Here is a 109,379-nt window from a genome sequence, read left to right on the forward strand (position 1 = left end):
TCGCGGCCGTCAGCGTCGTCTTGCCATGGTCAACGTGACCGATGGTCCCGATGTTCACGTGCGGTTTCGTCCGTTCAAACTTTGCCTTTGCCATGTCGGCCTCCTGGATCCGCGGGGCATGGCTGAAGGGCCCCGGATTGACATGGGCCGCGATCTATAAGGCGCAGGCGGGGAAATCAAGGGGAGGCATGCGTCGCCGCGTGCGATCGCCCCGCCCGAGCGGCCCCGACGCCCCGCGCTGCCGGAACCGCCGCACGCCCCATATCGTTTCAGGCGCAAGGGGCCGGACGATGCCGTCCGCGCCCGTCCACGAAGGGGGAAACACGATGAGCCTGATGAAAAGCCTGACCAAGGTCGCCGCCGGCGTGATGCTGGCCAAGGGGATCGGCGGGATGATGAACAACCAGCACGGCGGCAGGCCGGGTCACCGCAAGGTCGGCGGCGGCCTTCTGGACAACCTGCTGGCCAACAACACCGGCAGTTCGGGCGGCAGCCTGAACCAGATGCTGGGCCGCGCCCTGGGGGGCGGCACGGGCGGCGGGGCGCACGGTTCCCTGGGCGGTCTGCTGGACAGGCTGGGTGGCCAGCCGCGTGGCACCGGGGCGGGCGGCACCGGGGGCCTGGGCGGCATGCTGGGCGGTCTTCTGGGCGGCGCAGCGGCGGGCGGCGCGGTCGGGCATCTGGCGACCAAGGGCTCGCAGGAGCGCAACAACGCGACCTTCGGATCGCTGTTCGACGATGCGCTGTCCCATGATGCCGAACCGCAGGTCGCGCCCACGCCGGAACAGAACGCCATGGCCGGGCTGATGCTGCGTGCCATGATCCAGGCGGCCAAGTCCGACGGTCATGTCGATGACGCGGAACGCCAGCGCCTTCTGGGCCATCTGGGCGATGATCTGGACGCGGACGAGCGGCAGTTCATCCGCGACCAGATGGCCGCGCCCGTCGATGCCGCCGCCCTGGCCCGAGACGTGCCCGAGGGGATGGAGCGTCAGATCTATCTGATGTCGCTTCTGGCGATCGATTTCGACAGCGAGGCCGAGGCCCGCTATCTGAACGACCTGGCCGTGGCGATGAAGCTGGACCGCGCAGCGGTGAACGACATCCACCGCGAGGCGGGCGTGATGCCGCTCTACAACGCCTGAGACGATCCGGACGATTGACGGGGGGCCGCGATCCGCAGGGATGGCAGCCCCTTTTCGTGGCGGCGGGCGTCAAAGATCAGCCGGAACAATCGCCCGCCCCTGCGGTTGGCCTTCGCAACCGACCCAAGGAGGCCCCATGTCCGAGACGCCCGTCCACCCGCCCTTCCGCAGCGGCGCCATCACCGATCCGCGCCTGCCCGCCCCCGACTTTCCCGCGCAGGAGCAGCCCTTTCCGGGACTGGCCCGCGAGATGGACCCGCGCCCCGATCACGGCGAGACCAGCTATCGCGGCACCGGCCGCCTGGCGGGCAAGCGCGCCCTGATCACCGGCGGCGACAGCGGCATCGGCGCGGCCGCCGCCATCGCCTTCGCGCGGGAGGGGGCGGACGTGGCCATCACCTATCTGCCGGACGAGCAGGCCGATGCCGACGGCGTCGTAGACCTGATCGAAGCCGAGGGCCGCGTGGCCATAGCCATCCCCGGCGACCTGCGCGAGGAGGCCTTTTGCAAGGAGATGGTCGAAAGCGCCGTGTCGCAGTTGGGCGGGCTGGACATCCTGGTCAACAATGCCGGCCGCCAGCAGTTCTGCAACCGGCTGGAGGACCTGACGACCGAGGATTTCGACGCCACGATGAAGACCAACGTCTATGCGCCCTTCTGGGTGACGCGGGCGGCGCTGCCCCATATGGGCGCGGGCGGGTCGATCATCATCACGTCCTCGGTGCAGGCCTTCTCGGGGTCAGCACATCTGTTCGACTATGCCCAGACCAAGGCCGCGAATGTGGCCTTCGCGCAGTCGCTGGCCAAGCAGCTGGCCCCGCGCGCGATCCGCGTGAACGCGGTCTGCCCCGGCCCCTACTGGACCGCGCTGCAGATCAGCGGCGGCCAGCCGACCGACAAGGCGCAGGAGCATGGCGCGAGCCAACCCCTGGGCCGCCCCGGCCAGCCGGTCGAGATCGCGCCCATCTATGTGCTGCTGGCCTCGGACGAGGCCAGCTACATCACCGGCGAATATTTCGGCTCGGTCGGCGGCGGCGGCCTCTAGCCCCGTCACGCGAAACGGTTGTCGCGCGGGAAGCCGCGCGGCGCCATGCGGCCCGTGCCGCCGCGCTTGCCCAGCCATTCGGTCAGGTCCGGCTCGTGCCGCGTCTTGCCGCCCGTCATCGGCCAGGAGAGGCCCTGAGCCAGCACCAGGCAGACGGCATCGACCAGTTCGTCGTCCTTGACCAGCCCGCCGCCCTTGCCATAGCGCTGCAGCCGCACGCCCTTGCCGCGCGACATCTCGGGCAGTTCCGCCAGCGGGAAGACCAGCATCTTGCGGTTCTCTCCGATGACCGCCACGTGATCGCCGCTGACCGGACGGCACAGTCGCGCGTCGCCGTTCAGCACTTGCTTGCCGCTGCGGGTCTGCGCCAGGATGTCGGCGGCACCCACCACGAAGCCGTCCCCCGCGCGCGACGCGACCAGATACTTCGCCCCCTCCCGCCAGGGGAACATGGCGATCACCTCGGCCTCGTTGGGCAGGTCGATCATCAGGCGCAGCGGCTCTCCCATGCCGCGCCCGCCGGGCAGGGTGTTGACCGGGATCGTGTAGAACCGCCCGTTCGACGCGAAGACCATCAGCTTGTCGGTAGTCTCGGCATGCAGCGCATGGCCGGGGCCGTCGCCATCCTTGAACTTCAGCTCCGCATCCAGCGGCTGGTGGCCCTTCATGCTGCGGATCCAGCCCATTTTCGACAGGATCACCGTCACCGGCTCGCGCTCGATCATGGCCTCCAGGTCGATCACGGGCATCTCGGTCGCCTCGCTGATCGTGGTGCGGCGCTGCCCCTCGGGGCGCGACTTGCCGAAGAGGTTGCGCACTTCCTTCAGCTGATCGGCGATGCGTGCCCATTGCGCAGTCTCGCTGTCCAGCATGGCCTGCAATCCCTCGCGCTCGGCCAGCAGGGCATCGCGTTCGGCGCGCAGTTCGACCTCCTCCAGCTTGCGCAGGGCGCGCAGGCGCATGTTCAGGATCGCCTCGACCTGGACCTCGGACAGGCCGAACTCGGCGGCCATCACCGCCTTGGGGTCGTCCTCGGTGCGGATGATCTCGATCACGCGGTCCAGGTTCAGATAGGCGATCAGATAGCCCTCCAGCACCTCCAGCCGGGCGGCGATCTTCTCCAGCCGGAAGCTCGCGCGGCGGACCAGCACCTCGCGGCGGTGGTCCAGGAAGGCGCGCAGCACCTCCTTGAGCGAGCAGACCTTGGGTACGCGCCCGTCGATCAGCACGTTCATGTTCAGGTTGAAGCGGATTTCCAAGTCGCTGGCGCGGAACAGCGCGCCCATCAGCTGATCGGGGTCCACGTTGCGGGCGCGCGGCTCCAGCACGATGCGGACATCCTCGGCGGATTCGTCGCGCACATCGGCCAGGATCGGGATCTTGCGGGTCTGGATCAGCTCGGCCAGGCGCTCGATCAGCTTGGACTTCTGGACCTGATAGGGAATCTCGGTGACGACGATCTGCCACAGCCCGCGGCCCAGGTCCTCCTGGCTCCAGCGCGCGCGTAGCCGGAACGCGCCGCGGCCGGTGCGATAGGTCTCGGCGATGGACTCGCGGCTCTCGACCAGCACGCCGCCGGTCGGAAAGTCCGGCCCCTGGATGATCCCGGCCAGCGTGTCGTCGCGCGCATCCGGTGTCTTGATCAGATGCAGGCAGGCGTCCACGACCTCGTGCAGGTTATGGGGCGGGATGTTCGTGGCCATGCCCACCGCGATGCCCGACGCGCCGTTGGCCAAGAGGTTCGGGAAGGCCGCAGGCAGCACGACCGGCTCGGTCAGTGTACCGTCATAGTTCGGGCGGTAATCGACCGCGTCCTCGGCCAGCCCCTCCATCAGCGCCTCGGAGGCGGCGGCCAGGCGGGCCTCGGTATAGCGCGCGGCGGCGGGGTTGTCGCCGTCAATGTTGCCGAAGTTCCCCTGCCCGTCCACCAGCGGATAGCGCATGGCGAAATCCTGGGCCAGACGCGCCATGGCGTCATAGATCGCGGCATCGCCATGCGGGTGATAGTTGCCCATCACGTCGCCGGTGATCTTGGCCGACTTGCGGAACGCCCCGTTGGGCGCCAGCCGCAGTTCGCGCATCGCATAGAGGATGCGGCGGTGCACCGGCTTCAGCCCGTCGCGCGCATCGGGCAGCGCGCGATGCATGATCGTGGACAGCGCATAGGTCAGGTAACGCTCGCCGATCGCACGGCTGAGCGGTTCGGAATGGGTGCCCTTTTCGGGCTGGGGGATCAGATCGTCGGCCATGGGCCGTGGATAAGGCGGGCCGGGCCGCCGGTCCAGATCGAAAAGGGCCGCGGGCCGATGGCACGGAACGCGGCGCGGCGCGTGGCGTTGGACCCGCAAATCGCGTAACGATTTCGGGAACGGGGCCGCGGCGGCGCGCTTCGGAGGGAGAGGGATGACGAGGCCATGATCCGGTTGGGACTTCTGACGCTGCTGACGCTGGCGATCCTGTTTCTGGTGCTGGACGGCATGGGCGGGCAGGATCTGCGCGCCGAACGGGCGGGGACGGCCCCCGCGGCCCCGGTCAGCGCCGCGCAGGATGCGGGCGCCCCCACCCTGACCGCGCCGCCCTCGGGCACGCTGCCGGCGACGCCCGCGGTCGCGGTGCTGCCCGCCGCCAGCCAGACCCCCGAGCGCGTCCAGCGCTTTCCCGGCCCGCCGCTGGAGCCGTCGCCCGAATATCCCTCGGGCACGCCCGACGCCCCGCAGGAGGCGCCCGAGGCGGGGCCGGTCCTTTATGTCACCGGCGACCGGGTGAACATGCGCGTGGGTCCGGGCACCGATTTCGCCGTGGTGACGGGCCTGTCGGGCGGCACGGCGGTGACCCCGGTCGGCTCCAGCGCGGCGGAATGGGTGCAGGTACGCACCGCCGACGGCCAGGCGGGCTTCGTCGCGGGCCGGTTCCTGTCGCCCGAGGCGCCATGAGGCGGGTGCTGATCACCGGCTGTTCGTCGGGCATCGGTCTGGACGCGGCGCGCCATCTTCAGGCGCAGGGCTGGCGCGTGGTGGCCACCTGTCGCAGCGCGCAGGACATCGACGCGCGGCGCGCCGAGGGGATGGAGTGCCTGTTCCTGGACCTGGCCGATCCGGAGAGCGTCGCGGCCTGCGTGCGGGACGCGCTGGCGGGCGGGCCGGTCGATGCGCTGGTCAACAACGCGGCCTTCGCCCTGCCCGGCGCGGTCGAGGACATGCCGCGCGACGCGCTGCGCGCCATCTTCGAGGTGAACCTGTTCGGGACGCATGACCTGACGCGCCGCCTGATCCCGCATTTCCGCGGGCGCGGCGCAGGACGGATCGTCACGATCAGCTCGGTCCTGGGGCTGGTCGGCATCCCGTGGCGCGGCCCCTATGTGGCGACGAAATTCGCGCTGGAGGGGCTTACCGACGTGCTGCGCCTGGAGATGCACGGCACCGGCATCCACGTCACCCTGATCGAGCCCGGCCCCATCACCAGCCGCATCCGCGAAAACGCCATCCCGCATTTCGAGCGATGGGTGAACTGGCGGGCCAGCCCGCGCGCCGACCAGTACCGTGCCAGCCTGCTGAAGCGTCTATACGAACCCTCCGGCAAGGACCGGTTCGAGCTGCCGCCGCGCGCCGTCAGCCAGCGCATCCTGACCGCGCTGACGGCGGCGCGGCCCGCCCCGCGCTACTATGTCACAACGCCGACGCGGATTTCGGGCGTCGCGCGGCGGGTTCTGCCGACCCGCGCACTGGACTGGTTTGCGCGGCGCAACTAGATTGGCGGGCGAAAGGCGGTGTCCCCCATGCCCGATCAATCCCTGTTCCTCGTCACGATCCTGTCCGTCGGCGTCGTGATCGCCATTCTGCTGACCGGCATCGGCGGCTTCGCAAAGGGCGGCGACTTCAATCGCAAGCACGGCAACCGCATGATGCGCTGGCGCCTCTATGCCCAGGCCGCGGCGTTGGTCATCATGATGCTGTTCCTGTGGCTGAGGGCCGCGTGATGGTCGTCCTGAACCGCATCTATACCCGCACCGGCGACAAGGGCGACACGGCGCTGTCCGACGGCACCCGCGTGCCCAAGCACGACCCCCGCGTCGAGGCCTATGGCACCGTGGACGAGCTGAACGCCACCCTGGGCCTGTGCCGCCTGCACGCGACGGGCGATCTGGCCCGCCAGATCGGCGTCATCCAGAACGACCTGTTCGACTTGGGCGCGGACCTGGCGCGGCCGGACATGGCGGCGGATGACAGCGTCGGATACCCCGTGCTGCGCATCATCGACGCGCAGGTCGACCGGCTGGAGGCCGAGATCGACGCGATGAACGCGGATCTGGCGCCGCTGCGCAGCTTCATTCTGCCCGGCGGCAGCGCGCTTGCCGCGCATCTGCACCTGTCGCGCACCGTCGCCCGCCGGGCCGAGCGCCGCGCCACCGAACTGCTGGCGGGCGGCGACGTGAACACTGCCGCGATCCGCTATCTGAACCGGCTGTCGGACTGGCTGTTCGTGGCGGGCCGGGTGGTGAACGGCAACGGCGCGGACGACATCCTGTGGGTGCCGGGCGCCAGCCGTTAGCGCCCGACATCACGGCGGCAGGGCGAAAACGCTGCGTCCCGCGGCGTTTTTGCCCTGTCCTTGCCCGATGTTGCTGTCTAACAATCCCGCCGACAGATGACGCAAACCAAGGGAGAGAGGCCGATGAAAGTCCTCGTGCCAGTCAAGCGCGTGATCGACTACAACGTGAAGGCCCGCGTGAAGGCGGACGGATCGGGTGTCGATCTGGCCAACGTGAAGATGTCGATGAACCCCTTCGACGAGATCGCCGTCGAGGAGGCGATCCGTCTGAAGGAGAAGGGCGCCGCCACCGAGATCGTCGCCGTCAGCATCGGCGTCAAGCAGGCCGCCGAGACGCTGCGCACCGCGCTGGCCATGGGCGCCGACCGCGCCATCCTGGTCGTCGCCGCCGATGACGTGCATCAGGACATCGAGCCGCTGGCCGTCGCCAAGATCCTCAAGGCCATCGTCGATGCGGAACAGCCGCAGCTGGTCATCGCCGGCAAGCAGGCGATCGACAACGACATGAACGCGACCGGACAGATGCTGTCGGCCCTGCTGGGCTGGAGCCAGGCGACCTTCGCCAGCAAGCTGGAGATCGCGGGCGACGCGGCCCAGGTCACGCGCGAGGTCGATGGCGGCCTGCAGACCATCGAGGTCAAGCTGCCCGCCATCGTCACCGCCGACCTGCGCCTGAACGAGCCGCGCTATGCGTCGCTGCCCAACATCATGAAGGCCAAGAAAAAGCCGCTGGAGGAGAAGACCGCCGCCGATTACGGCGTCGACGTCACCCCGCGCCTGACGGTCGTCAAGACCCGCGAGCCCGAGGGCCGCAAGGCGGGCATCAAGGTCGGCTCGGTGGACGAGCTGGTGTCGAAACTCAAGGAAGCGGGGGTCGTGTGATGGCTGTTCTTCTTCTGGCCGAAGTCACCAATGGCGAACTGAACCGCGACGCGACGGCCAAGGCCGTGGGCGCCGTGGCCTCTCTGGGCGACGTGACGGTGCTCTGCGCCGGCGCGCAGGCCCGTGCGGCCGCGGATCAGGCCGCGACCATCGCGGGCGTGTCCAAGGTCATGGTGGCCGAGGATGCGCGTTACGGCCACCGCCTGGCCGAACCCACCGCGGCGCTGATCGTGGGGCTGGCGGGCGATTACAGCCACATCGCCGCCCCCGCCACCACGGATGCCAAGAACGTCATGCCCCGCGTCGCGGCGCTTCTGGACGTGATGGTGATCTCGGACGTCTCGGCGGTCATCGATGCGGACACCTTCGAACGCCCGGTCTATGCCGGCAACGCCATCCAGACGGTCAAGTCGGGCGATGCGACCAAGATCATGACCATCCGCACGGCCAGCTTCGACGCGGCCGGTGAAGGCCCCGCCGCGCCGGTCGCGGATGCGACACTGGCCGACGACCCGGCCCTGTCGAAATGGCTGAACGACGAGGTCGCGCAGAGCGACCGCCCCGAGCTGACCTCGGCCGGGCGCGTCGTGTCGGGTGGCCGCGCGCTCGGCTCCAAGGAGCAGTTCGCGATCATCGAGACCCTGGCCGACAAGCTGGGCGCCGCGGTCGGCGCATCCCGCGCGGCGGTCGATTCGGGCTATGCGCCGAACGACTGGCAGGTGGGCCAGACCGGCAAGGTCGTCGCGCCGGAACTGTATGTCGCGGTCGGCATCTCGGGCGCCATCCAGCACCTGGCGGGCATGAAGGACAGCAAGGTCATCGTCGCCATCAACAAGGACGAGGAGGCGCCGATTTTCCAAGTGGCCGATTACGGCCTGGTGGGCGACCTGTTCACCGTCGTCCCGGAACTGACCGAAAAGCTCTGATCCCTTGGACAGCGCCGTGCGGCCGCCCCCATCCGGGGGCGGTTTTGCATTGCGGCACCCGCGCCCCCGCCCTATCGTCCGCGCGTCGAACAGGGAGATGTGGGTATGGCGGTTCAGTCGGTGGGCGTGATCGGGGCGGGTCAGATGGGCAACGGCATCGCCCATGTCTTTGCGGTCGCGGGCTATGACGTGCTGCTGACCGACATCAGCCAGGATGCGCTGAACAAGGCCGTCGCCCTGATCGACCGCAACCTGGAACGCCAGGTCAGCCGCGAGAGGATCGCCGCCGACGACAAGGCCCGCGCCATGGCCCGGATCAGCACCACGCTGCGCCTGCAGGACCTGGGCCGCTGCGACCTGGTGATCGAGGCCGCGACCGAGCGCGAGACCGTCAAGCAGGCGATCTTCGAGGATCTGGTCCCGCATCTGAAGCCCGAGACGATCCTGACCTCCAACACCTCGTCCATCTCGATCACGCGGCTGGCGTCGCGCACGGACCGACCCGAGAAGTTCATGGGGTTCCACTTCATGAACCCGGTCCCGGTGATGCAGCTGGTCGAGCTGATCCGCGGCATCGCCACCGACGAGGCCACCTACAAGACCCTGCACGAGGTCGTCGCGAAGCTGGGCAAGACCTCGGCCACGGCCGAGGATTTTCCCGCCTTCATCGTCAACCGCATCCTGATGCCGATGATCAACGAGGCGGTCTATACGCTCTATGAGGGCGTGGGGTCCGTCAGCAGCATCGACAGCGCGATGAAGCTGGGCACGAATCATCCGATGGGTCCGCTGGAGCTGGCCGACTTCATCGGCCTGGACACCTGCCTCGCCATCATGAACGTGCTGCATGACGGGCTGGCCGACACGAAGTACCGGCCCTGCCCGCTGCTGACCAAGTATGTCGAAGCCGGCTGGCTGGGCCGCAAGACCGGACGCGGCTTCTACGACTATCGCGGTGAGACGCCGGTCCCGACCCGCTGACAGGTCTGCGGGCCGGACGATCCCGCCCGGCCCGCATTTTCCTCTGCCGACCGCGCCTCAGGCGTCGGTCTTGGCGTCGCGCTTTTCCATAAACTGATCGAACTCGGCTTTGTCCTTGGCCTCGCGCAGGCGGGCCAGGAACTCGACGAAGTCGCGATGCTCGTCCTCAAGCCGCTTCAGCGTCTCGGCGCGATAGGCGTCGAAGGCGCTGTTGCCGGTGCTGGGGGCGGAATAGAGGGGCGCGATGGCGCGCTTGGCGGTTCCGAACATGCGTTTGCTCCAGATCATGTAGGCCAGAAGGGCAAGGCCCACGGGCCAGGCGGCCATGAAGGCCAGGACGGTCGCGACGATCCAGGCCGGGCGGCCGCGCCGGTCCAGCCAGTCGCGTCCCCGCGTCAGCAGCTCGCCGATCCGCTGGCCGGTCGAGGCCGGGCGAAGCACGGGTGTTGCGGTGGTCATCGATGGGTCTCCCGATGTTAATGTGAATTACATTTACATAGATGGGAGACGCTCCCGTTTCCGTCAAGGGCGGCAATGCGAATTTCACTCGGGGATCAGGCCCAGTCCGCGCAGATAGATCAAGGCGCCGCTCTCCAGCATCTCCGACGGTCCGACGGGGCTGCGGCCGCCGGGCTTGCCGCGACCGAACAGCTCGACCACGCCGTGGCTCAGCGCCCAGATGTGGTTGGCGACCATCCGTGCCGGGGGGCGGCTGTCCTCGGGCAGGCGCGCGGCCAGAGCCTCGGCGGCGGTGACCAGCACGCCCTGCGCCCGTCCCGAGGCCGTCGCCAGATCCGAGTTCCCCGCGACCGAGATGCCGCTTTCGAACATCGCCATGTAGTAGCCCGGCCGGTCGGCGGCGAAGTCCAGATAGGTCTGCCCCATGCGCAGGAAGGCCGTCAGCGGCCGCGGTCGCCCGCCGTCGAAGGCCGCCTCCAGCCGCGCGGCGAATTCCAGGAAACCCTGCCGCGCGACCTCCTCAAGCAGGTCGTCGCGGCCCTTGAAATGGCGATAGGGTGCGGCGGCGGACACGCCCGCCCGGCGCGCGGCCTCGGTCAGGGTGAAGGCCTGCGGCCCTTGCTCCTGCACCAGGTCCGCGGTCGCCTCGACCAGCGCCTGTCGCAGATTGCCGTGGTGATAGGACTTGCGGTCGGGGTCCCGGGGGGCGGGCACTACATGCCTTCGCCGAAATAGTCGCCCACCAGCGCCTCCAGCGCATCGGCCAGGGCCCGGGCCTCGGGACCGCTGGTCGTCACGCGGATCTGGCTGCCGCGCGGCGCGGTCAGCATCAGAAGACCCATGATGCTGTCGCCCGACACGCTCATCCCGTCCTTCTCGACGCGGGCCTTGGCGTCAAAGCGCTCGACCACGTCGACGAACTTGGCGCTGGCGCGGGCATGCAGGCCCTTGACGTTGATGATCGACAGATCGCGCGTCACAGGCTCGGTCATGCGGGATGGCTTCCGTTGTCGAGACGCGCCTCGGGCGGCACGTTGTAGGAATCGATGTACTTGCGACCGGCCTCTGCGGCGTGGCCGACCGCATCCGGCACGCTCAGGTGGCGCGACTTGGCCAGCTTGACCAGCATGGGCAGATTGGCCCCGTAGAGGATCGTGCGCCCGCGCACCGCGCATGCCGGCAGCGACAGGTTCGACGGAGAGCCGCCGAAGAGATCGGTGACCAGGATGACCCCGTGCCCCCCGTCGACCGCATCCGCCGCGGCCTTGATTTCCGCCGTCTTTGCCGCGCGGTCGTGATCGTCCTCGATCGCGACGGCCGCGATGCCGACCTGAGGCCCCACGACATGCTCGACCGCCGAGAGATACTCCCGGGCCAGTCCGCCATGTGCCACTATGACAATTCCGATCAACGCGCCCCACCAAGCCCAAAGAACCGCCCGAACAGCCGAACCATCATGACGCCTGCCTCTGCACCATCGGTGCGCTCGAGGCCGTGACCTCGGTGGCTGCCTGCGGCGCGGCCGCGGCACGGCGTTCCAGTTCCCTGTGTCTTATTGACACCGGCCAGCCCGCATCCGCAAGCGCAACCGCCATCTTTTCGACCAAAGTGACGGAACGGTGTTGCCCTCCTGTACAGCCGAAGCCGACCGCCAGATGCGATTTCCCCTCATCCGTGTGCGCGGGCAGCAGAAACTGAACCAGATCGCGAGTGCGCTGGAAGAACTCGGCGAATCGCGGATCGGCGGCGACGTGGTCCTGGACGCGCGGGTCGCGCCCGTCCAGCGGCCGCAAGGCCGCGTCCCAGTGCGGATTGGCAAGGAAGCGACAGTCGAACATCATGTCCAGACCGCGCGGCACGCCCCGCTTGTAGCTGAAGGAGTGCAGCGACAGGCCCAGACGCCGGTCCGGGCGCACGTCGAACCACTGCATCAGCTCGGCCTTGAGGTCGTGCGGGGACAGGTCGGTCGTGTCCACCAGCACGTCGGCCCGCGCCCGGATCGGCGACAGCAGGTCGATCTCGGCCAGAACGCCCGCCATGGGCGCCGCATCCGGGGTCAGCGGATGGCGGCGACGCGTCTCGTTGTAGCGACGGACCAGGACGTCGGCGACGCAGTCCAGATACAGCACCTCTGGCACGAAGCCCGGCAGGCGGGTCAGCCTGTCGATCAGCTCGATCACGTTGGCGGCCGAAAAATCGCGATTGCGAACGTCCAGCCCCAAGGCCAGCGGCGCGTGCCGGGGCGGCCCGTCCAGCAGACGAGGGATCAGCGACAGCGGCAGGTTGTCGATCGCCTCGAAGCCCAGATCCTCCAGCACGTTGATCGCGGTGGAGCGCCCGGCCCCCGACGGTCCCGTCACAAGAACCAGCCTCTGCGCGGCGAAACTGTCGACGTCCTGATCCATCGGTCGGCTCCTCGATGTCCTGCGACCCCGTCGGTCAAATCGCGTCGGTCCGCTCATGCAAGACGATGGCCCGTCATCAGCTGCCGCAACGCAGCGTAAAGATGGGGCCGATAGGGTCCCAGCACAAGCGGAACCCGGACCCCCAGCCATTCATGATACCGCATCTGTGGCAGACGATCCTCTTCGGTGCGCCCAAGATCGCAGGCCAGCATGACCGCGGTTGGAGGGGCGGGCGCCGCGCCCAGAATGCCCACCCCGCGCGCCTCGATCCGCCCCAGCAGCGGCAGCGGCGCCTGCGCGATCAGGCGGCCCGCCGACAGGCGCAAGTCGGTGCGGTCGTCGGCGACCAGCGCCGCCCCCACCGCCATGAGTTGCAGCGCAAGGGTGGACTTGCCAGCCCCGGACGGCCCCAGGATGACGAGACCCTGCCCCTCGACCGCGACCGTCGTCGCGTGAATCTGGATCATACGAATCACCCCCGGCCAGATACTGCCCGATAACCAGTTAATTTTCCGCCTCGATGCCGAGCGGAAGCGCCGCATTCCGTCATGGTGGCGATAACATTTAATGTTTCCGCTAACCGTTTGCGCTGTCAGATTTCGCCCCGAATCCACCATGCTATAGGCCGGGAAAGCCACCCCGCCGGGGTCGCCGCCCTCAGCCACGGAGCATGCCATGACCACGCGCGTTAACCCCTCCTGCCGTCTGGAAGACCAAGGCATCACGGGGTTGGGTCAGGTCCACTACAACCTGCTGGAGCCCGCCCTGATGACCCAGGCGGTCGCCCGCGGCGAAGGGCAGCTGGGCCTGGGCGGCACGTTCCTGGTCTCGACCGGCGCGCATACCGGACGCTCGCCCAAGGACAAGTTCGTCGTGCGCACCCCGTCGGTCGAACAGACGATCTGGTGGGACAACAACAAGCCGATGGAGCCCGAGGCCTTCGACCGGCTGCATGATGACATGCTTCAGCACATGAAGGGTCGCGATTACTTCGTGCAGGACCTGTTCGGCGGCGCCGACGCCGAGAACCGGCTGGACGTGCGCGTGGTGACCGAACTGGCCTGGCACGGCCTCTTTATCCGCCACCTGCTGCGCCGCCCCAAGGCGGAGGAGCTGGTGAGCTTCACCCCCGACTTCACGATCATCAACTGCCCGGGCTTCAAGGCGGACCCGGCACGGCACGGCTGCCGGTCTGAGACCGTCATCGCGATGAACTTCGACAAGAAGCTGATCCTGATCGCCAACACCGCCTATGCCGGCGAGAACAAGAAGTCGGTCTTCACGCTGCTGAACTACCTGCTGCCGGAAAAGGGCATCATGCCCATGCATTGCAGCGCCAACCACGCGCCCCGCGACCCCGAGGACAGCGCCGTCTTCTTCGGCCTGTCGGGCACCGGCAAGACGACCCTGTCGGCCGACCCGTCGCGCGTGCTGATCGGCGATGACGAGCATGGCTGGTCCGACAGCGGCATCTTCAACTTCGAGGGCGGCTGCTACGCCAAGACGATCAACCTCTCGGCCAAGGCCGAGCCGGAGATCCATGCCACCACCAGCCGCTTCGGCACCGTGATCGAGAACATGGTCTTCGACCCCGAGACGCTGGAGCTGGACTTCGAGGACAACTCTATCACCGACAACATGCGCTGCGCCTATCCGCTGGACGCGATCTCGAACGCGTCGCAGACCAGCCTGGGCGGGCACCCGAAGAACGTGATCATGCTGACCTGCGACGCCTACGGCGTGCTGCCGCCCATCGCGCGGCTGACGCCCGCGCAGGCGATGTATCACTTCCTGTCGGGCTTCACCTCCAAGACGCCGGGCACCGAGGTCGGTGTGACCGAGCCGATCCCGACCTTCTCGACCTGCTTCGGCGCCCCGTTCATGCCGCGCCGCCCCGAGGTCTATGGCAAGCTGCTGCAGGCCAAGATCGCCCAGCACGGGGCCAGCTGCTGGCTGGTGAACACCGGCTGGACCGGCGGCGCCTTCGGCACCGGCTCGCGCATGCCGATCGCGGCGACCCGCGCGCTGCTGGCCGCGGCGCTCGACGGCAGCCTGAACGACGTGGAGTTCCGCCGCGACCCGAACTTCGGCTTCGACGTGCCGGTCAGCGTGCCGGGCGTCAGCGACGTCCTGCTGGACCCGCGCCGCACCTGGGCGGATCCGGCCGCCTATGATGCGCAGGCCAGGAAGCTGGTCCAGATGTTCTGCGACAACTTTGCCCAGTATCTCGACGCCATCGACGACGAGACCCGCGCCGCCGCGATCGGCTGAGCGCCACCGCCGCAAAAACCGAAAAGGCCGCGCAGCATGCGCGGCCTTTTCTCATGGCGTCGGGCGGCGTCAGCCGTCCGTCAATCAGGTCGGCTCACAGGCCCAGGCAGTGGCGCATGATCGCCTTCTGCGCATGCAGCCGGTTCTCGGCCTCGTCCCAGATGACCGATGCCGGGCCGTCCATCACCGCGCTGGTGACCTCGTCCTCGCGATGGGCGGGCAGGCAGTGCATGAAAAGCGCGTCCCCGCGGGCGCGCGCCATCAGCGCCTCGTTGATCTGATATCCGCGCAGCTGGTTATGCCGACGCTCCTTGGCCGATTGCGGGTCGTGCATGCTGACCCAAGTGTCGGTGACGACCAGATCCGCGCCGATGACGGCCTTCGCCGGGTCGCGCTCGATCGTGACCGGCCGCCCCTGCGAGGCCGCGAAATCCAGACAGGCCGCCTCGGGGTCCAGCGGCGGCGGCCCGGTGAAGGTCAGGTCGAACCCGAACTGCCCCGCGGCATGGGCAAAGCTGGCGAATACGTTGTTGCCGTCGCCCGACCAGACGACCTTCTTGTCGGCGATGGGGCCGCGATGCTCCTCAAAGGTCATCACGTCCGCCATGATCTGGCAGGGATGGGTGCGGTTCGTCAGCCCGTTGATGACCGGCACGCTGGCATATTCCGCCATCTCGTGCAGGGTCGCCTCCTCGAAGGTGCGGATCATGATCAGGTCGACATAGCGCGACAGGACCCGCGCGGTGTCGGCGATGGTCTCGCCGTGACCCAGCTGCATCTCGGACCCCGACAGGATCATCGTCTGCCCTCCCAGCTGCCGGACGCCCACGTCGAAGCTGACCCGCGTGCGGGTCGAGGGCTTTTCGAAGATCAGCGCGACCATGCGCCCGGCCAGCGGCTGCTCGTCGTCCAAGGTCCCCTTGGGGCGCCCGTTGCGGGCGGCCTTCATTGCGTGGGCGCTGTCGATGATGCTGCGCAGGGCGGTGCGGTCGGTGGTATGGATATCCAGAAAATGGGTCATCGTCATGGTCTTTCGGCTTTTCTCCAGCAAGCCCCGCCGAACGGACGGGGTCAAGGGGCGGATCGGGCTTTCTGCGCGCCTGCGCGGCAGGCCCGTGATCCGGCCGGAGAGGAAGGTGATCTGGGTAGGGCAACGGCAGGGCGCGCGCGCCTCATCGGAGACGGGACAGCGCGCGGACCGTCCGCCCCTCGCCCGGAAAGCCTGCGTCGCGACAGGCGGCCATGTCGCGAGGCGTGGTCGGGCCCGGCGCGCCCAGCCGCGCCATGGCGGCGGCCGGCCGTCGCGCCCGATGCGCAGCAGGCCGGCGGCGACCCGGCACACCCCCCAGGGCCGCGCCGCTTGCAGTCGCCATCGTCACGCCGCGGTCAGCCATCCAAGGTTGTGGCGGCCCGATCCAAGCGGGCCACGGCTTCGGCGATCTCTTCGTCGGTGATGGTCAGCGGCGGCAGCAGGCGCAGCGTGTCGTCGGCCGCCGGCACGGTCAGCAGATGCTGCTCATAGGCGGCGCGGACCAGATCGGTGGGCGCGACGCGGCATTTCAGGCCCAGCATCAGCCCCTGCCCCCGCACGCCCTCGAAGACCTGCGGGTGCGCCGCGACCAGCCCCTCCAGCCTCTGGCGGAACAGGGCGGCCTTGCGGTTCACCTCGGCCAGGAAGGCCGGGTCGGCGACGATCCCCATGACCGCAGCGCCGACCGCACAGGCCAGGGGGTTGCCGCCATAGGTCGAGCCGTGCGTGCCCGCGACCATGCCCGCCGCCGCGGCCTCGGTCGCCAGCACCGCACCCAGGGGGAAGCCCCCGCCGATGCCCTTGGCGACCATCATGATGTCGGGCGCGATCCCCGCATATTCATGGGCGAACAGCCGGCCCGTCCGGCCCATGCCGCATTGCACCTCGTCCAGCACCAGCAGCGCGCCGGTCCGGTCGCAGATCTCGCGCAGGCCCTGCAGGCAGGCATCGGGCAGCGGGCGGATGCCGCCCTCGCCCTGCACCGGCTCGACCATGATCGCGGCGGTGCGGTCGCCGGCCGCGGCCTTGAGCGCCTCGTGATCGCCGAAGGGCAGCGTGCGGAAGCCCGGCATCAGCGGGCCGAAGCCCTTGACCATCTTCTCGGACCCCGCTGCGGCGATGGCCCCGGTGGAGCGCCCGTGGAACGCCCCCGAGAAGGTCAGGATCTCGATCCGCTCCGGGTCGCCCGCATGGTCCCAATGCTTGCGCACCATCTTGATGGCCAGCTCGGCCGCCTCGGTGCCGGAATTGGTGAAGAAGACCGTGTCGGCGAAGCTGTGTTCCACCAGCAGGTCGGCCAGCCGCTCCTGCTCGGGGATCTGGTAGAGGTTCGAGACGTGCCAGATCCGCCCGGCCTGCTGGGTCAGGGCCGCGACCAGGCCGGGATGCGCATGGCCCAGCACGTTCACCGCGATGCCCGCGCCCAGGTCCAGGTATCGCGTCCCGTCGGCGGTGATGGCCCAGGAGCCCTCGCCGCGTTCGAAGGCAAGGGGCGCACGGTTATAGGTCGGCAGGACATGCGGGATCATGGATCAGGCCTTTGCAGCGATGGAAGGGGGCGGGCAGGCGATCAGGGATGCGGACCGGTCAGGTCGCATCAGCGTCGGGTGATACGGGCGCGTCGCTTGCTCATGGCGCGAAGGATGCGCAGCTTTGCCCCCCTGCGCAAGCGCGAAAACCCTCTGGACGGCTCGTTTCACGCGATGCAAGAGGGCGTCATGGAAACATCCGGTGAACATCGCGGCCGCACGGTGGCCTTCATGGCGGCGGCGACGGCGCTGTTCGCAGCCACCTCGCTGCTGGCCAAGGCCATCGGCACGGGCGCCCTGGGGCCGGCGCTGCCGCCGCTGATGGTCAGCTTGGGACGCTTTGCCTTTGCGCTGGCGGGGATCACGGCGGTCGTGGCGCTGATGCGACCTCGGCTGACGCGGCCGCGCTGGTCGGCAAATCTGGGCCGGACGCTGTGCGGATGGGGCGGCATCACGCTGATGTTCGCGGCCGTCGCGCGCATGCCCCTGCCCGATGCGACGGCGATCAGCTTCCTGTCGCCGGTCTTCACCATGCTGCTGGCCGTTCCGCTGCCGGGCGAAAGGGTCGGGCCGGTGCGCTGGACCGCCGCCGCCATCGCGCTGGCCGGGGCGGCGATCCTGCTGTGGCAGGGCCCGCGCTGCAACCGGCCGCGGCGCTGGCCTTGGGCGCGGCCTGCGCGATGGGGCTGGAGGCGATCTTCATCAAGCGCCTGACCCGGCACGAGGCGCCGCTGCAGATCCTGCTGGTCAACAACGCGATGGGCACGGGCGTCGCCGCCATGGCCGCGCTGGCGGTCTGGGGCATGCCCAATGCGGCGCAATGGGCGGCGCTGGCGGCGATAGGGCTGCTGATGGCGGGGGGACAGGCGCTGAACCTGGCGGCGATGCGGCGCGCGGATGCCAGCTTCGTCGCGCCGTTCTTCTACCTGATGCTGGTCTGGGCGGCGGGGTCCGACCTGTGGATCTTCGGCGTGCTGCCCGATGCGGTCAGCATGGCGGGGGCGGCGGTGCTGGTCTCGGGCGCGGGGTTTCTGGTCTGGCGCGACCGCAGGCGGGGCGGCGCGGTGTCGCCGCCCGCACCCTGACCGGTCTCAGGGCTTCATGCGATAGCCGGACCGCAGCCAGCGCCAGGCCAGGGTCAGCACCGCCGCGACCACGCCCGCGCAGATCAGCGCGCCGCGCCAGACCGGTGCGTCGCTGACCCCGGTGACGCCGTAGCGCGCCCCGTCGATCAGGTAGAAGATCGGGTTCCAGTGCGACAGCGTGTTGAAAGGCTGCGGCAGCGCCTGCACCGAATAGAAGGTGCCCGACAGGAAGCTCAGCGGCGTGATGACGAAGTTGGTGATCGCCGCCATCTGGTCGAACTTCTGCGCCATGATCCCCGCGAGGATCCCCAGCCCGCCCAGCATCAGCGCCGCCAGCAGCACGAACAGCGCCGCCCACCCGGGATGCGCGATGCCGCGCCCGGTGACCAGCACCATGCCCGTGCCGATCACCGTGGCCACCAGCCCCGCCCGCACCACCGACCCCGTCAGATAGCCCGCCAGCAGCTCCCCCGCCGACAGGGGCGGCATCAGCGTGTCGACGATGTTGCCCTGCACCTTGGCCGCGGTGATCGAGCTGGAGGTGTTGGCGAAGGCGTTCTGGATCACCGTCATCATCAGGATGCCCGGCCCCAGGAAGACCAGATAGGGCAGGCCCATGATCTCTCCGCGCCCCTGACCCAGGGCCAGCGCGAAGACCACCACGAACAGCCCCGCCGTCATCAGCGGCGCAAAGATCGTCTGCTGCCAGACGGCCATGAAGCGCATGACCTCGCGTCGGGCCAGCGTGGCAAGGCCAAGCCAGTTCACGCGACCGAACCGGCGCACCCCCATCGCGGGGCTTTCGGAAAGGGGCGGCATGGCGGGGGTGCGGGCCTCGGTCATCTGGCGGTCCTTGAATTTGTGGCGCATGGCGGCTAAATCTCGGCATCCCGTATGTGACGGGACCAATCGCAGGTTACAAGATGGGGCGGCAGGTCAGACCCGCCCGGAAAGGCTGCCATGTCCTGGACGGATGAACGTGTCGAGACGCTGAAGCGCATGTGGTCCGAGGGCCAGTCCGCCAGCGCCATCGCCAAGGAGCTGGGCGGCGTGACGCGCAACGCGGTGATCGGCAAGGTCCACCGCCTCGGCCTGTCGAACCGCAACGAGGAGCCCGAGGCAGCCCCCGCCTCCGAACCGGTGGTCGAGGCCAGGCCCGCCGCCCGTCCGGCCGCCGCGGCCCAGCCCGCCCCCGCCCAGCCCGCGCCCCAGCCAGAGACAGTCCAGCGTGCGCCCCAGGCCGAGCCCGTCCAGCCCGCCCGCCCCGAACCCGCGGCAGCCCCGACGCGCCCCGAGCCCGAGGTGGCGACCCAGCCCGCCTTCGTGCCAATCCCGCGCCGACCCATCGTGCCCGCGGGCCAGCCGCTGCCGCCGCAGCCTTCCGCGAACGAGATCAGCCCCGAGGCGCTGGCCTCGGTCCGCGAGGTCGAGAAGCGCGCCCGCAAGCTGACCCTGATGGAGCTGACCGAGCGGACCTGCAAATGGCCGATCGGCGATCCTGCCACCGACAAGTTCTGGTTCTGCGGCCTGCCCTCGGTCGCGGGCAAGCCCTATTGCGAGGCCCATGTCGGCGTGGCCTTCCAGCCGATGAGCAGCCGCCGCGACCGCCGTCGCTGATCCCGTCGCGGCGGGCCGCCCGGCCCGCCCGACCCATGCGGTCTTGCCAAGCCCCTCCGCGCCGCCTACTGCGTTCCGACTATGTGATGATATATCATTGCATGATTCGAACGACCACAGAAGGACCGGTCCGATGCCCCTCCGTTTCCCCCTCACCGCACGCCTTGTCATGGCCGCCACGATCGCGCTGACCGGACCTGCCTCGGCCAAGGACAGCTCTCCCGCGCATGACCATGCCCACGATCATGAGCACGCCCACGATCACGGCCATGGGCACGATCACGCCCATCCCGGAAGCGCCGAGGCGCAGGCCATTCATGACGGATATTTCGACGACGATCAGATCGAGCCCCGGCCCCTGTCGGATTACGCCGGCGACTGGCAGTCGGTCTATCCGCTGCTGCAGGACGGCACGCTGGCCCCGGTGATGGCGCGCAAGGCCGAGAAGGGCGACAGGACCGTCGCGGAATACACCGACTATTACCGCATCGGCTATGCGACCGACACGGACCGGATCACGATCGACGGGGATGTGGTGACCTTCCACGCGCGGGGCACACAGGTCTCGGGCACCTATGCCGATGACGGGTTCGCGGTGCTGACCTATGCACGCGGCAACCGCGGCGTCCGCTACGTCTTCGCCAAGACCGCGGGCGATGCCGGCGCACCGGCCTTCATCCAGTTCAGCGACCATGGCATCGCACCGGCTCAGGCCGGCCATTTCCACCTCTATTGGGGCGACGACCGCGCGGCGCTGCTGGAGGAGGTGACGAACTGGCCCACCTACTATCCCGCCGCGATGACCCCCGAGCAGATCGTGGAGGAGATGCTGGCCCACTGAGCCCTCGCCGCCCCGCCCCCGCCGCGCGGTGGGGCCGGCACGCCACGGCGCACTTTTCAACCGGGCGCAACGCGGCTAGAGAGACGCGACCCCGAAAGGACGCACCATGGCCCGCCACCTGATCACCTCGGCCCTGCCCTACATCAACGGCATCAAGCATCTGGGCAACCTCGTCGGCTCGCAATTGCCGGCCGACCTCTATGCCCGCTATCTGCGGGCGCGCGGCCACGAGGTGATGTTCATCTGCGCCACCGACGAACATGGCACCCCGGCTGAGCTGGCCGCCGCCAAGACCGGCGAGGCCGTGGCCGATTACTGCGCGCGCATGCACTCTGAACAGAAGGCCCTGGCCGATGGGTTCGGGCTGTCCTTCGACCATTACGGTCGGTCCTCCAGCGACCGCAACCGCGCGCTGACCCAGCATTTCGCGGGCCGTCTGGCCGATCAGGGCTATATCCGCGAGGTGGTGGAGAGCCAGGTCTACTCCCATGCCGACGGCCGCTTCCTGCCGGACCGCTACATCGAGGGCACCTGCCCCAATTGTGGCTACGACAAGGCGCGCGGGGACCAGTGCGAGAACTGCACCAAGCAGCTGGACCCGACCGACCTGATCGCCCCCCGCAGCGCCATCAGCGGCTCCACCGACCTGGAGGTGCGCGAGACCAAGCATCTCTATCTGCGCCAATCCGCCCTGAAGGGCGAGATCGCCGCCTGGATCGACGCCAAGACCGACTGGCCGATCCTGACGACCTCGATCGCGAAGAAATGGCTGAACGACGGCGACGGTCTGCAGGACCGCGGCATCACCCGCGATCTGGACTGGGGCGTGCCGGTGAAACGCGGCGATCAGGACTGGCCGGGGATGGAGGGCAAGGTCTTCTATGTCTGGTTCGACGCGCCCATCGAATACATCGCGGCGACCGCGGAATGGGCCGATGCGGCGGGCGCGGACGATGCCGCCTGGCGCCGCTGGTGGCGGCTGGACCAGGGCGCGGAGGACGTGACCTACACCCAGTTCATGGGCAAGGACAACGTGCCCTTCCATACGCTGTCCTTTCCCGCGACCCTGATCGGCTCGGGCGAGCCGTGGAAGATGGTCGATTACATCAAGTCCTTCAACTACCTGACCTATCAGGGCGGACAGTTCAGCACCTCGCAGGGCCGCGGCGTCTTCATGGACCACGCGCTGGAGATCCTGCCGGCCGATTACTGGCGCTGGTGGCTTCTGTCCCACGCCCCCGAATCCGGCGACAGCGAGTTCACCTGGGAGAACTTCCAGCAATCCGTGAACAAGGACCTGGCCGACGTGCTGGGCAACTTCGTCAGCCGCATCACCAAGTTCTGCCGCGCCAAGTTCGGCGAGGCGGTCCCCGAAGGCCCTGCCTACGGCCCGGCGGAACAGGCGCTGATCGAGGCGCTGAGCGCGCGCATCCGCACCTATGAGGCCAACATGGCCGCGATGGAGGTCCGCAAGGCCGCCTCCGAGCTGCGCGCCATCTGGGTGCTGGGCAACGAATACCTGCAGGCGGCCGCGCCCTGGACGGTCTTCAAGACCGAGCCCGAACAGGCCGCGATGCAGGTGCGCATGGGCCTGAACCTCGTGCGCCTTTACGGCGTGCTGTCGGCGCCCTTCATCCCCTTCGCGGCGGAGGGCATGCTGCGGGCGATGGGCGCGACCGGTGCCGACTGGCCGCAGGACATCGCCCGCGACCTGCAGGCGCTGGCCCCCGGCCACGCCTTCACCGTCCCCGAGGTGATGTTCGCCAAGATCAGCGACGACGACCGCGCCGCCTGGGAAGCCCGCTTCCAAGGCGTGCGCGCCTGACCCCATCCCCAGACCGGAGAGCGCCATGACCCACTGCATCCTGATCGGAGCCCCCGTGGACGAGGGGCAGCGCCGCCCCGGCTGCCTGATGGGCCCCGCCGCCTATCGCACGGCAGGCCTCGCCGCGACGCTGCAGGCCCTGGGCCACAGCGTCGAGGATCGGGGCGACGTCACCCCCGACGCGCCCGGCGGCGAGACCTGCGCCAACCCGGCCGTTCATCACCTGCCCGAAACCATCGCCTGGACCCGCGCCCTGCAGCAGGCGACGCTGGACGCCCTGCCCCACGGCATGCCGATCATCATGGGGGGCGACCATTCGCTGGCCTTGGGCACGGTCGCAGGCGTGGCCGCCCATGCGCAGGCACAGGGCCGCCAGCAGTTCGTGATCTGGCTGGACGCGCATAGCGACTTCCACACCGTGGCCAGCACCACCTCGGGCAACCTGCACGGCACGCCGATGGCCTATGCGAACGGCATGCCAGGCTTCGACCCCTTCCCGCCCTTCCCCGCACCCATTCCCGGCGAAAACATCTGCATGTTCGGCATCCGCAGCGTCGATCCTGCCGAACATGCCGCGATGGAGCCGACCGAGATCACCGTGAACGACATGCGCGTGCTGGACGAACAGGGCATCGTCGCGCCCCTGCGCGCCTTCCTGGACCGGGTGCGTGCGGCGAACGGGCTCCTTCATGTCAGCCTGGACGTGGATTTCCTCGACCCCTCGATCGCGCCTGCGGTCGGCACGACGGTTCCCGGTGGCGCGACCTTCCGCGAGGCGCGTCTGGTGATGGAACTGCTGCACGAATCGGGCCTCGTCACGTCGCTCGACCTCGTGGAGCTGAACCCCTTCCTCGACGAGCGCGGCCGCACGGCGCGACTGATGGTCGATCTGGTCGGCAGCCTGATGGGCCGGAAGGTCTTCGACCGCCCGACCCGCAGCTACGGCTGAACCCGCCCCTTCTTCTTCACTCAAATATCCCGCGGGGGTCCGGGGGCGCGAAGCCCCCGGCCTCTCTCACCAGACCTTCGCCTCGCGGTCATGGAACCGCTGCGCCGCCGCCGCCACGAAGGCCGCCGGTTCCAGTTTGGTCACGCCCTTGTCCGGCACTACCCCGGCCGCTGCCAGCAGCTTGGCCGCGGCTTCGTCCGCCCCGATCGCCTTCAGATGCGCGAAGGCGTCCGAGACGAAATCGACCGCCGGCTTGAACCTGGCCAGCTTCGCCCCATCCTCGGCCCCCAGCACCAGCGCCACCGCATCGAACAGCACCGACGGCGATCCCGCCAGCTGCGCATCGGCCTGACCGCGCGCCTTGGCGATCATCACTACGCTGCCGCCCTCGGCCTCGACCGCGTCGCGGATGGCCTCGGCCCGGTTTGTGTCGCCCGTGTCCCCGATCAGGATGCCGACCTTGCGACCTTTCAGCGTCGCCTTGGCGCGCTTCATGATCGACAGCGCATCGGAGGGCTTCATGTCCACTGGCTCGCGCGCGGGCACGGCGGCGTCGGGCAGGTCCTCAGCCAGACCCTCGGCCACCATCTCGGCCAGTTCCTCATCCACGACCCGCAGATGGCCCAGCACGCGGCGGATCACATGCTCCAACCCGACCTTCGACAGCTCGAAAGTGATCGCGTCCGCGATATGGCGCTGTTCCACCTCGGTCTGGCTGCGATAGAACAGCCGGGCCTGGCTGTAATGGTCGGCAAAGGTCTCGGACCGCACGCGCAGCTTCTCATCGGGCGTGTTGCCCAGTTCGGTCATCGACCGCACGGTGGCAAAGCCCTGATCGCTGGCCCGGGGACCGGGGTCCTCGCCCGCCTGATCCAGGCTGTTCGGCTCGTAATTCGCACGCCCCTTGGGCACGGCCATCTGCATCATCCCGTCGCGCTGGAAATTGTGCATCGGGCATTTCGGCGCATTGACCGGGATCTGGTGGAAGTTCGTCGTGCCAAGCCGCGATTTCTGCGTGTCCAGATAGCTGAACAGCCGCCCCTGCAGCAGCGGGTCGTCGCTGAAGTCGATCCCCGGCACCACGTTCGACGGCAGGAAGGCCACCTGCTCGGTCTCGGCAAAGAAGTTGTCCGGGTTGCGGTCCAGAACCATGCGCCCGACGATGCGGACAGGGATGTCCTCCTCGGGGATCAGCTTGGTCGCGTCCAGCACGTCATAGGGCTGCTGGGCCGCCCAGTCCGCATCGAAGGTCTGGATGCCCAGATCCCATTCCGGGAAATCGCCCGCCTCGATCGCCTCGTAGAGGTCCTGACGGTGATAGTCGGGATTGGCCCCCGCGGTCTTGACCGCCTCGTTCCAGGTCTGGCTCTGCAGGCCGAGGCGCGGCTTCCAGTGGAACTTGACGAAAGTGGACTTGCCCTCGGCGTTGACCAGCCGGAAGGTGTGGACGCCAAAGCCCTCGATCATGCGCAGGCTGCGCGGGATGCCTCGGTCCGACATGGCCCACATGACCATGTGCATGGATTCGGGCATCAGCGACACGAAGTCCCAGAACGTGTCATGCGCGCTGGCGGCCTGGGGATAGCCCTTGTCGGCCTCCATCTTGACCGAATGGACCAGGTCGGGAAACTTGATCGCGTCCTGGATGAAGAAGACCGGGATGTTGTTGCCCACCAGGTCCCAGTTCCCCTCCTCGGTATAGAACTTGACCGCAAAGCCGCGCACGTCGCGGGGCGTGTCGACGCTGCCCGCGCCGCCCGCGACGGTCGAGAAGCGAACGAAGACCGGCGTCTTGCCCGGCTTGGCCAGAACGCCCGCGCGGGTCAGCTCCGGGATCGGGTCGGTGCATTCGAAATAGCCGTGCGCACCCGAGCCGCGGGCATGCACGATCCGCTCCGGAATGCGCTCATGGTCGAAATGGAAAATCTTTTCGCGAAGGACGAAGTCCTCCAGCAGCGTGGGGCCTTGCGCTCCCGCGCGCAGGCTGTTCTGGTTGTCGCTGATGGGGACGCCGTGATTGGTGGTCAGGGCCTCGCCGCCGGTCTGGCGGGTCTCTCCTCCGGTGCCTCGGCTCTCGGTGATGCGGGACATGGCATGCTCCTCTGCTGGCGCTGTCCCGGCCCAACAGTCCCCGAACCGACGGGTTCCGGATTTGCTGGGCTATGGTTTGTTCATTGGCTTGCCCCGCGGCGCCGCTCCTGCGATATGCAGGGGTGATGATGATGCGGACGTGGCGAAATCGGTAGACGCACCAGACTTTGACAATTGGAGTGCCCGGGCGGGAAATCCCCGGTGCAGAACCGCTCAAATTCGGGGAACGCTGTGGAGGGTCGCGACCCGCCGTGCCAATCCCGAGCCAAGCCCCGATCCGGGGAAGGTGTAGAGACTAGACGGGCGGCGCCTAACGTCTTCGGACCATGGCGAAGGGATAGTCCAGACCACGAACGGGCCCAGGGTCCGGCGGCGAAAGTCGAAGTGGTACGAAAATCTGTTTTCCGCAAGGAAGTGCGGGTTCAAGTCCCGCCGTCCGCACCATCATCATCCCCCGCCGCCGGGGCGGGTCAGCCGACCAGCGGCCGCGCCTGCGCCACGTGGCGCTCGACCAGACGACGGACCTTGGCGCCGCGCACCAGATCGCGCGCCGGGGTGGCGGCGTCGTCGCGCGTGGTCAGGCCGGGGAAGATCGCCTCGATCTCGTCCAGGGCGGCCTGACCCAAGGCGCGCAGCGCCTGCGGGCCGGGATAGAGCGACTCGGTCAGCGCGCCATTCGACGACAGGACCTGATGGTCCTCGCACATCAGGTGGCAGTAGGTGACGGCGTCGACCGTCTCGTCCACGGCGATGCCCGGCAGGCCGGTCAGGTGGCAGGCGGGCGCCAGGACCTCGTCGGTGCCGAACATGCGCTGCGCGATGGCCGAACGGATCAGCACCCGGTGCTGGGGCGAGACAAGCAGATCGGCCTCGGGCTGCCCCGCGCCGAGCGCGCCGGCCGCGATGCGGATCGGGCGCAGCGCCGGGCGCGCGGCCAGGTCCACAGCGTCCAGATGCCGGACGCCGGTCCAGCGCAGCGGCTGATGGCCGGCATCGCGCGTCCAGACCATGTCGTCGGCGCGCAGATCCTCGACCGGGCGCGGGCCCTGCTCGGTCAAGATCATCGTCCCGGCCGCGAAGCAGATGATGTGCAGGTCCAGGATGCTGGGCGCGAACGAGATGCGCGCGACATAGGTCTCGACCGGCAGCGGCGTCGCGTCCAGGACCTCTACCGAATAAAGCTGCGTGATGTCGCGCCAGTCGCGCAGATCGTCCAGCGACGGGCGGAAAAACCTGTCGCCGTTGCGCATCTGGATCATCACGCCTTCCTGATCCATGGTCGTGTTGTCGGGGAAGGTCAGACGATAGTCGACGCGCAGGAAGCCGGTGATCTGGCTGATCTCGCGGCTGCCGTCCACCGGGTCGCGATAGGAGAAGTCGCTGACGCGGCTGCCGTTGTAGGTGGTCGCATAGGCCTGGGTCCAACCCGTCTCGCGCGTGAAAATGGTGCGCGTTTCGCCCAGCAAGCTGACCGGACGGATCTGCTCGGGGCCGACGGCGCGCAGCCCGGTCAGCGCATCGGCTTCGGCCGCAGTCGCCGGAGAACCGGGCGTGGCGTTGATCTGCGGCGCGCGGCCGATCCACATCCAGGTGACGGTGTTGGTCATATCTGATCTGCCCTTTGAAATAGGGCAGGCTTATTCGGGCCGCCTCTGGCCGGCCACTTGACTATAAGTATAGTGTAATATGGACCAAACGGATTAGTACTTGAGTGATCGGTCAAGAAACACAGGTCGCACACGATAAAATGGCCCGGCAATCGGTGTGATTGCCGGCCTGACGCCTGCGGCTTGCCCGTTGTGACGTTACGTCACATCAGGTCTCGACCGGCTGCGGCTCGCGCGGGGGGCGCCCGATGATCTCGCGCAGGGCCTCCAGCTCGATGAAGTTGTCCGCTTGGCGGCGCAAATCGTCGGCGATCATCGGCGGCTGGCTGCGGATTGTCGAGACGACCGAAACGCGCACCCCCTGCCGCTGCAGCGATTCGACCAGCGGGCGGAAGTCGCCATCGCCTGAGAACAGCACCGCATGGTCCAGCCGGGGCGCAAGCTCCATCGCGTCGACGGTCAGCTCGATATCCATGTTGCCCTTGATCTTGCGGCGGCCCATGGCGTCCGTGTATTCACGCGCGGGCTTGGTGACCACGCAGAAGCCGTTGTAATGCAGCCAGTCGACCAGCGGACGGATCGGCGAGTATTCCTCGCCCTCCAGCAGCGCGGTGTAGTAATACGCCCGCACCAGCTTGCCGCGCCGGTCGAACTCCTGGCGCAGCAGCTTGTAGTCGATATCGAATCCCAGTGACTTCGCGGCCGCATAGAGGTTTGCACCGTCAATGAAGATCGCCAACCTGTCGTCTTTGTAGAACATTCGCTGTTGCCTTTGATAAAGCCGGGCGTCCAAGGCACGGGCGCGACCAGGGTGAGGGACCTGACGATGTCTGCCGCCTCATGCCATGAAGCTGTAAAGAATGAGGAAAGCTTGGTTAACCTGTCTTTTGGTATCGTCGCCCTGGGGGCGAACCTTCCCTTGTCGGATCAGGATCCGGTGGTGACCCTGCGCACGACGTTGGGCATTCTGCATAAGCGTCCGGGCATTTCAATCTCTGCCGTCAGCCGCATCTGGCGGAGTTCCGCCGTCCCGGCCGGTTCCGGGCCGGACTATGCCAATGCGGTCGCGCTGCTGCGCACGGCGATGGACGCGGCCAAGCTGCTGGCCTGCCTGCACGGGATCGAGGCCGATCACGGCCGCGACCGCAGCATCGGGCGGTGGGGCGCGCGGGTGCTGGATCTGGACCTGATCGCGCTGGACGACCGGATCAGCCCCGACGCCGCGACGCTTCGCACCTGGATCGACCTGCCCCCGGCGGAACAGACGCGCCGCACCCCGGACCGCCTTCTGCTGCCCCACCCGCGGATGCAGGATCGCGCCTTCGTGCTGGCCCCCCTGGCCGAGGTCGCGCCGGGCTGGTGCCATCCCCTGACCGGCCGCAGCGTGGCGGCCATGCTGGCCGATCTGGGACCGGATGCCCTGGCCGGGATGCAGCCCGTCGCCGCGGCCCATTCGCCGGGTTTTGCTTGACATTCAGGGCTGGTGCGACCATCAGTCCGGTTCGCCCCGAATGTCCGATTCGCAACTGCACAGGTGATCCATGGCCCGCGTAACGGTCGAAGACTGCGTCGACAAGGTTCCGAACCGCTTTGATCTGGTGATGCTGGCATCGCACCGCGCGCGCGAGATCGCCGCCGGCAGCCCCGCCACCGTCGACCGCGACAACGACAAGAACCCGGTGGTCGCCCTGCGCGAGATCGCCGAGGAGACCCAACCTGTCGACGACCTGCGCGAGCGGATGATCGAGTCGACCCAGACCCAGATCGAGGTCGACGAGCCCGAGGAGGACGCCATGGCGCTGCTTCTGGGCGCCGAGGTGGACCGTCCCAAACCCTCGGACGAGGAGTCCGAGGAGCGCATGCTGCGCATGATGCTGGAAGCCAACCAGCGCGCCTGACACCGCCAGCACAGAGGTCTTCGACAGCACCATGATCGACGTCGAAGACCTGCTGGCCCTTGTCCGCAACTACAACCCCCGCAGCAACTGCGCCCTGATCCGCGATGCCTACGAATACGGCATGCGCATGCACGAGGGGCAGTTCCGCCATTCGGGCGAGCCCTACTTCACCCATCCCATCGCCGTCGCCGCCATCCTGACCGAGATGCGCCTGGACGACGCGACCATCGTGACGGCGCTGCTTCACGACACGATCGAGGACACGCGATCGACCAAGGACGAGGTCTCGGCCATGTTCGGCGCCGAGATCGCCGAGCTGGTCGACGGGGTCACCAAGCTGACCAACCTGGAGCTGTCCTCGACCCAGTCCAAGCAGGCCGAGAACTTCCGCAAGCTGTTCATGGCCATGTCGCGCGACATGCGGGTCATCCTGGTCAAGCTGGCCGACCGGCTGCACAACATGCGCACCATCCGCTCCATGCGCCTCGACAAGCAGGTCAAGAAGGCGCGCGAGACGATGGACATCTATGCCCCCCTGGCGGGCCGGATGGGCATGCAGTGGATGCGCGAGGAGCTGGAGGACCTGGCCTTCAAGGTCATCAACCCCGAGGCGCGCAGCTCGATCATCCGCCGCTTCGTCAGCCTGCAGCGCGACAGCGGCGACATCATCGGCCAGATCACCGCCGACATCCGCGCCGAGCTGGAGAAGGAGGGGATCGAGGCCACCGTCTTCGGCCGCGCCAAGAAGCCCTTCAGCGTCTGGCGCAAGATGCAGGAGAAGCAGCTGGCCTTCTCGCGGCTGTCCGACATCTACGGCTTCCGGATCATCACCCGGACCGAGATGGACTGCTATCGCACCCTGGGCGTGATCCATCACCGCTGGCGCGCCGTGCCGGGCCGGTTCAAGGATTACATCAGCCAGCCGAAATCGAACGGTTACCGCTCGATCCACACCACCGTGTCGGGCCGCGACGGCAAGCGGGTCGAGGTGCAGATCCGCACCCGCCAGATGCACGAGGTCGCCGAGGCGGGCGTGGCCGCGCATTGGGCCTATCGCGACGGCGTGCGCACCCGCAACCCCTTCGCGGTCGATCCCGCCGAGTGGATCGCCCAGCTGACCGACCGCTTCGACACCGAGGACCACAACGAGTTCCTGGAACACGTCAAGCTGGAGATGTACCAGGACCAGGTGTTCTGCTTCACCCCCAAGGGCGACGTGATGCAGCTGCCGCGCGGCGCGACGCCGATCGACTTCGCCTATGCGATCCACACCCGGTTGGGCAATTCCTGCGTCGGCGCCAAGATCGACGGCATCCGGGTGCCCTTGTGGACGCGGCTGAAGAACGGGCAGTCGGTCGACATCATCTCGGCCTCGGGTCAGCGGCCGCAGGCGACCTGGCTGGACATCGTGGTCACGGGCCGCGCCAAGGCCGCGATCCGGCGGTCCTTGCGCGAGGAGGATCGCGACCGCTTCATGCGCCTCGGGCGCGAGCTGGTGCGCGTCAGTTTCGAGCATGTGGGCCGCAAGGTCACCGACAAGGCGCTGCGCACCGCCGCCAAGCAAATGGGCCTGCCCTCGGCCGAGGAGCTTCTGGCCCGCATCGGCAGCGCCGAGAACAGCGCCAAGGAAGTCCTGGGCGTCCTCTATCCAGAGCTGGCCGACCATCATGACGAGATCGACGGCAAGCGCCCCTTCGCGGGGCTGGAGGCCGATGCGAATTTCAAGCGCGCCCCCTGCTGCGCCCCCCTGCCCGGAGAGCGCATCGTGGGCATCACCTATCGCGGTGCGGGCGTGGTCATCCATGCCATCGACTGCCCGGTGCTGGCCGAGTTCGAGGACAGCCCCGACCGGTGGGTCGACCTGCAATGGCGCGAGGGGCGGCACCCGGCGGCCTATTCCACGGTGCTGAACCTGACCATCCGGCACGATGCGGGCGTCCTCGGGCGCATCTGCACCTTGATCGGGGCGCAGGGGGCGAATATCTCGAACCTCGAGTTCATCGCGCGCAAGCCCGACTTCTACCGCATCGAGATCGAGGTCGAGCTGCGCGACCATGAGCATCTGCACAACCTGCTGACCGCGCTGGAGGCGGAAAGCGACGTGGCGCAGGTGTCCCGGGTCAGGGATGCGGCGCTGAAACCCTGACCGCGGCGGGCCCTGCCCGTCCCGACAGCCGAACGGGTGGTCTTCGTGTTCAAACGCCGCAAGCCGCGCAGCTATGGCCGCATCGCCACCGAGATGATCTATCCGCGCGGCGGCTGGCGCCGGTCCAGCGCCTATATCGCCCACCGCCTGCGACGCCTGCCCGACCAGCCGCACCGCATCGCGCGCGGGGTGGCGGCGGGGATCATGGTCAACTTCACGCCGCTGTTCGGCTTTCACTTCCTGTCGGCGGCGGCGGCGGCCTGGATCATCCGGGGCAACATCCTGGCGGCGCTGCTGGCGACCTTCGTCGGCAATCCGGTGACGCTGCCCTTCATCGCGCTGATCTCGGTCGGGCTGGGGCGGCACATCCTGGGGCTGGAGGGCGAGCTGTCCCCGCAGTTCATCTTCCACGAATTCACCAAGGCCACCGGAGAGCTGTGGCACAATGCCCGCGCCCTGTTCGGACCCGAGGAGATGCACTGGTACAACCTGGGCGACTTCATGGCGCAGGTCTTCTGGCCCTACATGGTCGGCGGCGTGATCGTGGGAACCGTGGCCGGGATCATCACGCATTACCTGACGGTGCCGATCTTCCTGGCCTATCAGCGGCGGCGGGACAAGAAGATGGCCGAACGCATCGCCCGCGCCGCCACCCTGTCGGCGCGGCGGCGCGAGGCGGCGCGCGCGGACCGGGATCAGGGCTGACCCGCCCTCAGTAGCCCCGCCCGCGATCGACCAGGTTCAGCAGCGGCCGCCCCGCCATGGCGCGGCGCAGGTTCTCGGCCACCACGGGGGCGGCGGTGGCGGGGCGTGTCTCGGCCGCGATATGGGGCGTGACGGTCACCTGCGGATGGCTCCAGAACGGATGCGCGGGGGGCAGCGGTTCGGTCGCGAAGACGTCCAACACCGCGCGGGCATCGGGGTCCTGCGCCAGCCGGTCCAGCAGCGCCGCCTCGTCGATCAGCGTGCCGCGACCCGGATTGATCAGCCAGGCCCCCGGCGGCAGCAGCGACAGGCGGCGCGCATCCATCAGGCCGCGCGTGCCGGGCGTGTCGGGCAGCAGGCAGATCAGGATCTGCGCCGTGGCAAGCCCCTCGTCCAGCCTCTCCAGCGGCAGCGCCCGAACGCCGTCCATCGCCCGCCCCGAAGCGCTGATGCCCGTGACCGGAAAGCCCATGTCGGTCAGCATTACCGCCACCGCCCCGCCCAGGGCGCCGAGGCCCAGCACCGTCACCGGCCGTTCGGCGGCCAGTGGCGGCACCAGCCCGTTGCGCCAGACGCCGTCCTGCGCATAGCGGTCCATGCCCAGATGCGCCCGCATCGTCCAGCCGGTGCAGTACTCGGCCATGCCCTGCCGCAGCCCGGGATCCACCATCCGCGCCAGAGGTTGGGTCAGCGTCGCGTTGCCCACGATGCGCTCGACCCCGGCCCAGAGGCTCTGGACCAGCCGCGCGTTGCGATAGGGCGTGAAATCCGCGATGTCGCCGCCCGGCGCATAGATGATCGCATCGAATGCTGCCGGGTCGCCCTCGCGCCGCACGTCGATCTCGGGGCAGGCCGCGCGCAGCGCCGGGGCCCAGTCATCCCATGCCCCCTCGCGGGCGGAGAAGCGAACCCTCATCGCGGCCTGTGGACATGGGCGGATTGCACGAGGCCGAAGCCCAGCATCAGGATCATCAGCGAGGTCCCTCCATAGCTGACCAGGGGAAGCGGCGATCCCTTGGCGGGCAGCAGCCCCATCACGGTCGCCATGTTGATCGCGAAATAGAGGAAGAACGCGCCCGAGATGCCGATGGTGATCAGGCTGGCGAAGCGGTCGCGGTTCGTCAGCGCCGAATAGAGGCAGAAGCCCAGGATCAGCATGTAGAGCGCCAGAAGCGACGAGGCGCCGATGAAGCCGAACTCCTCGGACAGGACGGTGAAGATGAAGTCGGTGTGCTTCTCCGGCAGGAAGTTCAGCCGCGACTGCGTGCCCTGCATGAAGCCCCGCCCCGACAGCCCGCCCGAGCCGAGGGCGATCTGGCTCTGGATGATGTTGTAGCCCGCCCCCAAGGGGTCGGATGTGGGGTCCAGGAAGGTGTCGATGCGGCGGAACTGATAGTCGCGCAGCAGCTGCCAGTCGGTGCCGCGGCTGTTCATCACCGCCGCGACCAGCCCCACGGCCGCGCCGATCACCACCCCGAAATACCACAGCGACACGCCCGCCGCGAACATCACGATGCCGCCCCCCGCGACCAGCATGATCGATGTGCCCAGGTCAGGCTGCATCAGCACCAGCGCCGTGGGCGCCAGGATCAGCAGGACCGGCACCAGCACCCAGAGCGGCCGCGACACCCGGTTCAGCGGCAGCCAATCGTAATAGGCCGCCAGCAGCAGCACGAGGGCGATCTTCATCAGCTCGGAGGGCTGGATGCGGATGGGCCCGATGTCGATCCAGCGCTGCGCGCCCATGCCGATGACCCCGAACAGGTCCACCGCCACCAGCATCAGGAAGCAGGCCACATAGGCCGCGACCGAGATGCCGCGCCAGAACCACATCGGCACGAAGGCCAGCCCCAGCATGATCACCATGCCCACGGCAAAGCGGATCATCTGCGGCTCGGCCCAGGTGTCCATGCGCCCGCCCGCGACCGAATAGAGCATCAGGAAGCCGATGCAGCAGACGGCGGTGATCAGCAGGACCAGCGGCCAGTTGATGTAGAGGATCTTGCGGAACCCCGTCGGGACCTGTGCCACCTGATAGTCGAGATAGGACATCGTCTTACGCCCTGCTGCGGCCGGGGCGCGGGGCCTCGGGTTGATAGAGTTGCATGGCCTGGTGACGCTCCTCCATGGCGGCGCGCTGTTCGAAGGGGACCGAATCCAGCGGCGGCAGGCCCTTGTTCAGCGCGAACAGCATGATGTCGCGCGCCACGGGCGCCGCCACGGCCGAGCCGCCACCGCCATGCTCGACCACCAGCGACACCGCATAGCGCGGCGCCTGATAGGGCGCATAGGCCACGAACAGCGCATGGTCGCGCCGCGCCCAGGGCAGCTGCTCGTTCGAGATGACGCCGCGCGCGCGTTCGGCGGCGGTGATGTTGCGGACCTGGCTGGTGCCGGTCTTGCCCGCCATCCGCCAGTCCTCGCGCAGGATGCGCGAGGCGCGTGCGGTCCCGCGCGAGCTGTTCATCACCGCATCCATGCCAAGCCGCGCCACTCGCAGCGACGCCTCGCTGATCTCCAGCGGCGGGTAGTCGGGCGGGGTCTGGCGCACGCCGTCGATCGAGCGGATCAGCTGCGGCCGCACCGCGCGTCCCGAGGCGATGCGCGCCGTCATCACCGCCAGCTGCAGCGGCGAGGCCAACACATAGCCCTGCCCGATCGAGGCGTTCAGGCTGTCGCCCACCTGCCAGTTCTGGCCGTGACGCTCCATCTTCCAGGCGCGGTCGGGGGCGATGCCCTCGGCCACGGCGGACATGGGCAGGTCGTGGCGCTGGCCCAGGCCCAGCTTGCGCGCCATCTCGGCGATGCGGTCGATGCCCACGCGCTGCGACAGCTCGTAGTAGTAGACGTCGCAGCTCTCCTCCAGGCTCTTGATCGCGTCGACCGAACCGTGCCCGCCCCGGCTCCAGCAATGGAAACGGCGGTTGCCGAGCGTGGTGTAGCCCGGACAGTAGAAGTTGGTGTTCGCGTCGATCACCCCGGCCTCCAGCCCGGCCATCAGGGTGATCATCTTGAAGGTCGATCCGGGCGGATAGACGCCCTGCACCGTCTTGTCGGCCAGGGGCCGGTGGTCGTGATCCATCAGCGCGCGGTATTCCGGGCTGCTGATGCCGCGCACGAACTTGTTCGGGTCGAAGCTGGGCGAGGAGCAGATGGTCAGCAGCTCTCCGGTCTCGCAGTCGATGACGACGGCGGCGGCGCTCTCGGTGCCCATCCGCTGCGCGGCATAGTTCTGCAGCGCCGCGTCCAGGGTCAGCTGGACCGACGCGCCCTGCTCTCCCTCCTGGCGGGACAGCTGGCGCATCTCGCGGCCGGCGCTGTTGACCTCCACCCGCCGCGATCCGGCCTTGCCGCGCAGCGTCTCCTCCAGCCGGCCCTCGACGCCGATCTTGCCCAGCTGGAAGTCGGGCAGCAGCAGGACCGGGTCCGGGTCCTCGATCCGCGACAGGTCGTAATCGCTGACCGGCCCGACATAGCCCATCACATGCGCGAAATCGCCCGCCCGCGGATAGGCCCGCGACAGGGCCGATTCGGGCGTGACGCCGGGCAGAGAGGGCGCGTTGACCGCGATGGCGCTGAACTGCTCCCAGGTCAGGCGGTCGGCCAGCACGATGGGGGTGATGGCGCTGCGCCGGCCGAACTCCTCGGTCAGCTCGGCGATGCGCGCATCGGTCATGGGGATCAGCTGGGCCAGGCGGTGCAGGACCGGGGCCACGTCGCCGCCCGCCTCCTCGCGCGTCAGGGTGACGCGATAGTTCTGCTCGTTCCCGGCGATGATGATGCCGTTGCGGTCCAAGATCAGCCCGCGCGACGGCGGCAGCAGCCGGATCTTGATCGAGTTGCCGTCGGCCAGAAGCCGGTATTCCTCGGCGTGGTCCAGCTGCATCGACCGCATCTTAAGCGCCAGCGTGGTGACGGTGGCGATCTGGATGCCGGCCAGCATCAGCCCGCGCCGGCTGATCTGGCGGGTGCTGTCCAGGATCTCGCGTTGGGATTTCTTCATGCCGCCTCCGTGACCGCGCCTGCCTGCGCGGCCCTTGTCAAATCGCGTCGCGCCGGGCGATGCGCCGCAGCCCGATCAGCCAGCGGGCGCCGAACACCACCAGCGGATAGGACAGCGCCGTCGCCAGGAACTGCAGGATCACCTGCCCCAGGGCCGAGACCGGCAGCAGGAACAGGACCAGCACCAGACGATAGCCCAGCATCATCGCCCCGATCAGCACGGCCACGCGCAGCCATTCAACCATGAACGGCTGGTCGCGCCAACGGGGCTCGCGCAACCGTGCGGCCTCGGAGCCCAGCAGCACGATCGCGGCCCAGAGGCCCGGCGGACGCATCAGCAGCAGGTCCTCGACCAGCACGACCAGCAGGATCGCGGGGGCCGAGATCTGGTCGGGGCGGCGCAGCACCCAGGCCAGGATCAGCGCCAGCCCCAGATCGGGACCGGGCCAGCCCATGATGCCCGTGGACAGCGGCAGCAGGCGCAGGAACAGCAGGATCGCCGCCACGCCCAGAAAGACCAGCGTGCCCAGCACGAAGGCGCGGCTCGGCAGCTGGATCATGGGGTTGTGCCCGGATCCAGCGGATCGGTGGCGCTGGCCGCCTCGACCGGTGAGACGGGCAGCTGCGGGCCGATCAGCCCCCGATCCTGCGAGCGCACGACCGCGCCGCTGTCCACCACCGCCTCGGCCGGGTGCGAGCGCAGGACGCGCAGGAACTCCAGACGCTCGTAATCGGCCGCCATGCGCAGCCGCAGCCGACCGTCGCTGCCCTGCGCGACCTGACCCACCAGCAGGCCCGGCGGGAACACCCCGCCATCGCCCGAGGTGACGACCCGGTCGCCCGGCCGGATGTTATCGGCCTGTTCCACGAATTCCAGCAGCGGCAGCGGCGTGTTGTCCCCGGTCAGCAGCGCGCGTTCCCCCGTGGGCTGCACCGTGACGGGCAGGCGCGAGGACGGGTCGGTCAGCAGCACGACGCGGCTGGTGCGCTTGCCCACCCCGGCGATGCGCCCGACCAGGCCCAGCCCGTCCATCGTGGCCCAGCCCTCGACGATGCCGTCCTGCGCGCCCACGTTCAGCAGCACCGACTGACGGAAGGCCGAACCGCTGTCCACCAGCACGACCCCGGTCACGCTGGTCAGCGCCGGGTCGATGCGCACGTTGTTCTGCGCCATCAGCTTGGAGTTCTCCTGCTCCAGCTGCACGGCGGCCTCGCGCCAGGCGGACATGCGCTGCAATTCGCGGCGCAGCTCCTGGTTCTGCTCATAGATTCGGGCATAGCTCTGAAAGCCCGCGACCATCTCGGTGACCTTGGTCACCGGCAGCAGCGCCCATTCGAACCGCGGCACGATCCGGTCGATCATGGCGGTGCGCATCATCTCGGCCCGCGGGCTGTCGATGCGCCAGAACAGGAACAGCGCCATGAGCGCAAGCACCGTCACCGCGATCAGGACGCGGCGGACGGGGGTTGCGAAATCGGGGCTCTTCTGCGCCATTCCGGCGCCCTCCGCAAAGGGATCAGCTGTCGTAGTCGATGACGTGGCGCAGCTGCTTCTCGAACTCCAGCGCCTTGCCGGTGCCCAGGGCCACGCAGCTCATCGGCTGGTCGGCCAGGCTGATCGACAGGCCCGTCTGCTCGCGCAACGCCAGGTCCAGCTCGCCCAGCATGGCGCCGCCGCCGGTCAGCATCACGCCCCGGTCGACGATGTCGGCGGCCAGGTCCGGCGGCGTCGCCTCCAGCGCGACCATCACGGCCTCGCAGATGGCCTGGACGGGTTCGGACAGGGCCTCGGCGACCATGGCCTGGCTGATCTCGATCTCCTTGGGGATGCCGTTCAGCAGGTCGCGGCCGCGCACCATCAGCGTCGCGCCGCGCCCGTCATCGGGCATGCGGGCGGTGCCGATGCTGGTCTTGATGCGCTCGGCGGTCGATTCGCCGATCAGCATGTTCTGGTTGCGGCGCAGATAGTTGATGATCGCCTCGTCCATGCGGTCGCCGCCGATGCGGACCGAACGGGCATAGACCACGTCGCCCAGGGACAGGACCGCGACCTCGGTCGTGCCGCCGCCGATATCGACGACCATGGACCCGGTGGGTTCGGTGATGGGCATACCCGCGCCGATGGCCGCCGCGATGGGTTCCGCGATCAGGCCGGCCTTGCGGGCGCCGGCGGACAGGACCGACTGGCGGATCGCGCGCTTCTCGACCGGGGTCGCGCCATGGGGGACGCAGACGATGATCTTGGGCTTGGAGAAGGTCGTGCGCTTGAACACCTTCTTGATGAAATGCTTGATCATCTGCTCGGCGCTGTCGAAATCGGCGATCACGCCCTCGCGCATCGGGCGGATGGCCTCGATGCTCCCCGGCGTGCGGCCCAGCATCAGCTTGGCGTCCTCGCCCACGGCCAGGACCACGCGCTTGCCGTCCTTGACGTGATAGGCCACGACCGAGGGCTCGTTCAGGATGATGCCCTTGCCCTTCACATAGATCAGCGTGTTCGCCGTCCCGAGGTCGATTGCGATGTCGGTCGAAAACAAACCGCCGAATGCCATGCCCGTATCCTTTTCCTGCCGGTTGGCCCGGCCTGCCCTGTTCTGATGTGGTGGAAGGGCCCGCGGCCCTGAATCGCCCTGACAGGCGAGGCCCCGTATAGAGGCCCCGCGCCCATGCGAAAAGCCCCGATCCACGGGGCGGCGGCTTCTTGCGGGTCGGAACGGCATGTCGGGGGCCGATGCGGCCCCCGACGTCACGTCAGTGTGAATACATGCTGATCTGGCGGGCGTCGCTGCCCTGCCCGGTCATCGCGCGGCGCAGGATCAGCCGGTTCAGCGCGCCGACATAGGCCTTGACCGAGGCCAGGATCGTGTCCGTGTCGGCGGCCTGGCCGGTGACGATGCGGCCCTCCTCCTCCATGCGGACGCTGACGGTGGCCTGGGCGTCGGTGCCCTCGGTCACGGCATGGACCTGATAGAGCTGCAGCCGCGCCTGATGCGGAAAGATCTCGCGCACCGCGTTGAAGCAGGCATCGACCGGGCCGTCGCCGGTGGTCTCGGCATGCTTCTCGACCCCGTCCACGATCAGGGTCAGCGCGGCCGATTGCCCGTCGCTGCCGCAGACGACGCGCAGATGCTTGACCTGCAGGTGGTCGGCATCGGTATTGGCGGCGGCATCCTGGACCAGCGCCACGATGTCGTCGTCATAGACCTCCTTCTTGCGGTCGGCCAAGGCCTTGAACCGCACGAAGATGTCCTTCAGCTGGTTGTCGCCCACCTCGTATCCCAGATCGGCCAGCTTGGCGCGGAGCGCGGCGCGGCCCGAGTGCTTGCCCATGGCGATGTTGTTCTCGGTCAGGCCGATATCGGCGGGGCGCATGATCTCGAAGGTCTCGACATTCTTCAGCACGCCGTCCTGATGGATGCCGGATTCGTGCAGGAAGGCGTTCTTGCCGACGATGGCCTTGTTGAACTGCACCGGAAAGCCCGACACGGCCGCCACCCGACGCGAGATGCCCATGATCTTGGTCGTGTCGATGCCCGTCCGGAACGGCATGATGTCGTTCCTGACCCGCATCGCCATCACCACCTCCTCCAGCGCGGTGTTGCCCGCGCGTTCGCCCAGACCGTTGATGGTGCATTCGATCTGGCGCGCCCCCGCCTCGACCGCGGCCAGGGCGTTGGCGGTCGCCATCCCGAGGTCATTGTGGCAATGCGTGGCGAAGATGATCTCATCCGCGCCCGGCACCCGCTCCAACAGCATGCGGATCAGCGCGGCGCTTTCGCGCGGCGCGGTATAGCCCACCGTGTCGGGGATGTTGATCGTGGTGGCGCCCGCCTTGATGGCGATCTCGACCACGCGGCACAGATAGTCATGTTCCGTGCGGGTGGCGTCCATGGGCGACCACTGCACGTTGTCGCACAGGTTGCGCGCATGGGTCACCGTCTGGTGGATGCGCTCGGCCATCTGGTCCATGTCCAGGTTCGGGATCGCCCGGTGCAGCGGCGAGGTGCCGATGAAGGTGTGGATGCGCGGCTGGCGGGCATGCTTCACGGCCTCCCAGCAGCGGTCGATATCGGGCAGCTGGGCGCGGGCCAGGCCGCAGATCACGCTGTTTTTCGACTGTTTCGCGATCTCGGTCACGGCGGCGAAATCGCCTTCCGAGGCGATGGGAAAGCCCGCCTCGATCACGTCCACGCCCATCTCGTCCAGCATGGCGGCGATTTCCAGCTTTTCGGCATGGGACATGGTGGCGCCGGGCGACTGTTCGCCGTCGCGGAGCGTGGTGTCGAAGATCACGACGCGGTTCTGTTCGGTCATCGGTCTGTCTTTCTTACGAAGTCTGCAAGGGGGGTTGCCCGGGCGCTGACCTGACTGAGCGGCGGCCCGGAAGACCCGCTCAGCGCAGCGTAAGAAGCAGCAGACCGCGGAGATGCACGGCCAGACGCGCGCCATGGGGCGCGGTGCGGGCGGTGGCGATGTGGCGCATCCGGGTCATGACGCGACTATGCCGCCGACGGGGCGGCTTGAAAAGCCCTGATCGACGGGCGCGACGGCCCCCCGATTGTAGCGACACATTTGCGCTGGTCACCCGCGCCCTGCCTGCCTATCCTTTCCGGCACCAAGCAAGAAACGACAACCGACAGATGAGGGCACGCATGACACGCAAGATCGTCGTGGGATTCGACGGCAGCGATGCCTCGGTCCGCGCGCTGGACTTTGCCATCACCCGTGCGCAGGCGCAGGGCGATCACATCCTGATCGCGCATGTGCTGGAATGGTCGCCCTACAGCTTCCTGACGCCGAGCGAGGTCGAGGAGCGCCACCGCCGCCGCAAGGAGGAGCTGCAGCGCGCCGAGGCCGCCATCCTGACCCCCATGGTCAGGCGCGTCGAGGAGGCGGGCATCCCCTGCACCACCGCATTGCGATACGGCCACATCGCCGAGACGCTGTGCCGGATCGCCAAGGACGAGGGCGCGGCGATGATCTTCATCGGCCGGATGGGTGATTCGGGCTTTGCCGCGCGCCTGTTCGGATCGGTCGCGGCGACGCTGGCGCAGGTCGCGCCGGTGCCCGTCGTCATCGTGCCGTGACGCCCGGAAACAAGGGACAATGACAATGAGAACACGCATCACCGCCGCGACCCTTGCGGCACTGGCCGCAGGCCCCGCCGCGGCCCAGGGCATCGACGAGACCGTCAACCAGGTCTTTGCCAGTTCCACCGGCTGGTTCGTCAGCCTGATCTTCTCCAACTTTCCCGGCACCAGCTTTCCTTGGATCGTCGGCTGGCTGGTCATCGCGGCCACGACCTTCACCCTCTATTTCGGGGTGATCCAGCTGCGCGCCTTCGGCCATGCCATCGCCTTGGTCCGGGGCGACTATTCCGACCCGAACGACGCCGGAGAGGTCAGCCACTTCCAGGCGCTTACCACCGCCCTGTCGGGCACCGTCGGCCTGGGCAACATCGCGGGCGTCGCGGTGGCGGTCAGCATCGGGGGGCCGGGCGCGACCTTCTGGATGATCCTGGCGGGCCTTCTGGGCATGGCGTCCAAGTTCACCGAATGCACGCTCGGCGTCAAATACCGCAACGAATACGCGGACGGCACCGTGTCGGGCGGGCCGATGTACTACATGGTCAAGGGCTTCGCCGAACGCGGCCTGCCGGGCGGGCGCATCCTGGCGGTGCTGTTCGCGGTCTTCTGCATCCTAGGCAGCTTCGGCGGCGGCAACATGTTCCAGGCCAACCAGGCCCATGCCCAGCTGATCAACGTGATGGGCGACTATCCCGGCTGGATCACCGGCGTGGTGATGGCGGTCATCGTGTTCCTGGTCATCGTGGGCGGCCTGAAGTCCATCGCCAGCGTGACCGAGAAGATCGTGCCCTTCATGGCCGCGCTTTATGTCGGCACGGCGCTGATCATCATCGGCATGAACTACGACATGATCGGCGCGGCCTTCGGGCAGATCTTCGTTGGCGCCTTTACCAATGACGGCGTGGTGGGCGGCGCCATCGGCGCGCTGATCCAGGGCTTCCGCCGGGCGGCCTTCTCGAACGAGGCGGGCATCGGCTCGGCCGCCATCGCCCACAGCGCGGTGCGCACCAAAGAGCCGGTGACCGAGGGCTTCGTCTCGCTCCTAGAGCCGTTCATCGACACGGTGGTCATCTGCACCATGACGGCGCTGGTCATCATCATCACCGGCCAGCTGGTCAGCGACCCGGCCACGGGCCTCTTCGTGCTGAACGACGCGGGCGACCAGATCCGCACCGTCACCGGCAACACCGGCGTGGCCCTGACCTCGGACGCCTTCAGCAGCGCCTTCGGCTGGTTCCAGTACATCCTGGTGCTGGCGGTGGTGCTCTTCGCCTTCTCGACGATGATCTCGTGGAGCTATTACGGGCTGAAGGCCTGGACCTTCCTCTTCGGCGAGGGCCAGACCAAGGAGCTGGTCTTCAAGGTCCTGTTCTGCATCTTCGTGGTCATCGGCGCCTCGGCCAGCCTCGGCCCGGTCATCGACTTCTCGGACGCAATGATCTTCGCGATGGCGGTGCCGAACATCATCGCGCTGTATCTGCTGATGCCGGTCGTCAAGGCCGAGATGACCCGCTATCTGGGCCGGCTGAAATCCGGAGAGATCCGCAAGTACGAATGACCGCGGCGGCAGGCCGAGGCGGCAGGAGGGGCGGGCGACCGCCCCTTCTTGCTGCGCGTGTCGGGCGTCAGGCGCGTTCGGGGATCATCTGCTGGACGGCCCCCGCGACCAGCAGCCAGACCGAGCTGAGCACCAGCCCCCAGTTCGCCCAGCTTTCGGGATGAAAGTCGACCAGCGCCGCCCAGCCCGCGAACAGCACCCAGGCCAGCGCCACGGGCAGCGAGATCAGCCGCCAGCGTTCGGTCCGCACGGGGTGGATGAACTTGATGTTGGTGAACATCGCGGCGCTCAGCGCGGTGACGATCAGCAGGATCACGGTCCAGTGCGGCTCGACCGCGAACAGGACCAGGATCACCATGTTCCAGCAGCCCGGAAACCCGGCGAAAGAATTGTCGCGCGTCTTCATCCGCGTATCGGCGAAATAGACCACGCTGGTGAACACGATCACGATGATCGCGAACCAGCCCGTCCAGCCCGACAGCAGCCCCGACTGGAACAGCGCGAAGGCCGGGATGAACACGTAGGTCAGGTAGTCGATGATCAGGTCCATCAGCACGCCGTCATAGGCGGGCCAGTTCTTCTTGACGTCGTAGCGTCGGGCCAGAGGGCCGTCGATGCCGTCGACCACGAAGGCCACGACCAGCCACAGGAACATCAGCGCCCACTCGCCCTGCGCGGCGGCCAGCATGGCAAGCATCGACAGGACCGCGCCCGTGGCGGTCAGCAGGTGGACGGCAAGCGCCTTGTGTTTCATGTTCATGACGGGTTTCTCGCAGGTCGCGGCGCAAGGCGCAACCGCGGGCGCATGCTCAGCGCAGGATCGGGGGGCCCTTGGGACGCGCCGCGGGCGGCTCTGCCTGCGGGGGCGTCAAATCGAACAGCAGCGCGCCCGGCGGGGGCGGCGTCTCGGCAAAGCTGATGTCGACGCCGCCGGGCTGGGGCGGCAGAAAGGCCAGCGCCTCGGCCAGGGCCTTGGCGATGGCGGGCTGGCGGTCGGTGGGCGCGCCGGCGATCAGCAGCAGATGCCCGCCGCCCACGACCCCGACCAGCGCCGCCCCCGCGACCAGCCCGCGCAGATCGGCCAGCCGCTCGGCCAGCGGGTCCGACAGAGCGGCGACGGTGCCGGGGTCCGGGGCGGCCAGCCGCAGATGCGCCTCGGCCTCCTCGGGGGCGGCCTCCAGCGCGCCGGTCAGCCAGTCCAGCATCGCCACGTCCAGCATCATCTCGGACGGGTGGCCGGGATTGACCAGCAGCCCCGCCCCGTCCGCACGCAGCAGCGAGGCCAGCACCCGCCCCGGCATCGCCGCATAGGCCACGGGCTGTCCGAAGAACCCCGCCAGACGGTCCTCGCCGTCGCAGGCCAGCGCCATGCGCGTGCCGTCCAGATCGAACATCCGCAGTTCCACCTGGTCATGGGCGGGCTCGCGCTCCAGCGCCACGGCCAGTTCGGTGTCGGCCAGCCGCGACAGCATGCGCGCGCGCTGCGGCGCGTCGGCGTCGTGGAAGGGAACGGGGGCAAGATCATCCAGCGCGCTCATCGCCAACCTTTCGGGCAAGACTGGCCCCTGGCGTAATGGTCGCACCCGGCGCACGCAAGCGTGATTGCCGGGTGCAGGCGCCCTGCCCCATATTGTCCGCATGAAAAGACGCAGCCTGATCCTGACCGCCGCCGCCGCCCTGCCCCTGCTGGCGGCCCCCCGCATCGCCCGCGCCGCCCTGGCGCCCCTGCTGGACGAGGGGCGCGCGCTGGCGCCGCTGCGCGCCATCGCCATCTGGCGGGACGACGGCGCGCAGGGCCGCGAGATCGCGGCTGAGGGCTATCACGGCTTCGGCCCGGACGATCCGACGAACATCAAGTCCGCGTCGAAATCGGTCATGTCGGCGCTGGCGGGCATCGCCATCGGGCGCGGCCTGCTGGAGGGGCCGGACCAGCCCATCGCCCCCCTGCTGCGCGGCGACCTGCCCCGCGACCCCGATCCGCGGCTGGCCCGCGTCACCCTCGGCAACCTGCTGTCGATGCAGGCCGGGCTGGAGCGTCAGTCGGGCCGGAACTATGGCCGGTGGGTCAGCAGCCCGAACTGGGTGCGCAGCGCCTTGGCCGCGCCCTTCACCCAGGACCCCGGCACGCGGATGCAGTACTCGACCGCCTCGACCCATCTGGTCGCGGCGATCCTGACCCGCGTCACCGACCGCCCCCTGCTGGAGGTGGCGCGCGATTGGCTGGGTCCGGTGCCGGGCTTCCGCATCACCGGATGGGACCGCGATCCGCAGGGCATCTATCTGGGCGGCAACCAGATGGCGATGAGCACGCGCTCGCTCCTGGCCTTCGGCACGATGTATGCGCAGGGCGGACAGGCGGGCGGGCGGCAGGTCGTGCCCGCCGACTGGATCGCGCAAAGCTGGCAGCGCCGCACCGCCAGCATCTTCAGCGGGCAAGGGTATGGCTATGGCTGGTTCCTGGGCCGCATGGCCGGGCGCGACGTGCGCTATGGCTGGGGCTATGGCGGGCAGATGATCTATGTCTTTCCGCCCGCCGGGCGCAGGCCCGCCATGGCCATCGCGATGACCTCGGACCCGGACCTGCCGTCGGGGCGCACCGGGCATCGCGACGACCTGCACGCACTGGCCGGACGGATCGCGGCGGCGGTGTGACCGCCGCGCCGCGGGGTCATTCGCCGATGATGTCGCTGGCCTGGAAGTTGCCCAAGTTGCCGAAGATCTGGCCGATCAGGCTGATCTCGGTCACGCTGCCGTCGGTGACGCGGCGCGACAGGGTGACGACGCGGCCCCGCTCCAGGCCGAAACGCTCGACATTCGTGACCACGCCCGAGGGCGCGAAGGAGATGGCGACGACCTGACGGTCGATCTCCTGCGGGGCGGCAGGACCGACCCTGCGCCAGCGCGAGCCGACATAGTACCACCCCGACCCCGTCAGCAGGCCCTGCGCCGAGGGACGCCCGATCAGGCCCGGCAGTTCGTCCACCGTGGTCTGGCCCGGCACGACGGCGGCCAGGTCGATCTCGGGGGGGACATAGCCGTGGTTGCGTTCGATCGGCGCGCAGGCGGCAAGCCCGAGGACGGCCAGAAACGCCAGTGTCATCAGGCTTCTGATGGCGGACATGGGCGGGTTCCCTCCTTGGGGCGGTTGACGCGGCCCGCCCTGCCTAGCAAACTCGGCCACCCTGCTCAAGAATATCAATCCGGCGGCGCCAGCCCGCCCGCGCCCGGCCCAGGAAGGTCCCGCATGCTCACCCCCGAATCGCATCCGCAGCGGCTGCGCGTCGCGCATCTGAACCCCAACAGCCCCACCCCCTTCCACCTGCGCCCCGACGAATCCGTCCGCCAGGCATTGGCCGAGGAAATGGGCCTCGAGGCGCTGAGCCGGCTGGACTTCCAAGGCAGCCTGCGCCCGCATGGTTCCGATGGCTGGCTGCTGACCGGCACGCTGAGCGCCCGCGTCACGCAGCCCTGCGTCGTCACGCTGAAGCCCGTGCGCAGCGACCTGAAGGAGGAGGTGCGCATCCAGTTCACCCCGCACCTGTCGGCGCCGCAGGGCGACGAGGTCGAGATGCCGGACGAGACGCTGGAACCCCTGGGCAGCTTCATCGACCTGACCGCGATCATGGTCGAGGCGCTGAGCCTGGCGCTGCCCGAATATCCCCGCGCGCCGGGCGCCGCCCTGCCCGACGCCCCGGCGGCCGAGGACGCGCCCGCGGACACGCGCCGCCCCTTCGCGGGTCTGGACAAGCTGCTGGGCGGGGGCGATTCCTGACGGCAGGCGCCCTGCGCAGGCCGGGCGTGTCCCGCGGGCAACAGCGCCGCAGCGAATCCGCCGCGCGGCCCCGGAACGGGTGCCTTCGCGGCGGAATCGCGTCACATCAGGCCCGTGCGCGGTGCGTTTGCGGCGCTCTCTCGCCCATCGGGGCTTGCGGGCCGGGCCGTCTTGGCGTATCTGCGCGGTTCATTTACGAATTCACATCTGGTGCGATGGCGTTCTGCGCAGCACCCTGACAACCGAGGTGGTGACATGGCTGTCCCTCAGAATCGCGTAACCCGGTCCAAGCGCAACATGCGCCGTGCGCATGACGCGCTGGTCGCGGGCAACCCGAACGAATGCTCCAACTGCGGCGAGCTGAAGCGTCCGCATCACGTCTGCCCGTCCTGCGGCCATTACGCCGACCGCGAAGTGGTCGCCAAGGCGAACGAGATCGACCTGGACGACGACGCGGCCTGATAACGGCACGCAGCGCCCCTCGATGACCGTCCCGAACGCGAGCACGCCGGCACCGCGCGCCCCCGATCCAGGGGGCAGCGTGGTGATTTCGGTTGATGCGATGGGCGGCGATCGCGGTCCTGCGGTCGTCGTGGCCGGCATGGCCGAAAGCGCCGAGAAGAACCCCGAGATCCGCTTCATCGTCCATGGCGACGAGGCCGAGCTGACGGGCCTGATCGCGCGCCGCAAGGTGCTGGCCGGACGCTGTGACATCCGCCACGCCCAGGGCGTGGTGACGATGCATGACAAGCCCAGCCAGATCGTCCGCAAGGGCGGCGACACCTCCATGTGGTCCGCGCTTGATTCGGTCCGCAACGGAGAGGCGCAGGTCGCGGTCAGCTGCGGCAATACCGGCGCGCTGATGGCGCTGTCGATGCTGCGCCTGCGCAAGCTGCCGGGCGTGAACCGGCCGGCCATCGCCTGCCTGTGGCCGTCGCGCAATCCGCAGGGCTTCAACATCATGCTGGACGTGGGCGCCGACATCCGGGCCGACGCGCATGACCTGCTGCAATATGCGCTGATGGGCGCCTCCTATGCGCGCAACGGGCTGGGACTGGCGCAGCCCCGCGTCGGCCTGCTGAACGTCGGCACCGAGGAGCACAAGGGCCGGGCCGAGCTGAAGCAGGCCCATGAGCTGATCGAGAATCAGGCCCCCGGCCACTACGACTATGTCGGCTTCGTCGAGGGGGGCGACCTGCCCTCGGACCGCGTGGACGTCATCGTGACCGACGGCTTCACCGGCAATGTCGCGCTGAAGACCGGCGAGGGCACGGCCAAGCTGGTCGGCGACTTCCTCAAGGAAGCCTTCTCGAACTCGATCATGTCGAAATTCGCGGCCGTGCTGGCGATGACCTCGCTCAAGCGGCTGCAGAAGCGCATCGATCCGCGCCGCGTCAACGGCGGCATCTTCCTGGGCCTGAACGGCACGGTGGTGAAATCCCACGGATCGGCCGATGCGACCGGCGTCTCCGCCGCGATCAAGCTGGCCTTCACCCTGGCCAAGTCGGGCTTCCAGGACCGGCTGGCCGCCCGCGTGGCCCAGGGCGTCAGTGCCGCGGCCGCCGCCCAGACAGGAGCATCCTCGTGATCCGACGTTCGGTCATCCGCGGCACCGGGCATTACCTGCCCGAGCGCATCGTCGAGAACAGCTGGTTCGAGGACAAGCTGGACACCACCGACGACTGGATCCGCTCGCGCACCGGGATCGAACGCCGCCATTTCGCGGCCGAAGGCCAGACCACCAGCGATCTGGCCATCCGCGCCGCCAAGGCCGCGCTGGACCGTGCCGGCATGGCGGCGGAGGACATCGACGGCATCGTGCTGGCGACCTCGACACCGGACTTCACCTTCCCTGCGGTGGCCACGATGGTCCAGGCCGGGCTGGGGATGAAGCGCGGCTTCGCCTTCGACGTGCAGGCCGTCTGCGCGGGCTTCGTCTTCGCACTGGCCAATGCCGACGCGATGATCCGCGCGGGCCAGGCCGACCGCGTGCTGGTCATCGGGGCCGAGACCTTCTCGCGCATCATGGACTGGACCGACCGCTCGACCTGCGTGCTGTTCGGCGACGGCGCCGGCGCGGTCATCCTCGAGGCGCAGGACAGCGCCGGCGGCAGCGACGACCGCGGCGTGCTGGCCAGCGACCTGAACAGCGACGGCAGCTATCGCGACCTGCTCTACGTGGACGGGGGCGTCTCCTCCACCGGCACGGCGGGACAGCTGCGCATGCAGGGCAACCTGGTCTTCCGTCACGCGGTGGAGAAGCTGGCCCGCACCGCGCATACCGCGCTGGACCGCGCGGGCGTCACCGCGGATCAGGTCGACTGGCTGGTGCCGCATCAGGCCAACATGCGCATCATCTCCGCGACCGCGCAGAAGATGGGCCTGTCGATGGACAAGGTCGTCCTGACCGTGGCCGATCACGGCAACACCTCGGCCGCCTCCATCCCGCTGGCGCTGTCGGTCGCGGATGGCGAGGGGCGCTTCGCCCCCGGCCAGCTGATCGTGACCGAAGCCATCGGCGGCGGCCTCAGCTGGGGCGCGGTCGTCCTGCGCTGGTAAAGGCGCTCTATTTCAGCAAGGCATCCTTGCTGGCCCGGCGGTTCATGCCACCGACGGGTCGGCGCGACCGGTCATGGCCCGATTGACAGGCGACGCAGAGCTGCACGCCCGGCTGCGCGATGCGGCGCGCCTCGGGGATCGGCTCGTCGCATTCGGCGCAATGGGTGGCACTGTCGATCCGCGGGCTACGCGCCGCCGCCGCGCGGGCGCGCGCGATGGCCTCGGCCGTGCTGACCTCGATCTGATCGTTCACCGCGTCGTCGCGCGCCCATCCGCCCGCCATGGCAACCCTCCGTCATTCCTCTCCCCTTCAGGTGGGGGGTGAGGGCGCATGGATCAATGCCGAGGCACGCGGCACGCCCCCGTCGCTGAACCGGGCCGGCCAAGTATCGGATCGGGAACGATTTTGCAGGCTCGTCGTTGACAGCCGGAGGATTTACACCCATCCTCCCGCCATTCAAGAGGATCGACCATGGGCGACAAAACCTTGACCCGGATGGATTTGGCCGAAGCGGTCTTCCGCGAAGTCGGCCTGTCGCGGCACGAATCGGCGCAACTGGTCGAGAGCGTGCTTGAGCACATCTCGGACGCGCTGGCGCGCGGAGAGCAGGTCAAGATCAGCTCCTTCGGCACCTTCTCGGTCCGCGACAAGAACGAGCGGATCGGCCGCAATCCCAAGACCGGCGAGGAGGTTCCCATCACCCCCCGTCGCGTGCTGTCCTTCCGCCCCTCGCATCTGATGAAGGATCGCGTGGCGGCCGGCAACAAGCGCTAAGCCGCGGGCCGCATGGCAAAGGGCGCGGAGGCATTCCGGTCGATCGGCGAGGTGGCCAGCCTGATCGGCGTCGCGCCCCATGTGCTGCGCTACTGGGAGACGCAGTTCGCCGCGCTGAAGCCGATGAAGCGTCCCGACGGCCGCCGCTACTATCGCCCCGCCGACATCGAACTCGCCGCCGGCATCTGCGTGCTGCTGCGCGAGGACGGCATGACCATCCGCGGCGCCATCCGCCAGATCGCCGCCGACCGCGGCACGACGGTCCGTCAGCGCGGCACGGCGCATCTGGCGACGCGCTTCGGAGGCCCGACCTCGCCTGCCCCGTCCCGGCCCGCCCCGACCCAGCCCACCCTGACCCGCGAACCGGAACCGGAGCCCTTGGATGGCGATGCGGTCTGGCTGGCGCGACTTTCCGCGCTGGCGCGGCATCTTCAGCGCCTGCAGCCCGGCGACGCGCGCTGGTCGGGCCTGCGCGGGCCGGTTCTGGGGCTGGCTCAGGCGATGCTTCGCCTGCCCTGATTGGCCCCTATGCGTTTTGTCAAAGATTTCCGTCCCGAGGCCCTTGTGCTGGCCTGCCGGATCGCTCTATAGGATGCGCGTCGGGCCGTGGCGCAGCCTGGTTAGCGCGTCCGTCTGGGGGGCGGAAGGCCGAGAGTTCGAATCTCTCCGGCCCGACCATTCCGAAAACGCCCATCCTTCTCCAAGGATGGGCGTTTCCCTTATCCCCCACCCGCATCAGGGGTCTGCGACATGAATGGCGTTCTGCCCGACAGCGAAATCCGCGACCTGATCGACCGGGGCGCGATCCGCGCCGATGCGCCCGTCATCCCCGAACAGATCCAGCCCGCCAGCTTGGACCTCAGGCTCGGGCATATGGCCTATCGCCTGCGGGCCAGCTTCCTGGCCGGGCGCGGACGGCGCATCGCCGACCGCTTGGACGATTTCCGCATGCACCAGATGGACCTGATCGACGGCGCCGTGCTGGAGCGCGGCTGTGTCTATCTGATCCCCCTGCAGGAGCGGATCACCCTGCTCGCCGGCCTGTCGGCGGTGGCCAATGCGAAATCCTCGACCGGGCGGCTGGACCTGCTGACGCGGCTGGTGACCGACGACGGCACCGAGTTCGACCGCCTGCCCGAAGGCTATGACGGCCCGCTTTATGCCGAGATCTGCCCGCGCAGCTTCTCGGTGCTGGTGCGGCCCGGCATGCGGCTGAACCAGCTGCGCCTGCGCCGTGGCCAAGCCGTGCTGTCGGATGCCGATCTGGCAGCGCTGGACGCCGTCCAGCCGCTGGTCGGCGGCGCCCCGGCGCTGATCGACCAAGGCCTGGGCTTTTCGGTCGATCTGCGGCCGGCATCGGGCGATCTGGTCGGCTATCGCGCGCGTCCGCATAGCGGGGTGATCGACCTCGACCGGATTGGCGCCTATCCCGCGGCCGAGTTCTGGGACGAGCTGCGCACCACCGAAGGACGCCTGATCCTGGACCCCGGCGCCTTCTACATCCTGGTCAGCCGCGAATCGGTCGCCATCCCCGCCGACCACGCCGCCGAGATGGCACCCTATCTGGCCATGGTCGGAGAGTTCCGGGTGCATTACGCGGGCTTCTTCGATCCGGGCTTCGGCATCGGCGACGAGGGGCGCGGCGCGCGCGGCGTCCTGGAGGTGCGCTGCCACGAAGCCCCCTTCGTGCTGGAACACGGCCAGACCGTCGGGCGGCTGGTCTATGAGCGCATGGCCGCGCGCCCCGATCGCCTCTACGGTCAGGGCATCCGCTCGAACTATCAGGGTCAGGGCCTGAAGCTGGCCAAGCAGTTCCGCTAGAGCGGCCCGGTCTGCCACAGGCGGACCTTCAGCCCGCCATGCGCCACGATCGGGCCGGGCGGCTGCCACGGCAGGCCGGTCGCCTTGGCAAGACCCGCCTCGCTGGTGACGATGCCCACGCGCCAGCCGCGCAGGCGGTCGCGGAACACCTGCCCCATCTGCGCGTGCAGCCCGAACAGCGGTCCCTTGCCCCCGATCCGCGCGCCATAGGGCGGGTTCACGATGACGATGCCGGGTTCGGTGTCGGGACGCTGCAGGTCGCTCACCTGCCCCGCCTGAAAGTCGCAGACCGCCGCGACACCGGCGCGGGCGGCATTGGCCGCGCTCATCCGCACGGCGCCCGGGTCACGGTCGCGGCCCAGAAAGCGGATGCCGGGCACCGCCTTCGCGGGCGCGTGCCGCAGCGCGTCCACCGCCGCCACGTCGTGATTGGCAAAGTCTTGGAAGGCGAATGCCCGGTCGCGCCCCGGCAGGATGCCCAAAGCCATCTGCGCCGCCTCGATCACGAAGGTGCCCGAGCCGCACATCGGGTCCAGCACCGGCTGGCTGCCGTCGAAGCCCATCTGCACCAGGAACATCGCGGCCATCGTCTCGCGCATGGGCGCCTTGGCGACGGCCTCCTTGTAACCGCGCTTGTGCAGCGATTCGCCGGTCGTATCCAGGCTGAAGGTCACCAGATCGTCCTCGATCCGCGCCTTGACGGTCACGGCCGCGTCGGGGGCGATGACGGCACCCAGCTCCTCGGTCAGGGCGCGCTCGATGCGCTGCGTGGCGGCACCCGCGTGATAGATGCGGCTGGCGCGGCAGACGGTTTCGACCTTCAGGCGCATGCCGCGATGCAGGAGGTCGGACCAGGGAAACCTGCGCGCCCGCTTGTCCAACTGCGCCAGATGCATGGCGCGAAACCCGCCGATGCGCGCCAGGACGCGCGTCGCACCGCGCAGCGACAGGTTGGCGCGCCACACGTCGGTCCAGCCGCCGCGGATGGTCACCCCGCCCGGCTGCACCACGGGGGTCCAGCCCAAGGCCCGAGCCTCTGCGGCCAGAGGCTCCTCAAGCCCCGGCGTGGCGACCAGGAAGATGTCGAATGTCGTGTCCATGGCCCTGCCCTAGCGCGGCCGGGACCGAAAGGCGAGAGGCTCAGCGCCGCGTCAGCCGCTGCAGCATGCGCATCTTGCGGGCCATGTCGCGGGTCTGCTTCGACTGCCCGGCGCGGGGTGTGGGCTGACCCTTGCCGCGGGACAGGGTGCTGATGCCCTTGTTGATCCCCCAGTTCATGGCGCGCCTGGCCACCAGCTTGGTGAACATGTTGAACAGCTGGTTCATGTTCATCGCGGCATCCCCTCACTCCTCCTCGAACAGGTCCTCGGCAGGACCATCGGGACTCATATCGGCATCGTCGTCGCGCTCTGCAAGGGGCAGGCCCAGACCCTCCGCGGGCGGGCGCGACTCCAGCAGGCCCGCCGCGCGCAGCTCGGCCAGGCCCGGCAGGTCGCGCGCCGATTCCAGGCCGAAATGGTCCAGGAAGGCCTCGGTCACCACATAGGTCGCGGGGCGGCCGGGCGTCATGCGCCTGCGGCCGACGCGGACCCAGCCCATCTCGATCAGCTGGTCCAGCGTCCCGCGGCTGAGGGCCACGCCGCGGATCTCCTCGATCTCGGTCCGGGTGACGGGCTGGTGATAGGCGATGATCGCCAGCGTCTCGACCGCGGCGCGCGAGAGACGGCGGGTCTCGACCGTCTCGGTCTGCATGAGGAAGGACAGATCCGGCGCGGTGCGGAAGGCATGGCCGTCGCCCACCCGCTCCAGCACGACCCCGCGCCCGTCATAGATCCGGCGCAGGACCGCCAGCGCCTCGGCCGGGTCGGACCCGTGGGGCATGCGCGCGGCCAGCTCGCGCAGCGTGACCGGCGCGGCCGAGGCGAACAGGATCGCCTCGACCATGCGGGCCTGCTGGTCCAGGGGCGGCGGGGGGAAATCAGTCGTCATCGGTCTTCTGGCGGTAAAGGATCGGGGCAAAGGTCTCGGCCTGCCGTATCTCCAGCCGCCCCTGGCGCGCAAGCTCCAGCGAGGCCGCGAAGGTCGCCGCCGTCGCGCTGCGCCGCCGCTTCGGGTCGCCCGCCCAGCCATCGGGCAGAAAGACCGACAGGTCGGTCCAGTCGCCCGCAAAGCCGATCAGCCGCCGCATCCGCTCCAGCGCCTGTTCCATGGTGAAGACATCGTGGCGGTCGAAGGCATAGGGGCGGAATTCGTCGCGGGTCTTCAGCCGCGCATAGGCGCGCATCAGGTCGATCAGCCCCGCCTGCCATTCGGTGCGCCGGTTGCGGGCGACGGTCTCGGGCGCGCCGCGGGCAAAGCGCGACTGACCCAGACGGTCGCGTCCCATCAGCCGCGCCGCCATCTGCCGCATCGCGGCCAGCCGTTCCAGCTGAAAGGCCAGATGCGCGGCCATGTCCTGCGCCGACGGCCCCTCGGCCTCGGGGTCGGGCGGCAGCAGCAGGCGCGACTTCAGAAAGGCCAGCCAGGCCGCCATGACCAGATAGTCGGCCGCCAGCTCGATCCTGAGCGCACGGGCCTCCTCGACGAAGATCAGGTACTGCTCGGCCAGCTCCAGCACGCTGATGCGCAGCAGGTCGACCTTCTGCGTGCGCGCCAGCGTCAGCAGCAGGTCCAGCGGCCCCTCATAGCCCTCGACATCGACGATCAGCGCCTCGTCCGCGCGGCGCTGCGCGACGGCTTGGGCCTCGTCGGTGGGGACGGGCTGCAGATAGGGAACCTTCTTGGGCACGGGGCCTCCATGGGCGGGCCGACAGAGTCCGGCCCGCGACGCCTGCTGTCAAGCGGCCAGCGACTGCCATTCCGCCCGGAGCGCGGCCAGATCGGCCGCATCGGGCGCGCGGCGCAGGGCCAGCGCTGCGTCGGCGCGGCGGCGCGCCTCGGCGCCCATCGCCCCCGCCGCCGCCACAACAGGGGCCATGCCCGCCACGTCGCCGTTGCAGTGCAGCACCAGGTCGCATCCGGCGGCGATGGCCGCGGCGGCGCGTTCGGCCTCGCTGCCCGACAGGGCGTTCATGGTGATGTCGTCGGTCATCAGCAGCCCGTCGAAGCCGATCCGCTCGCGGATCAGGCGGATGATCACGGGCGATGCGGTGGCCGGGCGGTCGTCCAGATGCGGAAAGCGGATATGCGCGGTCATGCCTATCGGCAGGTCCGACAGGGCGCGGAAGGGCGCAAAGTCGATCGCGTCCAGCGTGGCCGGGTCGGCCTCGACCGTGGGCAGGCCGTGATGGCTGTCCACCTGCGTGCGGCCATGGCCCGGCAAGTGCTTGACCACCGGCAGCACGCCCGCCGCCAGCAGCCCGTCCGCCGCGGCCCGCCCCATCTCGGCGACCGTTGCCGGATCGGTGCCCAGGCAGCGGTTGCGCAGGAACGGATGCGTGCCCTCCTGCGCCACGTCCAGCGTCGGCGCGCAGTCCGAATCGATGCCCACCGCGCGCAGCTCCTGCCCGATCAGGTGGTAGTAAAGCCACATGGCCCGCACGCCCGCCGCCGCCTGGTCCAGCGGCGCGGGCCATTCCGACCAATGCGGCGCGCGCAGGCGCTGCACGCGCCCGCCCTCCTGATCGACGGTGATGACGCAGTCGCGCCCCACCGCCGCGCGCAGGTCGCCCGTCAGGCGGCGCAGCTGATCGGGGTCCTGCACGTTGCGCGCGAACAGGATGAAGCCCCACGGGTCCGCCTCGCGGAAGAAGGCGGCCTCGTCAGGGGTCAGGACCGGGCCGGCTATGCCGCCCAGGATCGTCGCGGAGGTCATCGCCCTCAGCCGCCGAGCGCCAGGCAGTCGGTGCCCGAGGATTGCAGCGCCGAGCAGAACTGGCGTGCCTCGGACAGGGTGCCGAAGCCCGCGACGCGCAGGCGCCAGAAGGTCCGGCCGTTCGACTGATGCTGCTGGATCACCGGCGACTTGCCGGAGAACAGCCCGCCGTTGCGCCCGGCCAGCCGCTGCCATTCGCCCTGGGCGATGTCGTTGCTGTCGAAGGCGCCGACCTGCACCACGGGGCCTGCCGCGCTGCTGGCGGGGGCGGGTGCGGGGGCAGGTTCTGCGGCGGGGGCCTCGGTGACGGCCGATGCGGGGGCGGCGGCGGCCGCGGGGGCGGCGGCGACGCGGGTCACGCGCGGACGCGGCGCCGGGCGGGCGGACGCCATCACGACGCCGGGATTGGCCTCGGCCTGGGCCTGGACCAGCGCCTCGGCGATGGCGGCCGCCTGGGCGGGGACGCCGTTCTCGTCGGTCACGACCTCGGTCACGGGGCCTTCGGTGGCGGGGGCGTCGATGATCGCGGCCTGATTCACGGCGGCGTCGGCCAGCGCGCGTTCGGCGGCGGCGGCGGCCTCGGCCTCGGCCAGGGCGCGGGCCTCGCTGTCCGACAGCGGCACGATGGGTTCGCCCGCGAAGGTCAGGGGGGTCTCGGAGGGGTTCGACGGCTCACGCGCGGTGGCGCCCAGCTGGCCCATCGCGACGTCGTCCTCGGACAGGTCGACCGGCGCGGGGGCGATGGCGACCTCCTCGGCGGGGACCAGCTGCGCGCCGCCCGCGACCGAGTTCACCGCCAGACCGGTGTGGTTGGTCAGCTGCCCGCCCGGCTCCTCGGCGGTGGTGCGGGCCTCGCCCTCGACCGCGCGGATCACCGGCACGCCGGAGACGTCGCGCGACACCAGCTGCCAGCCCCAGGCCATCAGCCCCACCATCAGCGCCACCGACGCGACCGCACCCATGTAATGGGTCAGCCGCGCCACCCGCGCCGGCAGGCCGTCATCGACGACGTCGCGGCCCTGCGGGGCCTGCGGCGCGGCCGCGGGGCTGCCCTGGTCGTAAGAAAATTCGCGCTTCACCTTGTGTCGCGAGAATACGTAGCCGCCTTCGCGGAAGTCCATCACTGCCATGTTCGCCTGCCCGCCGGTTGTCCCGGATTCACTTTTGCCTGCTCTCAGCACATCCGGCGGCGGCGCGTTCCGTCAGCGCATTTCTTCCGCCGGAGTGACGCCAAGAATACCCAGACCGGATGAAATAACAACGCCAACCGCCCGGACCAGCGCAATTTTTCCCTGGCTTGTGACCGGGTCGCCATCCTGGATGAAGCGCAGCGACAGATCGTCATTGCCGCGATTCCACAGCGAATGCAGCTCGGACGCGATCTCGTAGAGGAAGAAGGCCACGCGATGGGGCTCATGGGCGCGGGCGGCGTGCTCAACCAGGCGCGGCCATTCGGCGACCTTGCGGGCCAGCTCCAGCTCGGCCGGATGGGTCAGGACCGACAGATCGGCCCCGGCCAGGGTCGAATCGTCCGCCGCGATCCCGGCCTCGGCCGCGCGGCGCAGGACCGAATTCACCCGCGCGCTGGCGTATTGGACGTACCAGACCGGGTTGTCCTTGGACTGCTCCAGAACCTTGGCGAAGTCGAAGTCCAGCGTCGCGTCGTTCTTGCGCGTCAGCATGATGAAGCGGGTGACGTCGGCGCCCGCCTCCTCGACCACGTCGCGCAGGGTGACGAAGGTGCCCGCGCGCTTGGACATCTTGAACGGCTCGCCGTTCTTGAACAGCTTGACCAGCTGGATCAGCTTGATGTCCAGCGGCACGCGCCCGTTCGACAGCGCCCGCACGGCCGCCTGCATCCGCTTGACATAGCCGCCGTGATCGGCGCCGAACACGTCGATCAGCTGGTCGAAGCCGCGGTCGATCTTGTCCCAGTGATAGGCGATGTCGGGCGCGAAATAGGTCCAGGCCCCGTCCGATTTCTGGATCGGGCGGTCCACGTCGTCCCCATGCGCGGTCGAACGGAACAGCAGCTGCTCGCGCGCCTCCCAATCCTCGGGCAGCTTGCCCTTGGGCGGCTCCAGCACGCCGCGATAGATCAGGCCCTGCGCCTCCAGCCGCGCGATGGCGTCCTCGATCCGGCCGGTGCCGTAGAGCGCCTTTTCGCTGGAATAGACGTCCATCTCGACGCCCAGAATCGCCAGGTCGCCGCGGATCTGCTCCATCATCGCCTGCGTGGCGAAGTCGCGGATCTCCTCCAGCCAGTCGGCCTCGGGGCGGTCCAGCAGGCTGTCGCCGTATTTCGCCTTCAGCGCCTCGCCCACCGGGATCAGGTAGTCGCCGGGATAGAGCCCCTCGCGGATCTCGGGCGCCTGCCCGTTCGCCTCGCGATAGCGTTCATAGGCCGACCGCGCCAGCACATCGACCTGCGCACCGCCGTCGTTGATGTAGTATTCGCGCGTCACGTCATGGCCGCTGAAGGCCAGCAGCCGCGCCAGCGCGTCGCCGAAGACCGCGCCGCGCACATGGCCCACATGCATCGGGCCGGTGGGGTTGGCGCTGACGAACTCCACGTTGACCTTGGTCCCCGCGCCCATGTCGGAGCGGCCGAAGGCCGTCCCGGCCTCCAGGGCGGCGCGGATCACGCCCTGCCAGACGGCGGGCGACAGGCGCAGGTTGAGGAAGCCCGGGCCCGCGACCTCGGCCGCGGCGATGCGCGGATCGGTCAGGCGCGCGGCCAGTCGGTCGGCGATGTCGCGCGGCTTCATGCCGGCGGGCTTGGCCAGCACCATCGCGGCATTGGTGGCCATGTCGCCATGCGCCGGGTCGCGCGGCGGCTCGACCGTGACATTGGCCGTGTCCAGTCCGGCGGGCAGCTCTCCCGCGGCGATCATCTGGTCCAGCGCCTCGACGACGACGCCGCGCAGATCGGTGAAAAGGTTCATCATGGGCTTCCTGGTTGACGCTTCGGGACTATCCCCTCGGGCCGGGGGAGGTCAACAGCCAGCCCCGCCCCGCAGGCGGGCATGCGCGCGCTAAAGATTGACGCGGCAGCGGCTTTGGTCTAGGCGATGCTGGCCTGCATCCGGCAGGCATCAAGGCGGGGCGTCCGTGACTGCGTCCCAACTTTGCCGCCCTTGCGCAGACGCGCGCGGCATGGAACGCACCGCGCCATCCAAGGGCGCGGCTTATTGGAAAGCCCCTGAATGACCAAATTCTCCGATCTGAAGCTGGACCCCAAAGTGCTGCAGGCCGTGACCGAGGCCGGGTACGAGACCCCGACCCCGATCCAGCAGGGCGCCATCCCGCCCGCCCTGGAGGGTCGCGACGTCCTGGGGATCGCGCAGACCGGGACCGGCAAGACCGCCAGCTTCACCCTGCCGATGATCACCCTGCTGGGCCGCGGCCGGGCGCGGGCGCGGATGCCGCGCAGCCTGGTGCTGTGCCCCACGCGCGAACTGGCCGCCCAGGTGGCCGAGAACTTCGACACCTATGCCAAGCACACCCGCCTGACCAAGGCGCTGCTGATCGGCGGCGTCAGCTTCGGCGAGCAGGACAAGCTGATCGACCGCGGCGTGGACGTGCTGATCGCGACGCCGGGCCGCCTGCTGGACCACGTGGAGCGTGGCAAGCTGCTCCTGACCGGCGTGCAGATCATGGTCGTGGACGAGGCCGACCGCATGCTGGACATGGGCTTCATCCCCGATATCGAGCGCATCTTCCAGCTGACGCCCTTCACCCGCCAGACGCTGTTCTTCAGCGCCACCATGGCCCCCGAGATCGAGCGGATCACCAACACCTTCCTGCATTCGCCCGAACGCATCGAGGTCGCGCGCCAGTCCTCGGCCAGCGAGACGATCACACAGCGCCTGATCGAGCTGACCCCCACCCGCCGCGACATGGCCGCCAAGCAGAAGCGCGACCTGCTGCGCGCGCTGATCGACGCCGAGGGCGAGGGGCTGACCAACGCCATCGTCTTCTGCAACCGCAAGACCGACGTGGATATCGTCGCCAAGGCGCTGGCGAAATACGGATACGACGCGGCCCCCATCCATGGCGACCTGGACCAGAGCCAGCGGACCCGCACGCTGGAATCCTTCCGCGACGGCAAGCTGCGCCTGCTGATCGCGTCCGACGTGGCGGCACGCGGCCTGGACATTCCGGCGGTCAGCCATGTGTTCAACTATGACCTGCCCAGCCATGCCGAGGATTACGTCCACCGCATCGGCCGCACGGGTCGTGCGGGCCGCACCGGCACCTCGATCAGCATCGCGACGCCCTCGGACGACAAGTATCTGACCGCGATCGAGCAGCTCCTGAAGAAGGCCCTGCCGCGTGCCGAGGCCCCGGCCATGGCCGCCGCGCCCCGCGACGCCCGCCCCGAGGCCGAGGAGGAGCGCAAGCCCGCCGCCTCGCGCGAACGCAGCCGCTCGCGCGGCCGCCGTCGCGGCGGCGACGAGCCCGAGGCCGAGCCCGCCCGCGCCGAACAGCTGCGGACGGAACAGCCGCGGGCCGAGCAGCCCCGGACGGAACAGCCGCGCCCCGAGCCGGTCAGGACCGAACCCGTCAAGACCGAGCAGCCGCGGGCCGAACAGCCGCGCCGGGAAGAGCGTCGCGATGATCGGCGGGGCGACCGCCGCGACGGTCGTCGCGGACGGGACGGCGACAATCGCGGCGGAGCGGTGATGGGCATGGGCGATCACGTCCCGCAGTTCATGCTGGTCGAGTTGCGCAGCGCGGTGTCGTCCGACGATGGCGCGACCCCGGAGCAGCCGAAGCCCGCCGCCGAGCCGCAGCCCGATGCCGCCAAGCCCGCCCGCCGGTCGCGCGGTCGCGGACGCGGCCGGGCGCAGGCCGACACGGCCCAGCAGGACGCCCCTGCGACCGAGACGGTGATCGAGGCCCCCGCGCCTCAGGAAGCCGCGCCGGCCGCCGTTGAGACGCCCGCGCCGGCGGCCGAAGAGGCCGTCGCCGAGACGCCCAAGCGCCGCCGCAGCCGCAAGACCGACGACGCGCCTGTCGCCGAGGCCGAAGCCGCGCCGAAGCCCGCCCGCCGCCGCAAGGCCGCCGAACCCGAAGTCGCCACGGCCGAGGACGCGCCTGCTGAAAAGCCCAAGCGCACCCGTCGCAAGGCTGCCGAACCCGAGGCCGCCGAGGCCGCGCCGAAGCCCGCGCGCCGCCGCAAGGCCGCCGAGCCCGAAGCCGCCGTGGCCGAGGACATCCCGGCCGAGAAGCCCAAACGCACGCGCCGCAAGAAGACCGACGCGCCGGCCGAGGACGTCGTCAGCAACTCCTGATGCACGCGACCCCGCCGCCGGACCGGATGCGCCGGGTACGCGCGCTGCTCCCCGACCTGGGCCTGGGCGCCGTCGCGGCGCTCGGGTTGGCCCCCTCGGGCCTCTGGCCCGCTACTGTCCTGGCCTTGGCCGCGATCCTGTGGCGGGCGGCGGCGGACGGCGCCCGTGCGGCCTTCTGGCGGCTTCTGGCCGCGGGCGCGGGCTGGTTCGCGCTGGCCCTGTTCTGGATCACCGAACCCTTCCTGGTCGATGCGGCCCGCCACGGATGGATGGCGCCCTTCGCGCTGCTGCTGATGGCGCTTGGCGGGGCGCTGTTCTGGGCGTTGCCCGCAGGGCTTGCGGCGCGCCTCAGCCGCCCCGGCGCGCCGCGCGTGGCGGCCATCGTCGCATCGCTGCTGCTGTCGGACTGGCTGCGCGGGTGGATCTTCACCGGCTTTCCCTGGGCGCAGATCGGCCATGTCTGGATCGACACTCCGGTGGCGCAGATCGCGTCGGTCACCGGCGCCCTGGGCCTCGGAGCGCTGACGCTGGCCGCCGCCGCCCTGCCCGCCGCGACGCGCCGCCCGCTGGCCGGGGCCGTTCTGGCGGCGCTCCTGATCGGGGGAGCATGGCTGGCCGGACAGATGCGGCTGAACGCGCCGCTGCCGCCGGACCGGCCGGTGACGCTGCGCATCGTCCAGCCCGATGCGACGCAGCATCTGAAATGGGACCCGGAATGGTCCACGGTCTTCTTCCAGCGCCTTCTGGACCTCTCCGCGCAACCCGGCCCCCGCGATCTGGTCATCTGGCCCGAGACCGCGGTGAACTTCCTGCTGGAGGAGGCCGGCCCGGTCCTGCCGATCCTGTCCGATGCCGCAGGCGCGCCGCTGATCATGGGCATCCAGCGGCGCGAGGACGGCCGCTTCTACAACAGCCTCGCCACGATCCTGCCGGGCGGGACGGTGGGCGCGGTCTATGACAAGTTCCACCTGGTGCCCTTCGGCGAATACATCCCTTGGGGCGACGCGCTGGCGCGCATCGGCATCGGCGCCTTCGCGGCGCAGCAGGGCAACGGCTATTCCTCCGGGCCGGGTCCGGCGGTGCTGGCCGCGCCGGGCGCGCCCGACTATCAGCCGCTGATCTGCTACGAGGCGATCTTTCCCCAGCATCTGCGCGGTCTGCCGCAACGGCCCGGATGGCTGCTGCAGGCCACGAACGACGCCTGGTTCGGCACACTGTCGGGCCCCTATCAGCACCTGGACCAGGCCCGCCTGCGCGCGATCGAGACCGGCCTGCCCCTGGTCCGCGCCGCCAATACCGGCGTCAGCGCGGTGATCGACGCCCGCGGCCAGGTCCGCGACAGCCTGCCCCTGAACACCGCGGGCAAGATCGACGCGCCCCTGCCCGGCGCGCTGCCCGAAACGCCCTGGACCCGCTTCGGCAACGCCCCCATCCTGGCGCTGATCGCCCTGATCCTGGCCGCGACCCTTCGCCGCCGCCCTTCTTCTTCATGAAGGTATCCGCGGGGGAGTCGGTGAAACCGACGGGGGCGGCAGCCCCCGACCCGGCCCGGGCCCCGCGCCTCAGTCGCGGATGAAGCGGCTGTCCTTGATTTGATCCCAGGCCCAGACCACCTCGGACAGGCGATCCTCGTCCGAACGGTCGCCGCCGTTCATGTCCGGGTGCAGGTCCTTGACCAGCGACTTGTACTGCTTGCGGATCTCGGCGCGGGTCCAGCTGTCCTTGGCCTCCAGGATGTCCAGCGCGCGGCGCTCGGTGGGGGGCAGCTTGCGGGCGCTGGACTGCGCACGCGATTCCGGCGCGGTGCCGTTCGCGCCCAGGATCTCCAGCGGATCGCTGACGCCGTGCCGCGCCCATTTGTCCTCGGAGGCCGCGCGCCCGAAGGGCTTGGTCGGCCGCTCCCAGACCGTCGCATTGTCAATGAACTGCTGGAACTCCTCCTCGGACTGGCCTTGGAAATAGTTCCAGTTCGCATTGTACTCGCGGACATGCTCCTTGCAGAACCAGAAATAGTCGTCGAGGTTGCGCGGGTTCTTGGGCGCGCGATACTGGCCCGGCTCGTCGCAGCCCTCGCGCTCGCAGATGCGGGTCGAGGTCTCGAACGCCCCCGACATGCCGCGCCGCCCCTTGGTCTTGCGCTTCTTGTCCTTGGCGGCGGAAATGTCGAAACCGAACGGGTCGTTCTTGCTCATCCTGGGGCACCTTTGCGACTCAAGGCGGGCAGTTTAGGCTATCTGGCGGGACATGAAACCCCTTGACCGAAAGGAATGCCGATGATCGCGGATGAGATGACCCGGCGGCTGGAGACCCTGACCCCCACGGCCCTGCAGGTGATCGACGAAAGCGAGGGGCATCGCGGCCATGCAGGTTTTCGCGAGGGCGGCGAGAGCCATTTCCGTGTCGTGATGGAGAGCCCGGCCTTCGCGGGCCTGTCGCGCCTGGAGCGGCACAGGCTGGTCCATGCCACCCTGGGCGACATCGTGCCGCGCATCCATGCGCTGGCGCTGGAACTGTCGGAAAGCCCGGCCCGTTAGCGCCGTCAGGCTTGCCGCCCCCCGGCCCGCCCCCTAGAAAGCCCCGAACCCGCAGAGACAAAGGGATGAGGGACATGACCGCGCCGAAGGATTTCAATGACCGAATGCTGTCCCTGGGCCTGGCCCGCGTCAGCGAGGCGGCGGCCCATGCCTCGGCCCGCCTGATCGGGCGCGGCGACGAGAAGGCCGCCGACCAGGCCGCCGTGAACGCCATGCGCGACCAGCTGAACATGCTGGACATCAAGGGCGTCGTCGTCATCGGCGAAGGCGAGCGCGACGAGGCGCCGATGCTGTTCATCGGCGAGGAGGTCGGCACCGGCGAGGGGCCGGAGGTGGACATCGCGCTGGACCCACTGGAAGGCACCACGCTGACCGCCAAGGACATGCCGAACGCGCTGACCGTCATCGCCATGGCGCCGCGCGGCACGCTGCTGCATGCGCCCGACGTCTATATGGACAAGCTTGCCGTGGGGCCGGGCTATCCCAAGGACGTCGTCAGCCTGGACTTGACCCCGGCCGAGCGCGTCCGCGCCTTGGCCGCTGCGCGCGGCTGCGAGGCCGGCGACATCACCGTCTGCATCCTGGAGCGTCCGCGCCACGAGGAGATGATCGCCGAGGTCCGCCAGACCGGCGCTGCGATCCGCCTGATCACCGACGGCGACGTGGCGGGCGTGATCCACTGCGCCGAGGCCGAGCTGACCGGCATCGACATGTACATGGGCTCGGGCGGCGCGCCCGAGGGCGTCCTGGCCGCGGCGGCGCTGAAATGCATGGGCGGGCAGATGTGGGGCCGGCTGATGTTCCGCAACGACGACGAGCGCGGCCGCGCGAAGAAGGCCGGCATCACCGATCTGGACCGCATCTATGCCCGCGACGATCTGGTCACCGACGACGTGATCTTTGCCGCGACCGGGGTCACCGACGGGTCGATCGTCGCAGGCGTCAAGCGCGAGCCGGGATACCTGACCACCGAGACCATCCTGATGCGGTCCAAGACTGGATCGGTGCGGCGGATGATCTATCGCAACCCGGTCAAGTGAGGTAAGCGGCGCATGGGGGGCGCTGCCCCCCGCCCCGTTCCGGGACTCCCCCCGGGATATTTGCGTGAAGAAGAAGCATGACGGCGTTTCTGGGCATCGACAGCTCTCTGAGCGGGCGGCGGTGGGTCGGTCCTGTGGCCGACCTGGAGCGCCGTGCCGAGGGGTTGGCGCAGCAGGCCGCCCTGCCCCTGGCGGTGGCGCGGGTGCTGGCCGAGCGCGGCGTGCCGCCCGAGGAGGCGGCGGGCTTCCTGTCGCCGAAGCTGCGCGATCTGCTGCCCGATCCGCTGAGGCTGCGCGACATGGAGGTCGCGGCGGCGCGGCTGGTCGAGGCGGCGGTCGCGGGGCAGCGCATCGCGATTTTTGCCGATTACGACGTCGATGGCGGATCGTCCGCGGCGCTGCTGATCGACTGGCTGGGCCAGCACGGGCGGCAGGCGACGCTGTACATCCCAGACCGCATCGACGAGGGGTACGGCCCGAACGTGCCCGCCATGACCGCGCTGGCGGCGGCGCATGACCTGATCATCTGCGTCGATTGCGGGACGCTGTCGCATGATGCGCTGGCCGCGGCGGCGGGCTGCGACGTGATCGTCCTCGACCACCATCTGGGCGGAGAGACCCTGCCCCCCGCGCTGGCCGTGGTGAACCCGAACCGGATGGACGAGGACGGCGCCCTGGGCCACCTGTGCGCCGCGGGCGTGGTGTTCCTGACGCTGGTCCAGGCGGGGCGGGTGCTGCGCGAACGCGGATTGCCGCAGCCCGACCTGATGGCGATGCTGGACCTGGTGGCGCTGGCCACCGTGGCCGATGTCGCGCCGCTGGTCGGCGTGAACCGCGCCTTTGTGCGGCAGGGGCTGGCCGTGATGGCGCGCCGGCAGCGGCCGGGGCTGGTCGCTCTGTCGGACATCGCGCGGCTGGACGGTGCTCCTAGCGCGTTCCACCTGGGCTTCCTGCTGGGGCCGCGCATCAATGCGGGCGGACGCGTGGGCCGCGCCGATCTGGGGGCGCTGTGCTTAGCCAGCCGCGATCCCGCGCAGGCCGAGGCCCTGGCGCGCCAGCTGGACGCGCTGAACGGCGACCGCCGCGCGATCGAGGCCGCCGTCCGCCTGGAGGCCCTGTCCCAGATCGAGGCGCGGGGCGATGCGCGCCTGTCCTGGGCCGCGGGCGCGGGCTGGCATCCGGGCGTGGTGGGCATCGTCGCCGCCCGCGTCAAGGAGGCGACCGACCTGCCATCGGTGGTGATCGGCGTGGATCACGGCATCGGCAAGGGCAGCGCGCGCTCGGTGCCCGGCGTCGATCTGGGCCGAGCGATCCAGCGGCTGGCCCATGAGGGGCTGCTGCTGAAGGGCGGCGGGCACAGCATGGCCGCGGGTCTGACCGTCGAGGAGGCCAAGATCCCCGCCGCGATGGCGCGTCTGGCCGATCTGATCGCCCGCGACCTGGCCGGGCGCAGCGGGTCGGGGGACCTGCGCATTTCGGGGCTGCTGGAGCCTGCGGGGGCGACGCCCGCCCTGCACCGCATGCTGGAGGATGCCGGCCCCTTCGGCCAGGCCGCCCCGGCGCCGCGCTTTGCCTTTGCCGATCAGCTGATCGACAGCGCGGCCACCATGGGCGACCGGCATCTGCGCCTGCAGTTCCGCAGCCCCGGCAGCCCGGCGATGGAGGCTGTGGCCTGGGGCGCGATGGACGGCCCGCTCGGGCCCGGCCTGATCGGCGCGAAGGGGCGGCGGTTCCATCTGGCCGGCAAGCTGGAGCTGTCGACCTGGGGCGGGCGGGAACGGCTGCGCCTGCGGCTGGACGACGCGGCCCCCGCGACTGGCAACCTTTGAGCGCTCCGGGGGTTCTGGTCACGATCCGGCGCGGCGGCTAACCTGCCGCGACAGCACCCAAGGAGACGCCCATGAAACTGACCTGGCTTGGCCATTCCGGCTTCCGTCTGGAGATCGAGCAGGCCGTGATCCTGATCGACCCGTGGTTCAGCGGCAATCCCGCCTTTCCCGAAGACCGGCGCGACGAAGCGACCCAAGGCGCGACCCATATCCTGATCACCCATGGCCATGGCGACCATACCGGCGACACGCTGGCCCTGGTCAAGGCGCTGAAGATCCCTGTCGTGGGCATCTTCGACCTGATCGGCCATTGGGAGCAGTCCGACAAGATCGAGGGCATCGGCTTCAACAAGGGCGGCACCGTGGATCTGGGCGGGGCCAAGGTCACGATGGTGAATGCCAGCCATTCCAGCTCGCTCTCCGGTCCTGACGGGCCGATCTATGCGGGCCACGAATCGGGCTACATGATCGCGGGTGAGGGGCATGTGATCTATGTCTCGGGCGACACCGACATCATGGCCGACATGGATTGGATGGGCGATCTGCACAAGCCCGATATCGGCATCCTTTCGGCGGGCGGTCACTTCACCATGGACATGGCGCGCGCCGCCTATGCCGCGAAACGCTATTTCGACTTCAAGACGGTGATTCCCTGCCACTACAGGACCTTCCCGCTGCTGGAACAGTCGGCGCAGGTGCTGATCGACGCCCTGCCCGGCGTCGACGTGATCGAACCCGAAGTCATGAAGGCGATCACGCTGTGAGCTTTCAGTCCTTCGACGACCCGGCGGGCGGCGGCGATCACGCCGCGCGCCTGACCGCGCTGCGCGTCCTGATGGACAACCAGGGGCTGGACGCGGTCATCGTGCCGCGCGCCGACGCGCATCAGGGCGAATACGTGGCCGATGCCGACGCGCGGCTGGCCTGGCTCACGGGCTTCACCGGCAGCGCGGGCTTTGCCATCGTGACGGCGGACCGGGCCGGCGTGTTCATCGACGGCCGATACCGCGTGCAGGTGCGCAGCCAGATCGACCTGAGCCATTTCACCCCGGTCAACTGGCCCGAGACGCGCCCGTCGGCCTGGCTAGCCGAGGCCCTGCCCCAAGGCGGGCGCGTGGGGTTCGATCCGTGGCTGCACACCCGCAAGGAGATCGCCGGGATGGAGGCCGCCCTGCAGGGCAGCGGCGTCGCACTGATCGCGCTGGAGCAGAACCCGGTCGATGCCATCTGGCCCGACCGCCCCGCCCCGCCCGTGGGCCCCGCGCGCATCCATCCCGACGATCTGGCCGGAGAGAGCGCTGCCCAGAAGCGTGCCCGCCTGGCCGCCGACCTGCGCGCCAAGGGCCATGCGGCGGCACTGCTGACCCTGCCCGATTCGATCTCGTGGCTTCTGAACATCCGCGGCAGCGACCTGCCCAAGAACCCGGTGGTGCAGTCCTTCGCGGTGCTGTCGGACAGCGGCACGCTGGCGCTCTTCGCGGACGCGGCCAAGTTCGACGATGCCTTGCGCACCCATCTGGGCAATGAGGTCCATATCCTGCCGCCGGACGCCCTGGGCGCGGCGCTGACCGATCTGGAGGGGCCGGTGCTCCTCGATCCCGGCTCGGCCCCCGAGGCCACGTTCCGCATCCTGGAGGCCGCGGGAACCGACGTCGTCTCCGGCCCCGACCCCGCTATCCTGCCCAAGGCCCGCAAGAACGCGGCCGAACTGGCGGGCATGCGCGACGCCCATATGCGCGACGGTCTCGCCATGGTGCGGCTGTTCTCCTGGCTGGACCGGCAGGACCCCGCCGCCCTGACCGAAATCGACGTGGTCCGCCACCTGGAGGATCTGCGCCGGGACCAGGGTGCGCTGGACATCAGCTTCGACACGATCATGGGGGCCGGGCCGAACGGTGCAATCGTCCATTACCGCGTGACCCATGCGACGAACCGCAGGCTGGCGCCGGGCGATCTGCTGCTGATCGATTCGGGCGGCCAATATGCGGATGGCACGACCGACATCACCCGGACCGTGGCGCTAGGCCCCGTGCGTTCCGACGCGGTGGCGCCCTTCACCGCGGTGCTGCGCGGGATGATCGCCCTGTCGCGGGCGCGCTTTCCGCAGGGCGTCGCGGGCGGGCATCTGGACGCGCTGGCGCGACAGTTCCTCTGGGCGCAGGGTCTTGATTTCGATCATGGCACAGGTCACGGCGTAGGCGCCGCGCTCTGCGTGCATGAAGGGCCGGTGCGCATCAGCCGCGTCAGCGACATGGCGCTGGAGACCGGAATGATCCTGTCGAACGAGCCGGGATATTACCGCGAGGGCAGCTTCGGCATCCGGATCGAGAACCTCATCGTGGTGACCGAGGCCGATGCCGAACCGGGCCGCCGGATGCTGGGCTTCGACACGCTGACGCTCTGCCCCATCGACCGCCGGCTGATCGACCGCAACGCACTGTCATCCGATGAGATCGCCTGGCTCGACGGCTATCACGCAACGGTGCGGGAGGCGCTGTCACCGCAGCTCGACGCCGCCGACCGCGACTGGCTGGCGGCGGCCACGGCCCCTCTCGGCCGGGCGTGACGCCCGGGGGGTGCGGGGGGCGGGCAGCCCCCCGCCCTGCCGCGGGACGCAATGCTTACAGCGCGGCCAAGATGCGCGCCGCCTCGTCCTTGCAGGGCGTCAGGGCGGCGCGGTCCTCGCCCGGATAGAACCGCGCACGCACCGCCGTGGGCATGGGCGCGGGCGCGTCGATCACCACGCGCGGGCCGGTCTGCACCGTCTCGGCCTGCCAGCTGCGGGCCAGCGCGATCTGCGCCGCCTTGGTCGCGCCATAGGCGCCGAAGAACTTCTGCCCGCCCCGCGCATCGTCGAAGAACAGCGCCGTGCCCCGACGCTGGCGCAACAGCGGCTCCAAGAGCGCGATCAGCCCGCGCGTCACTTCGATGTTGGTCAGCACCGATTTCGCCCAGTCCCGCCCCTCGATATGGGGCGCGGGCGCCATGGGTGCGGCATGGACCGCGCAATGCGCCCAGAGATCCAGGCCACCCCACCGGCCGGTGATGGCATGCACCATCTGCTTCATCGCCTCCGGCTCGGTCACGTCCATCGGCGCCAATGTCGCCTGACCGCCCACCGCGCGGATGCGGTCGTCCAGCTCCTCCAGCGCGCCCACGGTCCGCGCCACCGCCAGCACGTGATAGCCCTGTGCCGCCAGCCCCTCGGCCAGCGCCGCCCCCAGCCCCCGAGAGGCCCCCGTCACCAGCGCCAGCCGGGCCGCGCCTGTCTGTTCGATCTCGCTCATGTCCGGTCCCTTGCCACCGCGCGTCCCCCCGCGCAACCACGAAAAAGGGGCCCCCGAAGGGACCCCGATGCCTGACCCGGCAGGACGCTCAGCGCGCCTTCAGGTCCACATAGTCGCGGCGGTCGCTGCCGACATAGAGCTGGCGCGGACGGCCGATCTTGTTCTGCGGATCGCCGATCATCTCTTTCCACTGCGCGATCCAGCCCACCGTGCGCGACAGCGCAAAGATCGGCGTGAACATCGAGGTGGGGAAGCCCATCGCCTCCAGGATGATGCCCGAATAGAAATCGACGTTGGGATAGAGCTTCTTCTCGATGAAGTACTCGTCCTCCAGCGCGATCTTCTCCAGCTCCTTGGCGACCTGCAGCGTCGGGTTGTCGCCCACGCCCAGCAGGTCCAGGACCTCGTCGGCCGATTCCTTCATGACCGTCGCGCGCGGGTCGAAGTTCTTGTAGACCCGATGGCCGAACCCCATCAGCTTGAACGGGTCGGACTTGTCCTTCGCGCGGGCGATGTATTCCGGGATCCGGTCGACGGTGCCGATCTCGCGCAGCATCTCCAGGCAAGCCTGGTTGGCGCCGCCATGGGCGGGACCCCAGAGGCACGCGATGCCCGCCGCGATGCAGGCGAAGGGGTTGGCCCCCGACGATCCCGCCAGACGCACGGTCGAGGTCGAGGCGTTCTGCTCGTGATCCGCATGCAGGGTGAAGATGCGGTCCATGGCGCGGGCCAGGGCCGGGTTCACCTCGTATTTCTCGGCCGGGACCGAGAAGCACATGTTCAGGAAGTTCGACGCGTAATCCAGGTCGTTCTGCGGATAGACGAAGGGCTGGCCGATCGAATACTTGTAGGCCATCGCCGCGATCGTGGGCAGCTTGGCGATCAGGCGGATCGCCGCGACCTCGCGCTGCCACTCGTCGTTCACGTCGGTCGAATCGTGATAGAAGGCCGACATGGCGCCCACGACGCCGACCATGGTCGCCATCGGATGCGCGTCGCGACGGAAGCCGCGGAAGAAGTTGTGCATCTGCTCGTGCACCATCGTGTGGCGCGTGACGCGGGCGCGGAAGTCGTCCATCTGCGCCTCGGTCGGCAGCTCGCCGTAGAGCAGCAGATAGCAGACCTCCAGATAGCAGGATTTGGCGGCCAGCTGCTCGATCGGATAGCCGCGATACCACAGCTCGCCCTTGTCGCCGTCGATGAAGGTGATCGTCGAATCGCAGCTGGCGGTCGAGGTGAAGCCGGGGTCGTAGGTGAACACGTCCGCCTGCCCGTACAGCTTGCGGATATCCAGCACATCCGGCCCCTTGGTGGGCGACAGGATCGGCAGGTCATAGTCCTGCCCGTTCAGATGCAGTTTAGCGGTCTTGTCGGCCATGCGAAGGCGTCCTTCCGGCTAAGCCCGGTCGCCCGTCGCAGATCCGGCAGGCAGCCATGGGCATGTGGGGGCAGGCCTCAGCCTGCCAAATCGGTCTGGTCCTGAAGCCGGGCCAGAGTTTCCTCGCGGCCAAGCGCAGTCATCATGTCGAACACACTGGGGGTGGCGGTGGTCCCGGCCAAGGCGGCGCGCAGGGGCCCCGCGATCTTGCCCAGTCCGACGCCGTTTTCCTCGGCGACCGCCTTGGCCGCCGCCTCCAGATCGTCTCGGCTCCAGCTATCATTCTGCACTGCGGCAGTCAATGATTTCAGCATACCACGGGATACCGTATCCAGCGCCTTGGCCGCCTTTTCCTCCACGGGAACAGGGCGTTCGACCATCGCGAAACGGGCCTGATCCAGCAGCGCCGGCAGGGTCTTCGCCTTGTCCTTCAGGGCGCCCATCGCGCCCAGGATGCGCTGACGCTGCGTCGCGGTCAGCACCGGCGCGCCGGTCTCGGACAGGTAATCCTCCAGCGCGGCCAAGACCTGATCGTCGGCCATCCGGCCGATATGGTGGCCGCTGACATGCTCCAGCTTCTTGAAGTCCAGGCGCGCGGGCGCGCGCCCGATCCCCTCCAGCCCGAACCATTCGCGGGCCTGGGCGTCGTCGAACAGCTCGTCGTCGCCATGGCTCCAACCAAGCCGCGCCAGATAGTTGCGCATCGCCGCCGGCGGATAGCCAAGCGCTGCGAATTCGTGCAGGCCCACCGCGCCGTGGCGCTTGGACAGCTTCTTGCCGTCCTCGCCGTGGATCAGCGGGATATGGGCATAGGTCGGGCGCGGCCAGCCCATCGCGTCGATGATCTGGATCTGGCGCGCGGTGTTGGTCAGGTGGTCGTCGCCGCGGATCACATGGGTCACGCCCATGTCGTGATCGTCCACCACCACGGCCAGCATGTAGGTGGGCGTCCCGTCGCTGCGCAGCAGCACCATGTCGTCCAGCTGGTCGTTGGCCACGCGCACCGCGCCCTGCACCTGATCGTCGATCACCGTCTCGCCGTCGCGCGGCGCCTTGAGGCGGATCGCATAGGGCGCGTCGGGCAGGTCGGTCGCATCGCGCCACGGGCTGAGGAAGGGCTGGCGCGGGTTCGCCTCGCGCCAGGCCGCGATCTCGTCGGTGGTGGAGAAGCACTTGTAGGCCGAGCCCCGCTCCAGCATCTGGCGCGCGACCTCGGCATGGCGGTCCCTGCGTTCGAACTGGCTGACGGGTTCGCCGTCCCAGTCCAGGCCCAGCCAGGTCAGCCCCTTCAGGATCGCCTCGGTCGCCTCGGGGGTGGAGCGGGCGCGGTCGGTATCCTCGATCCTCAGCAGGAACTTGCCCCCCCGCCCCCGCGCGAACAGCCAGTTGAACAGCGCCGTCCGGGCACCACCCACATGCAGATATCCGGTGGGAGAGGGGGCGAAGCGGGTGACGATCTGGGTCATGGCGGCCTTTGGCAGGTTCGTGGCGGCGCGGCGTTAATGCTTTGGTAAGCATCCCCGTGCCATCTTGCGGCCAAGTGATAGTCACCGGGTCGCGAAAGGACAAGGATGTTGCCCCAGACGGGCGCCGCCGCAGCGCCCCCGACCCTAGCGGCCCGACCCGCAAAGCGCGCCCACGCCGCCCGCGCCCGCACACCGGCGACAGTCCGGGCGGGGCTGTTTCCCTGGGTGCCGACCTGCCTCTCGGCCGGGATCGGGCTGTGGTATCTGGCTCCCGCATTGCCCGGCCCGGCCTTCTGGGCCGCGCTGGCGGCGGTTGTCGCGGCCTGCCTGTGGCTGGCCCTCTCCGCCCCGCGATGGGCGGCACGGGGGCGGCTTGGCTGGGAACGCGCCGACATGCTGCATCTGGGCGCCATCGCGCTGTGCCTCACGGCCTGCGGCACCGGCCTGATCGCGTTCCGTGCCCATCAGGTCGCGGCCCCGGTGATGGAGTGGCGCTATTACGGCCCGGTCGAGGGGCGGGTGATCCATATCGACCGCTCGGGGCGCGACCGGATGCGGCTGACGCTGGACCGGGTCGTGCTGCGCGACACGGCGCCGGGCCGCACCCCGGCGCGCGTGCGGCTGTCACTGATGGGCGAGGACCTGCTGCCCCCTCTGGGCCAGCGGGTGATGCTGACCGGCCATCTGGGCCCGCCCCCCGCCCCCGCATCGCCGGGCGGCTTCGATTTCCGGTTGTTCGCGTGGTTCGACAGGCTGGGCGCGGTCGGCTATTCCCGCACCCCCATCATGGCCGTGGCCCCGCCCGAGGGCGGCCTGTGGTGGGCGCATCGGGCGCGCATGGCGATCAGCGCGGCCCTGCAGGAGCGGATCGGCGGACAGGCCGGGGCGGTGGCCTCGGCGCTGATGACCGGCGACCGCTCCGGCATCTCGGAGCAGACGAACGAGGTGATGCGCGCCTCGAACCTCTACCACATCATCTCGATCTCGGGGCTGCACATGGGGATGCTGGCCGCCTTCGTCTATGGCGGGGCGCGCATCGGGCTGGTCGCGTTGCAGGCCGCGGGGATCGGCCTCGCGCGGCCCATGCACAAATGGGCCGCCGTCATCGCGCTGGCGGCGGCGGCGGCCTATCTGTGGCTGTCGGGGGGGGGCGTGGCGACCGAGCGTTCGTTCATCATGGTCGCCGTCATGCTGGGCGCGATCATCGCGGACCGGCGCGCCGTCTCGCTGCGCACCGTGGCGCTGGCCGCGACCATCGTGCTGATCTACTCGCCCGAGGCCCTGGTCAGCGCGGGCTTCCAGATGAGCTTCGCGGCCACCATCGCGCTGATCCTGTCCTACGGCCCCTGGGCGCGGATGCAGCCGCATGTGCCGTGGTGGGCGCGCGCGGTCGCGATGCTGATCCTGTCCTCGCTGATCGCGGCGCTGGCGACCTCGCCCATCGCGGCGGCGCATTTCAACCGCATGGCGCATTACGGGATCGTGGCGAACCTGCTGGCGGTGCCGGTCATGGGCACGCTGGTGATGCCCGCGGGCGTGATCGCCGCGATCCTCGCCCCGCTCGGCCTCGAGGCTCCGGCCCTCTGGGTCATGGGCATCGGCACGGAATGGATGCTCTGGGTCGCGCGCTTCGTCGCGGGCCTGGGCGGCGCGGTCACGGGCATCGCCAAGCCGCCGTCGGCGGTCGTGCCGCTGATGGGCTTCGGCGCGACGCTGGCGATCCTGTGCTGGCGCCCGCGCGGTCAGCGCGGGACGCTGCGCGGCGCGGGGCTGGCGGCGGCGCTGGCGATGCTGGCGGCGGCGGCGCTCTTGTGGCTGACCGCCACGCGGCCCCTGCTGCTGGTCGCGCCCGAGGCCGAGGCCGTGGGGCTGATGACCCCCGCGGGCCGCGCCATCTCGAAACCGACGGGCGGGTCCTTCGTCGTCTCGACCTGGCTGCAGGAGGATGGGGACCTGGCCGATCAGGAGCAGGCCGCCGCCCGCCCCGCCTGGTCCGGCGACGGACGCGACCGCCGGGCGGATCTGCCCCAGGGCTGGCAGGTCTGGCACCTGACCGGCAAGGGTGCCGGGGATCGCGCGGCCGAGGCCTGCCGCCCCCGCCGCATCGTCATCGCGACAGAACCCGTACCGCTCGACGATCCCGCGCCCTGCCTTCTCCTCGACCCGCGCCGCCTCAGGGATACCGGCGCCGTGGCCATCGGCATGACGGTGTCGGGACCCGTCGTCACGGGCACCGCACCCATGGCCCTGACCCTCGGACGCTGACGGCGCCGGGCGACATCGGACAGGTTTTTACGACCCCGCGTGCCGGCCCGACCCACGGGACGACGCCGGCCGGGGTCGTCGTCACGCCCGCGTCAGGCGCGCCACCAGACGCCGCGTCACCGGCGCCACGATCAGCACCGCCGGAAAGGCCACCGCCCAACTGGACAGCCAGTTGCCCAGCCACAGCCCGCCCAGTCCATTGACCAGCCCCACCGCCCGCAGCGTCGCGATCCCCGAGACCAGCGACGACATCAGCCCTGACAGGATCAGCCCGAACAGGACGGGCGCGAACCGGACGGGTATCAAGGCGCGGACCCGGACGTCACCACGTCACGCGACCTCGGCAAAGACCTTGCCCAGGGCCTTGTCCAGCTTCTCGAACATCTCGTCCATCTGCGCGGGCGTCAGGATGAAGGGCGGGCACAGCACGATCGACTGCCCCAGGGGGCGGCAGATCAGCCCCATATCGGTGCAGGTGTTGGCGATGCGTTCGCTGACCGACAGATGCCCCTCGAAGGGGGTCTTGGTCGCCTTGTCGCGCACCGCCTCCAGCGCCCACATGAAGCCCACGCCGCGATATTCGCCGATATTGGGGTTCTTGGCCAATTGCCGCAGCCCGTCCTCGAAACGCGGCGCCAGGTCGATGACGTTCTGCGCCAGCCCCTCGTTCATCACCACGTCGATGGCCTTCAGCGCGATGGCGCATCCCACCGGATGCCCCGAGGCGGTGAAGCCGTGCGGAAACTCCTCGATCTTGTCGATGGCGGCCTGCAGGCGGTCGGTCAGCTCGGGGCCCAGGATCACCGCTCCCATCGGGAACAGCCCCGCCGTCAGGTTCTTGGAGCTGATAATCGCGTCGGGCACGAAATCATAGGTGATCGAGCCCCAGGTGTTGCCCGTCCGCCCGAAGCCGCAGATGACCTCGTCCGCGATCATCGGGATGCCGTGCTTTCTCAGCACCGGCAGGATCGCCTGAAAATAGCCCTCGGAGGGCGGGATGACCCCGCCCGCGCCCTGCACCGGCTCGGCAAAGAAGCCCGCGATGGTGTCCGCCCCCTCGCGCTGGATCGTCTCGTCCAGCTCGCGCGCCAGCCGGGCGGTAAACTCGGCCTCGGTCTCGCTTTCTTCGCCATAGCGCCAGTAATGCGGGCAGGTCAGGTGGATGAAGCCCGGCAGCGGCAGGCCGAAGACCTCGTTATAGGGCTTGCCGGTCATGCTGGCCGAGACCGCCGTCACCCCATGATAGGCGTTCCAGCGCGTCAGGGTCTTGCGCTTCTTCGGATTGCCCTCGCTCGCATGCATGAACCACAGCATCTTGACCATGGTGTCGTTCGCCTCGGAGCCGGAGTTCGTGTAGAACACCTTGCCGCGCGAAAACGGCGACACCTCGATCAGCTTCTCGGACAGCATCACCGTCTGGTCGGACATCCGTCCAAAGAACGCGTGATAGCCCGGAAAGCGGTCGTACTGATCCTTGGCGGCCTGGGCCAGACCCTTGTGGTCGAAGCCCGCGACCATGTTCCACAGGCCCGAATTGGCATCCAGATAGCGGTTGCCGTTCACGTCCACCACATAGGGGCCCTCGCCATGGGTCAGCACAACCGCGCCGCGCTTGTGCACGCTTGGCAGGTCGGTGAAGCCATAGAGCGAATATTCGTCGGCGCGTGCTTCCCAGCTTTGCGGGGTGGTCATGGGCGGTCTCCTTGCCGGATCTTGGGGACAGGCTAGCCGGGCACCGGGCCGCGTTCAATGGGGGACGCTTGTGCAGATCGTGCAACCGGGGCAGAGTTCGCCCGAACCGACGGAGGAGCCCCCATGAGACATCTGATGCTGGCCGCGGCCGCCACCTTGGCCTGCGCCACACCCGCCCTGTCCGAGAACCGCATCGACCTGATCCGGCCCGACGCGCCGGAACTGGCGGCGCGGGGACCGCATCCGGTCGGCGTGCGCGCCCAGAGCTTCACCGATCCCGACCGCATCGACGTGATCGCCGCCATCGAACAGGGCGGCACCCCCACCGCCGAACGGGTGCTTCAGACCGAGATCTGGTACCCCGCCGCCGACGGCACCCAGTCCGGGGTCACCTATGACACCATCCTGCGCGACGGCGTGACCCCCACCATCCTCACCGGCAGCGCCGCCCGCGACGCGGCCCCGGCCGAGGGGTCCTTCCCCCTGGTGATCCTGTCGCACGGCTATCCCGGCAACCGCTACCTGATGAGCCATCTGGCCGAGAACCTGGCCTCCAAGGGCTATGTCGTGGTCGCGGCCGATCATCCCGAAAGCACCTATGACGACCAGCAGGCCTTCGCCTCGACCCTGGTGAACCGGGCGGTGGACCAGCGGTTCCTCCTGGACAGCATGGCCGGGCTGGAGGGCGATCTGGGCGCGATCACCGATGCCGACCGCGCGGCCGTCGTGGGCTATTCGATGGGCGGCTATGGTGCGCTGATCTTCGGGGGCGCGGGCCTGTCGCCCACCGCGCTGGAGCGGACCGAGCCCGCCGGCTTCGTGCCGCCCGCGGGCCTTCTGGACCGCCTCGCCGCTGGCGGCGAGGATCACGCGGCCCTGGTCGATCCGCGCGTCAAGGCGGTCGTGGCCATCGCCCCCTGGGGCCGCCAGCACGAGTTCTGGGACGCGGACGGGCTGAACGATCTGGCCAAGCCGCTGCTGCTGGTCTCGGGCAGCGACGACGACGTGTCCGTCTATGACGCGATCCGACAGGTCTTCGACCAGACGACCGCGACGACGCGGCACCTGCTGACCTTCGATCACGCCAACCACAACGCCGCCGCCCCGATCCCCGCCCCGGCCGAGGCCTGGGCCTTTTCGCAATCCCTGGGCCGCGCGCCCTTCGACCATTACGCCGATCCGGTCTGGGACAGCGTGCGGATGAACAACATCCTGCAGCATTTCACCACGGCCTTTCTGGATCAGCACCTGAAGGGCGAGGATCGCGGCGCCTTCCTGGACCTGGTGCCCGATGCGGCGGACGGGGTCTGGTCGGTCGATGATGCGGGCACGCCCGACGCGGCCCACAGCTATTGGGCGGGCTTTCCCGAGCGCAGCGCCAAGGGCCTGATGTTCGAAACCAAGAACGCCGGTCAGTGAGCCATCACGGGCGGCGCAGGCCGATCTGGTCCAGCGCCGCCTCCAGCGCCGTCAGCGGGCGGCGATCGCCCACCAGCGCGTCGAAGCGTGCGCGCAGGGCGGCCTTCTCCGCGCCCTTGCAGTCGTTCCAGGGCCGCCCCTGCAGCGCCATGTGCAGGACGTAATAGCCGATGAAATGCGGCCTCTCGCCCGATGCCATCAGCGCCACATAGGCTGCATCCGCCCCCATCGCCCTGAGCGCCGCCGCGTCCGGCACGCCTGCCGCGATCAGCGCCCGCGCCGTGGCGGGGCCGATGTTGCGGATGGTGGTCAGGTCGCTCTCCATCCCGTGCCTTTCCAAAAGCCTGCATTTCCTGTATCGCTGCGCGACCTTCAGGAACAGGCATGACATGACCGCCCATAACCCGGCCGCGAAGAAACTGTTCATCAAGACCTACGGGTGCCAGATGAACGTCTATGACAGCCAGCGCATGGCCGAGGCCATGGGCGCCGAGGGCTATGTCCTGACCGAAGATCAGGGGCAGGCCGACATGGTCCTGCTGAACACCTGCCACATCCGCGAGAAGGCGGCCGAAAAGCTCTACAGCGACCTGGGCAGGCTGAAGCCGCTGAAGGCCGCGCGCCCCGACCTGAAGATCGGCGTCGCGGGCTGCGTGGCCCAGGCCGAGGGAGCCGAGATCATCCGCCGGATGCCGCTGGTCGATCTGGTCGTGGGGCCGCAGACCTATCACCGCCTGCCCGCCATGGTGCGCGGCGAGGCCCCCGCCATCGACACCGATTTCCCCGAGGAAGACAAGTTCGACCACCTGCCCGCCCGCCGCGCGACGCGGCGCGCGCCGGCGGCCTTCCTGACCGTGCAGGAGGGCTGCGACAAGTTCTGCGCCTTCTGCGTGGTGCCCTATACCCGCGGCGCCGAGGTCAGCCGACCCGTCGAACGCATCCTGTCCGAGGCCCGCGACCTGGTGGAACGCGGCGTCCGCGAGATCACCCTGCTGGGCCAGAACGTCAACGGCTGGCATGGCGGAGAGGGCGGTTTCGGCGCCCTGATCCGCGCCTTGGCCGACATCCCCGGCCTGGACCGCATCCGCTACACGACCAGCCACCCCAACGACATGGCCGACGACCTGATCGAGGCGCATCGCGACGTGCCCCAGCTGATGCCCTATCTGCACCTGCCGGTGCAGTCGGGCAGCGACCGCATCCTGAAGGCGATGAACCGCAAGCACACGGCCGAGCAGTACCTGCGCCTGATCGACCGCATCCGCGCGGCGCGCCCCGACATCCTGCTGACCAGCGACTTCATCGTGGGCTTTCCCGGAGAGACGGATCAGGACCATCAGGACACGCTGCGGCTGGTCCGCGAGGTGGGCTTCGGCACGGCCTTCAGCTTCAAGTACTCGCCGCGTCCCGGCACGCCCGCCTTCGACCGCCCCGAGGTCGAGGGCGCCGTGGCCGACGCGCGCCTGCAGGAGCTGCAGGCCCTGCTGACCCAGCAGCAGCAGGCCGTCCAGCGGTCGATGGTGGGCCGCACCGTCCAGGTCCTGTTCGAGAAGCCCGGCCGCGAGGCGGGCCAGATGGTGGGCAAGTCCGACTATCTGCACCCGGTCTTCGTCGCCGCCCCCGACGTGCAGGTGGGCGATCTGCGCGCCGTGCGCATCCTGTCCAGCCAGCGCAACTCGCTGGAGGGCGTGCTGGTCTGACGGAATAAGGGCCCCCGGCAGGATCGCACAATCAGCCGGGGGCCTTTCCCCCACGCGGCTTGGCCTGCGCGGAAGCGGTGGTCGCGGGGATGCCGCGAAGCTCTGGCCGACCCCCCGCTGGATGCGCGAACAGGGCGGGGGGCCGGACCCTCCGCCGCACGTTCAGCGCAGCGGAGGCCGTGGCCGGTCGAGGGTCCTCCCCGCCGGAGATCTCCGGCCGCGGCACCTTTCCGGCCGCGCGTCCGATCGGGTCGATTCGTCGTCCCGTGATGCCGGTCTAAGCCACCGCAGCCGCCGCTTCCTTGATCCGGATCAAATCGCGCGATTGATCGGGATCAAGGCGCCCCGCCCCGCCCCGCCGCAGGATGGGTCGGACGGCAACAGGAGGCGCACATGGCCTACAAGACGATTCTCACGGTTCTCAGCCACCCGGCGCAGATCGCGCATCTGGACGGCGCCGCCGCCCTGGCCGCGTCCGAGGATGCGCATCTGGACATCCTGTGCCTGGGCGTGGACTTCAGCCAGGCGGGCTACTTCTTCCCCGGCGGCACGCCCTATGGCTGGCAGGAGGCGATCGCCACCGCCACCCAGGATGCCCGCGACCTCGAGGCGCAGGTGCGCGCGCATATGGGCGCGATGCACGACCTGCGCTGGTCCTGCGAGGCGGCGGTGACGCAGACCCTGGGCATCGCGGCGCTGGTCGGGCTGCGGGCGCGGTTCTCGGACCTGACGGTCCTGGCCAGCCCCTATGCCGAAGGCCAGCCCGCCGCGGCGCAGGAGGTGCTGGAGGCCGCGCTGTTCCAGGGCGGCTGCCCCACGCTGATCCTGCCCCCGGACCGCAGCCCCGCCCTGCCGCCGCAGCGCGTCCTTCTGGCCTGGAACCAGTCGGCCGAGGCCCTGGCCGCGACCCGGCGCGCCCTGCCGCTGCTGCGCGCCGCCCGCATGGTGGAGATCGCCTGCATCGATCCGCGGCAGGACGGGCCGGAACGCTCGGACCCCGGCGGGGCGCTGGCGCAGATGCTGACCCGGCACGGGGTCGCGGTCCAGATCGCGGTCCTCGCGCGCCGCCAGCCGCGCATCAGCGACGAGATCAACCGCCGCGCGGTCGAGATCGACGCCGACATGGTGGTGATGGGCGCCTATGGCCATTCCCGCCTGCGCGAGGCGATCCTGGGGGGCGCCACGCGCAACATGCTGGAACAGGCGCAGCTGCCGGTCTTTCTGGCGCGCTGACCGCCGGACCGGCGCGCCGGCAGGGGGGTGCGGGGGGACGGCCAGTCCCCCCGCCGTCGCGGGACGCAATCAGACGCCGCGCCGGTTGCCCCACAGCATCACATGCAGCTGCGGCAGGACGCGGGGCCGGAACCAGCCGTCGGCGGTCACCCGCTCGACCAGCCACAGCAGGCGGTCGGCCACGTCCTGGGCCGCGACCGGCACCTCCGGATCGACCTCCGGGTTGCCCGGCTGCAGCACCAGCGGCAGGTCCGGGTGACGCCCGGCCCAGTCCCGCGCCCAGGCATAGTCGACCTCGTCGAAGATCACGATCTTCAGCACCGTCGCCACGCCGCGCCCCGCCGCAAGGCAGGCCTCGAAGGCGGCCGGGTCGGGCCGCTCTCCGCTGGAGGGGGGCTTCGGGCTCAGCACCAGCATGTCCAGATCCGCGAACCAGTCGCGCGCGATGGACCCCTGCGTCTCCAGCGCGAAACCATAGCCCTCGGCCCGCCCCAGGGCGATCAGCGGCCCGAAATCCTGGATCGCCGGGTTCCCGCCCGAGATCGACACCGTCAGCGGCCGCCCGCCCGACAGGGTGCGCACCCGGTCCATAACCGCCGCGGGCTCCATCGCGGCCCAGCTGTCGCGGTGGATGCCGTCCACCGCATGCAGCGAATCGCACCACGAACAGCGATAGTCGCAGCCGCCTGCCCGCACGAAGACCGTGGGCTGCCCGATCAGCGCGCCCTCGCCCTGGATGGTCGGGCCGAAGATCTCGGCGATCCGCAGCCGGGTCACGGCCGATACTCCGCCCAGGTCTTGGGCGTCTCGCTGACCTTCACCGCACTGGTCTCGGGCCAGCGTGTGCGGCACCAGTCGAACAGGTGCCGCGCCAGGTTCTCGGCGGTCGAGGGCACGTCCAGCACGTCATTCAGGTGCCGATGGTCGAAGCTGCCGTCCAGATAGGCCTTCAGCGGCGCCAGCTCGTGATAGTCGCGCACGAACCCGTCCGCGTTCAGATCGGGCGCGGCCAGCTCGATCACGACGACATAGTTGTGGCCGTGCAGCCGCGCGCATTGGTGATCGGCGGGCAGATGCTCCAGCCGGTGCGACGCGCTGAAATGGAACTCCTTGCTGATCCGGAACATCACGCACCCCCCGCCGCATGGGCCGCCACCGCCGCCTGCCAGAAGTCGGGATCGTCGTAGTCCGTCGGGTCCGCGACCCCCGCCAGATGGAACGCCTCGCGCCGCTCCACGCAGGTGCCGCAGCGCCCGCAATGCCGCACGCCTCCCTTGTAGCAGGACCAGGTCTGCGCGAAGGGCGTCCCCGCCCCTGCACCGGCGGTCACGATGTCGGCCTTGGTCGCATGGACGAAGGGAACCTCCAACGCGACATCGGCGTAACCGTCCAGCGCCGCGCGCTGCATGGCGGCAAAGGCGTCGGTGAAGGCCGGGCGGCAGTCGGGATAGATGAAATGGTCGCCCCCATGCACCGCGGCGGCCACCGCCGCGTCGCCATTGGCCGCCGCGATCCCGAAGGCCACGGTCAGCATGATCGCGTTGCGGTTGGGCACGACGGTGACGCGCATGGTCTCCTCGGCGTAATGGCCGTCGGGCACCGCGACCGCATCGGTCAGCGCCGATCCAGACAGCGCCGCGCCCAGGCCCGACAGGTCGACCAGGTGGAACGGCACGCGCAGGCGCTCGGCGCAGGCGCGGGCAAAGTCCAGCTCCTTGCGGTGGCGCTGGCCGTAATCGAAGCTGACGATGCGCGAGAGCCGCCCCTGCGCGGCGAGGACATGGGCAAGCGAGACGGAGTCCAGCCCGCCCGAACAGACGAGAGCAGTCTTCATGATGTGAACCCTTGTTTTTGTGACCCGGGTAGGCTGCGACCGGGAGGCCGTCCTCTAGCAGAGCCGGACGGCAAGGAAAACCCCCGCGCCCCTCAGGCGGATGCGCGGCCCGCGCCGTCGTCGCCCGATACCGCCAGCAGGCGGGCATAGTCGGGCAGCACGATGCCGCGCTTGCCCGCGACCTCGACCAGCCCCTCCTGGCGCAGGGCGGTAATCTGGCGGCTGACGGTCTCGATCGTCAGGCCCAGATAGTCGCCCATCGCCTCACGGCTCAGCGGCAACTCCAGCGCGATGCGGCCCGCGGGGCGGCGCCGGTCCAGCATCGCCTGCCGCCGGGCGATGATCGCGATGAACGAGGCGATCTTCTCGCGCGCCGTCTTGCGGCCCAGCAGCAGCATCCATTCACGCGCCGCGTCCAGCTCGTCCAGGGTCATGGCCAGCAGGCGCTGCGGCAGATGCGGCATGCGCTGCATCATTTGCTCGAACGGCGCGCGGCGGAAGCAGCACAGCAGCACGTCCGTCGCCGCGCGGGCATGATAGCTGGCCCTGTCGCGCCCCGGACGTCCCAGGAAATCACTGGGCAGCAGCAGGCCGACCATCTGCGTGCGCCCGTCCTCCAGCGTCTGCGTCAGCGTCGCGACCCCGCTGACAACCGAGGCCACGAAATCCATCTGGTCGCCTTCCCAAAGGATCGACTGCCCTGCCTCGAAGCTGCGATAGAACTTCATCCGCTCCAGCTGGGCCAGCTCGTCACCCTCGCAGGTCGCGCAGACCGCGCGATAGCGGATGGGGCAGTCCCCGCAACGCATCTTGTCATGCGCGGGATCGGGGCCGACGGAGGGGGACGTGGCAGGCTTGCGCATGCCCTGATGCTAAGCCGCGACCCTCCGCCGCGCAACCGATCCAAATGAATTTGTTCAAATTTATCGAAGGGCTGCCGGGTCAGTGCGCCTCGGCCCAGTTCATCCCCTGCCCCGCATCCACGACCAGCGGCACCGACAGGCGGACCGAGGGTTCGGGCGCGGCCTCCATGACGGCGCGGGCGCGGGCGATCAGGTCGTCCACCGCATCCTCGCGCACCTCGAAGACCAGTTCGTCATGCACCTGCAGCAGCATCCGCGCGGGCAGGTCGGCGATGGCGTCCGGCATGCGGATCATCGCCCGGCGGATGATGTCGGCCGCGGCCCCCTGGATCGGCGCGTTGATCGCCGCACGCCGCGCGCCCCCGGCCGCCGGCCCCGAAGTGTTGATGCCCGGCGTGTTGATGCGCCGCCCGAACAGGGTGGTGACGTATCCGTCCTGCTTCGCATCCGCGACCGTCTTGTCCATATAGGCCCGGATCTCGGGGAACCGTTCGAAATAGGTGTCGATGAAGCTCTGCGCCTCGGCCCGCGGGATGCGCAGGTTCCGGGACAGCCCGAAGCCCGAGATGCCGTAGATCACGCCGAAATTGATCGCCTTGGCGCGACGGCGGATCATCGGGTCCATCCCCTCGACGGGGACGCCGAACATCTGGCTGGCGGTCATGGCGTGAATGTCGATCCCCTCGCGGAAGGCCTGCTTCAGCGCCGGGATGTCGGCCACATGCGCCAGGATCCGCAGCTCGATCTGGCTGTAGTCCAGGGCCACCAGCCTGAACCCCTCGGGCGCAATGAAGGCCTGGCGGATGCGGCGGCCTTCCTCGGTCCGGATGGGAATGTTCTGCAGGTTCGGCTCGGTCGAGGACAGCCGCCCCGTCTGCGCGCCGGTGATCGAATAGCTGGTATGGACCCGCCCCGTCTCGGCATTCACATAGGTGGGCAGCGCGTCGGTATAGGTCGATTTCAGCTTGCTGATCTGGCGCCAGTCCAGCACCCGCGCGGGCAGATCATGCCCTTCGGCGGCCAGGTCCTCCAGCACGTCGGCGCTGGTCGAGAACGCCCCGGTCTTGCCCTGCTTGCCGCCCGCCAGTCCCATCTTGTCGAACAGGATCTCGCCCAGCTGCTTGGGGGAGCCGATGTTGAAGCTCTGCCCCGCCAGCCCGTGGATCTCATCCTCCAGCCCGGCCATCTTCTGCGCAAAGGCGTTCGACATGCGCTTCAGCACGTCCGTGTCGATGCGGATGCCCGCCATCTCCATCTGGGCGAGGACCGGGATCATCGGGCGTTCCAGCGTGTGATAGACGGTCGAGACCTTCTCGACCGGCAGCGTCGGCAGGAAATGCTGATAGAGGCGCAGCGTGACATCGGCATCCTCGGCCGCATAGGGCGCGGCCTTGTCGATGGCGACCTGACCGAAATGCAGCTGTGCCTTGCCCGACCCGATCAGCTCCTTGATGGGGATGCACTTGTGGCCCAGATAGCGTTCGGCCAGCTCGTCCATGCCGTGATTGTGCGTGCCCGCGTTCAGGGCATAGGACATCAGCATGGTATCGGCGACCGGGGCCATCCGGACCCCGTGGCGGGCCAGCATCTTCCAGTCGTACTTCAGGTTCTGCCCGATCTTCAGGATCGCCGCATCCTCCAGCACCGGCTTCAGCGCGGCCAGCACGGCGGCGGGGTCCAGCTGACCCTCGACCCGCGCGGATTGCCCGAACAGATCGTCCCCGCCCGCGACATGGCCCAGGGGGATGTAGCAGGCCCGCCCCGGCGCTGTGGCCAGGCTGATGCCCACCAGATCGGCCTGCATCTCGTCCAGGCCCGTGGTCTCGGTGTCGATGGCGACCTGGCCCGCCTCGCGGATCGCGGCGATCCAGGCGTCCAGCGCCTCGGGCGTGGTCACGGTCTCATAGCCGCCCGTGTCGATGGCGGGCTGGTCGGGGGCCGCGGGCGCCTCGCTGGCGGGGGCGGCCTGCACAGCCGGGGCCTCGGCGCCCAGGGATTCGGCCACGCGGTTCGTCAGCGTGCGGAACTCCATCTCGGACAGGAAGGCCAGCAGGCGCTCGGCATCGGGGGCCTTCACCTCAAGGGATTCCAGCGTCACGTCCAGCGGCGTGTCGCAATCCAGCTGGACCAGGCGCTTGCTGATGCGGATCTGGTCTGCATGCTCGATCAGGGTCTGGCGGCGCTTGGGCTGCTTGATCTCCTCGGCACGCGACAGCAGCGTCTCCAGATCGCCGTATTCCTGGATCAGCAGGGCCGCGGTCTTGATGCCGATGCCGGGCGCGCCCGGCACGTTGTCGACCGCATCGCCCGCCAGCGCCTGCACGTCGACGACGCGGTCGGGACCGACGCCAAACTTCTCAAACACCTCGTCCGGGCCGATCAGCTTGTTCTTGATCGGGTCCAGCATGTCGACACCATCGCCGATCAGCTGCATCAGGTCCTTGTCGCTGCTGATGATCGTGGCCGTGCCCCCGGCATCGCGCGCCGCGCAGGCCATCGCCGCGATGATGTCGTCGGCCTCATAGCCCTCGGTCTCGATGCAGGCGATGTTGAAGGCGCGGGTCGCGTCGCGAGTCAGCGGGAATTGCGGGCGCAGATCCTCGGGCGGCTCGGGTCGCTGCGCCTTGTAGGCGGGATAGATCTCGTTGCGGAAGGTCTTGGAGGAATGGTCGAAGATCACCGCCGCATGGGTCGGCGCGGTATGCCCGTCATCGGTCTGCACATAGCGCCACAGCATGTTGCAGAACCCCGCGACCGCACCCACCGGCAGCCCGTCCGACTTGCGCGTCAGCGGCGGCAGCGCGTGATAGGCGCGGAAGATGAAGGCCGATCCGTCGATCAGATGAAGATGACACCCCTTGCCGAAATGCTCGCCCATGATCACCTGTCCCTCTGCTGTCAGGCCCGTCTTGTGCCATGACATGGAGCGATCTTCCAGCCGGATGCCCCCATGCCCAAGATGCGCCGCAAATCCGACCTGCCGACCAAGATCTGCGCGGCCTGCGGCCTGCCCTTCGCCTGGCGCAAGAAATGGGAGCGGGATTGGGAGAACGTGCGCTACTGCTCGGACCACTGCCGGGGCAAGGGCAAGGCCCGCGGGGACGCGCCGGGCGGCCGTGCCGCCCCGGTTTGACGGCCCCCTCGATGGGGGGCGGCAAACCGTCGCGGGTCGGGACGATCCTCAGCGGGTCAGTGGTCATCGTGCGCGTGATCGCGGTCGATCACGAACCGCTTGTCGCAATAGCCGCAGTCGACGAAGCCCAGGTCCGGGCTGATCGCCAGCCAGACCCGCGGATGGCCCAGGCCCGCCGCGTCGTCGCCGTCGCAGCAGACGCGCCAGCGGGTGACGACCTCGGTCACCGGGGCCGGGCGGCCCTGCGCCTCGGGTCCGGTATTGGTCGACAGCGGGGTCTCGGGCGTCACGTGCTGCGTCATGGCTGGCCTTCTTGTGGCGGCGTGCTTCATCTGGTCTAACCCCATTAGCGCAGCGCCGCCTGCCTTCGCAAGCTCTGCAAGGAACGCCCCATGCCCGACGCCATCCAGATCACCGGTCTTCGCAAGACCTATGCCGCCCAGGGCAACGCCCCGGCCAAGGACGCGCTGAAGGGCATCGACCTGACGATCCCCCAGGGCAGCATCTTCGGCCTGCTGGGTCCGAACGGCGCGGGCAAGTCCACGATGATCAACATCCTGGCCGGGCTGGTGAACAAGACCGCCGGACGCGTGTCCATCTGGGGCTTCGATCAGGACGTGAACCCGCGCCAGTCGCGCGCCGCCATCGGGGTCATGCCGCAGGAGCTGAACATGGACCCGTTCTTCTCGCCCCGCGCCAGCCTGGAGGTGCAGGCGGGCCTCTACGGCGTGCCGAAAGCCGAACGCTGGACTGACGAGCTGCTGGCGCTGGTCGGGCTGACCGATCAGGCCAATGCCTATGCCCGCGCGCTGTCGGGGGGCATGAAGCGGCGGCTGCTGCTGGCCAAGGCGCTGGTCCACCGCCCGCATATCCTGGTCCTGGACGAGCCGACCGCGGGCGTCGACATCACCCTGCGCGAGATGCTGTGGAAGAACGTCCGCCGCCTGAACGAACAGGGCATGACGATCATCCTGACCACCCACTACCTGGAGGAGGCCGAACAGATGTGCGACGAGATCGCCATCATCAACCACGGCCAGGTCGTCGTGCGCAAGCCGACCCGCGACCTTCTGGGCCAGGCCGAGAGCAAGACCCTGGTCATCGAGACCGAGGGCCGCCCCGCCCTGCCCCCGCTGCCCCGGGACGTGCGCGCGGAGTGGCGCGGCGACGGGCGGCTGGCCGTGACCTACAACCGCCGCGCGCTGCGGGCCGACCAAATCCTCGACGCGCTGCGCGGCGCGGGCTGGCCGATCATCGACGTGGCCAGCGAACAGGCCGACCTCGAGGACGTGTTCCTGTCACTGACCCGCAGCTGATCCCGGCATAGGCCCATCCCTGACAACCCAAGCCCCCTCCCGGCGTCGCGGCCAGGCCCGGGGGTCGTGCCGCTGTGGCCGCGTTACCATTGCGGTCGTGGGCGGTCCAGCCATCACCATGGCCTGCCATTGCCGGGGCTTTCAAAGGATAACCGCCTCAACCTTCTCGCTTAGCGGGCTGTGGTACGAGGGCGGCGTGACGATAACCGGCCCGACCGTGCCCGGCGGCCTGCAAGGCGATCTGGACTATCGCTGTTGCGCCTTCTGCCACAACTGGGTCTGAACCCGTGCGCCTTTCCTGGGACCGATGATCAACATTCGCACCCCTATGATCGAGGGGGTGGCCGACACGCCCCCCTTCACCGAATGCTGCACGGAGGAACGCCTGCCATGAGTTGCCACCGGCGCCACGCAAAGCTTTGCAAGCTTTCCACCCAAGGACGCCTTCGCGGACTTGATGGCGGCCTTTGCGGCGCGCGCCTAGGTCCGCGCCCCGATCATCGGTCCCATCACCGCGCCGCCCAGGATGTGCAGGTGGAAATGCGGCACCTCCTGCACGCCGTCGGGCCCGGCATTGGTGATCGCGCGGAAGCCCTGGCCGCGGTCCAGCGACACGCCCAGCATCGCGCAGACCTCGGCGCAGAGCCGCATGAAGCCCGCGATCTCGGCCTCGGACGCATTGGCCGCGAAATCGTCGAAGGCGACGTAGCGGCCCTTGGGGATGACCAGCACGTGATGCGGGGCCTTGGGCGCGATGTCGCGGAAGGCCAGCGCGTGGTCGTTCTCGGCGACGGTGTCGTTGGGGATCTCCCCGCGCAGGATGCGGGCAAAGATGTTGCTGTCGTCATAGGCCATGAGGTCGTCCTTCAATCGGCAAAGAGATACGGGATGTCGTCCAGGATCGCGCGGGCCTCCTCGGCCTGCACCCCCAGGAAGGCCGCCAGCGCCTGCGCGTTGCGCGCCGGGTCCGCCCCGTCCGCGATGGTCTCCAGATGGGCGAAGCCCGCCTCCTTCAGGCGGTCGGCCTCGTGCTCGAGGTCGCTGCGCATCACCGGCAGCAGCCGGTCGACGACCTCCGCCGGCGCATCCGCCGAGACCAGCCCCACCCGCCCCATGTGCCCGCGCACATAGTCGTCGTCGAAGCGGCTCTCGATGAACAGCACGCGCGTCCTGGACCGGTCGCCGTCGAAATCCGCGATCAGGCTGACCGCCGACGGGTCCACGCAGAAGACCAGCCGGTCCGCGCCGAACTGCTCGAACATCAGCTTGACCAGCGCGCGGCGGTGGCGGGCGCGCTTGGCGACGGTGCTGGCGACGCCGCCCATGTCGGGCAGGTTCGCCTCCTCCTCGTTGAACAGATAGTCGACGGCGGGGATCTCGGTGCGCGCCCGGATCGCGGCGGTCAGGCGCTTGGCGACGTGCCACTTCTTGGCGACGACGATCTGGACCACGCGCTCGGCGCCCAGGCTGCCGTCCGTCTCCCAGAAGCGGGGGGCGAAGCGGCGCCCGATGCGGCCGCGCCCGGTCAGGAAGCTGAACAGCCGCCGCCCCTCGGCCGCGATGGTGAAGGCCTGCCCCTCGGCCTGCCACAGCGCGCCCAGTCTAGCCCGCAGCTCCAGCGCCTCAGGGCTGATCTTGCGCGCGAACAGATAGTCCTGGCGCAGCAGCAGGTCATAGTGGTCGTTGTAGAAGGTCACCGGCATCCCGTAATCGGTGAAGATCAGGAAGGTCAGCGTCCGCGTCCGGATCTGGCGGCGCGGGACGACATGGGCGACCAGCGTCTGAAAGAAGGTCTCGTCGGGAATCCAGGTCGTGCTGAAGAAGCGCACGATCTCGGGACGCCGCGCGATCAGCTCCAGGATGGCCTCGACCGTCTGGCGGCGCAGGCACCACCATTGCGACCCGATCATGACCTGCAGGTCCTTGGGGACCTCGCGCGTCAGCCTGAACCGCTGCTGCAGCTGCAGGCTGGTGTAGAACAGCCATTTCTGCGTGCGCTCGTTGAACCAGTGGCGATGGATCAGCCGCTCCTGCTTGATGCCGGTCTTGATCCAGTCGCTCTCGAAGAAGTCGAAGCTCTCGATATAGTCGCAGTCGTCCGCGTCCAGAAAGTTGCGCGCGAACTCGGCCGACTTGATCGGCATGCAGTCGCCCGAAAGCATGTAGAAATGCGTGGCCTGGGGAAAGGCCCGCTCGGCCGCGCGCAGCGCCTCCAGCGTGGCCGCGACCAGCGACCATTCCCCCCATCCGCATTTCAGCCGCCGCGGCGCGAAGGTCACGCCCGGATGGTCGGCCAGCGCGTCCCGGATCTGCTGGAACATTGCCGCGGACGCGCGCCGGTCGAAGTGGATCGACACGAAATCGCCGGTGGCCGTCAGGCGCCGCGCCTGGTCGATGACGCCCTGCGGGTCCTTGTGCGTCAGCAGAATGAAGGCGATGCGTGCCATGATGGGCGTGGTCCCCGGTGACTGATTGCGCGCAATTCAAGGTAAGACGTTGAAATTGTCTGTCGGTTTTGCTTTGTGTGTGTAACCATTTTTATCAATGGGACAAGCGCGACAACCGGTCGAGCCGTCCCCAAGCGTTCACGCGGAGTAGATATCACGATGGGTTTTCCCGGCGTCTGGATGACGGAAAGCGAAAGCATGACCTATCGCGTTGTGCCGAAATGCGCCTGCTCGACCATCGGTCAGATCATGTTCTATTCCGATCATGGGCGGTTCTTCGACGGGGACATTCACGATTCGACCGACGGGATGCACAAATGGGCGCAGGAGCACAGCCATGATCCCATCGAACGGGCGGTGCGCGCGCGCAAAGGCGTTACCTTCACCTGCGTGCGCAATCCTTATGCGCGGATCCTGTCGTCCTTCTTTGACAAGATCGCCGGCATCCAGCGCAACGGGCGGCGCTATCGCGGCAATCTCGTGCCGCAGCTGATCCAGCGCTACGGCATCGATGTCGGCACACCGGAGAACGGCTTCGACTTCGACCAGATCGCCAGCTTCCGCCGGTTTCTGCTGTTCGCCCGTGATACCATCCGCTTTCGCAAGCCGATGGAGCCGGACATCCACTGGTCGGCCATGTCGGGCCACATCTCAACCTTCATCGTGAACGGTGGACGCTACGACCAGATCTTTTTTACCGAGGCCTTCAACGACGGGATGGCCAAGGTGCTGGACGCCGCCGACACGCCGGTGGCGGTCGATCTGAATGCCGTCCCCCGGTTCAACGAATCGGAGGGCCACGGCCCCAAGCGCGCCCACAAGGTCAGCGCCTATTTCGACGACCTGTCGCGCCATCTGATCTGGGAGATCTACAAGGACGACTTCCGGCTGTTCCGCTATGATTTCGACGATCCCGACAACAAGATGCCGCTCGGAGAGGTCGACATGGACGAGGTTCACGCAAAGCTGGGCCGCTGAACCCCGCCCCCGTCCGTCATTCCAGATGACTTTCCAAGAACCACAGGTCCTTGTCGGCGGTGCGTGACGCGGCAGTGAACAGATCGGCCGTGTTCGCGTCGCCCGCCTCGTCCGTCGCGTCGATCGCGGCGCGCAGGTTGGCGCCATGCTCGCGCATGCGGGCGCAGATCTCGCGGATGTGGTCGGCGGACTTGGTGAGGTTGGTCGGATAGGGTTTAAGGGTCGAGGTCTTGGCTACAATCTCGGCCGTCCCCTCCGCCACGCCGTCCAGTACCTGCACGCGCTCGGCCATGGTGTCCAGGTGGCCCTGCAGATTGGCGTTCACCGTGTCAAGCAGTTCGTGCACGGCAATGAAGTTGATGCCCTTCACGTTCCAATGGGCCTGCTTGATCGCCATGGACAAAGCCAGCCCGTCGGCCAGCCTCGCGTTCAGTTCGGAAATCGCGGTTTTGCGGGCATTGTCGCTCAGCCCCTTCACGTTCACGGCCATGATCCGGTCACTCCTTCGATTCATCAGTCACGGGTCGCAGGGCAAACCCGATCGCGGCAGCATCGGTTCCGGGGCGGCTCGTCGCATGAGAAACGGCGCCTCCCTTGCGGGGGCGCCGTCGTCGTCGCCGCACCACGGGGCGCGGACAAAAGCGTGGATCAGACCGCGCCCTTGATGAAGGTCACCGCGTCGCCGACGGTCTGGATGGTCTCGGCGGCGTCATCGGGGATCTCGATCCCGAACTCTTCCTCGAAAGCCATGACCAGCTCGACGGTGTCGAGGCTGTCGGCGCCCAGATCGTCGATGAACGAAGCGGTCTCGACCACCTTGTCCTCGTCGACGCCCAAGTGCTCGACCACGATCTTCTTCACGCGATCAGCGATATCGCTCATGTCATATCCTCATTGTCGCGGGCATCCGCCCAAAGTGTTCACGGACACGGGGGCCCGGTTCAAGCCCAGGGCGGTTCCCCTGCTGCTAAAGGCGGGGATATAGCACCCATGAACCCTCATGCAACCGCTTTCGCACGGTTTCGTGCGCGGCGGCCCCGGCGCGCGGCGCCTCAGACCATCGCCATTCCGCCGTTCACATGCAGCGTCGCGCCGGTGACATAGCTGGCCTCGGGGCTGGCCAGATACAGGACGGCAGCCGCGATCTCCTGGGCCGATCCCATCCGTCCGGCGGGAATCTGGCCCAGGATCTTGCCCTTCTGATCCTCGGTCAGCTTGTCGGTCATCGGCGTCTCGATGAAGCCCGGCGCCACGCAGTTCACGGTGATCCCGCGGCTCGCGACCTCATAGGCCAGCGACTTGGACATGCCCACGACGCCGGCCTTGGCTGCGGCATAGTTGCCCTGCCCCGGATTGCCCGTGGCCCCCACGACCGAGGTGATGTTGACGATCCGCCCCCACCGCGCCTTCATCATCCCGCGCAGCACCGCGCGCGACAGCTTGAAGGTGCTGGTCAGGTTGACGTCCAGGACCTGCGCCCATTCGTCGTCCGACATGCGCATGAACAGGTTGTCGCGGGTGATCCCGGCATTGTTGACCAGAATGTCGATCGACCCCATCGCCTCCGCCGCCGCCTTGGGCAGCGCCAGGACCGAATCCGCATCGCCCAAGTTCGCGGTCACCACATGCGCCCGCCCGCCCAGCCTCTCGGCCAGCTCGCGCAGCGGCGCCTCGCGCGTCCCGGACAGCGCCACCGTGGCCCCCGCCCCGTGCAGCGCCTCGGCGATGGCGCCGCCGATCCCGCCCGACGCGCCCGTCACCAGCGCGGTCCTTCCCGTCAGATCGAACATAGCCGCCCTTTCTTCTTCATGAAAATATCCCGGGGTCCGGGGCAGAGCCCCGGTCCGCCCTCAGCGCTTCAGCGCCGCGATGTCGCCCGGCGCGCCGACATTGCACACCGCGGCATCCTTGGCGATCCGCTTGATCATCCCCGACAGGGCCTTGCCCGCGCCGATCTCCCAGAACTCGGTCACGCCGGCCTCGGCCATGACGGCCACCGACTCGCGCCAGCGCACGGTGCCGGTCACCTGCTCGACCAGCAGGCGGCGGATCGCGCCAGGCTCGGTCACGGCCTCGGCGCGCACATTGGCGATCAGCGGCACGGCGGGGGACTGGATGTCCACGCCCGCCAGCGCATCGGCCATGGCCGCGGCGGCGGGCTGCATCAACACCGAATGGAAGGGCGCCGAGACCGGCAGCATCAGCGCGCGCTTGGCGCCTGCGGCCTTCATCGCCTCGGCCGCGGCCTCGACCGCCGCCTTGTGCCCCGAGATCACAACCTGCGCCGGATCGTTGTCATTGGCGGCCTGCACGACCTCCTCGCCGCCGATCTCGCGGCAGATGCGGTCCACGGTCTCGAAATCCAGGCCCAGGATCGCGGCCATCGCGCCGATGCCCACCGGCACGGCCTCCTGCATGGCCTGCCCGCGCAGGCGCAGCAGCCGCGCGGTATCGGCCAGGGTCAGCGACCCCGCCGCGCACAGCGCCGAATATTCCCCAAGCGAATGGCCCGCGACGAAATCCGCGTCCGCGATGCCGAAGCCCTCGGCCTCCAGCGCCCGGAGCGCCGCGATGGAGGTCGCCATCAGCGCGGGCTGGGCGTTCTGCGTCAGGGTCAGCGTCTCGGCATCGCCCTCCCAGATCAGGGCCGACAGGCTCTCGCCCAGGGCCTCGTCCACCTCGTCAAAGACCGCGCGCGCGGCCGGATAGGCCTGGGCCAGGTCGCGGCCCATGCCGATGGTCTGCGCACCCTGTCCCGGAAACACGAATGCCCGCATGGCACTCTCCCCTGAAATCATTGCATTGCAGACGGGCATAGCCTGCGCGCCGCCCTGCCGCAACCAAGGGGATTCGCTGCGGGCGCAAAGAAAACGGGGCCGCGCGGGCCCCGTCCTCTTCGTCAGCGGTGATGGCGGCGCGGCCTCAGCCGACCAGTTCCAGCCCCGAGAAGAAGAAGGCGATCTCTTCCTTGGCGGTGTCGGCGGCGTCCGAACCGTGGACCGAGTTCTCGCCCATGGACAGGGCGAATTCCTTGCGGATGGTGCCCTCGTCGGCATTGGCCGGGTTGGTGGCGCCCATCACCTCGCGGTTCTTGGCGATGGCGTTCTCGCCCTCCAGGACCTGCACGACGACCGGCTCGGAGGCCATGAACTCGACGAGCTCGCCATAGAAGGGACGGTCCTTGTGGACCTCATAGAACTTGCCGGCCTGGGCGGGCGACAGGTGGATGCGCTTGGAGGCGACGATGCGCAGGCCGGCCTCCTCGAACTTGGCGGCGATCTTGCCGGTCAGGTTGCGACGGGTCGCGTCGGGCTTGATGATCGAGAGGGTGCGTTCGATGGCCATGGTGTTCACCTTGTCTGCTGTGCGGACCGCGGCCCGCAGGAAATCCGCGCCCGGTTAGCAGGCTTGGCCCCGCGCGGCAAGCCGCGGCGATGCGGCATGCCTGCCGGAACCGGGCGCGCCGGGCCGGGCTTGACCCCGCAGCGACCGACGGAGACCCGATGCCCCACCCGACCCATCCCGACCCGACCCACACCCATCCGACCCCGCCGGGCCCGAAGCAGCCGGCCCCGGCCTCGCTGCGCCTCGTGGCGCTGATCGCGGCGCTGATCCTGCTGGCCGCGGCGGCGGTGTTCTGGTCGGGGCTGCTGCTGATGGGCTTTGCCGCGATCCTGATCGCCATCGCGCTGCGGGCCGGCGCGCGCGGGCTGCATGCGCTGACCGGCCTGCCGATGCGCGGCGGCGTGCCGGTGGTGCTGCTGGCGGTGCTGGCGCTGGCGGCCCTGGGCCTGCGCCTGGCCGGGCGGTCCGTCGCGGACCAGTTCGGACAGCTGGTTCAGACGCTGCCGCAATCCTGGCAGGCCGCGCGCGACACCCTGTCCGGCCTGCCCGGTGCGGACAGCCTTCTGGGCCGCATCGACGACGGGCTGCGCTCGGGCGAGATGGCGCAGCGCCTGCCCGACATGCTGGGCATGGTGCTGGGCGGGCTGAACTCGGCCCTGGGGGTGCTGTCCTCGGTGTTTCTCATGCTGATCCTGTCGGTCTATCTCGCGATGGAGGGCGACCTCTACCGCCGAGGGGCGATCCGGCTGGTGCCGATCCGGCACCGCCCCCGCGCCGCGCGGATCCTGGACGAGCTGGCCGGGCAGCTGGGCCGCTGGATGGCCGGGCAGGCGCTGGACATGATCATCGTCGCGGTGCTGGTGGGGGTGGGCCTGTGGCTGCTGGACGTGCCGCTGGCGCTGATCCTGGCAGTCATCGCGGGGCTGACCAACATCGTGCCGATCATCGGGCCGTTCCTGTCGGGGGGCGTCGCGGTGCTGGTCGCGCTGCCGCAGGGCCTCGACACGGCGCTGTGGGTGGCGGCCATGTTCACCGTGATCCAGGTGCTGGAGGGCGACGTGCTGATGCCGATGATCCAGAAATACGCGGTGGCCCTGCCGCCGGCCCTGACGCTGCTGGCGCTGATCGCGGTGGGCGCGCTGTTCGGCCCGGCGGCGGTGATCCTGGCCACGCCGCTGCTGATCGTGGCGATGCACCTGATCCGCCGCATCTATGTCGAGGACGTGCTGGGCGACGCTACGGACTGACCCCTCCCGGCGCCTGCGCGATTTTTTCCCACGGCCGCGGCAACAGTCATCGTGATTTCGACACATCCTGCGGTTAGGGTGGTCCGGACAGGGGTGCGGGGGCCGCCGGATGGAACCGTTCTGCAGGGGTCGCTATCGTGCCCGTCTGGCCGTGACGCCGGAGGACCTGCGCGCCTGCCAGCGGCTGCGCTGGCTGGCCTTCGTGGCGCGCACCGGCCAGCCCGATGACGGGCAGGCGCTGGACGCCGACGCCCTGGACCCCCTGTTCCGGCACATGCTGATCGAGGAGATCGCGACGGGCGCGCCCGTCGGCTGCTTCCGCTTCCTGCCGCTGGCGGGGGGCGGGCAGATCGGGCGCAGCTATGCCGCGCAGTTCTACGACCTGGGCGCGCTGGCCCAGTTCGACGGCCCGATGGTCGAGATGGGGCGGTTCTGCCTGCATCCCGACTGCCGCGACCCCGACGCGATCCGCCTGGCCTGGGGCGCCCTGGGCACGATCGTCGCGGCCGAGGGGGCCGAGATGCTGTTCGGCTGCTCCAGCTTCGCGGGATGCGACCCCGACGCCCATTCCGAAGCCTTCGCGATGCTCTGCGCGCGCCATCTGGCGCCGCGCCGCTGGCACCCGCGGGTCAAGGCGCCCGACGTGTTCCGCCTGGCCCGCGCCCTGCGGCTGCGCCAGCCCGATCCGCGCCGCGCGATGGCCGCCATGCCGCCGCTGCTGCGCAGCTATCTGGCGATGGGGGGATGGGTCAGCGACCATGCGGTCGTGGACCGCGCCCTGCACACCATGCATGTCTTCACCGGGGTCGAGATCCGCGCCATTCCCCCGACCCGCCGCCGCCTGCTGGACGCGCTCTCCGCCTGAGCGGACGCGACCAGCCCGTTTCGCGGGCAGTCTGCCCATGAAATCATCGGCGGGGGACTCGCTGCCCGCATTCGGGGCAGTCTGCCGCCGCGCCCCCGTTGACCTTGCCCAAGGCGCGGCGCCCTTTGCCTGCATGTTCGACAGCACGCCCCCATCCATCCGCATGCAGCGCAGCCAAGGGGCGGCGCATGTGGTCATGGGACCGCGCGGGCTGATCGACCTCGCGCAGCGCGGCTCGGCCAAGGCGATGCTGCCCCGCATGACCGCGGGCCTGCCCGAGATCGTGTTCCTGAACACCTCGGGCGGGCTGGCCTCGGGTGACGGGCTGTCCTTCGGCGTGGACCTTCGGGCGGGCGCGCGCGCCCTGGCCACGACCCAGACCGCCGAACGCGCCTATCGCGCGACGGGGGCGCAGGCGCGGGCCTCGGTCGCGCTCACGGTCGGGGCGGGTGCATGGCTGGACTGGCTGCCGCAGGAGACGATCCTCTATGACGGCGCCCGGCTGGAGCGCGACACCACCGTCGATCTGGCCCCCGATGCGGGCTGCCTGCTGCTGGAGATGCTGGTCCTGGGCCGCCTGGCCATGGGCGAACGCCCGACGCGGCTGCATCTGCGCGACCGCCGCGTGGTCCGCCGCGGAGGCCGCGTGATCCATCATGACGCGCTGGCGCTGGATGATGACGCGCTGGCCCGCCTCGGCGGCCCCGCCGTGACCGGCGGCGCGCCTGCCATGGCGACGCTGGCCATGATCGCGCCCCATGTGCCGGACCTGCTGGCCACGGCGCGCGCCGCGCTGGCCGAGCCGGGCGTCACCGCCGCCGCCAGCGCACCACCCGGCCGCCTGGTCATCCGCCTGCTGGCCGCCGATGGCTGGCCGCTGCGGCGGCAGATCAACCGACTGCTGCGCGTTCTGCGCCCCGATCCCCTTCCCCGCATCTGGCAGGTCTGACGATGAACCTTACCCCCCGCGAACGCGAGAAACTGCTGGTCTCGGTCGCCGCCATGGTGGCACGCGGCCGCCTGTCGCGCGGCGTCAAGCTGAACCACCCCGAGGCCATCGCGCTCATCACCGATTTCGTGGTCGAGGGCGCGCGCGACGGCCGCACGGTCGCCGACCTGATGCAGGCGGGCGCGCATGTGATCACAGCCGATCAGTGCATGCCCGGCATCCCCGCCATGATCGAATCCGTCCAGGTCGAGGCGACCTTTCCCGACGGCACCAAGCTGGTCACCGTCCACCACCCCATCCGCGAGGCCGCAGAATGAACGCCCTGATGAAACGCCTGACGCTTGCCGCCACCCTGCTGCCCTCGGCCGCGCTGGCCCATCCAGGCCATGTCCACGATGAGGGACAGTTCATGCACGGACTGGCCCACCCGGTGGGCGGGGCCGATCACCTGCTGGCGATGGTGGCGCTTGGCCTGCTGGCCGCGCAGCTGGGCGGGCGGGCGGTCTGGGCGCTGCCCCTGACCTTCGTGGGCGCGATGCTGGCGGGCGGCGCGATGGGCGCGGGCGGCATGGGCTTTCCGGCGGTCGAGCCGATGATCCTGGCCTCGGTCGTGATCCTGGGCGTGCTGGTCGCGATGGCCGCGCGCCTGCCCATGGCGGCGCTGGTCCCGATGGTGGCGGTCTTCGGCGCGGCCCATGGCTGGGCGCATGGGGCCGAGGGTCCGGCGACCGGCCTGCCCCTCTATGCGGCGGGCTTTGCGCTGGCGACGATGGCGCTGCATCTGGGCGGCATCGCCTTCGGCCGCCTGCTGTCGCGGGGGATGGAGCTGCGCGTCCTGGGCGGCGGCACCGCGCTGGCGGGCCTGGCCCTGGCGGTGGCGTGACATGGTCCCCGGAGAGATCCTGCCCGCCGAGGGCACCATCGCGCTGAACGCGGGGCGCGCGACGATCACGCTGATGATCGCCAATACCGGCGACCGGCCGATCCAGGTCGGCAGCCATTACCATTTCGCGGAAACCAACGCCGCGCTGGACTTCGACCGCGCGGCGGCGCGCGGCATGCGGCTGGCCATCCCCGCAGGCACCGCCGTGCGGTTCGAGCCGGGCCAGTCGCGCGAGGTCACGCTGGTCGCCTACGCGGGCGACCGCATCGTGCACGGCTTTCGCGGTCAGATCGGGGGTGCGCTGTGACGACGCTATCGCGCGCCGATTACGCGGCGCTCTACGGCCCCACCACCGGCGACCGCATCCGCCTGGCCGACACCGAGATCATCATCGAGGTCGAGCGCGACCTGACCATCCCCGGAGAGGAGGTCAAGTTCGGCGGCGGCAAGGTCGTCCGCGACGGCATGGGCCAAAGCCAGATCACCCGCGAAGGCGGCGCGATGGACACGGTCATCACCGGCGTCGTGGTCTTCGACCATCAGGGCATCGTCAAGGCCGATGTGGGCCTCAAGGACGGGCGCATCGCGGGCATCGGCAAGGCCGGCAACCCCGACACCCAGCCCGGCGTGACCCTGATCATCGGCCCCGGCACCGAGATCATCGCCGGAGAAGGCCGCATCCTGACGCCCGGCGGCTTCGACTGCCACATCCACTACATCTGCCCGCAGCAGGTGGACCACGCGCTGCATTCGGGCGTCACGACGCTGCTGGGCGGCGGCACCGGCCCCGCGCACGGCACGCTGGCCACGACCTGCACGCCGGGGCCCTGGCACATCGCCCGCATGCTGGAGGCCTGCGCCGACCTGCCGGTCAATATCGGCATCGCGGGCAAGGGGAATGCCAGCATCAAGGCGCCGCTGGAGGAGCAGATCCGCGCCGGCGCCTGCGCGCTGAAGCTGCACGAGGATTGGGGCACCACGCCCAAGGCCATCGACACCTGCCTGTCGGTCGCCGACGCGATGGACGTGCAGGTGATGATCCACACCGACACGCTGAACGAATCGGGCTTTGTCGAAGACACGATGGCCGCCATCGCGGGCCGCACCATCCACGCCTATCACACCGAAGGCGCGGGCGGCGGGCATGCCCCCGACATCATCCGCATGGTCGGCATGGCGAATGTGCTGCCGTCGTCGACCAATCCCACGCGCCCCTACACCGCCAACACGGTGGAGGAGCATCTGGACATGCTGATGGTGTGCCACCACCTGGATCGCCGCGTCCCTGAGGACGTGGCCTTTGCCGAGAGCCGCATCCGCAAGGAGACCATCGCGGCCGAGGACATCCTGCACGACCTGGGCGCGTTTTCGGTGATCTCGTCGGACAGCCAGGCGATGGGCCGGATCGGAGAGGTCATCACCCGCACCTGGCAGACGGCATCGAAGATGCGCCAGCAGCGTGGGCGGCTGGAGGAGGAGCAGGGCCAGAACGACAACATCCGCGCCCGCCGCTATATCGCGAAATACACGATCAACCCGGCCATCGCGCATGGGGTCAGCGGCCATATCGGCTCGATCACGCCCGGCAAGCGCGCCGATCTGGTCCTGTGGTCGCCCGCCTTCTTCGCGGCCAAGCCCGAGATGGTGCTGGTCGGCGGCCAGATCAGCGTGGCGCAGATGGGCGATCCGAACGGCTCGATCCCGGTGCAACCGATCTTCTCCCGGCCGATGTGGGGGCACAACCGCCGGGCCTCGGCGCTGTTCCTGTCGCGTGCCGGTCTGGAGGCCGGGGCCGGAGAGGCGCTGTCCAAGACCCTGATCGCCGTCGAGCATACCCGCGACATCGGCAAGCGCGACATGGCGATGAACGACGCCATGCCGGTAATCGAGGTCGATCCCGAGACCTATGAGGTCCGCGCCGATGGACAATTGTTAACTTGCGAGCCTGCGACGGAACTGCCGCTGGCGCAGCGCTATTTCCTCTTCTGAGGGAGAACCCCACCATGATCGCAACCGCACATTCCATCATCCGCAACGCCCCGGCGCCCTTCGATGCCGAGGTGCATCTTGACTACGAAGGCCGCCTGCTGCGCCGCAAGCGTTTGTCCTGCGAGGGGGGCGACTTCATGGTCGACCTGCCCGAGGTCACCAGTCTGGACGACGGCGACGCGTTCGAGCTGTCCGACGGCCGTCAGGTCGTGGTGCGCGCCGCGGCCGAGCCGGTGCTGGTCATCCGCGGTAACCTGCCCCGGCTGGCCTGGCATATCGGCAACCGCCACACCCCCTGCCGGATTGAGGCCGATCGCCTGATCATCCGCCAGGACCACGTGCTGGAGGCGATGCTGAAGCAGCTGGGCGCGGACATGTGCCGCAAGGACATGCCCTTCCGCCCCGAAGGCGGCGCCTACGGCCATGGCCGCACCTTCGGCCACGACCACGGGCCCGCCACGCACCATCCCCATGGCGCGGGCGAACATGTGCATGCCCATGCGGAAGGCCACGCCCATGCGCATGTCCACGGCCACAGCAACGGCCATGCGGGACATCACAGCCACGCGCATGACCACGCCTGAGGCGGCCCGCCTGACCCTGTCGCAACTGCTGTCGCCCGCCTTTCCGGTGGGCGGCTTTGCTTGGTCGCAGGGCCTGGAATACGCGATTGACGCGGGATGGGTGACGCGGGCGACGCTGCCGGAATGGCTGGCCGACTGGCTGGATCACGGCGCGGGCTGGTCCGATGCCGTTCTGCTGTCGCTGGCGCTGCGTCCGGGGGCCGACCATGCCGATCTGGACGATCTGTCCCGCGCCGCCTGCATGAGCAGCCAGCGCCAGACCGAGACCACCGAGCAGGGTGCGGCCTTCGCCGCCAACATGGCCGCGCTGACCGGGTCGCCGCAGCCGCCCGTGTCCCTGCCCGTCGCCATGGGCCGCGCCTGCGCCGCCCTGCCCCTGCCTCCGGCAGAGATCATCGCGGCCTTCCTGCAGGCGCAGGCGGCGGCGCTGATCAGCGCGGCGGTGCGGTTCCTGCCCTTGGGCCCGGTCGAGGGGCAGCGGATGCTGGCGACCCTGCAGCCCGCGATCCTGGAACGCGCCGCCCGCGCCGTCACGGCCACGCCCGAGGATCTGACCAGCGCCACCTGGGGCGCCGACATCGCCGCGATGGCCCACGAAACCATGACAACGAGGATCTTCCGCTCATGAGCCATAACGGCCCCCTCCGCGTCGGCATCGGCGGTCCCGTCGGCGCCGGCAAGACGACGCTGACCGAACAGCTGGCCCGCGCGCTGGCCCCCCGCCTGTCGATGGCCGTCGTCACCAACGACATCTATACCCGCGAGGATGCCGAGGCGCTGATGCGCGCCCAGGTCCTGCCCGTGGAACGCATCCGCGGGGTCGAGACCGGCGGCTGCCCCCATACCGCGATCCGCGAGGATGCCAGCATCAACCTCGCCGCCATCGCCGACCTGAACGCGGCCTTCCCGGATCTGGAGCTGATCCTGATCGAATCGGGCGGCGACAACCTCGCCGCGACCTTCAGCCCGGAACTGGCCGATCTGACGATCTATGTGATCGACACGGCCGCCGGGCAGGACATCCCGCGCAAGCGCGGCCCGGGCTTGGCGCGCTCCGACCTCCTGGTGGTGAACAAGACCGATCTGGCGCCGCATGTCGGCGTCGATGCGGTTCTGCTGGAAAAGGATGCACATGAGGCGCGCGGCCCGCGCCCCGTCGTCATGGCCCAGCTGCGCCACGGCCGCGGCGTAGAGCAGATCGTCGATTTCCTGATCGAACAGGGTGGCCTGACACCCCGCGCGGCCTGAGATTGCCCGGCGGGCGGGCATCTGCCGCGCCCGCCGCCCAAGACCGCGCCAGTCGCTGCGCGACGCAGGCGCGGACTGCTGAAATCCTGTCCAACTGCCCGATTCTGCCGTCTTTCTGCACCTGCGAAGGCCGTGCGCCTTCCCAAGGACAACAGGGACACCGGCCAACGCGCCGGGGGGAAAAGGGTAACGATGACCAGGCTGACGAAGATCCTGATGCTGACCAGCGCCCTGACGCTGGCCCATGCCGCCCATGCCCAGGCACCGGAGGGCGAACCGATCAAGATCGGCGTGCTGCATTCGCTGTCGGGCACCATGGCGATTTCCGAGACGACGCTGAAGGACACGGTCCTGATGCTGGTCGAACAGCAGAACGCCAAGGGCGGCGTGCTGAGCCGGCCGCTGGAGGCGGTGGTCGTCGATCCGGCCTCCGACTGGCCGCTGTTCGCCGAGAAGGCGCGCGAGCTGCTGACCGTCAGCGACGTGGACGCGATCTTCGGCTGCTGGACCAGCGTCAGCCGCAAGTCGGTCCTGCCGGTGATCGAGGAGCTGAACGGCCTGCTGTTCTATCCGGTCCAGTACGAGGGCGAGGAATCGTCCAAGAACGTCATCTATACCGGCGCCGCCCCGAACCAGCAGGCGATCCCCGCCGTCGACTACATGCGCGACGAGCTGGGCGTGGAGAGCTGGGCGCTTCTGGGCACCGACTATGTCTATCCGCGCACCACGAACAACATCCTGGACGCCTATCTGAAGGACAACGGCGTCGCGGCCGAGGACATCTTCGTCAACTACACCCCCTTCGGGCATTCCGACTGGTCCAAGATCGTGGCCGATGTCGTGGCGCTTGGCGCGGGCGGCAAGAAGGTGGGCGTCGTCTCCACCATCAACGGCGACGCGAATGTGGGCTTCTACAAGGAGCTGGCGGCGGCGGGCGTGTCGGCGGACGACATCCCGGTCATGGCCTTCTCCGTGGGCGAGGAGGAGCTGTCGGGCTTGGATACGACCAACCTGGTCGGCCATCTGGCGGCCTGGAACTACTTCCAGAGCGCCGAATCGGACGCCAACACCGCCTTCATCGAGGAGTGGAAGGCCTTCACCGGCGATGCGGACCGCGTGACCAACGACCCGATGGAGGCCACCGTCATCGGCTTCAATGCCTGGGTCGCGGCGGTCGAGGCGGCGGGCACCACCGATGTGGACCCGGTGCTGGACGCGATCGTCGGCGTCGAGGTGCCGAACCTGACCGGCGGCACCGCCACCGTGCTGCCCAACCACCACATCACCAAGCCCGTCCTGATCGGAGAGATCCGCGAGGACGGCCAGTTCGACATCGTCAGCGAAACCGAGCCGGTGCCGGGCGACGCCTGGACCGACTTCCTGCCGGAATCGGCGGTGCTGGAGGCCGACTGGCCGGGCAAGGACTGCGGCATGTTCAACACGGAAACGGACAGCTGCGTCCAGGTCCAGTCGAACTACTGACGTGACGGCCGGGCGGCCCCGCGCCGCCCGGCCCTTCGTGCGAAGGAAGCCCCCGTGATCCGCCATCGTCTTCTTGCCTGCGCGCTTGCGCTGATCCTGCCGTGGTCGGCGCAGGCCAACCCGGCCCTGCAGGCCGTCATCGACGCGAACCTGGACCAGATCGAACGCCCCTCGCGCCAGACGGTCGGCCCGCTGGTCGAGGAGATCGCCGCGACCGGCCCCGAGGGGCTGGCGATGCTGCAGGCCTGGGCCGACCGCAGCCTGGGGCTGACGGGGACCGGCCGACTGCTGATCATGGACGGTGACGCGGCCACGGACGCTGTGACCGGCGACGCGGTCGCGGGTGCCGATCCGCGCATGCTGCGCCCCAATTCCGGCGTGCGCGGCGTGATCGAGGCGGCGCTGGCCGCGGGCGCGCTGAGCGACCCCGACCCCGCGCGGCGCGCGGCCGCGCTGCAGTCGCTGGAACGCGGCGCGGCGCCCGACCAGCTGCCGCTGCTGCGGGCGGCCCTGGACGATCCCGACCCGGTGCTGGCGGCGCGCAAGGCGCGGCTGGAACGCCTGCTGACCATCCAGCACGACCCCGACAGCGCCGCCCGCGTCGCCGCGATCGAGGAGATGGCGGGCGACGTGGGCCTGGATTTCCGGGCCGCGCTGAACCCGCTTCTGGTGACCCGCGCGGTGGTGGCCCCCGACACGCCGCCCGGCGCCAATGTCGCGCGCGAGCTGTCCCCCGGCGACGCGGGCCTGCCGCGCGAGGCGGCCCTGGCCCAGCTGGTCCAGCAGGACCTGCTGCAGCCGCCATTGTCGGGTGCCGATCAGCGCGCGGCGCTGGCCGCCAACATCACCGACGGGGCGGTGGCGGGCGTGCCCGTGGACCAGCTGTCCGACCAGGCCGCCCGCGACCGCGCCTATCAGGCGCTGGAGGCGGCGGGCGCCGTCCCCCCCGCCGCGACCGAGACCGAGATCCAGGCCGCCCTGGACGCCAGCCGCTTCTTCGAGGTCTATGCCGAACCCGACCCCGCCGTGACGGACGCGGCCAAGGCCGCCCAGATCCGCGCCCAGGTCCGCCTTGGCGCGATGACCGGGATCGACCTGGGGCTGGACGCGCTGTCGCTGGCCTCGATCTATTTCCTGGCGGCCATCGGACTGGCCGTCACCTTCGGCGTCATGCGGGTCATCAACATGGCGCATGGCGAATTCATCATGATGGGCGCCTATACCGCCTACACGGTCCAGACCGTCATCGCGGATCGCACCCTGTCGCTGGTGGTGGCGCTGCCCCTGGCCTTCGCGGTCACCGCGCTGGCGGGGGTGGTCCTCTATCGCCTGGTGATCCGGCATCTGGCCAACCGCCCGCTGGAGACGCTGCTGGCGACCTTCGGCGTCTCCATCGCGCTGCAGCAGCTGGCCAAGAACATCTTCGGCACCCAGGCCCGGCCCCTGACCGCCCCTGCCTGGCTGGAGGGCTCGATCACCGTGAACGACGTCATCGGCATCAGCGCGATCCGGGTGGCGATCTTCGTGCTGGCGCTGATGTTCCTGGCGCTGTTCCTGTTCATCATGAAGCGCACCCGCTTGGGCCTGGAGGTCCGCGCCGTCACCCAGAATCCCGGCATGGCGGCGTCCATGGGCATCAACCCCGACCGCATCGCCATGATGACCTTCGGCCTGGGATCGGGCATCGCGGGTATCGCGGGCGTGGCCATCGGCCTCTTCGCGCAGGTCACGTCCGAGATCGGCCAGCAATACATCGTCCAGAGCTTCATGACCGTGGTCGTGGGCGGGGTGGGCAACATCTGGGGCACGCTGGCCGGCGCCGCGCTGATCGGCGGGCTGTCCAAGGTGATCGAGTTCATGAACCCCGCCAACACCCTGGCCGCCCAGACCTTCATGATCCTCTTCATCATCATCTTCATCCAGTTCCGGCCGCGCGGGATCATCCCGCAGCGCGGTCGCGCGGCCGAGGCGTAAGACATGACCCGAACCCCCTTCATCCTGAGGAATCCGTCGGTCCTGGCGATGCTGGCCGGACTGGCTGTGCTGACGCTGGTCGTCACGCTGACCAGCCAAGCCTATGGCACCGGCGCGCTGCCGACATCGACGGTCAAGATCCTGGGCATGACGCTGTGTCTGGCACTGGCGGCGGTCGCGATGGACCTGGTCTGGGGCTATCTGGGCATCCTGTCCCTGGGGCAGATGGCCTTCTTCGCGCTTGGCGGCTACATGATCGGGCAGTGGCTGATGTATGCGCGGACCGAGGGCATCGTGCTGGCCCAGCTGCAGCAGTCGCCCATTCCCCCCACCCCGGCCGAGGTCCAGGCCGCCGTGACCAACCAGATCTTCGGCGTGGTGGGCAGCGCCGACCTGCCCTGGGCCTGGTGGCTGGCGCATTCGCTGACCGCGCAGCTGATCCTGGTCGTCGCGGTGCCGGGGCTCCTGGCGCTGGTCTTCGGCTGGCTGGCCTTCCGGTCCCGCGTCAACGGCGTCTATCTGTCGATCCTGACCCAGGCCATGACCCTGGCCCTGGCGCTGTGGCTGTTCCAGAACGACAGCGGGTTCCGGGGCAACAACGGCCTGTCGGGCCTGCAGAACCTGCCCGGCCTGGACCATGTCGATCAGGCGACGCTGTCGGTCTGGTTCCTCTGGGCCTCGGCCGCGGCGCTGGCGCTGTTCTACGTCCTGGCGGCCTGGCTGGTCGGCGGCAAGTTCGGCAGCGTGGTCCGCGCCATCCGCGACGACGAGACGCGCGTGCGCTTCCTCGGCTATCCGGTCGAGGGGTTCAAGCTGGTCGTCTTCACCCTGGCCGCGATGATCACCGCCATCGCCGGCGCGCTGTACTATCCCCAGGCCGGGATCATCAACCCGGCCGAGATGATGCCCATCGCCTCGATCTACTTGGCGGTCTGGGTGGCGATCGGCGGGCGCGGGCGGCTTTACGGCGCGGTCGTGGGGGCGGTGGTCGTGTCGCTGCTGTCCAGCTGGTTCACCGGCGGGCGGGCGCCGTCGATCCACCTGCCGGGATACGTGGTCAACTGGGTCGACTGGTGGCAGGTGGCGCTTGGGCTGTCCTTCGTGCTGGTCACGCTTTACGCGCCCAAGGGCATCGCGGGTCTGGTCGATCTCATGCCCCGCAAGGGGGGTCGGGCATGAGCGCGCTTCTGGAAGTCCGCGGCATCAGCAAGACCTTCGACGGATTCCGCGCCATCAACGACCTGTCCTTCGCCATCAACGCGGTCGAGCTGCGCGCCGTGATCGGGCCGAACGGCGCGGGCAAGACCACCTTCATGGACATCGTGACCGGCAAGACCCGTCCCGACACGGGCGAGGTCCTGTGGGGCGAGGAGTCGCGCTCGCTGCTGAAGCTCTCCGAGGCGCAGATCGCCCGCGCCGGGATCGGCCGCAAATTCCAGCGCCCCACCGTCTTCGAGGACCAGTCGGTCGCGGCCAACCTGACCATGGCGCTGCGCGCCGCGCGCGGGCCCTTCGCGGTGCTGCGTTGGCGGCCCACGGCGGCCTCGGAGGCGCGGGTGGCGGAACTGGCCGCCGAGGTGGGTCTCTCCGAGGCGCTGGAGCGGCGCGCGGGCGATCTGAGCCACGGCCAGAAGCAGTGGCTGGAGATCGGGATGCTGCTGGCCTCGGACCCGCGGCTGCTGCTGGTGGACGAACCCGCCGCCGGCATGACCCTGGCCGAGCGGGAACAGACCACGACGCTGCTCTGCCGCCTGGCCGAGAGCCGCGCGGTGGTGGTGGTCGAACATGACATGGATTTCGTGCGCCGCCTGAACTGCAAGGTGACCGTGCTGCATCAGGGGTCGGTCCTGGCCGAGGGGTCGCTGGACCATGTCACCCGCAATCCCGACGTCATCGACGTCTATCTGGGGAGATAGGACATGCTGGAGGCCAGGGGCCTGACCCTGCATTACGGCGGCAGCCGGATCCTGCACGGGATCGACCTGGAGGCGCGGGCCGGGGAGGTCACCTGCGTGATGGGCAATAACGGCGTGGGCAAGACCAGCCTCATGGCCCTTCTGGCCGGCAGGCATCCCCGATCGGGCGGAGAGATCATCTTCGACGGCAAGCCCCTGGGCCGGATGTCGGCGCAGCGGCTGGCGCGGATGGGCGTGGGCTATGTGCCGCAGGGACGGGCGATCTTTCCCATGCTGACGGTGCGCGAGAACCTGGAGACGGGCTTTGCCTGTCTGCCCCGGTCCGAGCGGCGCATTCCCGAGGCGATCTTCGAGAGCTTTCCGGTCCTGGCCGAGATGGCGCATCGGCGCGGCGGCGATCTGTCGGGCGGCCAGCAGCAGCAGCTGGCCATCGCGCGGGCGCTGATCACCCGGCCGCGCCTCCTGCTGCTGGACGAGCCGACCGAGGGCATTCAGCCCAACATCATCGCCCAGATCGGCCGGGTCATCGCGGGGTTGCGCGACCGGGGCGACATGGCCATCGTGCTAGTCGAGCAGTATTTCGACTTTGCCTGGGATCTGGGCGACCGCTTCCTGGTGATGGAGCGCGGGCGGGCGGTGCTGCAGGGGGCCAAGCGCGATCTGGCGCGGGCGGACCTGCATGCGCGGCTGGCGGGACACGCCGCGGCGTAGGGTCGTTGCCGCGGGCGGAGGCCGGGGGGCTGCCTGCCCCCCGGACCCCCCGGCCGAGCCTGCGCAAGCTGGGTGCGGATCAGCGCTTGCGCTCCCACCGGCCCGACTCCTCGGACCAGTATTCGGCCTCGACCCCGGCGCCGGTCAGTTCGCGCCACTGGTCGCGCGCGCGGGCCATGGCCGCCCCGTCGCCGCCGTCGAAGAGGATGCAGCACCGCTCCAGCCCCGCGACCTGATCCGGGGCGACCGCCACACCGTCCAGCGCCATCAGGCAGGCCGGGCCGTTGGCGGCCGCCTGATCCGGCAAGGTCAGCAGCACCGGCTGGCGCGCGTCATGCGGCCCGCCCGCCAGGCCGTGGGGCAGGAAGCCGTCGCCCTGCCACAGCTGCTGGTCCAGCGTCTCCAGCCGGGAGGGATCGGCGGCGCGCAGCTCGACCCGCCAGCCGGCGGCCAGCGCCTTGGTCAGCAGCACCGGCAGCAGCGCCTCGGCCGGGGAGCGGGTCAGGTGATAGAACAGCGCCTTGCCCATCTCACCACCCCGCCCCCGGCTGGACGCCGGTCACGCGCCCTCGTAGCCGTCGCGGATCATCCGGTCGAGGGTCATGACCCCCCAGCCCGAGGCCCCCTTGGGCGCCAGATCGGTGCCCCCCGGCGGCAGGGCCACGCCCGCGATGTCGATATGCGCCCAAGCCTGCCCCTCGCGGATGAAGCGCTGCAGGAACTGCGCCGCGGTGATCGAGCCCGCCGCGCGCCCGCCGGTGTTCTTCATGTCGGCCAGGCGGCAGTCGATCAGGCTGTCATAGGCCTTGCCCAGGGGCAGGCGCCAGGCGCCCTCGCCCTCGGCCTGGGCGGCCGAGAGGATCTGGCCCGCCAGCGCGTCGTCATTGGAGAAGACGCCCGCATTGTCATGGCCGAGCGCGATGATCACCGCGCCGGTCAGCGTCGCCAGATCGACGATGGCGCGGGGCTGATAGGTCTGTTGCGCGTACCAGAGCACGTCGGCCAGCACCAGGCGGCCTTCGGCATCGGTGTTCACGACCTCGATCGTGTCGCCCTTCATCGACTTCAGGATGTCGCCGGGGCGATAGGCGCGACCGTCGGG

General features: G+C 69.3%; 113 protein-coding genes, 1 tRNA gene and 1 pseudogene (1 of these 115 running past the window's edge). 61 read left to right on the plus strand and 54 right to left on the minus strand.

Features of this window, described 5'->3' with window-relative positions; translation table 11 throughout:
* Positions 1-94, minus strand: a 94-nt coding sequence (locus AC2SGK_RS09705) for a GTP-binding protein (protein ID WP_023878051.1), incomplete at its 3' end; no start/stop codon positions are given.
* 232 nt (positions 95-326) lie between these two features.
* On the opposite strand from AC2SGK_RS09705, the gene AC2SGK_RS09710 reads away from it, so the two are divergent.
* A complete protein-coding gene (locus AC2SGK_RS09710; RefSeq protein ID WP_488323360.1) occupies positions 327-1,145 on the plus strand; it encodes a DUF533 domain-containing protein in 819 nt (272 codons plus the stop codon).
* A gap of 136 nt (positions 1,146-1,281) precedes the next feature.
* Positions 1,282-2,190 carry an SDR family oxidoreductase gene (locus tag AC2SGK_RS09715; RefSeq protein WP_488323361.1) on the plus strand — a complete coding sequence of 303 codons (909 nt, stop codon included), beginning with the start codon at positions 1,282-1,284 and terminating at the stop codon, positions 2,188-2,190.
* Positions 2,191-2,195: 5 nt separating this feature from the next.
* Here the strand turns inward: AC2SGK_RS09715 and parC are convergent, their stop codons facing one another.
* Positions 2,196-4,439, minus strand: a complete 2,244-nt coding sequence (gene parC / locus AC2SGK_RS09720) for a DNA topoisomerase IV subunit A (protein WP_488323362.1) — start codon at positions 4,437-4,439, stop codon at positions 2,196-2,198.
* A gap of 165 nt (positions 4,440-4,604) precedes the next feature.
* Here parC and AC2SGK_RS09725 point away from each other — a divergent pair, with 165 nt between their 5' ends.
* From AC2SGK_RS09725 to AC2SGK_RS09755, 7 genes are all read left to right on the plus strand, one after another.
* Complete coding sequence (locus AC2SGK_RS09725; RefSeq protein WP_488323363.1) at positions 4,605-5,123, plus strand: SH3 domain-containing protein; 519 nt, start codon at positions 4,605-4,607, stop codon at positions 5,121-5,123.
* Positions 5,120-5,938: an SDR family NAD(P)-dependent oxidoreductase gene (locus tag AC2SGK_RS09730; protein WP_488323364.1), complete on the plus strand. Its 819-nt coding sequence runs from the start codon at positions 5,120-5,122 to the stop codon at positions 5,936-5,938. Before AC2SGK_RS09725 ends, AC2SGK_RS09730 begins: the two co-directional genes overlap by 4 nt.
* A gap of 27 nt (positions 5,939-5,965) precedes the next feature.
* Positions 5,966-6,166: a twin transmembrane helix small protein gene (locus tag AC2SGK_RS09735; protein WP_411837576.1), complete on the plus strand. Its 201-nt coding sequence runs from the start codon at positions 5,966-5,968 to the stop codon at positions 6,164-6,166.
* On the plus strand, positions 6,166-6,738 hold the full coding sequence (locus AC2SGK_RS09740; protein WP_488323502.1) for a cob(I)yrinic acid a,c-diamide adenosyltransferase: 573 nt from the start codon (positions 6,166-6,168) through the stop codon (positions 6,736-6,738). The genes AC2SGK_RS09735 and AC2SGK_RS09740 overlap by 1 nt, the downstream gene beginning before the upstream one ends.
* Positions 6,739-6,861: 123 nt before the next feature.
* A complete protein-coding gene (locus AC2SGK_RS09745; protein WP_411837578.1) occupies positions 6,862-7,620 on the plus strand; it encodes an electron transfer flavoprotein subunit beta/FixA family protein in 759 nt (252 codons plus the stop codon).
* Positions 7,620-8,546: an electron transfer flavoprotein subunit alpha/FixB family protein gene (locus AC2SGK_RS09750; RefSeq protein ID WP_488323365.1), complete on the plus strand. Its 927-nt coding sequence runs from the start codon at positions 7,620-7,622 to the stop codon at positions 8,544-8,546. The genes AC2SGK_RS09745 and AC2SGK_RS09750 overlap by 1 nt, the downstream gene beginning before the upstream one ends.
* Before the next feature lie 105 nt (positions 8,547-8,651).
* Positions 8,652-9,527: a 3-hydroxybutyryl-CoA dehydrogenase gene (locus AC2SGK_RS09755; RefSeq protein ID WP_488323366.1), complete on the plus strand. Its 876-nt coding sequence runs from the start codon at positions 8,652-8,654 to the stop codon at positions 9,525-9,527.
* A 57-nt stretch (positions 9,528-9,584) separates the two neighbouring features.
* Here AC2SGK_RS09755 and AC2SGK_RS09760 read toward each other — a convergent pair whose 3' ends face one another.
* The 6 genes from AC2SGK_RS09760 to AC2SGK_RS09785 all read right to left on the minus strand — a co-directional run bounded on the left by AC2SGK_RS09760 (position 9,585) and on the right by AC2SGK_RS09785 (position 12,858).
* Positions 9,585-9,986 (minus strand): DUF2852 domain-containing protein, encoded by a 402-nt coding sequence (locus tag AC2SGK_RS09760; RefSeq protein ID WP_488323367.1) that lies wholly within the window; start codon positions 9,984-9,986, stop codon positions 9,585-9,587.
* An 84-nt stretch (positions 9,987-10,070) separates the two neighbouring features.
* A complete protein-coding gene (locus AC2SGK_RS09765; RefSeq protein WP_488323368.1) occupies positions 10,071-10,700 on the minus strand; it encodes a TetR/AcrR family transcriptional regulator in 630 nt (209 codons plus the stop codon).
* Positions 10,700-10,978, minus strand: a complete 279-nt coding sequence (locus tag AC2SGK_RS09770; protein ID WP_488323369.1) for an HPr family phosphocarrier protein — start codon at positions 10,976-10,978, stop codon at positions 10,700-10,702. The genes AC2SGK_RS09765 and AC2SGK_RS09770 overlap by 1 nt, the downstream gene beginning before the upstream one ends.
* A complete protein-coding gene (locus tag AC2SGK_RS09775; protein ID WP_411837584.1) occupies positions 10,975-11,397 on the minus strand; it encodes a PTS sugar transporter subunit IIA in 423 nt (140 codons plus the stop codon). The genes AC2SGK_RS09770 and AC2SGK_RS09775 overlap by 4 nt, the downstream gene beginning before the upstream one ends.
* 43 nt (positions 11,398-11,440) lie before the next feature.
* On the minus strand, positions 11,441-12,391 hold the full coding sequence (rapZ, locus tag AC2SGK_RS09780) for an RNase adapter RapZ (protein WP_488323370.1): 951 nt from the start codon (positions 12,389-12,391) through the stop codon (positions 11,441-11,443).
* A 53-nt stretch (positions 12,392-12,444) separates the two neighbouring features.
* Positions 12,445-12,858: an HPr kinase/phosphorylase gene (locus AC2SGK_RS09785; RefSeq protein ID WP_488323371.1), complete on the minus strand. Its 414-nt coding sequence runs from the start codon at positions 12,856-12,858 to the stop codon at positions 12,445-12,447.
* Positions 12,859-13,066: 208 nt separating this feature from the next.
* Between AC2SGK_RS09785 and AC2SGK_RS09790 the strand changes: the two genes are divergently transcribed.
* Positions 13,067-14,662 (plus strand): phosphoenolpyruvate carboxykinase, encoded by a 1,596-nt coding sequence (locus AC2SGK_RS09790; protein WP_488323372.1) that lies wholly within the window; start codon positions 13,067-13,069, stop codon positions 14,660-14,662.
* A gap of 94 nt (positions 14,663-14,756) precedes the next feature.
* Here AC2SGK_RS09790 and argF read toward each other — a convergent pair whose 3' ends face one another.
* Together argF and AC2SGK_RS09800 are read right to left on the minus strand one after the other, a co-directional pair.
* Positions 14,757-15,683: an ornithine carbamoyltransferase gene (argF, locus tag AC2SGK_RS09795; RefSeq protein WP_488323373.1), complete on the minus strand. Its 927-nt coding sequence runs from the start codon at positions 15,681-15,683 to the stop codon at positions 14,757-14,759.
* A gap of 365 nt (positions 15,684-16,048) precedes the next feature.
* A complete protein-coding gene (locus AC2SGK_RS09800; protein ID WP_488323374.1) occupies positions 16,049-17,221 on the minus strand; it encodes an acetylornithine transaminase in 1,173 nt (390 codons plus the stop codon).
* 189 nt (positions 17,222-17,410) lie between these two features.
* Between AC2SGK_RS09800 and AC2SGK_RS09805 the strand changes: the two genes are divergently transcribed.
* Together AC2SGK_RS09805 and AC2SGK_RS09810 are read left to right on the plus strand one after the other, a co-directional pair.
* The gene (locus AC2SGK_RS09805; protein ID WP_488323375.1) at positions 17,411-17,935 is read left to right on the plus strand and encodes an EamA family transporter; all 525 of its coding nucleotides are present in this window, start codon (positions 17,411-17,413) and stop codon (positions 17,933-17,935) included.
* Entirely contained in the window at positions 17,884-18,306 is a 423-nt protein-coding gene (locus AC2SGK_RS09810) for an EamA family transporter (RefSeq protein WP_488323376.1), read from the plus strand. The genes AC2SGK_RS09805 and AC2SGK_RS09810 overlap by 52 nt, the downstream gene beginning before the upstream one ends.
* Positions 18,307-18,312: 6 nt before the next feature.
* Here the strand turns inward: AC2SGK_RS09810 and AC2SGK_RS09815 are convergent, their stop codons facing one another.
* Positions 18,313-19,098, minus strand: coding sequence for an ABC transporter permease (locus AC2SGK_RS09815; RefSeq protein WP_488323503.1), 786 nt, complete (start codon positions 19,096-19,098; stop codon positions 18,313-18,315).
* Positions 19,099-19,266: 168 nt separating this feature from the next.
* Between AC2SGK_RS09815 and AC2SGK_RS09820 the strand changes: the two genes are divergently transcribed.
* From AC2SGK_RS09820 to rocF, 4 genes are all read left to right on the plus strand, one after another.
* Positions 19,267-19,923, plus strand: coding sequence for a GcrA family cell cycle regulator (locus AC2SGK_RS09820; protein WP_488323377.1), 657 nt, complete (start codon positions 19,267-19,269; stop codon positions 19,921-19,923).
* 169 nt (positions 19,924-20,092) lie between these two features.
* The gene (locus AC2SGK_RS09825) at positions 20,093-20,764 is read left to right on the plus strand and encodes a ZinT family metal-binding protein (RefSeq protein WP_488323378.1); all 672 of its coding nucleotides are present in this window, start codon (positions 20,093-20,095) and stop codon (positions 20,762-20,764) included.
* A 106-nt stretch (positions 20,765-20,870) separates the two neighbouring features.
* On the plus strand, positions 20,871-22,589 hold the full coding sequence (gene metG / locus AC2SGK_RS09830) for a methionine--tRNA ligase (protein WP_488323379.1): 1,719 nt from the start codon (positions 20,871-20,873) through the stop codon (positions 22,587-22,589).
* 25 nt (positions 22,590-22,614) lie between these two features.
* Positions 22,615-23,538, plus strand: coding sequence for an arginase (gene rocF, locus AC2SGK_RS09835; protein WP_488323380.1), 924 nt, complete (start codon positions 22,615-22,617; stop codon positions 23,536-23,538).
* Positions 23,539-23,604: 66 nt separating this feature from the next.
* Here the strand turns inward: rocF and AC2SGK_RS09840 are convergent, their stop codons facing one another.
* The 3 genes from AC2SGK_RS09840 to AC2SGK_RS09850 all read right to left on the minus strand — a co-directional run bounded on the left by AC2SGK_RS09840 (position 23,605) and on the right by AC2SGK_RS09850 (position 27,996).
* Entirely contained in the window at positions 23,605-25,629 is a 2,025-nt protein-coding gene (locus AC2SGK_RS09840) for a catalase (protein ID WP_488323381.1), read from the minus strand.
* 470 nt (positions 25,630-26,099) lie between these two features.
* Positions 26,100-27,236 (minus strand): Hint domain-containing protein, encoded by a 1,137-nt coding sequence (locus AC2SGK_RS09845; RefSeq protein ID WP_488323382.1) that lies wholly within the window; start codon positions 27,234-27,236, stop codon positions 26,100-26,102.
* Between the two features lie 208 nt (positions 27,237-27,444).
* The gene (locus AC2SGK_RS09850; RefSeq protein WP_488323383.1) at positions 27,445-27,996 is read right to left on the minus strand and encodes a LabA-like NYN domain-containing protein; all 552 of its coding nucleotides are present in this window, start codon (positions 27,994-27,996) and stop codon (positions 27,445-27,447) included.
* Between the two features lie 66 nt (positions 27,997-28,062).
* Here AC2SGK_RS09850 and folK point away from each other — a divergent pair, with 66 nt between their 5' ends.
* The 4 genes from folK (at position 28,063) to AC2SGK_RS09870 (ending at position 31,985) form a co-directional block, all read left to right on the plus strand.
* A complete protein-coding gene (gene folK / locus AC2SGK_RS09855) occupies positions 28,063-28,707 on the plus strand; it encodes a 2-amino-4-hydroxy-6-hydroxymethyldihydropteridine diphosphokinase (RefSeq protein WP_488323384.1) in 645 nt (214 codons plus the stop codon).
* A 70-nt stretch (positions 28,708-28,777) separates the two neighbouring features.
* Positions 28,778-29,134 (plus strand): DNA-directed RNA polymerase subunit omega, encoded by a 357-nt coding sequence (gene rpoZ, locus AC2SGK_RS09860; RefSeq protein WP_411837599.1) that lies wholly within the window; start codon positions 28,778-28,780, stop codon positions 29,132-29,134.
* 31 nt (positions 29,135-29,165) lie between these two features.
* On the plus strand, positions 29,166-31,280 hold the full coding sequence (locus tag AC2SGK_RS09865; protein WP_488323385.1) for a RelA/SpoT family protein: 2,115 nt from the start codon (positions 29,166-29,168) through the stop codon (positions 31,278-31,280).
* 45 nt (positions 31,281-31,325) lie between these two features.
* Positions 31,326-31,985, plus strand: a complete 660-nt coding sequence (locus AC2SGK_RS09870; protein ID WP_488323386.1) for a DUF2062 domain-containing protein — start codon at positions 31,326-31,328, stop codon at positions 31,983-31,985.
* Between the two features lie 7 nt (positions 31,986-31,992).
* On the opposite strand, the gene AC2SGK_RS09875 is transcribed toward AC2SGK_RS09870, so the two are convergent.
* The 7 genes from AC2SGK_RS09875 to AC2SGK_RS09905 form a co-directional block, all read right to left on the minus strand.
* On the minus strand, positions 31,993-32,901 hold the full coding sequence (locus tag AC2SGK_RS09875; RefSeq protein WP_488323387.1) for a 2-hydroxyacid dehydrogenase: 909 nt from the start codon (positions 32,899-32,901) through the stop codon (positions 31,993-31,995).
* Positions 32,898-34,037, minus strand: a complete 1,140-nt coding sequence (gene rodA / locus AC2SGK_RS09880) for a rod shape-determining protein RodA (RefSeq protein WP_411837603.1) — start codon at positions 34,035-34,037, stop codon at positions 32,898-32,900. Before rodA ends, AC2SGK_RS09875 begins: the two co-directional genes overlap by 4 nt.
* Positions 34,038-34,041: 4 nt before the next feature.
* Positions 34,042-35,988, minus strand: coding sequence for a penicillin-binding protein 2 (gene mrdA, locus AC2SGK_RS09885; RefSeq protein WP_488323388.1), 1,947 nt, complete (start codon positions 35,986-35,988; stop codon positions 34,042-34,044).
* 37 nt (positions 35,989-36,025) lie between these two features.
* Positions 36,026-36,547, minus strand: coding sequence for a rod shape-determining protein MreD (locus AC2SGK_RS09890; RefSeq protein ID WP_488323389.1), 522 nt, complete (start codon positions 36,545-36,547; stop codon positions 36,026-36,028).
* On the minus strand, positions 36,544-37,482 hold the full coding sequence (gene mreC, locus AC2SGK_RS09895; RefSeq protein ID WP_488323390.1) for a rod shape-determining protein MreC: 939 nt from the start codon (positions 37,480-37,482) through the stop codon (positions 36,544-36,546). The genes AC2SGK_RS09890 and mreC overlap by 4 nt, the downstream gene beginning before the upstream one ends.
* A gap of 22 nt (positions 37,483-37,504) precedes the next feature.
* Entirely contained in the window at positions 37,505-38,539 is a 1,035-nt protein-coding gene (locus tag AC2SGK_RS09900) for a rod shape-determining protein (RefSeq protein ID WP_045982734.1), read from the minus strand.
* A gap of 199 nt (positions 38,540-38,738) precedes the next feature.
* Positions 38,739-40,301 (minus strand): 2-isopropylmalate synthase, encoded by a 1,563-nt coding sequence (locus AC2SGK_RS09905; protein WP_488323391.1) that lies wholly within the window; start codon positions 40,299-40,301, stop codon positions 38,739-38,741.
* 338 nt (positions 40,302-40,639) lie between these two features.
* Between AC2SGK_RS09905 and AC2SGK_RS09910 the strand changes: the two genes are divergently transcribed.
* Both AC2SGK_RS09910 and AC2SGK_RS09915 read left to right on the plus strand, forming a co-directional pair.
* The gene (locus AC2SGK_RS09910; RefSeq protein WP_411837608.1) at positions 40,640-41,074 is read left to right on the plus strand and encodes a universal stress protein; all 435 of its coding nucleotides are present in this window, start codon (positions 40,640-40,642) and stop codon (positions 41,072-41,074) included.
* 25 nt (positions 41,075-41,099) lie between these two features.
* Positions 41,100-42,632, plus strand: coding sequence for an alanine/glycine:cation symporter family protein (locus tag AC2SGK_RS09915; protein ID WP_488323392.1), 1,533 nt, complete (start codon positions 41,100-41,102; stop codon positions 42,630-42,632).
* 67 nt (positions 42,633-42,699) lie between these two features.
* Here the strand turns inward: AC2SGK_RS09915 and AC2SGK_RS09920 are convergent, their stop codons facing one another.
* Positions 42,700-43,392, minus strand: coding sequence for a CDP-alcohol phosphatidyltransferase family protein (locus AC2SGK_RS09920; RefSeq protein WP_488323393.1), 693 nt, complete (start codon positions 43,390-43,392; stop codon positions 42,700-42,702).
* A gap of 49 nt (positions 43,393-43,441) precedes the next feature.
* Complete coding sequence (locus tag AC2SGK_RS09925; protein ID WP_488323394.1) at positions 43,442-44,170, minus strand: SseB family protein; 729 nt, start codon at positions 44,168-44,170, stop codon at positions 43,442-43,444.
* A 100-nt stretch (positions 44,171-44,270) separates the two neighbouring features.
* Between AC2SGK_RS09925 and AC2SGK_RS09930 the strand changes: the two genes are divergently transcribed.
* Positions 44,271-45,284 (plus strand): serine hydrolase domain-containing protein, encoded by a 1,014-nt coding sequence (locus AC2SGK_RS09930; protein ID WP_488323395.1) that lies wholly within the window; start codon positions 44,271-44,273, stop codon positions 45,282-45,284.
* Positions 45,285-45,300: 16 nt separating this feature from the next.
* Here AC2SGK_RS09930 and AC2SGK_RS09935 read toward each other — a convergent pair whose 3' ends face one another.
* The gene (locus AC2SGK_RS09935; RefSeq protein WP_488323396.1) at positions 45,301-45,753 is read right to left on the minus strand and encodes an outer membrane protein assembly factor BamE; all 453 of its coding nucleotides are present in this window, start codon (positions 45,751-45,753) and stop codon (positions 45,301-45,303) included.
* Between the two features lie 123 nt (positions 45,754-45,876).
* Here AC2SGK_RS09935 and AC2SGK_RS09940 point away from each other — a divergent pair, with 123 nt between their 5' ends.
* The 4 genes from AC2SGK_RS09940 (at position 45,877) to AC2SGK_RS09955 (ending at position 48,963) form a co-directional block, all read left to right on the plus strand.
* Positions 45,877-46,404 carry a YceD family protein gene (locus AC2SGK_RS09940; protein ID WP_488323397.1) on the plus strand — a complete coding sequence of 176 codons (528 nt, stop codon included), beginning with the start codon at positions 45,877-45,879 and terminating at the stop codon, positions 46,402-46,404.
* Between the two features lie 255 nt (positions 46,405-46,659).
* Positions 46,660-46,866 carry a 50S ribosomal protein L32 gene (gene rpmF, locus AC2SGK_RS09945; protein WP_411837616.1) on the plus strand — a complete coding sequence of 69 codons (207 nt, stop codon included), beginning with the start codon at positions 46,660-46,662 and terminating at the stop codon, positions 46,864-46,866.
* A 22-nt stretch (positions 46,867-46,888) separates the two neighbouring features.
* Entirely contained in the window at positions 46,889-47,992 is a 1,104-nt protein-coding gene (gene plsX / locus AC2SGK_RS09950; RefSeq protein WP_488323398.1) for a phosphate acyltransferase PlsX, read from the plus strand.
* On the plus strand, positions 47,989-48,963 hold the full coding sequence (locus AC2SGK_RS09955; protein ID WP_488323399.1) for a beta-ketoacyl-ACP synthase III: 975 nt from the start codon (positions 47,989-47,991) through the stop codon (positions 48,961-48,963). Before plsX ends, AC2SGK_RS09955 begins: the two co-directional genes overlap by 4 nt.
* Positions 48,964-48,970: 7 nt before the next feature.
* Here the strand turns inward: AC2SGK_RS09955 and AC2SGK_RS09960 are convergent, their stop codons facing one another.
* A complete protein-coding gene (locus AC2SGK_RS09960) occupies positions 48,971-49,246 on the minus strand; it encodes a DksA/TraR family C4-type zinc finger protein (RefSeq protein WP_488323400.1) in 276 nt (91 codons plus the stop codon).
* A gap of 189 nt (positions 49,247-49,435) precedes the next feature.
* Here AC2SGK_RS09960 and ihfA point away from each other — a divergent pair, with 189 nt between their 5' ends.
* The 4 genes from ihfA (at position 49,436) to AC2SGK_RS09980 (ending at position 51,559) form a co-directional block, all read left to right on the plus strand.
* Entirely contained in the window at positions 49,436-49,738 is a 303-nt protein-coding gene (gene ihfA, locus AC2SGK_RS09965; protein WP_488323401.1) for an integration host factor subunit alpha, read from the plus strand.
* Positions 49,739-49,750: 12 nt separating this feature from the next.
* Complete coding sequence (locus tag AC2SGK_RS09970) at positions 49,751-50,257, plus strand: MerR family transcriptional regulator (RefSeq protein WP_488323402.1); 507 nt, start codon at positions 49,751-49,753, stop codon at positions 50,255-50,257.
* A gap of 81 nt (positions 50,258-50,338) precedes the next feature.
* Positions 50,339-50,416, plus strand: a tRNA-Pro gene (locus AC2SGK_RS09975).
* Between the two features lie 72 nt (positions 50,417-50,488).
* The gene (locus AC2SGK_RS09980) at positions 50,489-51,559 is read left to right on the plus strand and encodes a 2'-deoxycytidine 5'-triphosphate deaminase (protein ID WP_488323403.1); all 1,071 of its coding nucleotides are present in this window, start codon (positions 50,489-50,491) and stop codon (positions 51,557-51,559) included.
* On the opposite strand, the gene AC2SGK_RS09985 is transcribed toward AC2SGK_RS09980, so the two are convergent.
* The 7 genes from AC2SGK_RS09985 to argS form a co-directional block, all read right to left on the minus strand.
* On the minus strand, positions 51,556-52,659 hold the full coding sequence (locus tag AC2SGK_RS09985) for a THUMP domain-containing class I SAM-dependent RNA methyltransferase (RefSeq protein WP_488323404.1): 1,104 nt from the start codon (positions 52,657-52,659) through the stop codon (positions 51,556-51,558). The genes AC2SGK_RS09980 and AC2SGK_RS09985 overlap by 4 nt on opposite strands.
* A gap of 40 nt (positions 52,660-52,699) precedes the next feature.
* Complete coding sequence (locus AC2SGK_RS09990; protein WP_488323405.1) at positions 52,700-52,891, minus strand: hypothetical protein; 192 nt, start codon at positions 52,889-52,891, stop codon at positions 52,700-52,702.
* Between the two features lie 12 nt (positions 52,892-52,903).
* The gene (gene scpB, locus AC2SGK_RS09995; RefSeq protein WP_488323406.1) at positions 52,904-53,548 is read right to left on the minus strand and encodes an SMC-Scp complex subunit ScpB; all 645 of its coding nucleotides are present in this window, start codon (positions 53,546-53,548) and stop codon (positions 52,904-52,906) included.
* Positions 53,538-54,347 (minus strand): segregation and condensation protein A, encoded by an 810-nt coding sequence (locus tag AC2SGK_RS10000; protein ID WP_488323407.1) that lies wholly within the window; start codon positions 54,345-54,347, stop codon positions 53,538-53,540. Before AC2SGK_RS10000 ends, scpB begins: the two co-directional genes overlap by 11 nt.
* Before the next feature lie 48 nt (positions 54,348-54,395).
* Complete coding sequence (locus tag AC2SGK_RS10005) at positions 54,396-55,373, minus strand: glycoside hydrolase family 3 N-terminal domain-containing protein (RefSeq protein ID WP_488323408.1); 978 nt, start codon at positions 55,371-55,373, stop codon at positions 54,396-54,398.
* 5 nt (positions 55,374-55,378) lie between these two features.
* Positions 55,379-56,503, minus strand: a complete 1,125-nt coding sequence (locus AC2SGK_RS10010; protein ID WP_488323409.1) for an SPOR domain-containing protein — start codon at positions 56,501-56,503, stop codon at positions 55,379-55,381.
* Between the two features lie 72 nt (positions 56,504-56,575).
* On the minus strand, positions 56,576-58,318 hold the full coding sequence (gene argS / locus AC2SGK_RS10015; RefSeq protein ID WP_488323410.1) for an arginine--tRNA ligase: 1,743 nt from the start codon (positions 58,316-58,318) through the stop codon (positions 56,576-56,578).
* A 261-nt stretch (positions 58,319-58,579) separates the two neighbouring features.
* On the opposite strand from argS, the pseudogene AC2SGK_RS10020 reads away from it, so the two are divergent.
* Together AC2SGK_RS10020 and lnt are read left to right on the plus strand one after the other, a co-directional pair.
* Positions 58,580-60,091: pseudogene (locus tag AC2SGK_RS10020) on the plus strand (DEAD/DEAH box helicase); the annotation flags it as partial.
* Positions 60,092-60,696: 605 nt separating this feature from the next.
* Complete coding sequence (gene lnt, locus AC2SGK_RS10025) at positions 60,697-62,163, plus strand: apolipoprotein N-acyltransferase (RefSeq protein WP_488323411.1); 1,467 nt, start codon at positions 60,697-60,699, stop codon at positions 62,161-62,163.
* A 69-nt stretch (positions 62,164-62,232) separates the two neighbouring features.
* Here the strand turns inward: lnt and AC2SGK_RS10030 are convergent, their stop codons facing one another.
* Complete coding sequence (locus AC2SGK_RS10030) at positions 62,233-62,862, minus strand: DnaJ domain-containing protein (protein WP_411837630.1); 630 nt, start codon at positions 62,860-62,862, stop codon at positions 62,233-62,235.
* Positions 62,863-62,943: 81 nt separating this feature from the next.
* Here AC2SGK_RS10030 and AC2SGK_RS10035 point away from each other — a divergent pair, with 81 nt between their 5' ends.
* From AC2SGK_RS10035 to AC2SGK_RS10055, 5 genes are all read left to right on the plus strand, one after another.
* Positions 62,944-63,204 (plus strand): BolA family protein, encoded by a 261-nt coding sequence (locus AC2SGK_RS10035; RefSeq protein WP_488323412.1) that lies wholly within the window; start codon positions 62,944-62,946, stop codon positions 63,202-63,204.
* Positions 63,205-63,278: 74 nt separating this feature from the next.
* Complete coding sequence (gene glpX / locus AC2SGK_RS10040) at positions 63,279-64,244, plus strand: class II fructose-bisphosphatase (protein WP_488323413.1); 966 nt, start codon at positions 63,279-63,281, stop codon at positions 64,242-64,244.
* Between the two features lie 77 nt (positions 64,245-64,321).
* A complete protein-coding gene (gene recJ, locus AC2SGK_RS10045; RefSeq protein WP_488323414.1) occupies positions 64,322-66,073 on the plus strand; it encodes a single-stranded-DNA-specific exonuclease RecJ in 1,752 nt (583 codons plus the stop codon).
* Between the two features lie 71 nt (positions 66,074-66,144).
* Entirely contained in the window at positions 66,145-66,837 is a 693-nt protein-coding gene (locus AC2SGK_RS10050; protein WP_488323415.1) for a metal-dependent hydrolase, read from the plus strand.
* On the plus strand, positions 66,834-68,639 hold the full coding sequence (locus AC2SGK_RS10055; RefSeq protein ID WP_488323416.1) for an aminopeptidase P family protein: 1,806 nt from the start codon (positions 66,834-66,836) through the stop codon (positions 68,637-68,639). Before AC2SGK_RS10050 ends, AC2SGK_RS10055 begins: the two co-directional genes overlap by 4 nt.
* A 55-nt stretch (positions 68,640-68,694) precedes the next feature.
* Here the strand turns inward: AC2SGK_RS10055 and AC2SGK_RS10060 are convergent, their stop codons facing one another.
* The 3 genes from AC2SGK_RS10060 to gltX all read right to left on the minus strand — a co-directional run bounded on the left by AC2SGK_RS10060 (position 68,695) and on the right by gltX (position 72,204).
* Complete coding sequence (locus AC2SGK_RS10060) at positions 68,695-69,360, minus strand: SDR family NAD(P)-dependent oxidoreductase (protein ID WP_488323417.1); 666 nt, start codon at positions 69,358-69,360, stop codon at positions 68,695-68,697.
* An 88-nt stretch (positions 69,361-69,448) separates the two neighbouring features.
* Positions 69,449-70,738, minus strand: a complete 1,290-nt coding sequence (locus AC2SGK_RS10065) for a citrate synthase (RefSeq protein ID WP_349374636.1) — start codon at positions 70,736-70,738, stop codon at positions 69,449-69,451.
* A 77-nt stretch (positions 70,739-70,815) separates the two neighbouring features.
* The gene (gene gltX, locus AC2SGK_RS10070) at positions 70,816-72,204 is read right to left on the minus strand and encodes a glutamate--tRNA ligase (protein WP_488323418.1); all 1,389 of its coding nucleotides are present in this window, start codon (positions 72,202-72,204) and stop codon (positions 70,816-70,818) included.
* Between the two features lie 105 nt (positions 72,205-72,309).
* On the opposite strand from gltX, the gene AC2SGK_RS10075 reads away from it, so the two are divergent.
* Positions 72,310-74,469, plus strand: a complete 2,160-nt coding sequence (locus AC2SGK_RS10075; RefSeq protein ID WP_488323419.1) for a ComEC/Rec2 family competence protein — start codon at positions 72,310-72,312, stop codon at positions 74,467-74,469.
* A gap of 81 nt (positions 74,470-74,550) precedes the next feature.
* On the opposite strand, the gene AC2SGK_RS10080 is transcribed toward AC2SGK_RS10075, so the two are convergent.
* On the minus strand, positions 74,551-74,775 hold the full coding sequence (locus tag AC2SGK_RS10080; RefSeq protein ID WP_488323420.1) for a DUF2798 domain-containing protein: 225 nt from the start codon (positions 74,773-74,775) through the stop codon (positions 74,551-74,553).
* Positions 74,776-74,799: 24 nt separating this feature from the next.
* The gene (locus tag AC2SGK_RS10085; RefSeq protein ID WP_488323421.1) at positions 74,800-76,161 is read right to left on the minus strand and encodes an aminotransferase; all 1,362 of its coding nucleotides are present in this window, start codon (positions 76,159-76,161) and stop codon (positions 74,800-74,802) included.
* Positions 76,162-76,284: 123 nt separating this feature from the next.
* On the opposite strand from AC2SGK_RS10085, the gene AC2SGK_RS10090 reads away from it, so the two are divergent.
* The gene (locus tag AC2SGK_RS10090; protein ID WP_488323422.1) at positions 76,285-77,580 is read left to right on the plus strand and encodes an alpha/beta hydrolase family protein; all 1,296 of its coding nucleotides are present in this window, start codon (positions 76,285-76,287) and stop codon (positions 77,578-77,580) included.
* A 4-nt stretch (positions 77,581-77,584) separates the two neighbouring features.
* Here AC2SGK_RS10090 and AC2SGK_RS10095 read toward each other — a convergent pair whose 3' ends face one another.
* The gene (locus tag AC2SGK_RS10095; RefSeq protein WP_488323423.1) at positions 77,585-77,905 is read right to left on the minus strand and encodes a TfoX/Sxy family protein; all 321 of its coding nucleotides are present in this window, start codon (positions 77,903-77,905) and stop codon (positions 77,585-77,587) included.
* Between the two features lie 64 nt (positions 77,906-77,969).
* Between AC2SGK_RS10095 and miaB the strand changes: the two genes are divergently transcribed.
* Positions 77,970-79,280 (plus strand): tRNA (N6-isopentenyl adenosine(37)-C2)-methylthiotransferase MiaB, encoded by a 1,311-nt coding sequence (gene miaB, locus AC2SGK_RS10100; protein ID WP_488323424.1) that lies wholly within the window; start codon positions 77,970-77,972, stop codon positions 79,278-79,280.
* Between the two features lie 393 nt (positions 79,281-79,673).
* Positions 79,674-80,513 carry a universal stress protein gene (locus AC2SGK_RS10105; protein ID WP_488323425.1) on the plus strand — a complete coding sequence of 280 codons (840 nt, stop codon included), beginning with the start codon at positions 79,674-79,676 and terminating at the stop codon, positions 80,511-80,513.
* 69 nt (positions 80,514-80,582) lie between these two features.
* Here AC2SGK_RS10105 and queE read toward each other — a convergent pair whose 3' ends face one another.
* The 5 genes from queE to polA all read right to left on the minus strand — a co-directional run bounded on the left by queE (position 80,583) and on the right by polA (position 86,088).
* Entirely contained in the window at positions 80,583-81,290 is a 708-nt protein-coding gene (queE, locus tag AC2SGK_RS10110; RefSeq protein ID WP_488323426.1) for a 7-carboxy-7-deazaguanine synthase QueE, read from the minus strand.
* The gene (locus tag AC2SGK_RS10115; protein WP_488323427.1) at positions 81,287-81,640 is read right to left on the minus strand and encodes a 6-pyruvoyl trahydropterin synthase family protein; all 354 of its coding nucleotides are present in this window, start codon (positions 81,638-81,640) and stop codon (positions 81,287-81,289) included. Before AC2SGK_RS10115 ends, queE begins: the two co-directional genes overlap by 4 nt.
* Positions 81,640-82,347 (minus strand): 7-cyano-7-deazaguanine synthase QueC, encoded by a 708-nt coding sequence (gene queC / locus AC2SGK_RS10120; RefSeq protein ID WP_488323428.1) that lies wholly within the window; start codon positions 82,345-82,347, stop codon positions 81,640-81,642. Before queC ends, AC2SGK_RS10115 begins: the two co-directional genes overlap by 1 nt.
* A 92-nt stretch (positions 82,348-82,439) precedes the next feature.
* A complete protein-coding gene (fnrL, locus tag AC2SGK_RS10125; RefSeq protein WP_488323429.1) occupies positions 82,440-83,210 on the minus strand; it encodes a transcriptional regulator FnrL in 771 nt (256 codons plus the stop codon).
* A 79-nt stretch (positions 83,211-83,289) separates the two neighbouring features.
* Entirely contained in the window at positions 83,290-86,088 is a 2,799-nt protein-coding gene (gene polA / locus AC2SGK_RS10130; RefSeq protein ID WP_488323504.1) for a DNA polymerase I, read from the minus strand.
* An 81-nt stretch (positions 86,089-86,169) separates the two neighbouring features.
* On the opposite strand from polA, the gene AC2SGK_RS10135 reads away from it, so the two are divergent.
* Positions 86,170-86,343, plus strand: coding sequence for a DUF2256 domain-containing protein (locus AC2SGK_RS10135; protein ID WP_488323430.1), 174 nt, complete (start codon positions 86,170-86,172; stop codon positions 86,341-86,343).
* Between the two features lie 56 nt (positions 86,344-86,399).
* Here the strand turns inward: AC2SGK_RS10135 and AC2SGK_RS10140 are convergent, their stop codons facing one another.
* Positions 86,400-86,615 (minus strand): zinc-finger domain-containing protein, encoded by a 216-nt coding sequence (locus tag AC2SGK_RS10140; protein ID WP_488323505.1) that lies wholly within the window; start codon positions 86,613-86,615, stop codon positions 86,400-86,402.
* A 120-nt stretch (positions 86,616-86,735) separates the two neighbouring features.
* Here AC2SGK_RS10140 and AC2SGK_RS10145 point away from each other — a divergent pair, with 120 nt between their 5' ends.
* Both AC2SGK_RS10145 and AC2SGK_RS10150 read left to right on the plus strand, forming a co-directional pair.
* Positions 86,736-87,659, plus strand: a complete 924-nt coding sequence (locus tag AC2SGK_RS10145) for an ABC transporter ATP-binding protein (protein WP_488323431.1) — start codon at positions 86,736-86,738, stop codon at positions 87,657-87,659.
* Between the two features lie 19 nt (positions 87,660-87,678).
* Positions 87,679-87,942 carry a GFA family protein gene (locus AC2SGK_RS10150; protein ID WP_488323506.1) on the plus strand — a complete coding sequence of 88 codons (264 nt, stop codon included), beginning with the start codon at positions 87,679-87,681 and terminating at the stop codon, positions 87,940-87,942.
* A gap of 197 nt (positions 87,943-88,139) precedes the next feature.
* Here the strand turns inward: AC2SGK_RS10150 and AC2SGK_RS10155 are convergent, their stop codons facing one another.
* Entirely contained in the window at positions 88,140-88,514 is a 375-nt protein-coding gene (locus AC2SGK_RS10155; protein WP_488323432.1) for an HIT domain-containing protein, read from the minus strand.
* Positions 88,515-88,525: 11 nt separating this feature from the next.
* Positions 88,526-90,106 (minus strand): DUF5928 domain-containing protein, encoded by a 1,581-nt coding sequence (locus AC2SGK_RS10160; RefSeq protein ID WP_488323433.1) that lies wholly within the window; start codon positions 90,104-90,106, stop codon positions 88,526-88,528.
* A 159-nt stretch (positions 90,107-90,265) separates the two neighbouring features.
* Between AC2SGK_RS10160 and AC2SGK_RS10165 the strand changes: the two genes are divergently transcribed.
* A complete protein-coding gene (locus AC2SGK_RS10165) occupies positions 90,266-91,084 on the plus strand; it encodes a sulfotransferase family protein (RefSeq protein ID WP_488323434.1) in 819 nt (272 codons plus the stop codon).
* Positions 91,085-91,100: 16 nt separating this feature from the next.
* Here AC2SGK_RS10165 and dps read toward each other — a convergent pair whose 3' ends face one another.
* The 5 genes from dps to ndk all read right to left on the minus strand — a co-directional run bounded on the left by dps (position 91,101) and on the right by ndk (position 94,429).
* Positions 91,101-91,598: a DNA starvation/stationary phase protection protein Dps gene (dps, locus tag AC2SGK_RS10170; protein ID WP_488323435.1), complete on the minus strand. Its 498-nt coding sequence runs from the start codon at positions 91,596-91,598 to the stop codon at positions 91,101-91,103.
* A gap of 134 nt (positions 91,599-91,732) precedes the next feature.
* Positions 91,733-91,966: an acyl carrier protein gene (locus AC2SGK_RS10175; RefSeq protein WP_136856302.1), complete on the minus strand. Its 234-nt coding sequence runs from the start codon at positions 91,964-91,966 to the stop codon at positions 91,733-91,735.
* Between the two features lie 170 nt (positions 91,967-92,136).
* Positions 92,137-92,874 carry a 3-oxoacyl-ACP reductase FabG gene (fabG, locus tag AC2SGK_RS10180; RefSeq protein WP_488323436.1) on the minus strand — a complete coding sequence of 246 codons (738 nt, stop codon included), beginning with the start codon at positions 92,872-92,874 and terminating at the stop codon, positions 92,137-92,139.
* A 60-nt stretch (positions 92,875-92,934) separates the two neighbouring features.
* Entirely contained in the window at positions 92,935-93,861 is a 927-nt protein-coding gene (gene fabD / locus AC2SGK_RS10185) for an ACP S-malonyltransferase (RefSeq protein ID WP_488323437.1), read from the minus strand.
* A gap of 145 nt (positions 93,862-94,006) precedes the next feature.
* Positions 94,007-94,429, minus strand: a complete 423-nt coding sequence (gene ndk, locus AC2SGK_RS10190) for a nucleoside-diphosphate kinase (RefSeq protein ID WP_045981761.1) — start codon at positions 94,427-94,429, stop codon at positions 94,007-94,009.
* 158 nt (positions 94,430-94,587) lie between these two features.
* On the opposite strand from ndk, the gene AC2SGK_RS10195 reads away from it, so the two are divergent.
* The 15 genes from AC2SGK_RS10195 (at position 94,588) to urtE (ending at position 108,277) form a co-directional block, all read left to right on the plus strand.
* Positions 94,588-95,676, plus strand: a complete 1,089-nt coding sequence (locus AC2SGK_RS10195; protein ID WP_488323438.1) for an AI-2E family transporter — start codon at positions 94,588-94,590, stop codon at positions 95,674-95,676.
* Between the two features lie 109 nt (positions 95,677-95,785).
* Complete coding sequence (locus tag AC2SGK_RS10200; RefSeq protein ID WP_488323439.1) at positions 95,786-96,541, plus strand: GNAT family N-acetyltransferase; 756 nt, start codon at positions 95,786-95,788, stop codon at positions 96,539-96,541.
* A gap of 133 nt (positions 96,542-96,674) precedes the next feature.
* Positions 96,675-97,490: an urease accessory protein UreD gene (locus AC2SGK_RS10205; RefSeq protein WP_488323440.1), complete on the plus strand. Its 816-nt coding sequence runs from the start codon at positions 96,675-96,677 to the stop codon at positions 97,488-97,490.
* A gap of 2 nt (positions 97,491-97,492) precedes the next feature.
* On the plus strand, positions 97,493-97,807 hold the full coding sequence (locus AC2SGK_RS10210) for an urease subunit gamma (protein ID WP_411837665.1): 315 nt from the start codon (positions 97,493-97,495) through the stop codon (positions 97,805-97,807).
* Between the two features lie 8 nt (positions 97,808-97,815).
* A complete protein-coding gene (locus tag AC2SGK_RS10215; RefSeq protein ID WP_488323441.1) occupies positions 97,816-98,373 on the plus strand; it encodes a HupE/UreJ family protein in 558 nt (185 codons plus the stop codon).
* Between the two features lies 1 nt (position 98,374).
* Positions 98,375-98,680, plus strand: coding sequence for an urease subunit beta (locus AC2SGK_RS10220; protein WP_488323442.1), 306 nt, complete (start codon positions 98,375-98,377; stop codon positions 98,678-98,680).
* Positions 98,677-100,362: an urease subunit alpha gene (gene ureC, locus AC2SGK_RS10225; protein WP_488323443.1), complete on the plus strand. Its 1,686-nt coding sequence runs from the start codon at positions 98,677-98,679 to the stop codon at positions 100,360-100,362. Before AC2SGK_RS10220 ends, ureC begins: the two co-directional genes overlap by 4 nt.
* Positions 100,363-100,376: 14 nt before the next feature.
* Entirely contained in the window at positions 100,377-100,946 is a 570-nt protein-coding gene (locus AC2SGK_RS10230; RefSeq protein WP_488323444.1) for an urease accessory protein UreE, read from the plus strand.
* A complete protein-coding gene (locus AC2SGK_RS10235) occupies positions 100,909-101,574 on the plus strand; it encodes an urease accessory protein UreF (RefSeq protein ID WP_488323445.1) in 666 nt (221 codons plus the stop codon). Before AC2SGK_RS10230 ends, AC2SGK_RS10235 begins: the two co-directional genes overlap by 38 nt.
* Complete coding sequence (gene ureG, locus AC2SGK_RS10240) at positions 101,571-102,194, plus strand: urease accessory protein UreG (protein ID WP_488323446.1); 624 nt, start codon at positions 101,571-101,573, stop codon at positions 102,192-102,194. Before AC2SGK_RS10235 ends, ureG begins: the two co-directional genes overlap by 4 nt.
* 216 nt (positions 102,195-102,410) lie before the next feature.
* On the plus strand, positions 102,411-103,676 hold the full coding sequence (gene urtA / locus AC2SGK_RS10245; protein WP_488323507.1) for an urea ABC transporter substrate-binding protein: 1,266 nt from the start codon (positions 102,411-102,413) through the stop codon (positions 103,674-103,676).
* Positions 103,677-103,730: 54 nt separating this feature from the next.
* Positions 103,731-105,650, plus strand: a complete 1,920-nt coding sequence (urtB, locus tag AC2SGK_RS10250; protein WP_488323447.1) for an urea ABC transporter permease subunit UrtB — start codon at positions 103,731-103,733, stop codon at positions 105,648-105,650.
* Positions 105,651-105,653: 3 nt separating this feature from the next.
* Positions 105,654-106,829 carry an urea ABC transporter permease subunit UrtC gene (gene urtC, locus AC2SGK_RS10255; RefSeq protein WP_488323448.1) on the plus strand — a complete coding sequence of 392 codons (1,176 nt, stop codon included), beginning with the start codon at positions 105,654-105,656 and terminating at the stop codon, positions 106,827-106,829.
* Positions 106,826-107,566 (plus strand): urea ABC transporter ATP-binding protein UrtD, encoded by a 741-nt coding sequence (gene urtD, locus AC2SGK_RS10260; RefSeq protein WP_488323449.1) that lies wholly within the window; start codon positions 106,826-106,828, stop codon positions 107,564-107,566. The genes urtC and urtD overlap by 4 nt, the downstream gene beginning before the upstream one ends.
* Before the next feature lie 3 nt (positions 107,567-107,569).
* Positions 107,570-108,277, plus strand: a complete 708-nt coding sequence (gene urtE / locus AC2SGK_RS10265) for an urea ABC transporter ATP-binding subunit UrtE (RefSeq protein ID WP_488323450.1) — start codon at positions 107,570-107,572, stop codon at positions 108,275-108,277.
* A gap of 79 nt (positions 108,278-108,356) precedes the next feature.
* Here the strand turns inward: urtE and AC2SGK_RS10270 are convergent, their stop codons facing one another.
* Both AC2SGK_RS10270 and AC2SGK_RS10275 read right to left on the minus strand, forming a co-directional pair.
* Positions 108,357-108,806, minus strand: coding sequence for a DNA polymerase III subunit chi (locus tag AC2SGK_RS10270; protein WP_488323451.1), 450 nt, complete (start codon positions 108,804-108,806; stop codon positions 108,357-108,359).
* A 30-nt stretch (positions 108,807-108,836) separates the two neighbouring features.
* Positions 108,837-109,379 carry the 3' portion of a leucyl aminopeptidase gene (locus tag AC2SGK_RS10275; protein ID WP_488323452.1) on the minus strand. Its footprint extends 1,041 nt past the window's final position, so 543 of the gene's 1,584 nt are visible here — the last part of the coding sequence; its start codon lies beyond the right edge, outside the window; it ends in the stop codon at positions 108,837-108,839.

This window comes from Paracoccus sp. NIOT.M2S5SZ12 (genome assembly GCF_057748165.1).

Excerpts from the sequence above, each read along its gene's own strand:
- AC2SGK_RS09710 (WP_488323360.1), top strand. The coding sequence starts at position 327 with ATGAGCCTGATGAAAAGCCTGACCAAGGTCGCCGCCGGCGTGATGCTG.
- AC2SGK_RS09715 (WP_488323361.1), top strand. The coding sequence starts at position 1,282 with ATGTCCGAGACGCCCGTCCACCCGCCCTTCCGCAGCGGCGCCATCACC.
- parC (WP_488323362.1), bottom strand. The coding sequence starts at position 4,439 with ATGGCCGACGATCTGATCCCCCAGCCCGAAAAGGGCACCCATTCCGAA.
- AC2SGK_RS09725 (WP_488323363.1), top strand. The coding sequence starts at position 4,605 with ATGATCCGGTTGGGACTTCTGACGCTGCTGACGCTGGCGATCCTGTTT.
- AC2SGK_RS09730 (WP_488323364.1), top strand. The coding sequence starts at position 5,120 with ATGAGGCGGGTGCTGATCACCGGCTGTTCGTCGGGCATCGGTCTGGAC.
- AC2SGK_RS09735 (WP_411837576.1), top strand. The coding sequence starts at position 5,966 with ATGCCCGATCAATCCCTGTTCCTCGTCACGATCCTGTCCGTCGGCGTC.
- AC2SGK_RS09740 (WP_488323502.1), top strand. The coding sequence starts at position 6,166 with ATGGTCGTCCTGAACCGCATCTATACCCGCACCGGCGACAAGGGCGAC.
- AC2SGK_RS09745 (WP_411837578.1), top strand. The coding sequence starts at position 6,862 with ATGAAAGTCCTCGTGCCAGTCAAGCGCGTGATCGACTACAACGTGAAG.
- AC2SGK_RS09750 (WP_488323365.1), top strand. The coding sequence starts at position 7,620 with ATGGCTGTTCTTCTTCTGGCCGAAGTCACCAATGGCGAACTGAACCGC.
- AC2SGK_RS09755 (WP_488323366.1), top strand. The coding sequence starts at position 8,652 with ATGGCGGTTCAGTCGGTGGGCGTGATCGGGGCGGGTCAGATGGGCAAC.
- AC2SGK_RS09760 (WP_488323367.1), bottom strand. The coding sequence starts at position 9,986 with ATGACCACCGCAACACCCGTGCTTCGCCCGGCCTCGACCGGCCAGCGG.
- AC2SGK_RS09770 (WP_488323369.1), bottom strand. The coding sequence starts at position 10,978 with ATGACCGAGCCTGTGACGCGCGATCTGTCGATCATCAACGTCAAGGGC.
- rapZ (WP_488323370.1), bottom strand. The coding sequence starts at position 12,391 with ATGGATCAGGACGTCGACAGTTTCGCCGCGCAGAGGCTGGTTCTTGTG.
- AC2SGK_RS09785 (WP_488323371.1), bottom strand. The coding sequence starts at position 12,858 with ATGATCCAGATTCACGCGACGACGGTCGCGGTCGAGGGGCAGGGTCTC.
- AC2SGK_RS09790 (WP_488323372.1), top strand. The coding sequence starts at position 13,067 with ATGACCACGCGCGTTAACCCCTCCTGCCGTCTGGAAGACCAAGGCATC.
- argF (WP_488323373.1), bottom strand. The coding sequence starts at position 15,683 with ATGACCCATTTTCTGGATATCCATACCACCGACCGCACCGCCCTGCGC.
- AC2SGK_RS09800 (WP_488323374.1), bottom strand. The coding sequence starts at position 17,221 with ATGATCCCGCATGTCCTGCCGACCTATAACCGTGCGCCCCTTGCCTTC.
- AC2SGK_RS09805 (WP_488323375.1), top strand. The coding sequence starts at position 17,411 with ATGGAAACATCCGGTGAACATCGCGGCCGCACGGTGGCCTTCATGGCG.
- AC2SGK_RS09815 (WP_488323503.1), bottom strand. The coding sequence starts at position 19,098 with ATGGGGGTGCGCCGGTTCGGTCGCGTGAACTGGCTTGGCCTTGCCACG.
- AC2SGK_RS09820 (WP_488323377.1), top strand. The coding sequence starts at position 19,267 with ATGTCCTGGACGGATGAACGTGTCGAGACGCTGAAGCGCATGTGGTCC.
- AC2SGK_RS09825 (WP_488323378.1), top strand. The coding sequence starts at position 20,093 with ATGGCCGCCACGATCGCGCTGACCGGACCTGCCTCGGCCAAGGACAGC.
- metG (WP_488323379.1), top strand. The coding sequence starts at position 20,871 with ATGGCCCGCCACCTGATCACCTCGGCCCTGCCCTACATCAACGGCATC.
- rocF (WP_488323380.1), top strand. The coding sequence starts at position 22,615 with ATGACCCACTGCATCCTGATCGGAGCCCCCGTGGACGAGGGGCAGCGC.
- AC2SGK_RS09840 (WP_488323381.1), bottom strand. The coding sequence starts at position 25,629 with ATGTCCCGCATCACCGAGAGCCGAGGCACCGGAGGAGAGACCCGCCAG.
- AC2SGK_RS09845 (WP_488323382.1), bottom strand. The coding sequence starts at position 27,236 with ATGACCAACACCGTCACCTGGATGTGGATCGGCCGCGCGCCGCAGATC.
- AC2SGK_RS09850 (WP_488323383.1), bottom strand. The coding sequence starts at position 27,996 with ATGTTCTACAAAGACGACAGGTTGGCGATCTTCATTGACGGTGCAAAC.
- folK (WP_488323384.1), top strand. The coding sequence starts at position 28,063 with ATGTCTGCCGCCTCATGCCATGAAGCTGTAAAGAATGAGGAAAGCTTG.
- rpoZ (WP_411837599.1), top strand. The coding sequence starts at position 28,778 with ATGGCCCGCGTAACGGTCGAAGACTGCGTCGACAAGGTTCCGAACCGC.
- AC2SGK_RS09865 (WP_488323385.1), top strand. The coding sequence starts at position 29,166 with ATGATCGACGTCGAAGACCTGCTGGCCCTTGTCCGCAACTACAACCCC.
- AC2SGK_RS09875 (WP_488323387.1), bottom strand. The coding sequence starts at position 32,901 with ATGAGGGTTCGCTTCTCCGCCCGCGAGGGGGCATGGGATGACTGGGCC.
- rodA (WP_411837603.1), bottom strand. The coding sequence starts at position 34,037 with ATGTCCTATCTCGACTATCAGGTGGCACAGGTCCCGACGGGGTTCCGC.
- mrdA (WP_488323388.1), bottom strand. The coding sequence starts at position 35,988 with ATGAAGAAATCCCAACGCGAGATCCTGGACAGCACCCGCCAGATCAGC.
- AC2SGK_RS09890 (WP_488323389.1), bottom strand. The coding sequence starts at position 36,547 with ATGATCCAGCTGCCGAGCCGCGCCTTCGTGCTGGGCACGCTGGTCTTT.
- mreC (WP_488323390.1), bottom strand. The coding sequence starts at position 37,482 with ATGGCGCAGAAGAGCCCCGATTTCGCAACCCCCGTCCGCCGCGTCCTG.
- AC2SGK_RS09900 (WP_045982734.1), bottom strand. The coding sequence starts at position 38,539 with ATGGCATTCGGCGGTTTGTTTTCGACCGACATCGCAATCGACCTCGGG.
- AC2SGK_RS09905 (WP_488323391.1), bottom strand. The coding sequence starts at position 40,301 with ATGACCGAACAGAACCGCGTCGTGATCTTCGACACCACGCTCCGCGAC.
- AC2SGK_RS09910 (WP_411837608.1), top strand. The coding sequence starts at position 40,640 with ATGACACGCAAGATCGTCGTGGGATTCGACGGCAGCGATGCCTCGGTC.
- AC2SGK_RS09915 (WP_488323392.1), top strand. The coding sequence starts at position 41,100 with ATGAGAACACGCATCACCGCCGCGACCCTTGCGGCACTGGCCGCAGGC.
- AC2SGK_RS09920 (WP_488323393.1), bottom strand. The coding sequence starts at position 43,392 with ATGAACATGAAACACAAGGCGCTTGCCGTCCACCTGCTGACCGCCACG.
- AC2SGK_RS09925 (WP_488323394.1), bottom strand. The coding sequence starts at position 44,170 with ATGAGCGCGCTGGATGATCTTGCCCCCGTTCCCTTCCACGACGCCGAC.
- AC2SGK_RS09930 (WP_488323395.1), top strand. The coding sequence starts at position 44,271 with ATGAAAAGACGCAGCCTGATCCTGACCGCCGCCGCCGCCCTGCCCCTG.
- AC2SGK_RS09935 (WP_488323396.1), bottom strand. The coding sequence starts at position 45,753 with ATGTCCGCCATCAGAAGCCTGATGACACTGGCGTTTCTGGCCGTCCTC.
- AC2SGK_RS09940 (WP_488323397.1), top strand. The coding sequence starts at position 45,877 with ATGCTCACCCCCGAATCGCATCCGCAGCGGCTGCGCGTCGCGCATCTG.
- rpmF (WP_411837616.1), top strand. The coding sequence starts at position 46,660 with ATGGCTGTCCCTCAGAATCGCGTAACCCGGTCCAAGCGCAACATGCGC.
- plsX (WP_488323398.1), top strand. The coding sequence starts at position 46,889 with ATGACCGTCCCGAACGCGAGCACGCCGGCACCGCGCGCCCCCGATCCA.
- AC2SGK_RS09960 (WP_488323400.1), bottom strand. The coding sequence starts at position 49,246 with ATGGCGGGCGGATGGGCGCGCGACGACGCGGTGAACGATCAGATCGAG.
- ihfA (WP_488323401.1), top strand. The coding sequence starts at position 49,436 with ATGGGCGACAAAACCTTGACCCGGATGGATTTGGCCGAAGCGGTCTTC.
- AC2SGK_RS09970 (WP_488323402.1), top strand. The coding sequence starts at position 49,751 with ATGGCAAAGGGCGCGGAGGCATTCCGGTCGATCGGCGAGGTGGCCAGC.
- AC2SGK_RS09980 (WP_488323403.1), top strand. The coding sequence starts at position 50,489 with ATGAATGGCGTTCTGCCCGACAGCGAAATCCGCGACCTGATCGACCGG.
- AC2SGK_RS09985 (WP_488323404.1), bottom strand. The coding sequence starts at position 52,659 with ATGGACACGACATTCGACATCTTCCTGGTCGCCACGCCGGGGCTTGAG.
- AC2SGK_RS09990 (WP_488323405.1), bottom strand. The coding sequence starts at position 52,891 with ATGAACATGAACCAGCTGTTCAACATGTTCACCAAGCTGGTGGCCAGG.
- scpB (WP_488323406.1), bottom strand. The coding sequence starts at position 53,548 with ATGACGACTGATTTCCCCCCGCCGCCCCTGGACCAGCAGGCCCGCATG.
- AC2SGK_RS10005 (WP_488323408.1), bottom strand. The coding sequence starts at position 55,373 with ATGACCTCCGCGACGATCCTGGGCGGCATAGCCGGCCCGGTCCTGACC.
- AC2SGK_RS10010 (WP_488323409.1), bottom strand. The coding sequence starts at position 56,503 with ATGGCAGTGATGGACTTCCGCGAAGGCGGCTACGTATTCTCGCGACAC.
- argS (WP_488323410.1), bottom strand. The coding sequence starts at position 58,318 with ATGAACCTTTTCACCGATCTGCGCGGCGTCGTCGTCGAGGCGCTGGAC.
- lnt (WP_488323411.1), top strand. The coding sequence starts at position 60,697 with ATGCGCCGGGTACGCGCGCTGCTCCCCGACCTGGGCCTGGGCGCCGTC.
- AC2SGK_RS10030 (WP_411837630.1), bottom strand. The coding sequence starts at position 62,862 with ATGAGCAAGAACGACCCGTTCGGTTTCGACATTTCCGCCGCCAAGGAC.
- AC2SGK_RS10035 (WP_488323412.1), top strand. The coding sequence starts at position 62,944 with ATGATCGCGGATGAGATGACCCGGCGGCTGGAGACCCTGACCCCCACG.
- glpX (WP_488323413.1), top strand. The coding sequence starts at position 63,279 with ATGACCGCGCCGAAGGATTTCAATGACCGAATGCTGTCCCTGGGCCTG.
- recJ (WP_488323414.1), top strand. The coding sequence starts at position 64,322 with ATGACGGCGTTTCTGGGCATCGACAGCTCTCTGAGCGGGCGGCGGTGG.
- AC2SGK_RS10050 (WP_488323415.1), top strand. The coding sequence starts at position 66,145 with ATGAAACTGACCTGGCTTGGCCATTCCGGCTTCCGTCTGGAGATCGAG.
- AC2SGK_RS10060 (WP_488323417.1), bottom strand. The coding sequence starts at position 69,360 with ATGAGCGAGATCGAACAGACAGGCGCGGCCCGGCTGGCGCTGGTGACG.
- AC2SGK_RS10065 (WP_349374636.1), bottom strand. The coding sequence starts at position 70,738 with ATGGCCGACAAGACCGCTAAACTGCATCTGAACGGGCAGGACTATGAC.
- gltX (WP_488323418.1), bottom strand. The coding sequence starts at position 72,204 with ATGACCCAGATCGTCACCCGCTTCGCCCCCTCTCCCACCGGATATCTG.
- AC2SGK_RS10075 (WP_488323419.1), top strand. The coding sequence starts at position 72,310 with ATGTTGCCCCAGACGGGCGCCGCCGCAGCGCCCCCGACCCTAGCGGCC.
- AC2SGK_RS10085 (WP_488323421.1), bottom strand. The coding sequence starts at position 76,161 with ATGACCACCCCGCAAAGCTGGGAAGCACGCGCCGACGAATATTCGCTC.
- AC2SGK_RS10090 (WP_488323422.1), top strand. The coding sequence starts at position 76,285 with ATGAGACATCTGATGCTGGCCGCGGCCGCCACCTTGGCCTGCGCCACA.
- AC2SGK_RS10095 (WP_488323423.1), bottom strand. The coding sequence starts at position 77,905 with ATGGAGAGCGACCTGACCACCATCCGCAACATCGGCCCCGCCACGGCG.
- miaB (WP_488323424.1), top strand. The coding sequence starts at position 77,970 with ATGACCGCCCATAACCCGGCCGCGAAGAAACTGTTCATCAAGACCTAC.
- AC2SGK_RS10105 (WP_488323425.1), top strand. The coding sequence starts at position 79,674 with ATGGCCTACAAGACGATTCTCACGGTTCTCAGCCACCCGGCGCAGATC.
- AC2SGK_RS10115 (WP_488323427.1), bottom strand. The coding sequence starts at position 81,640 with ATGTTCCGGATCAGCAAGGAGTTCCATTTCAGCGCGTCGCACCGGCTG.
- queC (WP_488323428.1), bottom strand. The coding sequence starts at position 82,347 with ATGAAGACTGCTCTCGTCTGTTCGGGCGGGCTGGACTCCGTCTCGCTT.
- fnrL (WP_488323429.1), bottom strand. The coding sequence starts at position 83,210 with ATGCGCAAGCCTGCCACGTCCCCCTCCGTCGGCCCCGATCCCGCGCAT.
- polA (WP_488323504.1), bottom strand. The coding sequence starts at position 86,088 with ATGGGCGAGCATTTCGGCAAGGGGTGTCATCTTCATCTGATCGACGGA.
- AC2SGK_RS10135 (WP_488323430.1), top strand. The coding sequence starts at position 86,170 with ATGCGCCGCAAATCCGACCTGCCGACCAAGATCTGCGCGGCCTGCGGC.
- AC2SGK_RS10145 (WP_488323431.1), top strand. The coding sequence starts at position 86,736 with ATGCCCGACGCCATCCAGATCACCGGTCTTCGCAAGACCTATGCCGCC.
- AC2SGK_RS10155 (WP_488323432.1), bottom strand. The coding sequence starts at position 88,514 with ATGGCCTATGACGACAGCAACATCTTTGCCCGCATCCTGCGCGGGGAG.
- AC2SGK_RS10160 (WP_488323433.1), bottom strand. The coding sequence starts at position 90,106 with ATGGCACGCATCGCCTTCATTCTGCTGACGCACAAGGACCCGCAGGGC.
- AC2SGK_RS10165 (WP_488323434.1), top strand. The coding sequence starts at position 90,266 with ATGGGTTTTCCCGGCGTCTGGATGACGGAAAGCGAAAGCATGACCTAT.
- dps (WP_488323435.1), bottom strand. The coding sequence starts at position 91,598 with ATGAATCGAAGGAGTGACCGGATCATGGCCGTGAACGTGAAGGGGCTG.
- AC2SGK_RS10175 (WP_136856302.1), bottom strand. The coding sequence starts at position 91,966 with ATGAGCGATATCGCTGATCGCGTGAAGAAGATCGTGGTCGAGCACTTG.
- fabG (WP_488323436.1), bottom strand. The coding sequence starts at position 92,874 with ATGTTCGATCTGACGGGAAGGACCGCGCTGGTGACGGGCGCGTCGGGC.
- fabD (WP_488323437.1), bottom strand. The coding sequence starts at position 93,861 with ATGCGGGCATTCGTGTTTCCGGGACAGGGTGCGCAGACCATCGGCATG.
- ndk (WP_045981761.1), bottom strand. The coding sequence starts at position 94,429 with ATGGCCATCGAACGCACCCTCTCGATCATCAAGCCCGACGCGACCCGT.
- AC2SGK_RS10195 (WP_488323438.1), top strand. The coding sequence starts at position 94,588 with ATGCCCCACCCGACCCATCCCGACCCGACCCACACCCATCCGACCCCG.
- AC2SGK_RS10200 (WP_488323439.1), top strand. The coding sequence starts at position 95,786 with ATGGAACCGTTCTGCAGGGGTCGCTATCGTGCCCGTCTGGCCGTGACG.
- AC2SGK_RS10205 (WP_488323440.1), top strand. The coding sequence starts at position 96,675 with ATGTTCGACAGCACGCCCCCATCCATCCGCATGCAGCGCAGCCAAGGG.
- AC2SGK_RS10210 (WP_411837665.1), top strand. The coding sequence starts at position 97,493 with ATGAACCTTACCCCCCGCGAACGCGAGAAACTGCTGGTCTCGGTCGCC.
- AC2SGK_RS10215 (WP_488323441.1), top strand. The coding sequence starts at position 97,816 with ATGAAACGCCTGACGCTTGCCGCCACCCTGCTGCCCTCGGCCGCGCTG.
- AC2SGK_RS10220 (WP_488323442.1), top strand. The coding sequence starts at position 98,375 with ATGGTCCCCGGAGAGATCCTGCCCGCCGAGGGCACCATCGCGCTGAAC.
- AC2SGK_RS10230 (WP_488323444.1), top strand. The coding sequence starts at position 100,377 with ATGATCGCAACCGCACATTCCATCATCCGCAACGCCCCGGCGCCCTTC.
- AC2SGK_RS10235 (WP_488323445.1), top strand. The coding sequence starts at position 100,909 with ATGCGGGACATCACAGCCACGCGCATGACCACGCCTGAGGCGGCCCGC.
- ureG (WP_488323446.1), top strand. The coding sequence starts at position 101,571 with ATGAGCCATAACGGCCCCCTCCGCGTCGGCATCGGCGGTCCCGTCGGC.
- urtA (WP_488323507.1), top strand. The coding sequence starts at position 102,411 with ATGCTGACCAGCGCCCTGACGCTGGCCCATGCCGCCCATGCCCAGGCA.
- urtC (WP_488323448.1), top strand. The coding sequence starts at position 105,654 with ATGACCCGAACCCCCTTCATCCTGAGGAATCCGTCGGTCCTGGCGATG.
- urtD (WP_488323449.1), top strand. The coding sequence starts at position 106,826 with ATGAGCGCGCTTCTGGAAGTCCGCGGCATCAGCAAGACCTTCGACGGA.
- urtE (WP_488323450.1), top strand. The coding sequence starts at position 107,570 with ATGCTGGAGGCCAGGGGCCTGACCCTGCATTACGGCGGCAGCCGGATC.
- AC2SGK_RS10270 (WP_488323451.1), bottom strand. The coding sequence starts at position 108,806 with ATGGGCAAGGCGCTGTTCTATCACCTGACCCGCTCCCCGGCCGAGGCG.